Annotated in this window: 102 protein-coding genes (1 of these 102 running past the window's edge); 56 read left to right on the top strand and 46 right to left on the bottom strand. The window is 56.5% G+C overall.

Going from position 1 to position 110,861, the window contains the following annotated elements; translation table 11 throughout:
* Positions 1 to 355: 355 nt before the first annotated feature.
* Both GSQ86_RS17860 and trmFO read left to right on the top strand, forming a co-directional pair.
* Positions 356 to 847 (top strand): GNAT family N-acetyltransferase, encoded by a 492-nt coding sequence (locus GSQ86_RS17860; protein ID WP_158751289.1) that lies wholly within the window; start codon positions 356 to 358, stop codon positions 845 to 847.
* Positions 844 to 2,199, top strand: a complete 1,356-nt coding sequence (trmFO, locus tag GSQ86_RS17855; RefSeq protein WP_158751287.1) for a methylenetetrahydrofolate--tRNA-(uracil(54)-C(5))-methyltransferase (FADH(2)-oxidizing) TrmFO — start codon at positions 844 to 846, stop codon at positions 2,197 to 2,199. The genes GSQ86_RS17860 and trmFO overlap by 4 nt, the downstream gene beginning before the upstream one ends.
* A 56-nt stretch (positions 2,200 to 2,255) precedes the next feature.
* On the opposite strand, the gene GSQ86_RS17850 is transcribed toward trmFO, so the two are convergent.
* Entirely contained in the window at positions 2,256 to 2,741 is a 486-nt protein-coding gene (locus GSQ86_RS17850; protein WP_158751285.1) for a bacterioferritin, read from the bottom strand.
* A gap of 184 nt (positions 2,742 to 2,925) precedes the next feature.
* On the opposite strand from GSQ86_RS17850, the gene queC reads away from it, so the two are divergent.
* The 5 genes from queC to GSQ86_RS17825 all read left to right on the top strand — a co-directional run bounded on the left by queC (position 2,926) and on the right by GSQ86_RS17825 (position 7,945).
* Positions 2,926 to 3,621 (top strand): 7-cyano-7-deazaguanine synthase QueC, encoded by a 696-nt coding sequence (gene queC / locus GSQ86_RS17845; RefSeq protein ID WP_158751283.1) that lies wholly within the window; start codon positions 2,926 to 2,928, stop codon positions 3,619 to 3,621.
* A 118-nt stretch (positions 3,622 to 3,739) separates the two neighbouring features.
* On the top strand, positions 3,740 to 4,843 hold the full coding sequence (locus GSQ86_RS17840) for a carboxypeptidase regulatory-like domain-containing protein (RefSeq protein ID WP_158751281.1): 1,104 nt from the start codon (positions 3,740 to 3,742) through the stop codon (positions 4,841 to 4,843).
* 189 nt (positions 4,844 to 5,032) lie between these two features.
* Positions 5,033 to 6,256, top strand: a complete 1,224-nt coding sequence (glp, locus tag GSQ86_RS17835; protein WP_158751280.1) for a gephyrin-like molybdotransferase Glp — start codon at positions 5,033 to 5,035, stop codon at positions 6,254 to 6,256.
* Between the two features lie 9 nt (positions 6,257 to 6,265).
* The gene (gene moaC / locus GSQ86_RS17830; protein WP_158751279.1) at positions 6,266 to 6,733 is read left to right on the top strand and encodes a cyclic pyranopterin monophosphate synthase MoaC; all 468 of its coding nucleotides are present in this window, start codon (positions 6,266 to 6,268) and stop codon (positions 6,731 to 6,733) included.
* A 48-nt stretch (positions 6,734 to 6,781) separates the two neighbouring features.
* A complete protein-coding gene (locus GSQ86_RS17825; protein WP_254062468.1) occupies positions 6,782 to 7,945 on the top strand; it encodes a mechanosensitive ion channel family protein in 1,164 nt (387 codons plus the stop codon).
* Positions 7,946 to 7,967: 22 nt separating this feature from the next.
* Here GSQ86_RS17825 and egtD read toward each other — a convergent pair whose 3' ends face one another.
* The 3 genes from egtD to GSQ86_RS17810 form a co-directional block, all read right to left on the bottom strand.
* A complete protein-coding gene (egtD, locus tag GSQ86_RS17820) occupies positions 7,968 to 8,945 on the bottom strand; it encodes an L-histidine N(alpha)-methyltransferase (RefSeq protein ID WP_158751277.1) in 978 nt (325 codons plus the stop codon).
* A gap of 21 nt (positions 8,946 to 8,966) precedes the next feature.
* Positions 8,967 to 10,226 (bottom strand): ergothioneine biosynthesis protein EgtB, encoded by a 1,260-nt coding sequence (egtB, locus tag GSQ86_RS17815; RefSeq protein ID WP_371720673.1) that lies wholly within the window; start codon positions 10,224 to 10,226, stop codon positions 8,967 to 8,969.
* Between the two features lie 137 nt (positions 10,227 to 10,363).
* On the bottom strand, positions 10,364 to 11,071 hold the full coding sequence (locus tag GSQ86_RS17810; protein ID WP_158751275.1) for a VIT1/CCC1 transporter family protein: 708 nt from the start codon (positions 11,069 to 11,071) through the stop codon (positions 10,364 to 10,366).
* A gap of 165 nt (positions 11,072 to 11,236) precedes the next feature.
* Here GSQ86_RS17810 and GSQ86_RS17805 point away from each other — a divergent pair, with 165 nt between their 5' ends.
* From GSQ86_RS17805 to GSQ86_RS17790, 4 genes are all read left to right on the top strand, one after another.
* Positions 11,237 to 11,929 carry a DUF5666 domain-containing protein gene (locus tag GSQ86_RS17805; protein WP_158751273.1) on the top strand — a complete coding sequence of 231 codons (693 nt, stop codon included), beginning with the start codon at positions 11,237 to 11,239 and terminating at the stop codon, positions 11,927 to 11,929.
* A 25-nt stretch (positions 11,930 to 11,954) separates the two neighbouring features.
* Complete coding sequence (locus GSQ86_RS17800; RefSeq protein ID WP_158751271.1) at positions 11,955 to 15,359, top strand: TonB-dependent receptor; 3,405 nt, start codon at positions 11,955 to 11,957, stop codon at positions 15,357 to 15,359.
* Between the two features lie 12 nt (positions 15,360 to 15,371).
* Entirely contained in the window at positions 15,372 to 17,654 is a 2,283-nt protein-coding gene (locus GSQ86_RS17795; protein ID WP_158751270.1) for a VWA domain-containing protein, read from the top strand.
* 132 nt (positions 17,655 to 17,786) lie between these two features.
* The gene (locus GSQ86_RS17790; RefSeq protein WP_158751269.1) at positions 17,787 to 19,331 is read left to right on the top strand and encodes a lytic transglycosylase F; all 1,545 of its coding nucleotides are present in this window, start codon (positions 17,787 to 17,789) and stop codon (positions 19,329 to 19,331) included.
* A 144-nt stretch (positions 19,332 to 19,475) separates the two neighbouring features.
* Here GSQ86_RS17790 and GSQ86_RS17785 read toward each other — a convergent pair whose 3' ends face one another.
* Positions 19,476 to 19,832, bottom strand: a complete 357-nt coding sequence (locus tag GSQ86_RS17785) for a nuclear transport factor 2 family protein (RefSeq protein WP_158751268.1) — start codon at positions 19,830 to 19,832, stop codon at positions 19,476 to 19,478.
* A 43-nt stretch (positions 19,833 to 19,875) separates the two neighbouring features.
* Positions 19,876 to 21,453 carry a VWA domain-containing protein gene (locus GSQ86_RS17780; RefSeq protein WP_158751266.1) on the bottom strand — a complete coding sequence of 526 codons (1,578 nt, stop codon included), beginning with the start codon at positions 21,451 to 21,453 and terminating at the stop codon, positions 19,876 to 19,878.
* Between the two features lie 508 nt (positions 21,454 to 21,961).
* Here GSQ86_RS17780 and GSQ86_RS17775 point away from each other — a divergent pair.
* Entirely contained in the window at positions 21,962 to 22,495 is a 534-nt protein-coding gene (locus tag GSQ86_RS17775; RefSeq protein ID WP_158751264.1) for an inorganic diphosphatase, read from the top strand.
* A 122-nt stretch (positions 22,496 to 22,617) separates the two neighbouring features.
* On the opposite strand, the gene GSQ86_RS17770 is transcribed toward GSQ86_RS17775, so the two are convergent.
* From GSQ86_RS17770 to GSQ86_RS17755, 4 genes are all read right to left on the bottom strand, one after another.
* Positions 22,618 to 24,285, bottom strand: a complete 1,668-nt coding sequence (locus GSQ86_RS17770; protein ID WP_158751262.1) for a beta-xylosidase — start codon at positions 24,283 to 24,285, stop codon at positions 22,618 to 22,620.
* Between the two features lie 60 nt (positions 24,286 to 24,345).
* Complete coding sequence (locus GSQ86_RS17765; protein WP_158751261.1) at positions 24,346 to 24,843, bottom strand: low affinity iron permease family protein; 498 nt, start codon at positions 24,841 to 24,843, stop codon at positions 24,346 to 24,348.
* Positions 24,844 to 24,916: 73 nt separating this feature from the next.
* Positions 24,917 to 25,753 carry an Mrp/NBP35 family ATP-binding protein gene (locus tag GSQ86_RS17760; RefSeq protein WP_158751260.1) on the bottom strand — a complete coding sequence of 279 codons (837 nt, stop codon included), beginning with the start codon at positions 25,751 to 25,753 and terminating at the stop codon, positions 24,917 to 24,919.
* 101 nt (positions 25,754 to 25,854) lie between these two features.
* Positions 25,855 to 26,370, bottom strand: a complete 516-nt coding sequence (locus tag GSQ86_RS17755) for an acyl-CoA thioesterase (protein ID WP_158751259.1) — start codon at positions 26,368 to 26,370, stop codon at positions 25,855 to 25,857.
* A gap of 134 nt (positions 26,371 to 26,504) precedes the next feature.
* Here GSQ86_RS17755 and GSQ86_RS17750 point away from each other — a divergent pair, with 134 nt between their 5' ends.
* The 3 genes from GSQ86_RS17750 (at position 26,505) to GSQ86_RS17740 (ending at position 29,118) form a co-directional block, all read left to right on the top strand.
* Entirely contained in the window at positions 26,505 to 26,822 is a 318-nt protein-coding gene (locus tag GSQ86_RS17750; protein WP_158751257.1) for a tetratricopeptide repeat protein, read from the top strand.
* A gap of 101 nt (positions 26,823 to 26,923) precedes the next feature.
* Complete coding sequence (locus GSQ86_RS17745; RefSeq protein ID WP_158751255.1) at positions 26,924 to 27,529, top strand: LON peptidase substrate-binding domain-containing protein; 606 nt, start codon at positions 26,924 to 26,926, stop codon at positions 27,527 to 27,529.
* Between the two features lie 68 nt (positions 27,530 to 27,597).
* Entirely contained in the window at positions 27,598 to 29,118 is a 1,521-nt protein-coding gene (locus tag GSQ86_RS17740) for a magnesium chelatase (protein ID WP_158751253.1), read from the top strand.
* On the opposite strand, the gene GSQ86_RS17735 is transcribed toward GSQ86_RS17740, so the two are convergent.
* Both GSQ86_RS17735 and GSQ86_RS17730 read right to left on the bottom strand, forming a co-directional pair.
* A complete protein-coding gene (locus tag GSQ86_RS17735) occupies positions 29,115 to 30,119 on the bottom strand; it encodes a hypothetical protein (RefSeq protein WP_254062467.1) in 1,005 nt (334 codons plus the stop codon). The genes GSQ86_RS17740 and GSQ86_RS17735 overlap by 4 nt on opposite strands.
* Positions 30,120 to 30,189: 70 nt before the next feature.
* The gene (locus tag GSQ86_RS17730; protein ID WP_216841192.1) at positions 30,190 to 31,074 is read right to left on the bottom strand and encodes a D-hexose-6-phosphate mutarotase; all 885 of its coding nucleotides are present in this window, start codon (positions 31,072 to 31,074) and stop codon (positions 30,190 to 30,192) included.
* Between the two features lie 247 nt (positions 31,075 to 31,321).
* On the opposite strand from GSQ86_RS17730, the gene GSQ86_RS17725 reads away from it, so the two are divergent.
* On the top strand, positions 31,322 to 32,149 hold the full coding sequence (locus GSQ86_RS17725; RefSeq protein WP_158751250.1) for a hypothetical protein: 828 nt from the start codon (positions 31,322 to 31,324) through the stop codon (positions 32,147 to 32,149).
* 46 nt (positions 32,150 to 32,195) lie between these two features.
* Here the strand turns inward: GSQ86_RS17725 and GSQ86_RS17720 are convergent, their stop codons facing one another.
* A complete protein-coding gene (locus tag GSQ86_RS17720; protein WP_158751249.1) occupies positions 32,196 to 34,001 on the bottom strand; it encodes a M56 family metallopeptidase in 1,806 nt (601 codons plus the stop codon).
* Positions 34,001 to 34,411: a BlaI/MecI/CopY family transcriptional regulator gene (locus GSQ86_RS17715; protein WP_158751247.1), complete on the bottom strand. Its 411-nt coding sequence runs from the start codon at positions 34,409 to 34,411 to the stop codon at positions 34,001 to 34,003. Before GSQ86_RS17715 ends, GSQ86_RS17720 begins: the two co-directional genes overlap by 1 nt.
* A gap of 141 nt (positions 34,412 to 34,552) precedes the next feature.
* Here GSQ86_RS17715 and GSQ86_RS17710 point away from each other — a divergent pair, with 141 nt between their 5' ends.
* The 4 genes from GSQ86_RS17710 (at position 34,553) to GSQ86_RS17695 (ending at position 39,925) form a co-directional block, all read left to right on the top strand.
* Complete coding sequence (locus tag GSQ86_RS17710) at positions 34,553 to 37,174, top strand: ABC transporter permease (RefSeq protein ID WP_254062466.1); 2,622 nt, start codon at positions 34,553 to 34,555, stop codon at positions 37,172 to 37,174.
* Positions 37,175 to 37,404: 230 nt separating this feature from the next.
* On the top strand, positions 37,405 to 37,740 hold the full coding sequence (locus GSQ86_RS17705) for a cupin domain-containing protein (RefSeq protein ID WP_158751246.1): 336 nt from the start codon (positions 37,405 to 37,407) through the stop codon (positions 37,738 to 37,740).
* Between the two features lie 611 nt (positions 37,741 to 38,351).
* A complete protein-coding gene (locus GSQ86_RS17700; protein WP_158751245.1) occupies positions 38,352 to 38,642 on the top strand; it encodes a hypothetical protein in 291 nt (96 codons plus the stop codon).
* Between the two features lie 47 nt (positions 38,643 to 38,689).
* Positions 38,690 to 39,925 (top strand): VWA domain-containing protein, encoded by a 1,236-nt coding sequence (locus tag GSQ86_RS17695; protein ID WP_158751243.1) that lies wholly within the window; start codon positions 38,690 to 38,692, stop codon positions 39,923 to 39,925.
* Positions 39,926 to 40,045: 120 nt separating this feature from the next.
* On the opposite strand, the gene GSQ86_RS17690 is transcribed toward GSQ86_RS17695, so the two are convergent.
* The 3 genes from GSQ86_RS17690 to GSQ86_RS17680 are packed head-to-tail and all read right to left on the bottom strand — an operon-like array spanning position 40,046 to position 41,167.
* Positions 40,046 to 40,570: a hypothetical protein gene (locus tag GSQ86_RS17690; protein ID WP_216841191.1), complete on the bottom strand. Its 525-nt coding sequence runs from the start codon at positions 40,568 to 40,570 to the stop codon at positions 40,046 to 40,048.
* Positions 40,567 to 40,707 (bottom strand): helix-turn-helix domain-containing protein, encoded by a 141-nt coding sequence (locus tag GSQ86_RS17685; protein ID WP_254062465.1) that lies wholly within the window; start codon positions 40,705 to 40,707, stop codon positions 40,567 to 40,569. The genes GSQ86_RS17690 and GSQ86_RS17685 overlap by 4 nt, the downstream gene beginning before the upstream one ends.
* Complete coding sequence (locus GSQ86_RS17680; protein ID WP_158751239.1) at positions 40,649 to 41,167, bottom strand: hypothetical protein; 519 nt, start codon at positions 41,165 to 41,167, stop codon at positions 40,649 to 40,651. Before GSQ86_RS17680 ends, GSQ86_RS17685 begins: the two co-directional genes overlap by 59 nt.
* Positions 41,168 to 41,499: 332 nt before the next feature.
* On the opposite strand from GSQ86_RS17680, the gene rph reads away from it, so the two are divergent.
* Positions 41,500 to 42,246, top strand: coding sequence for a ribonuclease PH (rph, locus tag GSQ86_RS17675; protein ID WP_158751238.1), 747 nt, complete (start codon positions 41,500 to 41,502; stop codon positions 42,244 to 42,246).
* A gap of 56 nt (positions 42,247 to 42,302) precedes the next feature.
* Here rph and GSQ86_RS17670 read toward each other — a convergent pair whose 3' ends face one another.
* Both GSQ86_RS17670 and GSQ86_RS17665 read right to left on the bottom strand, forming a co-directional pair.
* The gene (locus GSQ86_RS17670; RefSeq protein ID WP_158751236.1) at positions 42,303 to 43,088 is read right to left on the bottom strand and encodes a hypothetical protein; all 786 of its coding nucleotides are present in this window, start codon (positions 43,086 to 43,088) and stop codon (positions 42,303 to 42,305) included.
* Positions 43,089 to 43,276: 188 nt separating this feature from the next.
* The gene (locus GSQ86_RS17665; RefSeq protein ID WP_158751235.1) at positions 43,277 to 43,729 is read right to left on the bottom strand and encodes a PqqD family protein; all 453 of its coding nucleotides are present in this window, start codon (positions 43,727 to 43,729) and stop codon (positions 43,277 to 43,279) included.
* 276 nt (positions 43,730 to 44,005) lie between these two features.
* On the opposite strand from GSQ86_RS17665, the gene GSQ86_RS17660 reads away from it, so the two are divergent.
* A complete protein-coding gene (locus GSQ86_RS17660) occupies positions 44,006 to 45,154 on the top strand; it encodes a nucleotidyltransferase family protein (protein WP_158751234.1) in 1,149 nt (382 codons plus the stop codon).
* 138 nt (positions 45,155 to 45,292) lie between these two features.
* Positions 45,293 to 46,300 (top strand): tagatose 1,6-diphosphate aldolase, encoded by a 1,008-nt coding sequence (locus tag GSQ86_RS17655; protein ID WP_371720679.1) that lies wholly within the window; start codon positions 45,293 to 45,295, stop codon positions 46,298 to 46,300.
* 63 nt (positions 46,301 to 46,363) lie between these two features.
* Here the strand turns inward: GSQ86_RS17655 and GSQ86_RS17650 are convergent, their stop codons facing one another.
* The 3 genes from GSQ86_RS17650 to coaBC all read right to left on the bottom strand — a co-directional run bounded on the left by GSQ86_RS17650 (position 46,364) and on the right by coaBC (position 49,988).
* Positions 46,364 to 47,812 (bottom strand): alpha-L-fucosidase, encoded by a 1,449-nt coding sequence (locus GSQ86_RS17650; RefSeq protein ID WP_158751232.1) that lies wholly within the window; start codon positions 47,810 to 47,812, stop codon positions 46,364 to 46,366.
* Positions 47,813 to 47,945: 133 nt separating this feature from the next.
* Positions 47,946 to 48,767: a uracil-DNA glycosylase family protein gene (locus tag GSQ86_RS17645; protein ID WP_158751231.1), complete on the bottom strand. Its 822-nt coding sequence runs from the start codon at positions 48,765 to 48,767 to the stop codon at positions 47,946 to 47,948.
* Between the two features lie 3 nt (positions 48,768 to 48,770).
* The gene (coaBC, locus tag GSQ86_RS17640; protein WP_158751230.1) at positions 48,771 to 49,988 is read right to left on the bottom strand and encodes a bifunctional phosphopantothenoylcysteine decarboxylase/phosphopantothenate--cysteine ligase CoaBC; all 1,218 of its coding nucleotides are present in this window, start codon (positions 49,986 to 49,988) and stop codon (positions 48,771 to 48,773) included.
* Positions 49,989 to 50,088: 100 nt separating this feature from the next.
* Between coaBC and GSQ86_RS17635 the strand changes: the two genes are divergently transcribed.
* Positions 50,089 to 50,544, top strand: a complete 456-nt coding sequence (locus GSQ86_RS17635; protein WP_158751229.1) for a metallophosphoesterase family protein — start codon at positions 50,089 to 50,091, stop codon at positions 50,542 to 50,544.
* Here the strand turns inward: GSQ86_RS17635 and nikB are convergent.
* Positions 50,541 to 51,464, bottom strand: coding sequence for a nickel ABC transporter permease (nikB, locus tag GSQ86_RS17630; protein WP_158751228.1), 924 nt, complete (start codon positions 51,462 to 51,464; stop codon positions 50,541 to 50,543). The two genes, GSQ86_RS17635 and nikB, sit on opposite strands and share 4 nt — an antisense overlap.
* Positions 51,464 to 52,831 (bottom strand): hemolysin family protein, encoded by a 1,368-nt coding sequence (locus GSQ86_RS17625; protein WP_158751227.1) that lies wholly within the window; start codon positions 52,829 to 52,831, stop codon positions 51,464 to 51,466. The genes nikB and GSQ86_RS17625 overlap by 1 nt, the downstream gene beginning before the upstream one ends.
* Before the next feature lie 115 nt (positions 52,832 to 52,946).
* On the opposite strand from GSQ86_RS17625, the gene GSQ86_RS17620 reads away from it, so the two are divergent.
* The gene (locus GSQ86_RS17620; protein WP_158751226.1) at positions 52,947 to 54,149 is read left to right on the top strand and encodes an efflux RND transporter periplasmic adaptor subunit; all 1,203 of its coding nucleotides are present in this window, start codon (positions 52,947 to 52,949) and stop codon (positions 54,147 to 54,149) included.
* A 65-nt stretch (positions 54,150 to 54,214) separates the two neighbouring features.
* Positions 54,215 to 55,066, top strand: a complete 852-nt coding sequence (locus tag GSQ86_RS17615) for a DUF4097 family beta strand repeat-containing protein (protein WP_158751225.1) — start codon at positions 54,215 to 54,217, stop codon at positions 55,064 to 55,066.
* A 45-nt stretch (positions 55,067 to 55,111) separates the two neighbouring features.
* Here the strand turns inward: GSQ86_RS17615 and GSQ86_RS17610 are convergent, their stop codons facing one another.
* The 5 genes from GSQ86_RS17610 to GSQ86_RS17590 form a co-directional block, all read right to left on the bottom strand.
* Complete coding sequence (locus GSQ86_RS17610) at positions 55,112 to 55,555, bottom strand: glyoxalase/bleomycin resistance/extradiol dioxygenase family protein (protein ID WP_216841190.1); 444 nt, start codon at positions 55,553 to 55,555, stop codon at positions 55,112 to 55,114.
* Between the two features lie 102 nt (positions 55,556 to 55,657).
* Positions 55,658 to 57,079, bottom strand: coding sequence for a TolC family protein (locus GSQ86_RS17605; RefSeq protein WP_254062464.1), 1,422 nt, complete (start codon positions 57,077 to 57,079; stop codon positions 55,658 to 55,660).
* Complete coding sequence (locus GSQ86_RS17600; RefSeq protein ID WP_158751223.1) at positions 57,076 to 60,231, bottom strand: efflux RND transporter permease subunit; 3,156 nt, start codon at positions 60,229 to 60,231, stop codon at positions 57,076 to 57,078. The genes GSQ86_RS17605 and GSQ86_RS17600 overlap by 4 nt, the downstream gene beginning before the upstream one ends.
* Positions 60,231 to 61,469 carry an efflux RND transporter periplasmic adaptor subunit gene (locus GSQ86_RS17595; RefSeq protein WP_254062463.1) on the bottom strand — a complete coding sequence of 413 codons (1,239 nt, stop codon included), beginning with the start codon at positions 61,467 to 61,469 and terminating at the stop codon, positions 60,231 to 60,233. The genes GSQ86_RS17600 and GSQ86_RS17595 overlap by 1 nt, the downstream gene beginning before the upstream one ends.
* A gap of 139 nt (positions 61,470 to 61,608) precedes the next feature.
* A complete protein-coding gene (locus GSQ86_RS17590; RefSeq protein ID WP_158751222.1) occupies positions 61,609 to 62,013 on the bottom strand; it encodes a hypothetical protein in 405 nt (134 codons plus the stop codon).
* Between the two features lie 134 nt (positions 62,014 to 62,147).
* On the opposite strand from GSQ86_RS17590, the gene dinB reads away from it, so the two are divergent.
* Entirely contained in the window at positions 62,148 to 63,212 is a 1,065-nt protein-coding gene (dinB, locus tag GSQ86_RS17585) for a DNA polymerase IV (protein ID WP_158751221.1), read from the top strand.
* Positions 63,213 to 63,220: 8 nt separating this feature from the next.
* Here dinB and GSQ86_RS17580 read toward each other — a convergent pair whose 3' ends face one another.
* Positions 63,221 to 63,991 (bottom strand): thiazole synthase, encoded by a 771-nt coding sequence (locus GSQ86_RS17580; protein WP_158751220.1) that lies wholly within the window; start codon positions 63,989 to 63,991, stop codon positions 63,221 to 63,223.
* Between the two features lie 357 nt (positions 63,992 to 64,348).
* Positions 64,349 to 65,140 carry an ABC transporter ATP-binding protein gene (locus GSQ86_RS17575; RefSeq protein ID WP_254062462.1) on the bottom strand — a complete coding sequence of 264 codons (792 nt, stop codon included), beginning with the start codon at positions 65,138 to 65,140 and terminating at the stop codon, positions 64,349 to 64,351.
* Positions 65,141 to 65,189: 49 nt separating this feature from the next.
* Here GSQ86_RS17575 and argJ point away from each other — a divergent pair, with 49 nt between their 5' ends.
* The 3 genes from argJ to GSQ86_RS17560 all read left to right on the top strand — a co-directional run bounded on the left by argJ (position 65,190) and on the right by GSQ86_RS17560 (position 69,375).
* A complete protein-coding gene (gene argJ, locus GSQ86_RS17570) occupies positions 65,190 to 66,410 on the top strand; it encodes a bifunctional glutamate N-acetyltransferase/amino-acid acetyltransferase ArgJ (protein WP_158751219.1) in 1,221 nt (406 codons plus the stop codon).
* A 198-nt stretch (positions 66,411 to 66,608) separates the two neighbouring features.
* Complete coding sequence (locus GSQ86_RS17565; protein WP_158751218.1) at positions 66,609 to 67,451, top strand: thiamine pyrophosphate-dependent enzyme; 843 nt, start codon at positions 66,609 to 66,611, stop codon at positions 67,449 to 67,451.
* Between the two features lie 148 nt (positions 67,452 to 67,599).
* Positions 67,600 to 69,375 carry a capsule assembly Wzi family protein gene (locus GSQ86_RS17560; RefSeq protein ID WP_254062461.1) on the top strand — a complete coding sequence of 592 codons (1,776 nt, stop codon included), beginning with the start codon at positions 67,600 to 67,602 and terminating at the stop codon, positions 69,373 to 69,375.
* Between the two features lie 68 nt (positions 69,376 to 69,443).
* Here the strand turns inward: GSQ86_RS17560 and gpmI are convergent, their stop codons facing one another.
* The 3 genes from gpmI to eno all read right to left on the bottom strand — a co-directional run bounded on the left by gpmI (position 69,444) and on the right by eno (position 73,068).
* A complete protein-coding gene (gene gpmI, locus GSQ86_RS17555) occupies positions 69,444 to 71,048 on the bottom strand; it encodes a 2,3-bisphosphoglycerate-independent phosphoglycerate mutase (RefSeq protein WP_158751583.1) in 1,605 nt (534 codons plus the stop codon).
* 31 nt (positions 71,049 to 71,079) lie between these two features.
* Positions 71,080 to 71,703 carry a DUF2059 domain-containing protein gene (locus tag GSQ86_RS17550; RefSeq protein ID WP_158751217.1) on the bottom strand — a complete coding sequence of 208 codons (624 nt, stop codon included), beginning with the start codon at positions 71,701 to 71,703 and terminating at the stop codon, positions 71,080 to 71,082.
* Between the two features lie 72 nt (positions 71,704 to 71,775).
* Positions 71,776 to 73,068: a phosphopyruvate hydratase gene (eno, locus tag GSQ86_RS17545; protein ID WP_158751216.1), complete on the bottom strand. Its 1,293-nt coding sequence runs from the start codon at positions 73,066 to 73,068 to the stop codon at positions 71,776 to 71,778.
* A gap of 399 nt (positions 73,069 to 73,467) precedes the next feature.
* Between eno and GSQ86_RS17540 the strand changes: the two genes are divergently transcribed.
* From GSQ86_RS17540 to GSQ86_RS17515, 6 genes are all read left to right on the top strand, one after another.
* On the top strand, positions 73,468 to 74,406 hold the full coding sequence (locus GSQ86_RS17540; protein ID WP_158751215.1) for a hypothetical protein: 939 nt from the start codon (positions 73,468 to 73,470) through the stop codon (positions 74,404 to 74,406).
* Positions 74,407 to 74,592: 186 nt separating this feature from the next.
* Positions 74,593 to 75,414, top strand: coding sequence for a helix-turn-helix transcriptional regulator (locus tag GSQ86_RS17535; protein WP_158751214.1), 822 nt, complete (start codon positions 74,593 to 74,595; stop codon positions 75,412 to 75,414).
* A 25-nt stretch (positions 75,415 to 75,439) separates the two neighbouring features.
* Positions 75,440 to 75,799, top strand: coding sequence for a VOC family protein (locus tag GSQ86_RS17530; RefSeq protein ID WP_158751213.1), 360 nt, complete (start codon positions 75,440 to 75,442; stop codon positions 75,797 to 75,799).
* A gap of 110 nt (positions 75,800 to 75,909) precedes the next feature.
* On the top strand, positions 75,910 to 76,362 hold the full coding sequence (locus GSQ86_RS17525; RefSeq protein WP_158751212.1) for a VOC family protein: 453 nt from the start codon (positions 75,910 to 75,912) through the stop codon (positions 76,360 to 76,362).
* A gap of 120 nt (positions 76,363 to 76,482) precedes the next feature.
* A complete protein-coding gene (locus GSQ86_RS17520) occupies positions 76,483 to 77,838 on the top strand; it encodes an FAD-binding protein (protein ID WP_158751211.1) in 1,356 nt (451 codons plus the stop codon).
* 15 nt (positions 77,839 to 77,853) lie between these two features.
* Entirely contained in the window at positions 77,854 to 78,195 is a 342-nt protein-coding gene (locus tag GSQ86_RS17515; protein ID WP_158751210.1) for an MmcQ/YjbR family DNA-binding protein, read from the top strand.
* Positions 78,196 to 78,251: 56 nt separating this feature from the next.
* Here the strand turns inward: GSQ86_RS17515 and GSQ86_RS17510 are convergent, their stop codons facing one another.
* On the bottom strand, positions 78,252 to 79,610 hold the full coding sequence (locus tag GSQ86_RS17510) for a M20/M25/M40 family metallo-hydrolase (protein WP_254062460.1): 1,359 nt from the start codon (positions 79,608 to 79,610) through the stop codon (positions 78,252 to 78,254).
* 207 nt (positions 79,611 to 79,817) lie between these two features.
* Between GSQ86_RS17510 and GSQ86_RS17505 the strand changes: the two genes are divergently transcribed.
* Genes GSQ86_RS17505 through GSQ86_RS17495 form a run of 3 tightly spaced genes read left to right on the top strand, consistent with a single transcriptional unit; the run spans position 79,818 to position 81,958 of the window.
* A complete protein-coding gene (locus GSQ86_RS17505) occupies positions 79,818 to 80,210 on the top strand; it encodes a hypothetical protein (RefSeq protein ID WP_158751208.1) in 393 nt (130 codons plus the stop codon).
* Positions 80,211 to 80,225: 15 nt separating this feature from the next.
* Positions 80,226 to 81,098: a hydroxymethylglutaryl-CoA lyase gene (locus GSQ86_RS17500; RefSeq protein ID WP_158751207.1), complete on the top strand. Its 873-nt coding sequence runs from the start codon at positions 80,226 to 80,228 to the stop codon at positions 81,096 to 81,098.
* Between the two features lie 50 nt (positions 81,099 to 81,148).
* Positions 81,149 to 81,958, top strand: coding sequence for an enoyl-CoA hydratase/isomerase family protein (locus tag GSQ86_RS17495; protein ID WP_158751206.1), 810 nt, complete (start codon positions 81,149 to 81,151; stop codon positions 81,956 to 81,958).
* 5 nt (positions 81,959 to 81,963) lie between these two features.
* On the opposite strand, the gene GSQ86_RS17490 is transcribed toward GSQ86_RS17495, so the two are convergent.
* From GSQ86_RS17490 to GSQ86_RS17480, 3 genes are read right to left on the bottom strand one after another with little or no spacing between them, the layout of a single operon-like run.
* On the bottom strand, positions 81,964 to 82,590 hold the full coding sequence (locus tag GSQ86_RS17490; protein ID WP_158751205.1) for an NAD(P)-dependent oxidoreductase: 627 nt from the start codon (positions 82,588 to 82,590) through the stop codon (positions 81,964 to 81,966).
* Between the two features lie 48 nt (positions 82,591 to 82,638).
* Positions 82,639 to 83,748, bottom strand: coding sequence for a glycoside hydrolase family 130 protein (locus GSQ86_RS17485; RefSeq protein ID WP_158751204.1), 1,110 nt, complete (start codon positions 83,746 to 83,748; stop codon positions 82,639 to 82,641).
* A 3-nt stretch (positions 83,749 to 83,751) separates the two neighbouring features.
* Positions 83,752 to 84,741: a phosphoesterase gene (locus tag GSQ86_RS17480; protein ID WP_158751203.1), complete on the bottom strand. Its 990-nt coding sequence runs from the start codon at positions 84,739 to 84,741 to the stop codon at positions 83,752 to 83,754.
* A gap of 186 nt (positions 84,742 to 84,927) precedes the next feature.
* Between GSQ86_RS17480 and GSQ86_RS17475 the strand changes: the two genes are divergently transcribed.
* The 9 genes from GSQ86_RS17475 (at position 84,928) to GSQ86_RS17435 (ending at position 95,736) form a co-directional block, all read left to right on the top strand.
* Positions 84,928 to 85,893, top strand: coding sequence for a CPBP family intramembrane glutamic endopeptidase (locus GSQ86_RS17475; protein ID WP_158751202.1), 966 nt, complete (start codon positions 84,928 to 84,930; stop codon positions 85,891 to 85,893).
* 91 nt (positions 85,894 to 85,984) lie between these two features.
* The gene (locus GSQ86_RS17470; RefSeq protein ID WP_158751201.1) at positions 85,985 to 86,845 is read left to right on the top strand and encodes an aldo/keto reductase; all 861 of its coding nucleotides are present in this window, start codon (positions 85,985 to 85,987) and stop codon (positions 86,843 to 86,845) included.
* Between the two features lie 133 nt (positions 86,846 to 86,978).
* Complete coding sequence (locus tag GSQ86_RS17465) at positions 86,979 to 87,371, top strand: BlaI/MecI/CopY family transcriptional regulator (protein ID WP_158751200.1); 393 nt, start codon at positions 86,979 to 86,981, stop codon at positions 87,369 to 87,371.
* Positions 87,368 to 89,482, top strand: a complete 2,115-nt coding sequence (locus tag GSQ86_RS17460) for a M56 family metallopeptidase (protein WP_158751199.1) — start codon at positions 87,368 to 87,370, stop codon at positions 89,480 to 89,482. The genes GSQ86_RS17465 and GSQ86_RS17460 overlap by 4 nt, the downstream gene beginning before the upstream one ends.
* Positions 89,482 to 90,270 (top strand): hypothetical protein, encoded by a 789-nt coding sequence (locus GSQ86_RS17455; protein ID WP_158751198.1) that lies wholly within the window; start codon positions 89,482 to 89,484, stop codon positions 90,268 to 90,270. Before GSQ86_RS17460 ends, GSQ86_RS17455 begins: the two co-directional genes overlap by 1 nt.
* A 49-nt stretch (positions 90,271 to 90,319) precedes the next feature.
* Positions 90,320 to 92,752, top strand: a complete 2,433-nt coding sequence (locus GSQ86_RS17450; protein WP_158751197.1) for a penicillin acylase family protein — start codon at positions 90,320 to 90,322, stop codon at positions 92,750 to 92,752.
* On the top strand, positions 92,749 to 94,488 hold the full coding sequence (locus GSQ86_RS17445) for a YfhO family protein (RefSeq protein ID WP_158751196.1): 1,740 nt from the start codon (positions 92,749 to 92,751) through the stop codon (positions 94,486 to 94,488). The genes GSQ86_RS17450 and GSQ86_RS17445 overlap by 4 nt, the downstream gene beginning before the upstream one ends.
* A 7-nt stretch (positions 94,489 to 94,495) precedes the next feature.
* Positions 94,496 to 95,392: a polyprenyl synthetase family protein gene (locus GSQ86_RS17440; protein ID WP_158751195.1), complete on the top strand. Its 897-nt coding sequence runs from the start codon at positions 94,496 to 94,498 to the stop codon at positions 95,390 to 95,392.
* Between the two features lie 11 nt (positions 95,393 to 95,403).
* Positions 95,404 to 95,736, top strand: coding sequence for a metal-sulfur cluster assembly factor (locus GSQ86_RS17435; RefSeq protein ID WP_158751194.1), 333 nt, complete (start codon positions 95,404 to 95,406; stop codon positions 95,734 to 95,736).
* Here the strand turns inward: GSQ86_RS17435 and GSQ86_RS17430 are convergent.
* The 4 genes from GSQ86_RS17430 to GSQ86_RS17415 are packed head-to-tail and all read right to left on the bottom strand — an operon-like array spanning position 95,733 to position 98,972.
* Positions 95,733 to 96,053, bottom strand: a complete 321-nt coding sequence (locus GSQ86_RS17430; RefSeq protein WP_158751193.1) for a hypothetical protein — start codon at positions 96,051 to 96,053, stop codon at positions 95,733 to 95,735. The genes GSQ86_RS17435 and GSQ86_RS17430 overlap by 4 nt on opposite strands.
* Before the next feature lie 34 nt (positions 96,054 to 96,087).
* The gene (locus GSQ86_RS17425) at positions 96,088 to 96,399 is read right to left on the bottom strand and encodes a hypothetical protein (RefSeq protein WP_158751192.1); all 312 of its coding nucleotides are present in this window, start codon (positions 96,397 to 96,399) and stop codon (positions 96,088 to 96,090) included.
* Between the two features lie 51 nt (positions 96,400 to 96,450).
* Complete coding sequence (gene bshC / locus GSQ86_RS17420) at positions 96,451 to 98,055, bottom strand: bacillithiol biosynthesis cysteine-adding enzyme BshC (RefSeq protein WP_158751191.1); 1,605 nt, start codon at positions 98,053 to 98,055, stop codon at positions 96,451 to 96,453.
* Between the two features lie 50 nt (positions 98,056 to 98,105).
* Positions 98,106 to 98,972 (bottom strand): Rossmann-like and DUF2520 domain-containing protein, encoded by an 867-nt coding sequence (locus GSQ86_RS17415; protein WP_158751190.1) that lies wholly within the window; start codon positions 98,970 to 98,972, stop codon positions 98,106 to 98,108.
* A gap of 42 nt (positions 98,973 to 99,014) precedes the next feature.
* Between GSQ86_RS17415 and GSQ86_RS17410 the strand changes: the two genes are divergently transcribed.
* The 3 genes from GSQ86_RS17410 (at position 99,015) to polX (ending at position 101,869) form a co-directional block, all read left to right on the top strand.
* Positions 99,015 to 99,617 (top strand): NUDIX hydrolase, encoded by a 603-nt coding sequence (locus GSQ86_RS17410; protein WP_158751189.1) that lies wholly within the window; start codon positions 99,015 to 99,017, stop codon positions 99,615 to 99,617.
* A gap of 129 nt (positions 99,618 to 99,746) precedes the next feature.
* Positions 99,747 to 99,965, top strand: coding sequence for a cold shock domain-containing protein (locus GSQ86_RS17405; protein WP_158751188.1), 219 nt, complete (start codon positions 99,747 to 99,749; stop codon positions 99,963 to 99,965).
* Positions 99,966 to 100,126: 161 nt separating this feature from the next.
* Positions 100,127 to 101,869 (top strand): DNA polymerase/3'-5' exonuclease PolX, encoded by a 1,743-nt coding sequence (gene polX, locus GSQ86_RS17400; protein ID WP_158751187.1) that lies wholly within the window; start codon positions 100,127 to 100,129, stop codon positions 101,867 to 101,869.
* On the opposite strand, the gene GSQ86_RS17395 is transcribed toward polX, so the two are convergent.
* Positions 101,866 to 102,906 (bottom strand): hypothetical protein, encoded by a 1,041-nt coding sequence (locus GSQ86_RS17395; protein ID WP_158751186.1) that lies wholly within the window; start codon positions 102,904 to 102,906, stop codon positions 101,866 to 101,868. The two genes, polX and GSQ86_RS17395, sit on opposite strands and share 4 nt — an antisense overlap.
* Before the next feature lie 132 nt (positions 102,907 to 103,038).
* On the opposite strand from GSQ86_RS17395, the gene GSQ86_RS17390 reads away from it, so the two are divergent.
* A complete protein-coding gene (locus tag GSQ86_RS17390; RefSeq protein ID WP_158751185.1) occupies positions 103,039 to 103,608 on the top strand; it encodes a hypothetical protein in 570 nt (189 codons plus the stop codon).
* A gap of 3 nt (positions 103,609 to 103,611) precedes the next feature.
* Here the strand turns inward: GSQ86_RS17390 and GSQ86_RS17385 are convergent, their stop codons facing one another.
* On the bottom strand, positions 103,612 to 104,442 hold the full coding sequence (locus GSQ86_RS17385; protein WP_158751184.1) for a hypothetical protein: 831 nt from the start codon (positions 104,440 to 104,442) through the stop codon (positions 103,612 to 103,614).
* A 96-nt stretch (positions 104,443 to 104,538) separates the two neighbouring features.
* Between GSQ86_RS17385 and thiO the strand changes: the two genes are divergently transcribed.
* Positions 104,539 to 105,612: a glycine oxidase ThiO gene (thiO, locus tag GSQ86_RS17380; RefSeq protein WP_158751183.1), complete on the top strand. Its 1,074-nt coding sequence runs from the start codon at positions 104,539 to 104,541 to the stop codon at positions 105,610 to 105,612.
* Positions 105,613 to 105,800: 188 nt separating this feature from the next.
* A complete protein-coding gene (locus GSQ86_RS17375; protein ID WP_158751182.1) occupies positions 105,801 to 106,934 on the top strand; it encodes a citrate synthase in 1,134 nt (377 codons plus the stop codon).
* 80 nt (positions 106,935 to 107,014) lie between these two features.
* Here the strand turns inward: GSQ86_RS17375 and GSQ86_RS17370 are convergent, their stop codons facing one another.
* The gene (locus GSQ86_RS17370) at positions 107,015 to 107,563 is read right to left on the bottom strand and encodes a DinB family protein (RefSeq protein ID WP_158751181.1); all 549 of its coding nucleotides are present in this window, start codon (positions 107,561 to 107,563) and stop codon (positions 107,015 to 107,017) included.
* A gap of 193 nt (positions 107,564 to 107,756) precedes the next feature.
* Here GSQ86_RS17370 and GSQ86_RS17365 point away from each other — a divergent pair, with 193 nt between their 5' ends.
* Positions 107,757 to 108,917 carry a cysteine desulfurase family protein gene (locus GSQ86_RS17365; protein WP_158751180.1) on the top strand — a complete coding sequence of 387 codons (1,161 nt, stop codon included), beginning with the start codon at positions 107,757 to 107,759 and terminating at the stop codon, positions 108,915 to 108,917.
* Between the two features lie 106 nt (positions 108,918 to 109,023).
* Here the strand turns inward: GSQ86_RS17365 and GSQ86_RS17360 are convergent, their stop codons facing one another.
* On the bottom strand, positions 109,024 to 110,175 hold the full coding sequence (locus GSQ86_RS17360) for a DEAD/DEAH box helicase (RefSeq protein ID WP_158751179.1): 1,152 nt from the start codon (positions 110,173 to 110,175) through the stop codon (positions 109,024 to 109,026).
* Between the two features lie 630 nt (positions 110,176 to 110,805).
* Here GSQ86_RS17360 and mnmA point away from each other — a divergent pair.
* Positions 110,806 to 110,861 carry the start of a tRNA 2-thiouridine(34) synthase MnmA gene (gene mnmA / locus GSQ86_RS17355; protein ID WP_158751178.1) on the top strand. The gene runs 1,063 nt beyond the window's last position, so 56 of the gene's 1,119 nt are visible here — the first part of the coding sequence; its start codon is at positions 110,806 to 110,808; the stop codon falls past the right edge of the window.

Here is a 110,861-nt window from a genome sequence, read left to right as displayed (position 1 = left end):
GGCAAGAGTCGCGGCGCTCACATCAATGCCGCAAAATACGGTGGACTGCATGGATGGATTCGGCTTGCTCATGAAGCTCCTTGAAAGTACGATCTGTCTCGGCTGCCGCCCCTGTCCGCGTCAACGGGCTTGCTCTTTGCGCCGCCCTTGAACATGCAGGCTCTAAAGGCCTCCGATTCTCCACGGCGTAAAAAGAGAGGGGCGGGGGCCTCTCTTCGCCATCAGGCTCAAAAAATCTGGCCTCGGGTGGGAGCGGCCTCTCCGCCGAAACGTGAACCTATCGTCACGCTTCAAATCACAACATACAAGGGTGGGATCGAAACCGTAATGTCATCTTCCCGATAAAATAAAAAATATGACCACCATCCGCCAAGCCACGCCAGCCGACATCCCGCTCATGCACTCGCTTGTCCGCGCTCTAGCCGAATATGAGCGCGAGCCGCACTCGGTAAAAATCACCGAGGAGCAGTTGCTGCGCGATGGCTTCGGCGCCAATCCGTATTACGAATGCCTCATTGCCGAAGAAGACGGCAGGCCTGCGGGCTTTGCGCTCTACTTCCCGATCTATTCCACCTGGGAAGGGCCCAGCCTGCATCTCGAAGACCTGTTCGTTCAGCCTGAATTTCGCGGACGGGGCACCGGCAAGGCATTGCTTCAGGCCGTCGCCGCGGCAGCCGTAAGACGCGGGTCCGCCCGCCTGCAATGGGACGTACTCGACTGGAACCAGCCAGCCATCGACTTCTACCATTCCATCGGAGCCGTGATGCACGGCGACTGGCGTCGCATGCGCATGACCGGAGAGGCGCTGCAAGCGCTCGCCACGAATTCAGATGAGGTAACAGCGTGAGCCGGATCCGGGTGATAGGCGGAGGACTCGCCGGGCCGGAAGCTGCGCTCGTTGCCGCACGCGCTGGGGTCGATGTCGATTTGTACGAGATGCGCCCCGTGCGCTCAACGCCCGCGCACCAGACAGCCGATTTCGGCGAGCTCGTCTGCTCCAACTCGCTGAAATCTGAAAGCGAAAACACCGCGCCCTGGCTGCTGAAACAGGAAATGCGACGGGCGAACTCTCCGCTGTTGCAATGTGCCGACGCCAGTGCCGTCCCCGCCGGACAAGCTCTTGCGGTCGATCGCGTAAAGTTCTCGCGCCTCATCAATGAAGCTATCGAGCGCGAACCGCGCATCACGGTTCACCGCGAAGAGGTCACGCAACTCGACCCCGAAGACGGCATCACCATCATCGCCTCAGGCCCGCTCACTTCATCGGCGCTGTCGAGTGAAATTGCCCGCCTCACCGGCAGCGACCATCTTGCTTTCTACGACTCCATCAGCCCCATCGTCGAAGCCGACTCCATCAACATGGATCGCGTCTACTTCGCCGCGCGCTGGGACAAAGGCACCGCCGACTACATCAACTGCCCCTTCACCAAAGAAGAGTACGACGCCTTTTATCAGGCACTCACTACAGCTGAAACCGTGCAGGAAAAAGAGTGGGAGAAGCTCTGCTACTTCGAAGGATGCCTGCCGATTGAAGAGCTGGCCCGTCGCGGTTACGATACTTTGCGATTCGGCTGCATGAAGCCGGTGGGGCTGCGCGACCCGCGCACCGGAAAAACACCGTATGCAGTAGTCCAGCTACGCTGCGAAAATCTGCGTGCCGATTCTTACAACCTGGTCGGGTTCCAGAACCACCTCAAGTTTGGGGAGCAGGCCCGCGTCATGCGCCTCATTCCCGGCCTCGAAAACGCAAAATTCCTGCGCTATGGCCAAATTCACCGCAACACCTACATCAACGCGCCCCAAGTGCTGACAGATACGCTGACCCTGCGCGACCATCCGAGCATCTACTTTGCCGGACAAATCTCCGGCGTCGAAGGCTACACCGAATCGATCGCCACCGGCCTGCTCGCCGGGCTCTACGCAGCCGCAGCCGCAGCCGCAGCCGCCAAAGGCGCAAGCGCTACACCGATTCCGCGCGAGACCGCGTTAGGCTCGCTCGTAAACTACATCACAAAGGCCGATGCGAAGCGCTTCCAGCCCGCGAACATCACGTTCGACCTGTTGGTTCCATTGGAGGAAGAACTGCGCAAAAAGATTCGAGACAAGAAAGAGCGTCATCGCCTGCAATGCGAGCGATGTTTGGCGGCATTCGATAACTGGTGGCAGCCAGCCTCAGCTGCCACTCCGGCAATGTTGTGATTCTGAGCGAAGGAAAATCTACCTTATCCGACGCAACCGCTCAATGTGCTGTATCCCTACTTGGCCTTGGTTTCCGGCTTGCTCACATCGGGCACATCGATCCCCAGCGCGGTCGCCAGAGAAATCTGATGGTCCTGTTCCTGGACTAAAATTCCGCGAATCTGTTCCGCCATCGCATACTCTCCCAGTGCTTCGCACTGGCGCACCCGCTCGCGATAGTTACGGATAGTTTCATTCTCATTGTCGAGATCGAAGCGCAGCATTTCTTTCGCGTCCTCTGACGTCTTTACCGGTTTCGGGGTCACGCTGGGCATTCCGCCAAGATAATCGATTTGGTTCGACAGGATGATGGCATGCTGCAGCTCTTCGGTAGCATGTATCGCCAGCTCGGCCGCGATATTCATGTAGGCAGCACCTTTTAAAACCTGCGAGTACACAACGTAAGCAATAATGGCCTGATATTCACGCGAAAGATCTTCATTCAAAAGTTTAATCAGGCCTTCGCGTGTCAGACCGGTGCCGCTATCTTTCTTATCCGCCATTCTCTTTCTCCTCTTAATTGGGTGAAGCAAAAAATATATCTACATCCCTCTGATGCGGCAAACGCCACAATCGCAACCCTCTCAAGTCTTACTCCCGAAAGGCCCCTTCAAGCAAAGTAGACACCATTCAACGCCCGATGCGCACGCGCGACGAGCTGCCGCGGTACGATAAAAGGAGAGAACCATGTCCTTGCCCGTTCCCCCCGCCAAAGCCGTCGTCAGCCTCTCCGGAGGCATGGATTCCGCTGTCTGCGCTGCCCTGGCCGCGCGCGATTACGATGCCTATGCCGTCCACTTCAGCTATGGCCAGCGTACTGAAGCCAAAGAGCTGGCCTCCGCCCGCACCGTCGCTAACAAGTTGGGATTCAAAGACTTCCTACACCTGAAAATCGACCTGTTCCGCCGTATCGGAGGCTCCGCGCTGACCGATACCTCGATCGCCGTACCCGAAGCTCCAGCCGGCGAGCAGATCGGCGCGGAAATCCCGGTCACCTATGTCCCTTTCCGCAACGCACATTTTCTCTCGGCGGCGGTCAGTTGGGCGGAGGTCCTGGGCGCGAAAAAGATTCTTATTGGCGCCGTCGAGCAGGACAGTTCGGGCTATCCGGACTGCCGTCCGGCCTATTACGAGGCCTTTCAGCAACTTATTCGCATGGGAACGAAAGAGGGAGACATCGAAGTTGCCACTCCGCTCATCCATATGCGGAAGAAGGAGATCGTGGCGCTCGGCCTTGAATTGGGCGCGCCCTTGGATTTAACGTGGTCATGCTACTCAGGCGAAGAAGTTGCCTGCGGCGTGTGTGAAAGCTGTGTCCTCCGACTCCGCGCTTTTGAAGAAGCCGGGTCGAAAGACCGCATCCCATATGCTGACGTATCCTGAAGGCTGGCAAATGCCGGAACCTGTTCCGGAGCCAGAAGTTTTTTAAGTAAAGATTTTTTTAAGTAAAGATAAGGACCGGCACCCACCAGCAAATTTGCCGCGCCCTTGAGGAGAAAACATGAGAAAGACGAAGTTCTGGCTGGCGCTCGCACTGGCCGCATCCGTGCCAGCAATCCTTACCCCTGCATTCGCACAGGACCAGACCGGCAAGATCCACGGCCACGTTCAGGACCCGGCAGGCATTCCTGTTACCGACGGCGTCGTCACCCTGTCCACCGATGGCGGCAAGACTGCGAAATATACCTTCAATTCCGATGCCAACGGTGATTACAAGGGCGACGGCGTTGCCGCCGGCACTTACACCGAGTCGCTGCGCAGGCCCGACACACCGGCGGACAAGGTCCTCGACCAGTTTCCCGAGGTAAAGGTAGCCGCAGGCGCCGATACCGCGCAAGACTTTGACCTGACGCGCCCGGAGTACATCTCCAAGCTCTCGCCCGAACAGCGCAAAGCACTCGCGGACCTGAAGGCCAAGAACTCTGAGGCAATGAAAGAGAACTCGGTCATTAAGAATCTGAACGCCGATCTCACCACGGCACGCAACGACAACAAGGCCAAGAATTACGCGGAAGCTGAACAGCTGATGTTGAAGGACACCCAGGCGAAGCCCGATGCCGCCGTGCTCTGGCTCGAACTCGGTGTGGCGCAGGCTGGACAAAAGAAGAACAGCGATGCTGAAACTTCGTTGAAGAAATCTGTTGAGCTCGACGCGGCAGGCAAAAAGCCGAATCCTGAAATCCAAGCCGCTGCTAACAACGCGCTCGGCGAAGTTCTCGCCAATGAGGGCAAGGTTCCCGATGCGCAGGCTGCCTATGAGGCCGCTGCAAAGATCAATCCCAGCCAGGCTGCCATGTACTACGGCAACGAGGCCATTGTCATGAGCCGCGCCGGCCAGACTGATGGCGTCATCGCAGCAGCCGACAAGGCCATCGCGGCCGATCCCAACAAGCCTGTTCCGTATTACCTGAAGGGACAGGCTTTGATCAGCAAAGCCACCGTCGATCAGAAAACCGGAAAGATTCAGGCTCCTCCGGGCACAGCCGATGCTTACCAGAAGTATCTTGAGCTCGACCCCAATGGTCCGTTCTCGAACGAAGTAAAGGGTGTGCTGCAGGGCATGGGTGAAACCATTAAGAGCAGCTACAAGGCTCCCAAGAAGTAGCTTCAGGAAACACCAAAAGAGCGCCGTTCTCTGAGCGGCGCTCTTTTTCTTTGGTCTCTTTTCTTTCCATTTAAATATCGTGTTGTCATTCTGAGCCGGAGGCGAAGAATCCCAAATGACACTGGCGGGTGATCTTCGCGGCTCAGACGACATTCTCCGGGTTTGGAATAAAAGCTCTAGAATCGCACTGTGAGCAATCTCATCCTCACCTATAACGAAGCCGCTGATGTGATCCGGCAACACGCCAGATCTCTGTTGCAGGCCAAGCGCACAACTGAATCCATTCCACTGCTCACTTCTCTCAACCGCGTTCTTGCCATGCCTATCCTTGCCGACCGCGATCAACCGCCCTTCCCGCGCTCGACACGCGATGGATATGCCTGCCGTGCAGAAGATCTTCAAACTGAAAAGCCCCTTCGCATCATCGGACAATTGCGCGCCGGAGAGATCTGGCAAGGCCCCGCTCTCAATTCAGGCGAAGCCATAGAAATCATGACCGGAGCTCCCGTTCCTCCAGGTGCCGATTGCGTCGTCATGGTCGAACACGTTGCCGTTGAAGAAGAGTTGCTGCGGATAGAAGCAGGCCGCGCGCTCGCAACCGGAGAAAATATCGTACCCGCTGGAGCCGAGGCAAAATCCGAAAGCGTCATCGTACCTGCAGGCACTCGCCTCGCTGCTTCGCACATCGCCGCGGCCGCAGCCTGCGGTTACGCGAACATCTCCGTCTACACGCGTCCGCGCATCGCCATCCTCGTCACTGGCGACGAACTAGTCGCGATCGACCACTCACCGCTCACGCACCAGATTCGTAACTCTAACAGTTACTCATTAGCGGCGCAGGTCATAATCGCCGGAGGGGAGCCGGTCATCCTGCCCGTTGCGCCCGATGATGAAGCAAAAATCGAAGCTGCGATTCGCAGCGCAGCAAGTTGCGACCTCCTGCTCATGTCGGGCGGCGTCTCCATGGGCAAATACGATTTCGTCGAGCAGGCATTGCTCTCACTCGGAGCAGAATTTTTCTTCACCGGAGCGAAAATCCAGCCCGGACGTCCCGTTGTCTTCGGACGGCTGCCGCAGCAATACTTTTTCGGACTTCCCGGCAATCCCGTCTCCACCATGGTGACGTTCCTCTTATTCGCGCAGCCGATCATTGCAGCGCTCAGCGGAAGTGAAACCGATGGCCCACGATTCGCACAGGCAAAACTCTCACACTCCCTGACTGCGAAACCAAACCTCACCCGCTTCTTACCAGCGCACATCGATTTCAAAATCGACGCGCCTGAGGCCACCGTCATACCCTGGCAGGGGTCAGGCGACCTGGCCAGCACCGCTGCCGCCAATGGCTTCGTCGTTGCACCAGCTAGTTCAGGCGATCTGGCTGCCGGAGAACACGTCTCCGTGCTGCTGGTTTAGGCTATTTGCATGAGCAAGCTCTCGCATTTCAACGAAGCAGGCGAAGCAAAGATGGTCGACGTCAGCGCGAAGGCTGCAACCCGCCGCGAAGCTGAGGCTTCTGCTTTCGTTGCGCTTTCGGCTGAGGTGCTGGCAGCGCTCCCGCACAATTCCAAGGGCAATCCGCTGGAGGTCGCACGGTTTGCGGGAATCCAGGCCGCCAAACGCACCTCTGACCTCATTCCGCTCTGCCATCCACTGCCGCTCACTTTCATCGATGTCGAAGCCACCGTCGCCGAAGGAGGCATCTCCATTCGCAGCAAAGCCGTGACCACCGGACCTACCGGCGTTGAAATGGAAGCTCTTACCGCCGCTTCCATCGCGGCACTCACCATATACGACATGTGCAAGGCGCTCGATAAAGGCATCGTGATCCGCGAGCTTCGCCTCGAAAAAAAGACGGGCGGCAAGAGCGGCGACTACCAGCGTATCGGGTGATCAAGAAACCCTCTCACCGATACAGGCATCTTTACTAATATCCCTTTTATGTTTGCATCGATTTACAGCATGCTCGAAGTGCATCACCGGGAATGGCTTCTCGGCGTGACGGCAATTTGTATCGCCATTCTTGTCAGTTTATTCGCGCATGACATCTTCTTTCGCCTGCTGAATCATTTCCGTACTGAGGAGCAGCAGCTGAAGAAACGCTCTTTCTTCCTCACCGTTATTGAAAGATTGCGCCGGCCCGCGCGCCTCGTCGTCGTTCTCACCGCCATCGCCTTTGTACTGCACTGGGTTCCGATTCCAGCCATCTACCTCGACCTCACGCACAAAGTCCTTGGTATCGTCTGGTTTCTTGCGCTGGGCTGGCTCATGGTCTCAGGCGTCTACATGGTCGAAGACCTGTTGCTACGGCGCTACGACCTCGGCGTGAGCGACAATCTGCGTGCCCGCCGTATGCGTACGCAGATGCAGTTCATGCGGCGCATCGCCATCGCCCTGCTGCTGCTGGTCGATGCCGGCCTTATCCTTTCGCTCTTCCACGACTCCAAGATCTGGCACTATGGCGCGGGTCTGCTCGCATCCGCGGGACTCGCCAGCCTTGTACTCGCAACCGCTGCAAAATCTACGGCAGCCAATTTGCTAGCAGGATTGCAAATCGCTTTCACTGAACCTATCCGCATCGACGATGTGGTGATTGTTCAGGGCGAATGGGGAAAGATCGAAGAGATCACTACGGCGTATGTGGTTGTCGCCATCTGGGACCAGCGAAGGCTCATCGTTCCGCTCAGCTACTTCATCGAGAATCCCTTTCAGAACTGGACCCGCAACAGCTCCGACCTGCTAGGCACCGCATTTTTGTATGTAGATTATTCCGTTCCGGTAGATGCGCTGCGAGAGGAATTTACCCGGGTACTCGAAGCTTCTCCGCTGTGGGATCGCCGCGTGAATTCGCTGCAGGTGACGAATCTCTCTGAACACACCATGGAAATCCGCTGTCTGCTAAGCGCCCGCAACTCCAGCGAACAATTTGACCTGCGCTGTCTTGTGCGCGAGAAGATGATCGACTTCATCCAGAAAAATTATCCGGAGGCATTCCCGCGCACCCGCTTCAGTGCGATATCCAAAAATGAAGAGGCTACGGCTAATTACAGTAATCCCCTCCCTTACGATGATCTTGGTTCAAGAAGAAGAGAACTTCCATCCTAACGCGCCGAATAGAAGCTGAGACCTACCAGGCGGTAGCCAGATACACCCCAAACCATTCGCGCTCATCCGTCCAGTGATCGCTCAGATGAAAATCTGCGCGTTCCAGCATCTCGATCACGTTCTCGTCGCGGAATTTGTAACTGTTTTCGGTATGAATGGTCTCGCCTCGCTGGAATGTCAATTCCAGCTCCAACGCCGGAATTGAAACCTGCTGCGCAATCATGCTTTCCAGATGCATCTCCACGCGGGAGCATTCTTCATTCCACCGCGCCTCGTGACGAAATAAATTCAGATTAAAATTAGCGCCCAGTTCGCGGTTAATCCGCGCCAGCACATTTTTATTGAAGGCCGCCGTCACACCGGCTGCATCGTCGTAGGCAAGAATCAGTGTCTCGGTATCCTTCACCATGTCCACACCCAGCAGAAGCTTGTCTCCCGGCTTCAGATCCTTGCGAAGATCGCGCAGAATGGTGAGCGCATCCGCTGGCTCAAAGTTTCCGATGCTCGATCCGATATAGAGCACCATGCGCCGCTGTCCCGGAGCATCGATCTGTCCCAGTCCTTCGGTGTAATCACACACGCGCGGCACCACGGCCACGCCTTCGAGCTCCGCTTCAATGCGCTGCTTCGCCTCATCGAGCGCGGTGCTCGAAACATCGATCGCGTGATACGTCACCTCACCCTGGCGCAGCACCGCAGCCTTTAGCAGCAAACCGGTCTTGGTGGCGGTGCCGGCGCCCAGCTCGATCATGGTCAACGGCTCGCAACCCGCTGCTGTCGAGACAATCTCATCTGCGTGCGCAGCAAGAATAGAACGCTCTGTGCGTGTCGGATAATATTCCGGCAATTCTGTGATCTGTTCAAAAAGCTGCGAGCCTGCGGCGTCGTAAAACAGCCACGGACTCAGCGTCTTTGGAGTTGAGGTTAACCCACGATATACTTCAGAACCGAGCGGGGTGTACGCCGCCTCCGGCAAGTGTGGACAGGAAAGTACATGCATCAGTCCCGCTCCTCAGAAAACCTAACTGGCTAAACGAATGCCGGAAAACTGCCAGCGCGTGGCCGGAGAGAAAAAATTCCGGTAGCTCGCGCGAATATGGGTTCTCGGTGTTACGCACGACCCGCCGCGCAACACCATCTGGTTTGACATGAATTTTCCGTTGTACTCACCCAGCGCCCCGGGTAATGCATGAAATCCCGGATATCCCAGATAAGCGCTCGCCGTCCACTCCCACACATTTCCAAACATCTGTGTGCCGTCGCCCGCTACCGGATGCAGCACACCGTCTTCCATAAAATTTCCGCTCACGCTCTCTTGTGATGCCGCTACTTCCCACTCCGCTTCCGTCGGCAGACGTTTTCCTGCCCAGTGCGCAAAAGCATCTGCTTCAAAATAGCTCACATGGCACACGGGAGTTTGCGCCAGCTCACTCAGAGGAACCTCGCCGCGCAGCGTAAAGACGCTCCAATCGCCGGACTTCTTATCCTGCTGCCAGTAAAGCGGTGCACGCCATCCCTCAGCTTGCACCGTCTGCCATCCCTCCGAAAGCCACAAATCGGCACGCTGGTAGCCGCCATCTTCCATGAACGCCAGATACTCCGCGCACGTAACGGTCCGTGAAGCCAAAGCAAACGGCTCCAGATAGACGCGGTGCTGCGGCAATTCGTTGTCAAAGCAGAACCCTTCGCCGTCATGGCCGATCTCCGCTAGGCCGCCGTCATAGTCCCGCCATTCCAGGACTGCCGCATCCCCACCCAGCTGCTCAAACGGCAATAGCAGATACGCAGGACGCAGCGGATTCGTCCAGAAGGCATGCTTGATGTCCATCAGCAGTAATTCCTGGTGCTGCTGCTCATGGTGCAGTCCGAGAATCACTTTCTGCTCTACCGCTTCCGGCACGCCGACTTTCAGCCGTTTATGCAGATTCTCGTTCACATATTCACGGTAGGCACGAATCTCCTCCACACCGGGTCGTGAAAACGAAGCGCGCAGCTTCTTCTCCGGCTGCTCGGATACTGAGTTGTAGTAGCTGTTGAAGAGCCAGAGAAAATCTGGATGGAAGGGTTTGTAGTCCGTGTCAAGCTCGCGCAGGATAAACGTCTCGAAAAACCATGTCGTATGTGCCAGGTGCCACTTCGCGGGACTCGCCTCCGCGCATGACTGCACCATCATATCTTCCGGTGTAAGCGGCGCACAGAGTAGCTCGCTCTGCTGCCGCAGGCTACAAAACCGCTGTGCCAGCGATGACGTCATGGTAGGGGTTGCCACTGCAGTCGTCACGATACCTCAAACCTCCTCTACATTAGAGGGCTTTTCCCGCCGCGCGTTGCTCCAAAGCCTAACATTGGCGGCGATGGAAACAAAGATGCGCCCAAACAGCCGCCGCTTCTTTTTATAATTACCATCACTGCTTCTTATCAGGATCGAAACAATCGAGCCAGCCCATACGCCGCGGCCGCCGCCAATCCTCCAATCAACACCGTCTGTAATCCGCTGCGTAATGCTCCCGCGCCCGTCAGCCGTCCTTTCACCGCGCCAAAAATCACCAGCGCCAGCAGCGTAAGCACTACGGAAAACATCAGCGCCCGGGCGCTCTCGGTCAGCAACATATAAGGAAGCAACGGCACCAGTCCGCCAACTACATACGAGCAGGCAATCGTAGCTGCGCTCTGTCGCGCCCTGTGCGCCTCCGGCTCCTCGAGGCCCAGCTCGAAGCGCATCATAAAATCCACCCACGCTTTGGGATTGCGCTTCAGCGCCTGCAGCACCGAATCGCTCTCGGGACGTGTGACGCCATACTCTTCGAAGATTTCGTAGATCTCCTCTTCCTCATCGCGCGTCCGCTCCACAATCTCCATTTCCTCGCGGCGGCGCTCGCTGGCATAGTGCTCCGAGTCGCCGCGCGATGCCAGGTATCCGCCCAGGCCCATCGCGATCGATCCCGCCGCAATCTCTGCCAGTCCGGCAATCACCACCAGGTGCGTTGAAGACACCACACCCGAAAGCCCTGCCGCCAGGGCAAAGGGAACCGTCAGCCCGTCCGCCATGCCGATCACTACATCGCGCACCACGTCGCTTGATTGAAAATGCGTTTCCGTGTGAACAGAATCATTTAGTTGCGGCATTCCCGGCAGTGTACCTCAGACCGGGGAATCGTCGAACAAAAAGCCTGACAGCGACGTATTTGCTAATGAGGCACCCTGAGACTCGGACGGCCGATTCTGCGTCTATCTGGCAGCCATCAGTAGATTGGTTCCCCAATTGCCCTCTATTGGTACGCTAAGGAATATATGAAATTCATCTCCCGCATCGCATCGCTTTTGCTTTTAGGTTCACTGACATTGTCGCCCGCGTTCGCGCAGCAACAGCAGGATGGCGCCGGCCGGCCGCGTGGGGGCGCCGGTTTCATGGGCATGGGGTCCGCCGTTCACGGCACCGTTACCGCCATCGATGGCGGGAGCTTCACCATCAAGACCGAAGACGGCACCAGCTACAAGATCGCCACCGGCCCCAACACCCGCATCATGAAAGATCGCCAGCCCATCAAAGCCACCGACGTCCACGCCGGCGATGTCATCATGACCGGAGGCGAAGTCGACGAGCAGGCTCACACCGTCGGCGCCGCCTTTTTAGCCGTCCTCGATGCCGAGCAGGTCGCGCGCATGAAGCAGATGCAGGCCGACTTCGGCAAAACCTGGACCGCCGGCAAGATCACTGCCATCAAGGACCTCACCCTCACCGTCGAGCGCCCGGATAAAAAGACACAGACCATTACCGTCGACGAGAATACGTCCTTCCGCAAGCACCGTGACAGCATTACGCTGGCCGATATCAAGGTCGGCGACACTATCTCCGCCCGTGGTGCATCACCGAGTGGCAATTTCGTCGCCTCCGAGCTGACTGTGCTTGATCCTAACCGCCGTCCGGGTGGACCCGGTGGGCAGGGAACCGGGTCAGGACAAACAAGCGCACCGCAACAGTAGCCAAACGAGCAGAAGGATTTTTACCGTGCCCCGATTGCTGACATTCAGCCTGTTGCTGGCCCTTTCCGCAGCATGCTCCGCTCAGACGCAGCCACAGCCCCCGGTCCCGCCGTCATCCACGACAGGCGGCACCATCCACGGCACAGTCAAATCCGGAACCACTCCCCTCCCGGGGGTCAGCATCACCGCCACCAATACCCTCACAGGCAAGAAATACAGCACCGTTACCGACGCTACTGGTGCCTATTCACTCGCCATCCCGCAGAATGGCCGCTACGTTGTCCGCAGCGACTTCGCCGCCTTCGCCCAAACCACAAAAGAAGCACTGCTCAACGCTACCTCGCACAACCAGCAGGCCGACTTCACCCTCACGCTGGCGTCCCGCGCCACGCAGGAAGAAGGCAGCAGCCAGACCACCCAGCTGACGCAAAACCTACGGCAATACGCCGGCAGCGGCTCGCAGAACCTCAGCCTCCTCGGTGCAGCAGCTGGACTCATTCAGGCAGGCGGCGCCACCAGCGGATCGGACACGCAACTCCCCACACTGGCCAATAACTCTGACTTCTCCGGCGAATCCGTCGCCGTCAGCGGGCAAAGCGGAACCACCAATCCTTTCGCCGGCCTTGACATGCAGCAGATGCGTCAGAACATGGACGACAACGAGTTCAACCAGTCGCTCTCACAATCACCCGGCGGCAATAGTGGACGCGGAGGGCAAGGCGGCGGCGCTGGTGGCCCCGGAGGTTTTGGTGGTGGTCCCGGCGGAGGAGGGGGTGGCGGCGGGCGTGGCTTCGGCGGACGCGGCAACTTCCGCAACTTCAATCCCGCCAAGCCTCATGGAGCCATCTTCTGGAATGGCGGCAACTCCGCGCTCAACGCCGAGCCATTCTCCGTTCGCGGAGCGCCGCTCAATCAGCCCAGCTACGCCTCCAATCACTTCGGCCTGACCTTCATTGGCGCCCCCTACATTCCTAAAATCCTCGAGCATGATACCCGCGACCTCCTCTTCTTCACCCTCGCGGGTAATCACTCCTCGTCGCCATTCAATCAATACGGAACTGTGCCCACTGCTGACGAGAGAACCGGCGATCTCTCTTCGCTGACAACACAAAATGGCACGCCAATTATCATCTACAATCCGTCCGCTGCCAGCGCACCCGGCGGAGCGACTTGCACGGCCAACGGCAACATACCCGGCCAGCCGTTTGTAAATAACGTCATACCCGCGGCCTGCATTGCGCCGCAAGCCACCGGGCTTCTCAACTACATTCCCACAGCGAACCTGCCCGGATCGCTCCAGAATTACCAGCGCATCTCGACCAGCCAGACCAACACCACCAACGTCGGCATGCGCTACATCCACAACTTCGGTTCGAGTGCAGGCGGCTCGCCCATCATCGGCATGATCCGGCAGGCTATGGGACAGGGCGGCAACACCTGGCATCAGAGCGTCAATGCCAATTTCAACTACAGCCACAACGCCTCTGACGAGCTGAACATCTTTCCCGACCTCGGCGGCAAGCAGCAGATGCACCAGTACACGCTGCAGGCGGCATACGTCGCAGGCAAAGGCAAGCTCACCAACAGCCTCACCGCTGGATGGAACCGCAGCAACATCGAGCTGCAGAATTACTTCACCAACACTACCGACGTAGCCCAGCAGCTCGGCATCAACATCTTCGGCGGTGCCACCAGCCCGCTCAACTACGGCCTGCCCAGCATCACCCTCAACCAGTTCACCGGCCTCAACGAGCAGCAGCCCAATCTCCACACCAACCAGACCATCTCCCTCGCCGAATCCAGTTCCTGGATCCACCACAAGAACAACTTCAAGTTCGGTGGTGACTTCAAGCGCGTGCACCTCGACATGATCGGCAACGCCAACTCGACGGGAAATTTCTACTTCACCGGCCTTTATACCCAGCAGCCAGGTACCAACGAGAACACCAGCGGCGGCCTTGCCGCCACCGGCTCATCGCTCGCCGATCTGCTCCTCGGCTTCCCGCAGCAGACCGCGCTGCAGGCTCCATATCAAAAGGCCTATCTCCGCGAAAACGTCTGGGACGCCTTCTTCCAGGACAGCTGGCAGGCGCTTCCCAACCTCACCATCATGGCCGGACTGCGCTACGAATACTTCTCGCCTTACTCGGAAAAAGACGACCGCCTCGTCAATCTCGATGCAGGCAACAACTTCGCCAGCGTCACCCCGGTGCAGCCGAATCAGGTCGGCCCCTACTCCGGCAAATATCCACGCACCCTCATCGAACCTGAACGCGACAATTTTTCCCCGCGCCTCGGCCTCGCATGGCGAGCCATCAAAGATACGGTCGTTCGCGCTGGATACGGCATCAACTTCGCCAACGGACAGTATGTAAAGTTCGTGCAGAACTTCGCCTTCCAGCCGCCCTTTGCCGATGTGCAAACCAACGAAGCCACCACCGGAGCCGACATCACATTAGCCAACGGCTTCCCCGCTCCGCAGGACATCGGCAACTACGCCGTCAATAAAGACTTCCACCTGCCCTACGTGCAGGTCTGGAACCTCGACATTCAACGCACCCTGCCAATGGGCATCGTCCTCAACGTCGGCTACAACGGATCGAAAGGCACGCGCCTTGATGCGGTCAGCGCCCCGGGTCGATCCGCCACCGAATCCCTCAGCGGCGTCTATTACGACTGGGAAGACTCGATCGCCTTCTCCAATTACAACGCCCTCGCCGTGCGCCTGCGCAAGCGGATGCAGCGCGGTGTTGCCGTCGGTGCGACCTACACCTACTCGCATTCGATTGACAACGCCAGCTCCATCGGCGGCAATGGAGGCACCAGCACCATCGTCGCGCAAAACTGGCAGAACATCCTCGCCGAAGAATCGAACTCCAGCTTCGATCTCCGCCACAACCTCAAAGGCGACTTCGTCTACGAGCTACCCTTCGGCCCCGATACACACATGCTCACCACCGGCGATTTCTGGTCACACGCACTCGCCAACATCTCGCTCTCCGGAACCTTCAACTTTGCCACCGGCGAGCCGCTCACGCCGCACTATGAAGCCAGCGTCGAAGATGTAGCCCGCGGCAGCGCCGGCTCTCTGCGCCCTGACTATGTTCCCGGAGCATCGCTCACTGCAGGCGGAGGCACCATCCGCAACTGGTTTAACAAAGATGCCTTCGCACAACCCGCCGGAACCTACGGAACCGCGCCCCGTTACTTCATTCCCGGCCCCGGCACTATCGACTTCAACGCCTCGCTCTCAAAGAGCATCCGCTTCGGCGACATGCGCAACCTCGAAATGCGAGCCACCGCCAGCAACGTTTTCAATACCGTACAATACGCAGGCGTCGACACCACACTCGGCTCGGCCACATACGGACAAGTCAATTCCGCCGCATCCATGCGCGCCTTCACCTTCCTCGCCCGCTACCGCTTCTAGGAGACACGAACAATGATCAAACATAACGATGTCCTCCTGACGCCGAACGCAGTGAAGAGGAGCCGCAAAATCCGGGTGCCCCAGGTTCGCGGAGCTAACCTGGGTCTGTCAGCGACCCTCGTCCTTGTCCTACTCTTCGCATTCATCTCCGCAAACGCGCAACAGGACGACCAATCCCAGGCCTTCACCCTGAAGGTAAACAGCGACCTCGTCCTCACGAACGTTGTCGCCCGCGACAAGAAAACAGGCCAGGTCGTAAAAGGCCTCACGCAAAAGGACTTCACCATCACCGAGAACGGCAAGCAGCAGCAAATCGTCAGCTTCGATTTTGAAAGCGTCGACGAAGCCGCCGCGCTCAACGAAGCCACTATCAGCGGTAAGACCGGCAAATCCATTCTTCTCGGCAAGTCTCCCGTCGTCACCGCCGACGCGCTCCGCGACCACCGCCTCGTCGTTCTCTTCTTCGACATCACCTCCATGCAGCCCGAAGACATCGAACGCGCGCAGGATGCCGCCCGCAACTACATCAGCAAGCAGATGCAGGCCGCCGACGTCGTTGCCGTCGCCTCGCTCGACAGCTCGCTCTCGCTCGATCAGGATTTCACCCAGGACAAGAGCCTGCTCCTCAAGGCCGTCAACAGCTACTCCGGCGACCAGTCTCAGGGCTTCGCTCCCGGCTCTACCAGCACCACCAATCAAGTCGAAGACACCACCGCCTACACCGCCGACGAGAGTGAATACAACGACATCAACACCGACCGTGAGCTCTACGCCATCGCCGCCATCGCCAAGTCGCTTAACTACATCAACGAGAAAAAATCTTTACTCTACTTTTCCGGCGGCATCTCGCGCGACGGCATTGAGAACCAGGCTTCTCTGCGCTCCGCCATCAACACCGCCGTGCGCTCCAACATGGCCATCTATTCGGTCGACGCGCGCGGCCTCGAAGCCATCTCGCCATTAGGCGACGCGAGTACCGGAAGCCTCCGCGGCACCAGCGCCTATAACGGCGCAGCCTTGCAGAACAACCTCGACGCCAACTTTAACTCGCAGGAAGTTATGGCCAACCTCTCATCCGACACCGGCGGCAAAGCCTTCTTCGACACCAACGACTTCGCGCCCGCCTTCCAGCGCATGCAGCAGGACACTTCGGCCTACTACGTCATCGGCTTTCGCTCGACTGACGCGCGGCGCGACGGCTCTTACCGTCGCCTGTCGATCAAGATCAACCGCTCCGACCTGAAGCTCGAATACCGCCCCGGCTACTACGCCCCCGCCGACTTCAAGCACTCCAACAAAGACGACCGTGAGCGCGAACTCGGCGACGAGCTCGCCAGCGACCTGCCCGCAACCGATGTCGCCGTCTACCTGCAGGCGCTCTATTTCCGCCTCGACGACTTCCACTACTCCATCCCGATCTCGATCCTCGTCCCCGGCTCGCAAATTCCTTTCGTAAAAGGAGGCGACCGCGACAAGGCCACGCTTGACATCATCGGAGAGGTCAAAGACTCCGCAGGCCGCGTCATCGGCAACGCACGCGACACCGTCAAGCTCGCCATAGATCAGGCGCAGCAGGTACGCCAGCGCACCATCCAGTATTCGACCAACTTCACCCTGCCCGCAGGAAAGTTCCATCTCAAGTTCGTCGTGCGTGAAAACGAAACCGGACGCATGGGCTCCTTCGAAACCGACATCAACGTACCCGACCTGCGCAAAGCTCCAGTCAAGCTAAGCTCCGTAGTGCTCGCCAGCCAGCGCATCCCCGCAGGCAAAAAATCCGACAGTTTGCTCGTCCGCGACGGCCAGCAGATCGTTCCCAACCTCGCCCACACCTTCACCCAGAACCAGCATCTCTACTTTCTCTACGAGGTCTACAACCCAGCGAAGGCAACAGGCGAGTCAAAAACCGGGGTGCCCCAGGTTCGCGAAGCTGACCTGGGATCGAACACCGCGCAGGCAAAACAAAAGGGAGGAAGCAAAAACAAGGACACAGCTACCACCCCGATCCGAGTCTTCACCAGCATCGAATTTCTAAGCAATGGATTGAAGGTCTACGAAACACCGCTCATCCAGGCCACGCAACTCAACGTGCCCACACGCGACGCGATCGCCTTCCAATTCGACGTCCCATTAACCGACCTGAAGCCCGGCCTCTACACCTGCCAGGTCAACGTCATCGACGACGCAGGAGGCAGCTTCACCTTCCCCCGCATGGCCCTCCTCATCCGCGAAGGAACACCCGCGACACCTTCAACAACAACAGCCTCAGGCACATCCACTTCAGGTCGCGAGTGAAAGACATCGGGATGCGATTCTGAGATGTGGGTTTGCAGGATGTTTGGCTGAACCGTCTGGGCCGGCCTATAATTCGACACTCCCAACCGAGGATGGCGTTAATTCATTGCCACGTCGCAGAGGAGAAGATGAATGTCCACAACCTCGACTTCGTCCAGCCACACCCTCATCTTCGTAATTAGTTTGTCTGCCCTTCTTCTGCCGATTGCCTGCGGCAAAAAAACTCAGCCCAAGGCCGCCACGGAGCAGGCAAAGCAGCAGACGGCCGTTCCCTCAGCACTCGCACCCGATGAACCGCCAGCGCCATCGACCGGCGTAGCGTTGCCGACTGCTTTCGGCCGCCGCACCGGCGACCTCGATGAGATGGTGAAGAATCGCAACATTCGTGCCCTGCTTATCCTCAACCCCATCGGTTTTTTCTATGACAAAGGACAACCCCGGGGTGTGATGTACGAGGCATTAGAGGAGTTCCAGAAATTTGCCAACCAAAAACTGAAAACAGGCAAGCTCGATGTGAAAGTCACATTTCTCCCAGTGCGATTGGACCAGATTGAAGCGGCCCTGACGCAAGGAATGGGAGACATGATAGCTTCAGGAATCATGGTCACGCCCGACCGTGAAAAGCGGGTTGCCTTCTCGGCACCGTTACAGTCAGACATAACCCAGATCATCGTCACAGGACCAGACTTCGGCCCGGTTTCCACCCTCGCCGATCTTGGGGGAAAAGAGGTCTACGTCAATCCTCTCTCCAACTATTATGAGAACCTCCAGAAAGCGAACGAGACCCTCCAGAAAGCCGGCAAGACGCCGATCCTAATCAAGGCCGCCGACAAAAACCTGACGAACGACGATCTGGTGCAGATGGTGAACGCAGGATTGATCCCGGCGACGGTCACAACGAAAGAACGAGCTGCCCTCTGGTCGCAAGTGCTCGATCACATCCAGCCGCATCCTGACCTGGTCATCGCAAGTGGAGGACAGTTGGCATGGGTCATGCGCAAGAACAACCCTCAATTGAAACAACTGGTCGACGAATTTCTCCAGACGCACGCGACGGGAACATCCTTCGGCAACACGCTGCTTCGCCGCTACCTGCAAAACACCAAGTGGGTCAGGAATTCAACCTCCGGCACGGAGATGAAGAAATTCCAGACGAACCTTGCGCTTTTCCAAAAGTATGCGGGTGAGTACAGCTTCGATTATCTGATGATTGCGGCCCAGGGTTATCAGGAGTCTCTGCTGGACCAGAGCAAACGGAATCCCAGCGGGGCTGTGGGCATCATGCAGGTGATCCCAAAATTTGCGGCGGCCTCTCCCATCAGCATACCGAATGTAGGCAACGCTGACGGCAACATTCACGCTGGCGTCAAGATGTTGCGCAACATCGAGGACACCTATTTCAATGACCCGCAGGTCGATTCTCTAAACAAGACGTTATTTGTATTTGCCAGTTACAACGCCGGACCAAATCGGATCGCGAGGCTGCGCAAAGAGGCGGTCACCATGGGCCTTGATCCCAACATCTGGTTCGGCAACGTGGAACTGGTTGCCGCCCAGGACATTGGGCAGGAGACCGTCACCTACGTTTCCAATATCTACAAGTACTACGTCGCGTACAAGCTCGCGCTGGCGCAGTCACAACTTCGGCAGAAAGCGACGGGCCTGGCGCCGAAGTAAGAAGGGTAGAAGCAGAGGGCTTTAGCCCTCTGAATAAATCGCCGTCTGCAGACGGCGTACCTTGCTGCCGCAGGCTCATCCGCTTAAGGTCGAAGACCGCAGCGGATCAACTTGCCGGGGTGCCACCGCAATTCCCTACCCATGCTAGCCGTTGTAGTTCGCCACCACGCGAGCCACTTTCCCCATCGCTGAAAGCTCCATGAACTCTGCCGTGCGTGTCCCCTTTTGATTCGTGTAGTAGAGCACCACGCTGTTCACGCCCCAGAGCACGTCCTCGAGATGAAAACTTAGTTCCGGATAAGCTTCTAACCCTCGCTGAAAATAAGCTTTCACGTTTTCTTTCCCAACCACTTTGCCATCGGACGTCCCCAACAACTGAGCAGCAGTCGGCGAAGTCAACTCGACGGCATCTTCATAGTGCATCATGATCGCGTCCAGATCATGGCCGTTCCACGCCGCTACCCAATCGTTGGCTAGATTCATGGCCGCGCCTCTCGTCATTGTCTTTCTCCAGTTGGAATGGGTTAAGAATCACGGTGCACAACTACTGCTTCTGCGGCTTCGGCACCGTCAGCGGAATCTCGATGCTGCCGAATCGTCCATTGATCTGATCCCACACACCCAGATTCAGGAACTGAGCGTCCTTCGTCAAATTCAGTTTCTGGTCCAGCACAATCGGCAGATCTGGGCTGCGCCGATACGATTCCTCTTTCAGCACCATGGTCACGTTATAAACATGGCTAGCCGCCAAGCCGCCTTCGCGATTGAGCACAACGGCTGCAACGCCTACGTCAACCTCCAGTCTCCCGTCGACACGTCTTAAGGTCAACGCGCTCATCGGCACCGTATACCGGACCGCAAACGGGACCGACCCCTTCTTTGCATCAGGCAGAGGCAGCGAGCCCGACGGCTTGTCCTGATCTGCGATCGATGGATCTGATGCCGGAAGCACAACGGCTTGAAAGACAATCGGCTTTCGCGTTGCATCGGAAACCTTGAACGTCTCCCCATTCGCCAGCAAACGTGTTCTCGGTTTTGGCGGCTCTTCCGGTTTGCGAAGGCTTCCGTCCGCAAAGTATCCGCTTCGATAGCTGAGGCGGTAAGCGGCATCACTCACCTCAATGTGAATCTTGTGCCACTTGTTATCGAATCGCAGATTAGCCGGTGAATAAGTCAGCGTATAAAAGCTGCCGTCCGAGCTGAGAACATTTTGAGCGACCTCCTTCAAGCCGTTGTCGTTATAGAAAGCACGACCGCCCGTAGCCTGGGCCACATCGTTCATAGCCATGAATTGAAAATGGAGAGTCGAGCATTGAAGGCAGCCGGTGAGACCACGCGCATCAATCGGATAGATGGCGATGCGATCCTGATCGAGCAGATCATAAAGATCGCGCCACGCAGATTCATTCTGTAGAGGCATCGGATTGGACCTGAGAGAAGCGTCCAACTGCGTGGAACCACCGGAAAACCAGAGAACATTCTTGCGGCCAGGCAACTGGCTTAAAGAGAGCGCTATCTGCTGCAACGTATCGAACTCAGTCAGATATCTACGGCCATTTGGAGCAAAACGCGGGATCGCTCGATGCAACGCATCCAGCAGCAGCTTGCGATCCGAAGTAAAGTTCTGCATCAGAAAACAGCCTTCGCCCGCGCGCAGATAGATAGCAAGAGGCTGCCCCTCCGGCAGCTCATTCAGAAACTTCGTCAGCTGAAGGTTCAAATACATCTGGTAAGAGATATCCAGGTTGGCAATATCGATCACCACGATATTCAAAACCGGAGGCAGGTGCAGCAGATAGTCATTGCTGTAAACGCCGGGAGCGCTCGCAGGTAACAGGTTCACGGCAGGCGTACCAGAATGCTCTTCAAACGAAGCAATCTCCTGCGGCTGTTTGTTATCCAGGATGCGAAACGCGGACTGCGGCAGACCGTGCACGGGATTGCCGTTCGCATCCGTGACTGTTACATCCGTAAGAACAATGTGCGTATCAGCGCGAAAGGTAAAAGGAGTCTGCCCCGAAGGCGATGGCGATTCCGCCTGTGCACGACATGGCGATAGATGGAAGAATGTCGCCGCACAAAGAAACGATGCCAGAACCAACGTACACCATCGCAGAATCATCGGCTCTCCTGAAGCATGCGGCACCCAAAGCAATGTTGACGGACGGCTGCAATCATAAGTTGCCAGCCAGGTGTCTCTCAACAGTTTATGTTGAAAGAAACAGATGCGATACGAAAGATATCTCGCGCTCGTGCATGTACCAAACCTTAGGTCACAGCCGCGTCCGCCAATGGCATCTACCAGCAAAATCCCTACGGCCTTGAAGGGGAGTCCGTCGCTGCCACCGAGCTTTTCAAGCAACAGGTCGATCCCAATTTCACATATCCCGGCTATGACAAGCTCCGGCAGGCAGCCGGTCTGCCTCCACTCGCGAATCCATCGGCTCCTCAGCAGCCGACGACGAAACCAGCGACTGCCACGCAATAGGGGATCCGGCGATCTGTGTAGAACTCCTCGTAAAGGCATATTCGCAATTTGGTCTGTCGGTTGGACATACAACGCCGAATCCGAAAGCAGCTTCCAACAAGTGCTGGCTGCGGATAGAAGCAGAGCAGCTGAAAGTGGACCAATGAAATCTTTGGCAGTCCCAACAAGCCTCAAGCCCATCGATAAAAAAGATGGCATTCTTCAGGTCATCATCGAAACCCCTGCAGGCAGTCGAAACAAGTTTGCGTTTGATCCAGATCAAGGCATCTTCTCGCTCAAAAAAGTGCTCCCCGCGGGCATGGTTTTTCCTTATGACTTCGGCTTCCTGCCTCAGACGCTTGCGCCTGATGGCGATCCCATCGACGTCCTTCTGCTAATGGATGAGCCAGCGTTTCCCGGCTGCGCCGTGCGCTCCCGCCTCATTGGCGTGATCGAAGGCGAGCAGATCGACGGCAAGAAGAGAATCAGAAACGACAGACTACTTGCCGTCGCCGAAGCGAATCACATGTATGCCAATATCAGACGCATAAAAGATCTGCCAAAAAAATGGATAGACGAGCTTCAGCAATTCTTCGTTCACTACCACAGCCTTGAGGGCAAAAAGTATCAACTGCTCGGATGCAGGGGAGCGGACGCAGCTTTTCAATTAATCAAGAAAGCTCGCAAAGCCGCATAAACAAAACACTAAGATGTCCCACATCTCGATCTTGAGGGTGAGGATTCTACAGAACCTGGGTGCCCCATCCTTTTGCGCACTTGCGAAAGGGTGGAAGACGATACATTCGAACACCTGTATCTCTACCAGCTGAACCGCGCCAGCGAAACCCCATGCCGCGGCAACTCAAAACTCAACTTTACTGTGCCGGAATCGAGAACCATCCATTGCGGCGAATCGAGCAACTGCAAACCGCCAGTCGCCTGTAACCGCGCATACTGCTCCGGCGTAGGACTCTGCGGCGATCCCATCGCCTTCCATACCGTATACGCATTGCTGTGCGCATCATCGATGCGGTAATGCTCCACCAGCACCCGCCGGGCAGCAGCCGGAAATCCTTCGACTGCAAGATCGATCGCAGCCGTAGGGCCGGGAAGATCATCGTCGTGATAGTTCCAGAGCATCACCGCAGCCTCATGATCACCAGCCGTAGCCAGCGCATCTACGTCTGCCTGCTGCCGCACACCTGATTTCAAAATGTCATCCAGCGCCACGCTGCCGCTGCTCTCTACCCGCACACGCTCGCCAGTCATCAATCCGGCCATGCGAAAGAAATTGATCACCGGCTTATCAACGCCATTCGTAGCCAGCGTGCGAAAGCCGTCGAAGTAAGGCTGATCTTCGAACTCAAAGGCCCACGTCAGCATGCTGATCAGGTTCACCTGATATTGATCCTGCAGCGCAAACAGCTCCTTCATCGCCGCCGCCGTGTACGAGGGATACATCGTGCCATTCCGGTAAGCATTATGCGGATACTTGCGCGATGAGCATGCCGCGCATCCCTCCGGATCGGCTTCACTCAAAATCACCGGCAGCTTCTCAAATTTCGGAAACTTCCGCACAATCGCAAACCCTGTAGCTGCATTCTCCAGTTCCTTGTTCAGCCCCATTTGCACATGGTCCTGAACAATCTCCGGGCTTCCCTTCACATGAAACGAAATAAAGTCCAGCGGAATCGCTCCGCCCGTCGCCGCACTCTTGTCTTGGGCACAATGCGTTAGAAATGCTTCTAAAAATTGAGCCGAATGGCTTCTCGGATTCGGCCCAGTGCTGGCAGGCCCACCTACGCGGGCCTCGGGAATCGCCTTCCTCACGCCCGCAACCGCATAGTCGTAGAGCTTGTTGTACTCGTCCTCGGTGCCATGCCAGTAAAAGATATCCGGCTCGTTCCACACCTCCCAATACCAGCCCGCGACCGCATCCTTTCCGTACCGTTGCACCATGTGCTCTGCCACCTGGTAGACTAGCTCGCCCCAGCGCGCATAATCCTTCGGAGGAAACGACCATCCCTCCACATCTCCCGGCTTCGTCGGCCAGGGAATGTGATACGGCTCCGGATGGCTCGACAACGCCTTCGGCATAAAGCCCAGCTCCACCATCGGACGCACTCCCGTCGCTGCATAGGCATCGAAAATCTGATCCAGAATTGTCCAGCTGTAGACCGGATGGCCCTGCGCGTCCTCGGTATAGACGTTCGTCGAGCTCCACTTCAGCTCCGGGTTCCCGTCGCCCGTAGCGAGCAGAAAATGCGCGCGAATATGCACCGGAACCGGGCTTAAATCGTGCAATTCGCGCAGTAAAGCGCGTCCATTTTTCGTCGTCGTGTAGTTCGACTCGTCATACCCGAACCAGCTATAGACGGGAGTGAACTTTCCTTCGGTTCGGGTCAGATCCACATGGATCTGCACCTGTCCATCTGCCACGCAGAACGCGGCCAGCCACAACGCTCCAAGGTAAACCCAGACACGCATCCGCAATCTCCGGAAGACTTTCCGCGACGCTAGGTCCAGCTCTGCCTCGCTACAGCAGCACTATAACTGATTTGGATTGGACTGCTTGCCCGTCTGTTTCCGGCCTTCGCATGCCGCCTTGATCTTCTCGTAACTGGCGTGAAGCTCGTCGAGCTCCAGATCGGAAAGATTTTCAATATCGATCATCTGATCGCGCGCCTTATCCGTAGCCCGAATCAGCTCATTCAACTTCAGGTTAATCGCCCGCGCATCCCGGTTCTGCGTGTTCTGAATCAGAAACACCATCAAAAAAGTCACGATTGTTGTGCCGGTATTGATGATCAATTGCCAGGTGTTTGAATAGTGAAAGACCGGCCCGGTGACAGCCCACACCACGATCACCAGGGCCGCCGCTATAAAGGCCCACTTCGATCCCAGCCATCCTGATGTCACGGCAGCGAAGCGACCGAAGGCATCATTCGTGATGCGGGTCTGTACTTCAGGAGCTGCCGATGCGATCTTGTTTCGCCGCGCCGCCTGAAAGCTTCCGCCTTTCGGCTTTTCGATGACCGTTGCCATGGCACTCCACCTCGATACGAGTGCTCGTTTGGATGCTCCGCGCTTGCCGGCCGGTTGCTGTGCCCGTCATTGCTCAGCTGATCTCGAAAATATTTTCCGCCTTGGCCGACAGCGCCTCCGCGCGCTCCGCGACCTGCTTCGCCACGTCGTAAAACGCCTTCGCCTTCGGCGAATCTTCCCCCAGTAACGCAATGGGCAGGCCCTTGTCGCCGCCCTGGCGAATCTCCGGATCGAGCTCCACCGACCCGAGAAACGGAATATTGAACTGCTTCGCCGTCCGCTCCGCGCCACCCTTCGAGAAGATGTCGATCTCCTGGTGGCAGTGCGGACAAGTGAAGTGGCTCATGTTCTCGACAATGCCCAACACCTCGACGTTCACCTGATGAAACATCTCCAGCGCTTTGCGCGCATCCTGCAGCGCCACATCCGAAGGAGTAGAAACCACAACCGCACCGGTCAGCGGAACCGTCTGCACCAGCGAGATGACAACATCGCCCGTTCCCGGAGGCAGGTCGATAATCAGGAAATCCAGCGCTCCCCAATCTACCTGCTGCAGAAACTGCCGAATGATCTGATGCAGCATCGGTCCGCGCATCACCAGCGGCTTGTCGCCGGGCGAAATCAGCCCGACAGAAATCACCTTCACCCCGTGCGCGAGATTGGGTTCAATTTGATTATTCGGCAGCACTCGCGGCTGCTGTCCTGACCCCATCATCAGCGGAACGTTCGGCCCGTAGATATCCGCGTCAATCAGGCCAACTTCATATCCCAGCTTCGCCAGCGCAATTGCGGTGTTCACAGCAAGCGTCGTCTTTCCTACTCCGCCCTTGCCCGATCCAATAGCGACGATATTCGCCACACCCGGCAAAGGTGTGGGTGCAGGTGGTTGCGGTGCGTGTCCATGTGCCATAAAAACTCCCTATAACCTGTGAATGAGGGCGGTTAGCCGGTGCCCCATCCTTTCGCGGACTTTGCGAAAGGGTGGGACAGCATAAATCTTCGTCTCACCAACTAAACTATGGTCGGCGTCTTCGCGCGCTTGTGCCCAAGTTCCTTCTGGCGCAGCTCCCGGCGGCGGCCAGCATCTTCAAAGCGGCGCTTCTCTTCTTCCGTATCCGGCGCAAGGCCCGGAACAGGAACACGGCGTCCTTGCGAATCGACTGCCACAAATGTGAGGTACGCCGAAGCGACATGACGATGCGTGCCCGCAATCGTGTTCTCCACCCACACCTTTACGCCCACTTCCATCGAAGTATTGAAGGCGCGATTGAGCGACGATTTCAGAATCAGCAAATCGCCCACATGGACGGGCGCGATGAAATCAATGTGGTCCATCGAAGCAGTGACGACATGCGTGCGCGAGTGACGATAAGCGGCCATTGCTCCCACCAGGTCGATAAAGTGCATCAGCCGCCCGCCCAGCAGATTGCCCAGCGTATTCGTATCATTCGGCAAAATCAGCTCGGTCATCTCCGATTGCGATTCGGCGATCGTGCGCACGGGAAGTGAGTGCCCGGAAGAATTCATCAATTACTTACCTTTCCCCGCCCCTGGCAATCGACATCGTTGCGTGTGGCTTCTATCAGTTTCGGCAATCGCGCGGATTTAATCAACCAGCGCGCCGTTTGCTTCCCCGCTCCACCCGCGAAATAATCGAAGCAATGGATAAGATCGCAGCGCTTACTGAAATTCTCACGCAGGACCCCACCAACGCCTTCGCCCGTTATGGCCTGGCTATGGAATACGCCACCCAGGGAAACGTAGACACGTCGCTCAAGGAGTTTCAGCGTCTGCTCGCCGATCACCCCGACTACACCGCTGGATATTTCATGGCAGCGCAAACGCTGGCAAAGGCAGGACGTACCGGCGAAGCGAAATCGCAGCTCACCGACGGCATCGCCAGTGCCCGGCGCACAGGCAACCAGCACGCATTGAGTGAGATGCAGGCCATGCTCGACGAATTGGAGCTACAGGCGTAAATTCTTCCCACGCAAACAATCGGTCAGGAATGGCAGCACATCAAAACAAAGCTCTGCCGGCCTGCCTTGACACCACACAAAACGCGCATAATAACGAAATCATGAAGGTCCCCCTATTCCCGCTGGATGTCGTTCTCTTTCCGGGTACCCCGCTGCCTCTGCACATCTTCGAGGAGCGTTACAAGGAAATGATTGGGGAATGTCTCGCCGATCAAAGCCCCTTCGGCGTTGTGCGAGCACAACGCGAAGGATTAGCCGTCATCGGCTGCATGGCCAGAATCGTGCGGGTGCTGCATGAGTATGACGACCAGCGTCTCGATATTCTGTGTGTGGGTAACGACCGCTTCGAGATCGAGTTGCTCGACAACTCACGCGACTTCCTCCAGGCCGAGGTCGATTTCTTCAGCGACGACGGACAGGAATCTACGCGGCATATGCGCGAAGAATGTGTAGCGCTGCACTTTGAGGTGCTGGAGCTGGCAGGTATGGAGCATCAGCCTTCCCACATCGACCTGGATATGCCGATCGCCTTTCAACTCGCCTGGGCACTCCCCGCCGATCTCGGATTCAAGCAGCAACTGCTTGGCCTTCGCTCGGACGAAGAACGAACGCGGAGGCTCTGCGACTTCTATCAAACCATGCTGCCGAAGCTGCGTACGGGTGCGCATACCAGCAAAGTAGCGCAAGGCAACGGACACATTATGTAGCTCGGGTCTGAATCTGACTCACATTACATCTCATCGAAAAACCAGTCATACTATGCACAGGAGTCACGATGCCGACTAGCCAGCAGCTGCCGCAAACGCTTGGAGAACTTCGCAAGAGCACAGCCTATTCTGAAGCGCGACTCAAGACCCGCAGTGTAAAGGATGAGTTACGCGAAAACCTCATTGCGCGGCTGAAGGCACGGGAGACCATCTTCCCCGGCATCGTCGGCTATGAAGATACGGTCGTTCCGCAAATCGTGAACGCAGTTTTATCGAAGCAGAATTTCATCCTGCTCGGCCTTCGCGGACAGGCAAAGAGCCGCATCCTGCGCGCATTGACAGCGCTCCTCGACGAACATGCTCCATACATCGCCGGCTCCGAGATACGCGATAATCCTTACCATCCTCTGAGCAAAAGCAGCCGCGACCTGATTGCAGCAAAAGGTGATGCGACACCCATCGCCTGGATGACCCGCCATGAACGCTACGTCGAGAAACTCGCTACGCCTGATGTAACCGTCGCAGACCTCATTGGCGATCTCGATCCCATCAAGGCTGCGCGCGGCGGCCAGGATTTATCGAGCGAGCTGACCATGCACTACGGCCTGCTGCCCCGCGCCAATCGAGGCATCTTCGCCATCAATGAACTTCCCGATCTCGCCGGAAAAATTCAGGTCGCCCTCTTCAATATCATGCAGGAAGGCGACGTGCAGATTAAGGGTTATCCCGTGCGCCTCGCCCTCGATGTCGCTCTCGTCTTCAGCGCAAATCCCGAAGACTACACCGCACGCGGCAAGATCGTTACTCCACTCAAAGACCGCATCGGTTCGGAAATCCGCACGCACTATCCGGAAACGATCGAAGAAGGCATCGCCATCACTGCGCAGGAAACATGGACCGATCGCGGACTCGGCAAGCTCGAAATCCCACAATACATGCGCGAGCTCGTAGAGCAGGTCGCCTTCTCAGCGCGCGAAGACAAGAAAGTCGACAAGCGCAGCGGCGTCAGCCAGCGTCTGCCCATCTCCACTCTGGATCTCATCATCTCCAGCGCCGAGCGCCGGGCCTTGATGCACGGCGAAACGCTGATCCTGCCGCGTATCAGCGATCTGTACGCAGCGCTCCCTGGCATCACCGGCAAGCTCGAGCTTGAGTATGAAGGCGAGATGCGCGGAGCCGACACCGTCGTGCGCGAGATCCTGCGCGTGGCCATCGGAAAAATCTACGACAACTACTTTAACGAGACGAACACGCAGCAGATCGAGCAGTGGTTCAATCTCGGTGGAACCATCAAGTTCGATGACGATCAATCTTCCGGCGCCATCGCCGCAGAGCTGAAACAGATTCAGGGACTCACCGAAAAGCTTTCGCCGTTGAAGATTAAGGGCAGCTCCGATCCGGAGCATCTCGTCGCAGCCGCTGAATTCCTGCTCGAAGGCATGTACGCTCACCATCGCCTCAGCCGGACCGAAGAGCGCGGCTTTGCGGCGCAGGATAAGGCACGCAATACCGGCCGCCCCGATCGTGAACCAGAGCGCGAAGCCGACGAGTGGGGTACGCAGCGCCGCACGCGTCGTGGCTTCAACTAGCGCGTGAAGAAACGGTAATGAATCTGCCAGCTTTGCGTCTTTCCCGGCGGCACGTCCAGATGAATATAGGCCTCCGGTGAAATGGTGCTGCGAATCGACCACAGATAAAACTTGGCGATCGGCGAATCCGATGTCTGTTCCACGCCCGCGCCAGTGTTGGCGTTCTCAACAGTAATGTCGTAGTCCGATGCCTTATCCGAATATCCAGTAATGTACGTCGACACCGTTTGTCCAGTCTGCAGCTCTTTCAGATAGCCAATCTCATTCCCCTCCATCTTCGCCATCGATGGATCGAAAGAATTGTCAGGCGATGGCTTGCTGGCAGGGTTGAAGCGAAAACGGACCGTCATTCCCGGACCGGTCGGCTGCCCGTCGAGCATAAAAAAATCATGGTCGTACACGTCGGTCACGATCGCCTTCGATCCGGTATTTTTCAGCTCATGCTCCAGCGAGAGCACAGCACCGTGTTTATCGAGCTGCACCGTCTTGGTATAGACATAAGCGAAGCCGATAGGCGACTGGAGCGTCTGCTGAAAGCGAACGGAGCGCTTGCTCGTCTTGACCGTCCACTTCCCCGTATCCACCAACGGATATGCAGTGCCGAATTTGTACGGCTTGTCTTCGAGTTTACGAAGCGTCCCGACGCCTACCTTCACGAAAAGCTCGCCCGGCTTGGCTGCAGCATAACCGAGCGCTCCATCTTCTGAGCGAAATTCTTCGACCGGCCCCGTGATTGAATCATTCACCAGTGGATCGAAGGTATGAAACCATTCGCCCCAGTATGTGTGGCCCTTATATGACAGGCATGGAATTACTCCCGCCCAGTCAAAGCGAGTAGAGCGGTAATATCCCTTCGCCGGATCAGGCAGGAAGACGACAGCGTTGATATCTCCATTCGTGAGCGAAGCTTTTGGATGATCCGCATGAGGAATGTTGTCGCAGGAAGACGAGGCTGCAAAAGAGTTTGAGAATGCAGGCAGAAGCAGAAGCGATAACAGCATGCAACGCATTCCCGTGCGGGCCGATTGTAAGTTCATAGGCGAAGAGCTTTCTTTATTCGGGATATTTTTACTACTCGGAGAAGACTTTGATAGTCGCTGTCATCGCGTGCCGTTCACCGGGTGCAAGCGTCACAGCATAGCTAAGAATATTGCAGGCTTCCACGCAAGCCATCTGCTTCCACGCGTCATCTCCCAGATCGGCGAGCGCCTTCGCCCCGCTTTCCCACGGATTCCACACCACCGTCGTCAGCGAGTGCTCCTTTGCAATCTCGATGCGCCGCTTCAATACCGGATCGATTAATGTAAGAGTACCGGTTGTGTTGAGATACGCGTTATCCACCGGCTTTGTCATGATGACATCGCCCTCCTGCGTCTTCTCGCGATTTGCATCCGTGTTGTCGAGATACTTCACGCCATCCAGCCCTGAGACGCGAATCTTCTCGGCATCGCCCACCCGATGATAGGTGTGCAAAGCCTCTTCAAATTGAAGAAATTCCGTGCCCGTATTCGTCACAATCAATTCCAGCTTGAGTGCACTGCCTGCCGTAACGCGATAGACGGTGTGGAATGCATGCGGCCACCACCGTTGGGTCGATTCGTCGCTTTCGGTCGAAAGCTCAACCACTAGATCGTGGCCATTCTGCGAAATCGAATCGAGCTGCCATGTTTTCGTGCGCACAAAACCATGCGCTGGAGCTTTCGCATCGTCCGCCTTCGAGCGAAACCACGGAAAGCAAATCGGAATGCCGCCACGAATGGCCCTGCCATCCTCGAAACGGGAAGCACCACTCAGGAAAATTACCTCTTCCTCGCCTGCCGGACGCCAGGACGTGACCTGCGCGCCATGTAAATAAAGATCAGCTTCCGCCGCAGGAGTGTGGATCTGTATTTTAGGCAGTCCTGCCTCTCCCGCAATCACTCGCACAGCGCCCTCAATAGCGAAACGTTCGTTCAATTCTTCAAATGTTGGCATCGTTGGCATGGATCGATTGTAAGCCGGGAGTGCTGTAGATTGAGTGAAACACTTCGAGATCGAATTTCACTAATCCAGCAGCGGCAAAAAGACCTGTCCGGTTTTTTCCGCAAGTGATATTGTTCCGAGCATTCGATCGCCTGCCTTCCCGTTCGCGCTTCTCCGACTCCCTCGAAAGCCAGGCGAGTGAACATCAAGTCTTTCACTCTATTTGCCGAGGAGTTTCGTCATGTCAGTCATTCAAGTGGGGCTGGTGGATACCACCGGAAGCCTCAATCCCGAATTAGTGCAGTCCGTTTCCGCCGCCCTGAATATTCAGGTCACCCGCGATCTGCCGCAGTTCTGGCAGGTCTCTGCTACCGTGCTCTACCTGCCCGATCCAAAAAAGATTCCCGCAGGCGTATGGCCGGTGCAGCTCGTGAAGACCCTGCCGCCCGGCGAAGGTGGCTTTCATCTTGATAAGCACAAGCAGCCTTATGCGAAGGTCATCGCCAGCCCTGAAAGCGCGGAATGGACCATCGACGCCAGCCATGAGGTCCTCGAGATGCTCGTCGATCCCTACGGCAACCGCATGCAGTCTTCCGTCGCCATCGAAATCGATGGAAAGAAAATCGTCGATGGCACCGGACAGTTCGGTTATCTCGTCGAAGCCTGCGACCCATGCGAAGACGACAAGTACGGTTACACCATCAATGGCGTCGTCGTCTCAGATTTCATCACGCCGCGCTTCTACGATCCCCTCGAGACACCGGGAACGCGCTACAGCTTCACCGGAGCGCTGAAGGCGCCGCGACAGATTCTTCCCAACGGCTACATCTCCTGGGTCAATCACGAAGCCGGTGAATGGCAGCAGTTGCAGTTTTTCGATAACGATCCGAAGATCACGAATCTTGGTACGGCCTCTGAAACGAAGAGTCTGCGGGAGTGGATAGACGGAGTAATGAAGGTAAATGACACGGTCAAGTCGTCAGACAACGCCGCGCTTCAGCTGTATGGAGACAAGCGCCGTGCCGCGCTCGAAAAAATCGCAATCGCCAAAGCTCGCCTCTATCAATAGCTTGGAAAAAGAAGCCCCGCGCCTCCATGCAGACGCGGGGCTGGCCTCACTGTATCGGCCGCGCCTTTCCACTCTGAAAAGCATTGTCAATCAAGGCTTTCACCTTCTGCGTGGCTGCATGTGCGAGTTGTGCCTGCTGTTCCCCGAGGGCCGCCTGCTGCTGCCCCAGGGCTGCCTGCTTTTCACCGAGCTTGGCCTGCTGCTCACCGAACTCTGCCTGTTTCTCCCCAAGCTTCGCCTGCGCATCGCCAAATTTGCCCTGCGCCTCTGCCAGCTTTGCCTGCACATCGGCAAGCTTGCCTTGGATATCGCTCATATCCTCCTGCTTCAGTTGCTGGTCAACCTTTGCTTCCTGCAGCTTCTTTAGCGCCTGCTGTGCCTCGGCCAGCTCCTTCGAAAGATCAGGCGGCGGTCCGCTTACACCTGCTTCCATCTCGCCCAGCCGCGCCTGTTCTTTTCCCAGCTCTCCCTGCTGTTTGCCGAGTTCCCCCTGACGCCGTCCAAGCTCTTCCATCGGCTTGAAGTAGTCCTTCGCCTGTGACACCAGCGCGGGATCGTCAATCACATACGACTTCCCATCACGCTCAACCCAGATGTAATCCCCATGCATCTTGCTCTTCAACTGGTCGAACGAATCGCCCGAGTGCCACGAGCCAATCCTGCTCGTAGAATCGCCCGTTACTATCGCATAGGAGTTGTCATCGTCTCCGGTAAACTCCTGCACCTCTACCGGCGGCTGGACAGGCTTCGTCTGCGCGGCAGCCATCGCGTGAACAGGCGAATGCAAAACCGGCGCAACCGGGATCTCCGCCACAGCCTTCGTCACCGCCCGCGCTACCGGCGTCATCTTCTCCGGAGCCTGCATCGCCTCTGCCGTCTGTACCCGCACCAGCGTCACCGCAATCACCAGCGCCACCGGAACCAGCGCCGCAGCCGCAGCCAGATGCCATCTGCATGGAGTGAATGCGCTGCGAAATTTCTGCTCTACCAGCAGCCGATCTACCCGCCGCCGCAGATTCCCAGACCGCGCCATCGCTACGCCAGCCAGCGGCTTGCGCCGAATCGCAGCAAACTCCACCAGCACCTCGGCATACGTCGCGCGGCTCGCCGCCTCCGCAAGAGCAGCGCGATCGCTGATCGCTTCGCCCAGATCGGCAATCTCCTTCTTAAGCCACCAGCTCAGCGGATTGAACCAGAAAATCGCCGCATACACCCCAGCGGCCAGCTGCAGATAAAAATCTCCCTGCCTCACGTGCGAACGCTCATGCGCCAGAACCATCCGCAGCTTGTGCTTGTCCCACTCCTCATATGACTCCGGCAGCACAATCGCCGACCCGATCGTCACCGGCGTCTCAATATCACCGCTGATACGCACCGTCGACCGCGGATCAAGCAGGACCGAAGCATCCTCCGCGCGCCGCCGGATGCGGCCAGCCGCAATCAGCCCAATCATCAACCGCAGCAGCAGAATCGCGCTGACAGCTATATATCCCGGCACCACCATGCTTTTCCATTGGCTCGCGCTCCAGCGCTGCACCGGCGTCATCGCATCCGTATACGAAGGCAGCAGAGTGATCTCTCTTGCAGCTTGTTTTGCAGGTTCAATCATTGCCGGCAGCGGCTTTTGCATCTCCGGCGCAGCCACGGCCCTCACCGGCACCACAACCGGGGCCTTGCTCTGCAGCACGCTCCATCGCATCAATGCAGGCATCGCTATAGACGCGACCAGCACCAGCACCCACGCCGTTTTCTGCACCACTACATCGCGCACTCGCAGCAGCTTGATGCCCGTCCATACGACCGCGCCCATCATCAAAGCGCGAAGAGCCGACTCCAACATCCATGCCGTCATCACTTCCTCCCTTTCTTTGCCGCTGCAATGCGGTCCGCCAGCCGTTGCAATTCCTTCTGATCCAGAACCTCGGAATCCACCATCCCCACCAGCAGAGCTTCCACCGATCCATCGCAGAACCAGTCGATGATCCGCTTCACCGCGCGCCCCGCTACCTTCTGCCGCGCCTCCGAGGGCCGATACAAAAATGTGCGCCCCTCCACGGTATGCGTCAGGTAGCCCTTTTCTTCCAGGCGCCGCAGCACCGTGCGGATCGTCGAATCCTTCAGCGGACGCCCCAGCTCTTCGCGCACCTGCTCCGCGCTGATCGCTCCTTCTTCCGCCGCATGCTGCCATATCAGCTGCATCATGCTCAGTTCCAGCTCGCCCAGCTCTGCCGGATCGTGACCGTGTGTAGTGTTACCGTCCATAATGTTACTCACAGTAACATATAACTGAGTCGTGCAATAGGAATTTTTTTGGCTTATCCGGCTTCGAAAAATTTGTTCGGTTATGGACACCATCGTCGCAGTTTCGGACAATCGGGGGGCTGCTCCGTCTCGATAACCGCCGTGTTTTCATTGCAGCACGTCTGGCATCCGGCATGCCTGAACGATGAACGCAGCACGAAGGGAGCCAAAATGTTGGCGAACTTGAAATTCGCACTGAGGCAATTACGGAAGTCTCCGGGATTCACACTGACAGCCGTGCTGACGCTGGCCCTCGGCATCGGAGCCACCACCGCAATCTTCACCCTCGTCCATGCCGTGCTGCTCAAATCGCTGCCCGTCACCAAACCACAGGAGCTCTACCGCATCGGCGACAAGGTGCACTGCTGCATGTGGGGCGGATACACGCAGTGGGAAGAGTACTCTATCTTCTCCAATGACCTCTACAAACACTTCCGCGATCACACACCCGCCTTCGCCGATCTCGCAGCATTTCAAGGCGGCACCGCCGGCCTCGGAGTGCGCCGAGCCGGCAGCCAGCAGCCGGCAGAGCTGCGGAACGGCGAATTCGTCTCCGGAAACTACTTCCGCACCTTCGGCGTTGGCCCCTGGGCAGGCCGCGTCCTCACTGAGACTGACGACCGCGAAGGAGCTTCGCCCGTAGCCGTCATGAGCTATCACGTCTGGCAGACGAAGTACGGCAGCGACCCCTCCGTCATCGGCGCCACCTTTCAGATCAACAGCAAGCCCTTCGTTATCGTCGGCATCGCTCCGCCCGGATTCTTCGGCGGCGAGCTGCGCAGCTGGGGAAGCCCCGATTTCTGGGTACCGCTCTCCGACGAGCCATATCTTCAGGGAACCAGCTCATTGCTCAAGCAGCCCAATTCAAACTGGCTCAATGTGCTCGGCCGGGTCCGCTCCGGCACCGACCCGAAGGCGCTTGAGGCGCAGTTAAAGCTCGAGCTCCGCGAATGGCAGATGAGCCACATCGCGGACATGTCAGCGCAGGAAAAAGAGTATCTGCCGAAACAGGCGCTTCACCTCACGCCCGGCGGCGCTGGCGTCACCCAGATGCGCGAATCGTATCAATCCGGCCTCACCCTGCTGCTCATCGCATCCGGCTGCGTGCTGCTCATTGCCTGTGCCAACCTCGCCAACCTCATGCTCGCGCGTGGACTCGCAGGCAAGCAGCAGACCTCCATCCGTATGGCCCTTGGCGCATCGCGCCTGCAGATGGTGAAGAAGGCTCTGGTCGAAAGCGTATTGCTCGGCTTATTCGGAGGAGCCGCCGGCCTCATGATCGCCTACGCCGGAACCAGCATGATTCTCAAGCTCGCCTTCACCGATCCCAACAGCTACGTGCCGATTGAAGCCGCGCCATCGTTCCCGGTGCTTCTCTTCGCGCTTGGCGTCTCCCTGCTCACCGGAATCTTCTTTGGCATAGCCCCCGCCTGGGTCAGCTCCCGCGCCGAGCCGCTGGATGCGCTGCGCGGTGCGAGCCGCTCCGTCGCAGCCAAAACCTCGCTCCCGCAAAAAGCTTTGGTCATCACGCAGGCGGGGCTTTCGCTGGTGCTGCTCAGCGCGGCTGTCATGCTGGCTCAGAGCCTGCGCAATATGCAGCATCAGAACTTCGGCTTCGACACCCGAGATCGATCCGTCGTCTGGATCGATCCCCTCATCGCCGGATACAGGGAAGATCAGCTCGAAAACCTCTATGAGCGCATCCAGGAGCGCATCCGCCGCATACCTGGCGTACGCAGCGCAGCCATCACTCTTTACGCGCCTCTCAGCAACTCGAACTGGAACAACTCCATTCGCATTGAAGGGAAGCCCGAGCCACGCGGAAATGACGACTACAACGCGATGGATTCACGCATCACGCCCGGATTTTTCAGCACCATCGGCAATCGCATCATTATGGGGCGGCCCATCACCGAGCAGGACACCGCGTCCTCGCAGCGTGTCGCCGTCGTCAATGAGGCTTTCGTAAAAAAGTTCTTTAAGGGAGAAAACCCGATCGGTAGGCATTTCGGCCAGCAGGAGATGAAGCACGCCGCAGATTACGAGATCGTCGGCGTCTCAGCTGACATCCGTTACCTGCCTTGGAATATGAACGAGCCCATCAGCCCCATGTACTTCGTCCCTGAGACGCAATCTGTCGTGTGGGACACGCCCGCCGAGATCAACGGAGAGACGCGCACCCACTACCTGTCGAATATCGTCGTCTGGGTACCCGGCAATCCCTCCGGCGTAGGAGCTACAGTGCGCCAGGCGCTGGCCGAAATCGATCCCAACCTGACTATCGAGCAAATGGAAACTTACGACGAGATCCTGCGCTCCGATTTTTCTCAGCAGGCTCTCATCTCCCGGCTGACTTCCCTCTTCGGCGGATTGGCGCTCATCCTCGCCGCTATCGGCCTCTACGGCGTCACATCCTATTCCGTGGCCCAGCGCACGAATGAGATCGGCATCCGCATGGCCCTCGGCGCTGACAGAATGTCAGTCGTAAAGATGGTGATGCGCGGAGCCTTCCTGCAGGTAGGCATCGGACTGGCCATCGGTATTCCCGCAGCCATTGCCGCCGGACACGCCATGGCAACCCAGCTCTTCTACGTGCGCCCCTGGAACCCCCTGATCCTGGCCAGCGCAACACTGCTTCTGGCGGCAGCCGCATTTCTGGCCGCCCTGATCCCCTCCCAGCGCGCAGCCAGCGTCGAGCCCATGGACGCGCTCAGAAACGAATAGCAGTAAATGGATGCAGTAAATGGATGCAGTAAATGGATGCAGTAAATGGGCGCAGTAAATGGGTGCAACATATGGGTGCCCCATCCTTTCGCGCACTTTGCGAAAGGGTGGGAAAGAAGGAAATATCCAGCTCAACTGATTAAGAACCGTCATTCTGAAGAAACGATGAGTTCGAAGAAGGCATTCCGCAGCGAAAGGCTGGCATCAAAACGAGAACGCGAGGATCGAGCATGAATGGAAACCTTCCAGAAATCATCACGCTGAAAGCAGAATCTTCGACCCATTCCGGATACGACAATCATCCAATTGCCAGGATCAATGACCATGTCGTCCGCATTGCCACGATGACAGAACCCTATCACTGGCATTCTCATCCAAACTCCGACGAGACGTTTCTAGTGATCGAAGGGCGACTGTCCATCGAATTTGAAAGCGGATCGCTCGAGCTTGATCCCGGCCAATTGCTTACCATCCCTCGCGGCGTCCGCCATCGCACCCGCCCGGTTGGAGAGAGATCCGTAAACCTCACCTTCGAGTTGGCACACTCTGAAACTGTCGCAGCCTGAGAGCGAATTGATTGCAGATCAAATGTCTTCAGGATTCCGCAGACCCGGAAATTTCTGTCAAGCCCCTCACCACAAAATAGTTGCGAAGTAACACATTCTAAAAGCCAAATAATCAAGCTAATTTGGCAGAGAATTATAGGCAGATTCAGTAAAATAGAAATAGGAGAAAAAGCCTGCCATCTCGGCAGGCTTTTTTGTTTTTGCAGCACAAGCACCTATCGAAGAAAATTGCCGTCATCCTGAGCGAAGCGTAGCGGAGTCGAATGGACCCGCACCGCAGGTGCGAAGCCTTGCGCAGCAAGGCCCGTAACACAGAGCGCATCAACATTCATCTCTAATGAAAGCCGTTGTTATTACCACGTAGAAGGTAGAAGCACCGAGCTTACCTTGCTTAAGCGCACGAAATGGGTGCCCCATCCTTCGCGCACTTTGCGAAAGGGTGGGAACGAAGAATATATATCCGCTTAACCTGATCTGGAAAGAAAACACGAACAGAATCAAACACATAGCCATAACCCGAAACAATTCATATACTTACATCGAACTCAAAACAAACCCATTATTTTCAGTAATATAGAGAACCCCTCCCCCAAAGGGGGATAAGGAGAACCATGGTCCCGGAATGCCAGCACATTCTCTCGAACGGAAACAAGTGCCAAGCCATCGCCCTGCGAAGCAGGCCGCACTGCCAGCACCACGCCCCCGGACATAAGCGCCATGCTCCGCGCCCACATCGCGTCCGTCCCACCCTGCTCCTCGGTGCCCTTCCCGATATCACCACCCGCCAGGAGCTGCAGTACGTCCTCTCGCAAACCATCTACGCCCTCGCCGACGACACCATCAGCGTCTACCGCGCCCAAACGCTCCTCACCTTGCTCCAGATCATGTCCAATACTCTGTAAACCCACTCTGATTTGCGTCCCGCTCGGACAAGGCGCAGACTAACTCCATGAAGCGCATCCGCTACACCAAGTACGAAGGCGGCCTGGCCGGCGAGATGAGCATGGAAGACCTGCTCAACGCCCTATCCGACTACCTGCTCGACTCCGGCTTCCAGAATCCCTGGATGGAATTCAATGATCTCGATCACACCATGGATGCGCTGCGCGACGCCCTGAAGAGGGCGCTCGAATCCGGTGAGCTATTTGACCAGCAGATGCAGGACCAGATTGATGAAATGTCCGCCGAGGGCGAGTTGGACGAGCTGATCGAGCAGCTCATCCAGCGCATGGAGCAGGAAAACTACATTTCCATGGAGCAGCCGCGCGATCCCTCGCAGTCTTCGTCATCTTCGGGACAAGTCGGAGAAAACGAAAGCCAGGTGCGTTTCGAGGTTACAGATAAAAGTCTCGATTTCCTTGGCTATAAAACTTTGCGCGATCTTCTCGGTTCGCTCGGCAAGTCGAACTACGGACGTCACGATACCCGCCACATGGCTACCGGCATTGAAGCCAGCGGCGCCTCGCGGCAGTATGAATTCGGCGACACCCTGAACCTCGATACTGTGGCCACGCTCACTTCCGCCATCGCCCGCGAAGGTATCTCGCTACCCCTCAACATGGAGTACAGCGACCTGCAAGTCCATCAGTGCGAATACCAAAGCTCCTGCGCCACCGTCGTCATGCTCGACTGCTCGCACTCCATGATTCTTTACGGCGAAGACCGCTTCACCCCGGCAAAGCGGGTGGCCATGGCGCTCTCGCACCTCATCCGCACCCAATATCCCGGCGATTCGCTCTCGCTCGTGCTCTTCCACGACTCAGCCGAAGAGATGCCAGTCTCACAACTGGCGCGAGTTAAAGTCGGCCCGTACTACACCAACACCCGCGAAGGACTACGCGTAGCCCAGCGAGTGTTGGACCGCCAGAAGAAGGACATGAAGCAGATCGTGATGATCACCGACGGCAAGCCCTCGGCCCTCACCTTGCCCGACGGACGCATCTACAAGAACGCCTTCGGCCTCGACCCGCTCGTCGTCAGCGAAACGCTCGAAGAGGTCTCGCACTGCAAGCGCAAAGGCATCATGATCAACACCTTCATGCTCGCCTCCGACTTCGGCCTGGTGCAGTTCGTGCAGCGCATCACGCAGATGTGCCGCGGCAAAGCCTACTTCACCACGCCGCAAAACCTCGGCGAATACCTGCTCATGGACTACATGCAGCGCAAGATGAAGACGATCCACTGAGGCCGATATAAAAGAGCGACGTCATTCTGCCTCTGAGTATTTCGTGAGGCATAGCCATCCAGAAGCTTCGCGCAGAAAACGCTAAGACTCTTTGTCAGCCTGACGGCTCACAATAGGGCACTAATTCATCGAATGCCCCAGCCGCTGCTGCAAGTTTCCCGCCAGCTCTGCCACCGTCTTCAGCTTCGCCAGCAACTCCGGCGAGATCGAAGGCTCCGTCAAAGCAAGCTGCGAATGAAGAATCAGGCCAGTCACCGTGTCACGCAGCTCGCTCTCGACAGCGACAGCGGCCGCGCGCATGGCCAGCGCCTGCTCCTGCTCGCGCCGTGCCAGCACAGCGCGGATCTCACGCACCAGCCGGGTAGTACCGGAGATGGCAAAATTGATCTGCATCGGAACCGCCAGTCCGGCATGCTTCCAGAGAAGTTCCGCACCTTCCGGATCAGATTCGGCAATGGCATCGTCGACAACGACGAGCGTATATTCGTGACGCCGAAGCCGTGCAAGTCCCTCTCTGCGGCTTGCTACAATCTCCACCGAAAAGCCCAGTTGGCTGGCCAGCACCGCGGCGCAGTTATCCGCACCAAGAATCGAAGTAATCATCAGCATGCTCTGCATGGAAATCCCCTTATGTAATTTGCTCAAGCTTCGCTCAGCCCATATTCCTTAAGCTTGCGGTACATCGTTGTCTTGCCAATACCGAGCAGCTTCGCCGCCGCAAGCTTATCTCCCTGCAGCTGCTTTAGGGCTCCAAGAATCGCCTGCCGCTCGAGTTCCGCCAATGGCAGCGTGCGTGAGGTTGATGAGGATGCGAGCCAGATCTTCTTCTGAGAGACGAATGCGGCCGTAAGCCGGCAGGCATTCCATCTCAAGTGCGATGTTTTGGCCAGCGAGCGCACTCAGAGGACCTTTCATGCGCTCTACGGCGAGCGGGAGATCGTCGATCTCCGTGCCCTGCGGAAGAGACTTATCGGGTCCGCTCAGCATGGTCAACTTCTGGACCAATCCTGAACTGCTGGCCACAATAGTCCTCAGGTCGCTTGCGAAATGACGGTAACCGTCGGACAAGACCCCGGGTTCAGCCAGCAAATCAGAATAAATCTGCAATGCGGCTACAACGTTGCGGGCATCGTGGGCAATTGCTGCAAACGGTTCCTGGATTTCCAACGCAGTCTGCGTATCTGGCAGTGGAACGGGCTGAAGAGCTTTATGGTTCTGGTGGTTTCGGGCTGGAACGGGCATAATCGAGCTCACCTTCATGCAACAAATTGTTGCGCCTATCTCTCTCTAATACACGTCGCGTTCCAAATCGGAAGAATTCAGTAAATCGCTTAAAATAAACAAGTTGCAGAGAAATCGGCTTGGTACGGTGCTATAAACATCCGTCCGAGATTTTCCCAAAACAGAACATCTCAGCCTTGAGTTCGCATAACTATTGAATTTAAGAGTGTTACGCCGTGGCCTATTTTGGGACGGTCATATCGACGTCCCAAAATAGAATTTCCAGTCGAGGGGGCGCCGCGTTCCGAAGACGAAAAGAAATTGCCACGTCTCCACTTGCTTACAATGGAGCGATGCCCGACCTATCGAAAACCTTCTATCGTTCCGCCGAGCGAGCAGCCGATGCTTTGCGCTCGCTCCGTCTCATTCCTCACTATGTCGCCGTCGCTGAGGGGTCCGTCTTGATTGAACTGGGCAACACCCGTGTTTTGTGTAATGCCACGATCGAACAGGGTGTTCCGTCGTGGTTGCGCAATAGCGGGCGCGGCTGGGTCACTGCAGAATACGGCATGCTGCCCCGGGCTACACTCACACGGACTGCTCGCGAATCGGAAAGAGGAAAGGTCGGAGGCCGCACCCATGAGATCCAGCGGCTGATTGGCCGATCACTGCGCGCGGTTGTGGACATGAAAGCCTTGGGTGAGCGCACCATCATTCTTGATTGCGATGTGCTGCAGGCAGATGGAGGGACGCGGACAGCTGCCATTACCGGCGCGTGCGCTGCTTTAGGGATTGCTCTCAACCGCATGGTCGCTACGGGAGCCTTGCCTCGCTCACCCTTGCAGCAGTTGGTTGCCGCCACCAGCGTTGGCATTGTGGAAGAAACAGTATTGCTCGATCTTGCCTATGAAGAAGACTCACAGGCCGAAGTCGATATGAACGTCGTTATGACTGAAGATGGCGGCCTCGTCGAAGTGCAGGCAACGGCGGAGCGCACTCCTTTTGCACGCAGTCGCATGCTGGAGATGATGGACTATGCGGCCCGAGGCATTGAGCAATTGTTAGCTGCGCAGAAGGTCCTGTTGCGGGACGCGGTATAGTCTGGCCTCGAAAGAACCGGCTTAATCTGCATACAGCCAAGAACAGCGGCCTTGCCTCACGCGGCAATCAATCGCAGGATATGATCGACCGCGTGAGCCGCCTCATTTCGTTTGCCGGCATAGCAGCTGGCGCCTGCGATGGCGCGCCCAAAAACATCGACTAGCTCAGGAGACTCTGACAGGGCGTGTGGCGTGTTGCCCAAGAGTGCAAGCAAGCCAATACTCTGGGGAATCTCCGTAATGCTCCACTCAGACGTTGAGCCGTAAGTGACTGACAGGACCCAACCCACCGGCGCCGGAACAAAGCCCACAGGGGCGTTGCACTCTCCCGCCAGCATCGGCGACTGATCCGGACGGCCATTGCGCACGAGTAAGGGTCGTGGATACGGATGCACCAGCCCTTCTGCATCAATCAGTGCGTATTCGTCGGAAAAATAGGTCGCACCACGCCGCAGCAGTTCCGCCACCAAAGAAGATTTCCCGGCATGCGTGATGCCAGGAAGCAGTAATACACGATCACCCCACTGGACCACGCCTGCATGCACTGCCCGCATTGTGGTCAGACGCTGCAGCACAGCCTCATCCAGCGCACGTATGACATCAGGTACGAGAAGTAATGGATCCACAGCGGTTGCCACGGCCATATCATTTACACGCAACTCGAACTGGTCTTCCGCAACGCCTACGTGGATCAATAGATCGGCCAGTTCCACAGACCTTTCGTGTTTCGGTAGAGATGGAAAAACATAGCGCTTCAGGATCGCATACACCTCAGGCTGCGTCGCTTCGACCTGAATATCGCAGGCGAAGGCGCGAACCCGGAAGCCATAAGCACAAGGCATATGTATGAATTCCCTCGTCTTTCTTTGGGGGTTATGGTTGATGCAAATGCTGGCGCACAAATCCGCGGCAGCCGCAACAACGCGACTTATTTTTCGGGGGCAAAAAAAGTAAAAAATCATCCTCAGCGCTTACTGGCAGACACACGCCGAGTTACGCGGTGCGAGATATCGCTTGACTTGCCCTTATCTCACAACCCGAGCAAGCCCAAAAGCCATTGGATCGGATTATCGTGATGATCTTTTGGCGGAAGTGGCTTTGTTGGACCAGAACGTGCCCGCGCAGCATAGGCCTTCTGTTCTGAAATAGGCAAAGACACAACCAGGGGCAGAGCAATGGCGCCAAGCGAAGCAATAAATTGGCGGCGGTTGGCCTGTTGTCCTGCGGTTTTTACCAGATTCTTTTCCTGCAATTGCAGGATCGCATCTTCGACCAGCTCTTCCGTAATTGCCGGATCCAGAGACTGCCGCATCTTTTCCGTTACGCCAGATAAGGTCGTTGGCTCACTGCATGCGTCCCAGGCTGCACCTGCAGTCGCATTCAGAGCAACAACCACCTCATTCGCATGATCGAAAATGACCCGGGAACCATCAGGCAAACTGTTTACTGCCAAGGCATCAGAGTTAATACGTTCTACTTGCATGTTGACCTCTTCTTCAGAAGTTCAGCGGTAGGGGTCATCCGCAGTTGTTTGTGTGCGAAGTGTACATGAGTGCACCGCGCTTGCAGCACGCCTCTTGGTAATCTCCGATGACTTTCTGGTAATCCGTCCGTTAGTACTTTTTAGCTGCTCAGTGTTGCAATTTGCTGCAACCTCCCAGCTGGGTAGCTGCAGTAAAATTGCCGCGTAGCCCATGAAACGCGACCATTGCAAAGCGTGCGCCTGTGTGAACTCCGCGATAGCATCTTGGCGGAATGGATGACTCCTTGTCTCGATGACAATAATTTGTTGCGCGCTTCAGCGCGTTATCCACACATCACCTCCGCATTTCAGCTTCGCAGCCTCGCAGAAAATATCGCCGACTGGGATTCTGTCATCGCTCTGGCAGAGGAACATCGCATACTGCCGATGCTCTTCTCACAGCTTGGCAGCCTTGGCGCCGCACTCCCGGACAGCGTGCAGCAACGCCTGCAGTCCGAATATCAGCGCAACATCTTTCATAGCCTGGCAAATGCGGCGGAGCTGATCGCTGTACTCCACACATTTGAGCGCGAAGAGATTCAGGCAATACCCTTCAAGGGGCCGGTGCTGGCGGCATCGGCTTATCACGATCTCTCGCTGCGCCCCGCCGGCGATCTGGATATCCTCATCCACCGCCGCGACCTGAAGCGCGCTGCTGCTCTGCTGCAGGAGCGAGGTTACGTACTGCAAACTCCCGTGCGCGATGACGGCGATCCAATTCTGTCGGACTACTACGAATACCATTTCGAACGCGAAGCGGATGGGATGATTCTCGAACTCCGCTGGCGACTTGAACTCACACAGCCGAGGTTTCGCCGTGATCTCGGCATGGATTGGATTTGGCCGCAGCGAAGAAGCACGATACTGGCTGGAGCCGAGGTTCCTGATATGAGCGCAGAAACCACATTGCTGGTGCTCTGCATGCACGGATGCAAGCACGTATGGTCGCGGCTCATCTGGATCTGCGATGTTGCTCAACTTATCAGCTCATCTCCAGAGCTCGATTGGCAGGAAACCATCCGTGAAGCGAAGCAGCAGGGGCTATGGCGTGCTCTGGCATTGGGAGTGTTGCTGGCACAGCGAGTTGCCGGAGTCACAGTTCCTACATTCGCCCTACAGCTGTTTGAATCAGATCAAACTGCGTGCGCGCTGGCAGAGCATATGGAGAAAAACCTGTTTGATGCCGCGGGCAGTACGCCGCCCGGCAGAACCCCCTATAACCTCCAATTGCTCGACTTTCATGACCGCTTACTTTTTTTCCTGTCGCTTGATTTTCTGCGGCCAAGCGAAAAAGATTATGCATCCGTCGCGCTGCCGAAACTGCTTTATCCCCTCTACTACCTGATACGCCCTTTGCGTATTTTCTTTGACCGTTCAGCCAGGTAGTTGCAGGCCCGAATTTCGCGACATCCCAGACCTCATGCCCGGCCTTCATGGTCCTGGGTTAAAATCATCCGTGAGACTCTTTAGGAAATTCCCGAAACTCAAAAGATCAAAAAAAAAGCAGGAGAATTTACGATGTCTATCAAATTGACGCCCGGCAAGCTGGCCGGCCTCAAATCAGTTTCCAATGAACGCGGAGTAATTGCCGCAGCTGCCATGGATCAGCGCGGCTCGCTGAAGAAGTCGCTTGCGAAGGAAAAGGGCGTTGCCGAGATGCCGGACTCCGCTCTCGAAGAGTTCAAGGTTCTTGTCACCGAAGTGCTGACCAAGCACGCCTCCGCCATCCTGCTCGATCCTGAGTTCGGTCTGCCAGCTTCGAAGAAGCGTAATGGCAAGGGCCTGCTGCTTGCCTATGAAAAAACCGGCTACGATGCAGCTCTGCCTGGCCGTCTGCCCGATCTACTCGACGTATGGTCGGTACGCCGTCTGAAGGAAGCGGGCGCGGATTGCATTAAGATCCTGCTCTACTACACCCCATTCGAAAAGTCCTCGATCAACGACCACAAACATGCATGGGTTGAGCGCATCGGTGATGAGTGCGTCGCGCACGACATTCCCTTCTTCCTTGAAACCGTGGGCTACGACGTGCATGGCGAGGACGAAAAGGGTATCGGTTACGCGAAGCGCAAGCCCGAGATCGTGACTGGCTCGATGGAAGAGTTTGGCAAGTCCCGCTACGGCGTGGATGTACTGAAGGTCGAAGTGCCGATCCAGATGGAGTTCGTTGCCGGAACCAAGGCGTTCAAGGGCGAGCAGGCCTACACCCGTGCCGAAGCCCTGGACCACTTCCGCATCGCTGCTTCTTCCACGCACAAGCCGTTCATCTATCTCTCGGCCGGCGTTTCCAATCCCGTCTTCATTGAGACGCTGGAACTGGCTGCCGAAAGCGGCACCAGCTTCAACGGCGTACTCTGCGGCCGCGCCACCTGGAAGGACGGCATCGCCGTTTACGCCAAACAGGGCGCAAAGGCATTTGAAGACTGGCTCAACACCGAAGGCGTGAAGAACATTGAGAACGTCAACACTGCTCTCAAGGCAGCACACTCCTGGTACGACAAGGTCGACGTGAAGGCTGAAGCCCTGGTCTAGAAACAAATCAAAAGAAAAACGCCGCGATTTCAGATCGCGGCGTTTTCTTTTGTACGAAACTGATTATCGCGATGTCTTGAGCACCAGCACAGTAGCGATCGGATCCGGAGCCTGCGTTGGAAGCTGCACATCCAAACTGCTGCCGGATTGTTTCAGCTTCAACGGCTTGTGGCCCGCATCCGCCAGCAGATATGCACCCGTTACCTGACGCGGCCGCTTATCCAGATGGAAGGAGCCGTTGCCCGGCCAGTTGAAGATTTCAATGTAAATCTTGTCCGAAGCCGTAGTCGAACGCCAGTTCCACGCCGGAATGAACTTCGGCTTGCCGTCCTTCTCTTTCTCCGTTGGGCTGAAGCTCCCAGCCTCGGCGCCAAAAAGCGTCGGCTTGGTGTTGTAGATGGCCTCACCATTTACAGACAGCCATTTACCCACGGCATGCAGGCGGTCGATTTCGGGAGCCGGAACAATGCCGTGCGAATCCGGACCAATATTGAGCAGATAGTTGCCGCCCTTGCTGGCGATATCGATCAGGTTGCGCACCAGTGTCTCGGTCGACTTGAAATTTGTGTCGTAGGACTTAAATCCCCACGTGTCGTTCATCGTCATGCAGGATTCCCAGTCGCGGCCGGGATAGCCCTGCGCCGGAATGAATTGCTCCGGAGTTTCCGTATCGCCCTTATAGGTCCCGCCAAGCCGGTTATTCCAGATCAGGTTTGGATGCTGATTCAGCAGCTTGACGATCTCCGCCGCGCGGGCAGGCGTCATGTCTTTCGTAGGCGTATCGAACCAGATCACGACTGGAAAGTCGCCGTAGTTGGAAAGCAGTTCCTTGAGCTGGGGAATAGCTTTGGTTTGCAGATAGGTGTCAAAGCTGCCGTCCTGCGCCTTGTCCCAGTGATAGGTCGGCGGCTGATGGTCGCCGGTCTTGAGGGCGGCGCCACCCGGAGCGGTCCAGTCCTGATCCTGCGAATAGTAGAAGCCGAGCTTGATTCCCTGCTTCTTACACTCTGCGGCCAACTCGCGCAGAGGATCGCGCTTGAAGGGCGTGGCGGCAACAATATTAAATGGGTCTGCCTTCGAGTCGAACATCGCGAAGCCATCGTGATGCTTGGCCGTGATCACGATGTACTTCATTCCGGCAGACTTGGCCAAAGCCACGATATCGTGCGCGTTGAAGCCCGTAGGATTGAACTTCGGAGCGAGAGCCTTGTAATCGGCAACCGGAATCGACGCTGTATTCATAATCCATTCGCCAATGCCGGGAATCTGCTTGCCATTCCAGGTTCCTGCTGGAATCGAGTAGAGTCCCCAGTGAATAAACATGCCGAATCGTGCTTCGCGCCACCATTCCATGCGCGCGTCCCGCTGGGCTGGCGTTTCTGTATCTTGAATAGCGGGAACCGGATGATTCACAGGTTGTGCATCCGGCTTACTACCCTTCAGCTGCGCATAGCTCAAAAAAGTCACTGCCACTACAGCAACCGCAGTGATGGTACGACGAAATAAGTTCACAGCATTCCCCCAGGGTGAAATATTGACTGGGGAATTGTATGTGAAAAATTATTATCGTGGGCGAAATATGTTTTAGACATGCGACATTCCAGATCGTCATGCCGCTCGCAGTCACTTCTCCTAGATTGGAAACTTACTCCGTGACAGGACGTTTCGGTGCTTCCAGTCCCAATTCAGCCATGGCAATCTGCAGGTCCTTCCACGTTTCTTTTTTCTGGCGGGGATCACGCAATAAATAAGCCGGATGATACGTGACAATAAGCTTCGAGCCGCGTGCCTCATGCATGCGCCCGCGTAACGCGCTCAACGGAGCCTTGCCACCCAGTAGATAGGTCGCAGCTGTGGCGCCGAGTGCGACAATAATCTCCGGACGAATGACGTCTATCTGCCGAAAGAGAAATTGCGCGCACGTGTTCGCTTCTTCCGGCTCCGGTGTCCTGTTTTGTGGAGGCCGACACTTCACGATATTCGCGATATAAACCTCTTCGCGCTTCAGACCCATCGCCGAAATCATATTGTTCAACAGCTGACCTGCACGGCCCACAAACGGACGGCCCTGCATATCTTCATCCGCGCCCGGGCCTTCGCCCACAAACATCAGGCGCGTATTCGGATCGCCCTCGCCAAAGACGATCGTATTTCGGCCTGCAAAACCCAGCGGGCAGCGGGTGCATTCGCCAATATCTTCACGAATGACATGGAGCGCAGACTCACGCTCCTCTGGAGCGACGAGGGCAGAGACAGGAAACAGATCTGAAATGGGAACTGCGGGCAGCTTTTTCGGCATATTTTCTTCTGCAACCGCAACGGTTACATGCGTGGATTCGATGGCTTCAGATAAAGATTCTGCCAGAAGAGATTCGCCCCGGCGATAAAAATCAAGGATGCCGAGGTCGCGGAAATAGCGCACGCGCGCGGCAAGCACTCGCTGCTGCTCAGAGTTCACAGAAGGCATCGATTATCTTTCGGCAAGCACCTTTTGCGGGCGGCGCAGTGTCATCACCTCTCCCAGGATTCGGTCGGCCAACTCACGCTTGCTCATCTCGGGAAGATCGATAGACGTCTGTCGCGTCAGAAAAGTCACCGCGTTGCGGTCGGAATCGAAACCTACACCCTCGCGCGAAACGTCGTTCAGCACGATTGCATCTGCTCCCTTGCGCAGCAACTTATCGCGACCGTGCACGATTGCGTTCTCCGTCTCGGCGGCAAAGCCGATCACTAGCATGCCATCGCGGCGACGCTTCACTACTTCGGCGAGAATATCTTCAGTAGGCTGCAACTCGATTGTCAGCGGGCCGGTGCGCTTCAATTTCTGTTCTGCTGGCATCACCGGTTTATAATCCGCCACAGCCGCCGCTTTAATTACAATCGTCGCTTCATCGAGACGATTCAGGACAGCAGTACGCATCTGTTCGGTCGTAATTACCGGAACCATTTCGCAATTCGCAGGCGCGCGCAACGCCGTGGGAGCGGAAACCAGAATCACCTTCGCTCCGCGTTTCGCCGCAGCGTCCGCCAGCGCATAACCCATCTTCCCGCTGGAGCGGTTTCCAAGAAATCTCACGGGATCAATCGCTTCGCGCGTTCCGCCAGCCGTAATCAGAACCGTTTCTCCCGCCAGATCATTGCGGTGGTTTAAGATATCGAGCACCGCCTGTACGATGGCGTCATTCTCAGCCAGCCGTCCGCTGCCGATCATGCCGCAGGCAAGATATCCGCTATCCGGCGAAACTATGCGCACACCGCGCTCTTCGAGTACAGCGAGGCTCGCGCGCGTCGCCGGATGATTCCACATATTCACGTTCATGGCTGGAGCGACGATGACAGGGGCTGTCGTCGCCAGATACATCGTCGTCAGAAAATCGTCGGCAATCCCCTGCGCAAACTTCGCCAGCACATTCGCCGTCGCCGGAGCCACGACGAGCGCATCCGTAGTCTGCGCAGCATCGATATGCTCGATCGCAGAATCTAGATTGCTCTCGTCGGAATCGCCTGCCCACAGGCTGGTGATTACCTTGTGCCCGGTAAGTGAAGCAAACGTCAGCGGCTGAACAAACTGCTGCGCCGCTTCTGTCATAACGACATGCACATCGAGCGCCTGCCGCTGCAGCGCGCGGACGAGTTCGGCTGCTTTGTAGGCAGCAACGCCACCAGAGACTCCGACCGTGACCTTCATACTTAAATTTTACGCCGGATTCATAATTGATAGCGGATAAGAAAATTTCAGAGCGACTGAGGAAATCCCGTACGAAATCGCATCCAATGGAGTGGAAAACATGAAGGTTGGTGTCATCTCAGACACACACGGTCTGCTCCGCCCCGAAGCTGTCTCAGGCCTGCGCGGTGTGAAGCACATCCTGCATGCGGGCGACGTCGGCAACCCGGCAATCCTCGGCCAACTCCGTGAGATCGCCCCGCTGACAGCCATCCGAGGCAACATTGACAGCGGCGGCGTGTGTGCGCGGCTCCCCGCCGTCGAACTGATCGAGTTAAACGGCGTCAGCATCTACATGCTGCACGATGTTCATGAGCTCGATCTCGAGCCTGTCGCCGTCGGCATCCAGGTTGTCATCAGCGGCCATTCGCATAAGCCGCTCATCGCATGGAAAAAAGGCGTGCTTTATTTCAATCCCGGAAGCGCAGGACCGAGAAGATTCTCCCTGCCGGTTTCCATCGGATTTCTGGAAATCAGCAATGATGAAGTTCAGCCTCAACTCATGACAATTGGCTAATTCCGAATCCGCGGATTCACCACCATATACAGCACATCCGTAATCAAATTCACCAGCACATACGTCAGTCCAACCGCCAGGATGCATCCCTGGACCAGGGCGTAATCGCGATTGGAAATGGCGGAAACAGTGAGCCGCCCGATTCCTGGCCAGCTGAAGATCGTTTCAGTCACAATCGCACCAGCCAGCAGCGCGCCAAATTGCAGTCCGATAAGCGTCAGAACCGGAATCATGGCATTGCGCAGCGCATGCTTGTAGACGACAGTGCGCTCCGGCAATCCTTTCGCACGAGCCGTGCGAATGTAATCCTGCCCAAGCTCTTCGAGCATCGCCGTCCGTACCATGCGGGTCAGGATCGCTGCCAGAGCGCTGCCCATCGTAATGGCTGGCAGCACCAGATGGTCCCATCCTCCTGCGCCGCTCACCGGCAGCCAGCCAAGCTTGATCGCTACCAGCAGAATCAGAATTGGCCCAAGCGCAAAGCCCGGAAACGACAGGCCCAGCAGACTAACGACGCCGACCGCATTGTCACGCCATCGCCCGCGATGCAGCGCCGCAAAGATTCCTGCCGGAATCGACAACAGTAAAGCGACAACCAGCGCCGCAGCCGTCAGCTCGATCGTGTACGGATAACGCGTCAAAACCAGGTGCGTTACTGTATCGTTCAGCCGAACCGAGCGCCCCAAATCTCCGTGCAGCGCTCCCCGCCAGTAGCGAACATACTGCTCCCATAGCGGAATATCTAACCCATAAGCATGCCGCAGCGCCGCAATATCCTGTACGCGAGCGCCCTCCCCGAGCATCTGCTCCACCGGATCGCCCGGCACAAGATGAATCAACAGGAAAACCAGCGACACCACCAGCCAGATGACCGGAATCGTATACACCAATCGCAGCACTAGCGATCGCAGAGCCTGCATCAGGAGGCTTTCTCCGGCTGAAGCGATAACGGCTGCAGATTCTGCACCACAACCTTGCTGATGCGGTTTCCAATCATCTCGGCAACCGTAAGCTTGCGGCCTTCAAACTCCACCGACTCGCCGCCTTTTGGAATTTTTCCCAGGCGCGCCAGAAGGAAGCCGGCCAGTGTTTCTACGCCGCCATCGCGGGGCAGGTGCCAGTTCATCTGCGTCTCCAGATCACGCAGGTTCACGCTGCCGTCGAGCACCACACTGCCACTGGCTGAGGTAAGCGCCGTCCTCGCCGCCACATCGAACTCATCCTCTACCTCGCCTACCAGCTGCTCGATCGCGTCCTCCACCGTCACCAGTCCAACGGTCGTGCCAAACTCATCCACCACTATGGCCAGGTGACGCCGGCGCTGCTGAAATTCCTGCAGCAGATCGAGCACAGGCTTCGTCTCCGGAACCACCAGAACTTCGCGCATCACCTGTCGCAAGCGAAGCTCCGTAAAGGGCGCATCGGCAAAGCGCGTGCGCGCCGAAGCGCGAAAGTGCATGAGCCGGGAAATATCCTTTGAATAAGCAACGCCGACAATATAATCCGGCCCGCGCGACGGATCATAAACTGGAATGCGCGAGTGCAGTTCTTCGACGATCCGTGCGCTGGCAGCTTCAATCAGCATGTCTGCCGGCAACGAAAAGATACGCTGCCGCGGCGTCATAATCTCTCGCGCAGTAATCTGGTTAGCCTCGACCGCACGATGAATGAGGGATTCCTGAAACTCCGGCAGCAACCCTCCACGCCGGGCTGCCGTTGCAATCAATTTCAGCTCCTCAGGCGAATGCACAGTGCCCTCATGCACCATCGGAGCCCGAAAAAGCTTCAAAACCAGCGATGCCGACCGGTTGAGCAGCCGAACCGCCGGACGCGTCACCCGGATAAACGCATCCATAGGGCCAGCGACGCCGAGCGCCACCTGGTCCACCTTACGCAGCGTCAGAGATTTCGGGACCAGTTCTCCCAGCAGCACATGAAAGTAGGTAATCAGCGCAAAAGCGACGAGAACAGCGATCAGGTGCGCGTAGACGTTGGCATGGGGAATATGGGACAGCCATTCCTCGAAAATCGCGGCGACGACGGGTTCGCCGATCCATCCCAGCGCCAGGCTGCACAGAGTCACGCCAAACTGTACAGCAGGCAGGAAATCATCCAGATTCTCCTGCAGCCGGCGAACCAGGCGCGCTCCGGGCCTGCGTTGCGCAATCAGTTGCTCTACGCGGGTCTCCCGGACGCTGACGATAGCGAACTCCGCCGCGACGAAGAAGCCGTTGGCGAGAATTAATACAGCAATCGAAACGAACCGGAAAAGCAACAATCCAGACATTTTCCCCTGAGTTTAACAGTTCGTATTACGGAACCAACGCTTCGCCCGTTTCGTATACCTATCCGGCAAGTGCCCAATTTGTAAACGGAAAGTCTAATCAGCGGGAGCGTGACCGGTGACAACTCAGCGTAAACGAAAGAAAAGATGGTGGCTCTGGGCGATCCCGGCAGTTGTGGTGGCACTCATAGCGGCAGTCGCGTTCGCACGCGGCAACGGCAGCAAAATCGAGCCCGGCAAACTCGCCAAGGCCACCCGCGGTGACATCGCCAAAAGCGTAGTTGCCACGGGGAAAATCCAGCCCATCACCAAAGTAGAGCTTAAATCCAAAGCCAGCGGCATTGTAGAAAAGCTGTATGTCGACATCAACCAGCATGTCCACAAAGGCGAGGTGCTGGCGCAGCTCGATCAGCAGGAAATTCTCGCCCAGGTTGCAGCGCAGAAGGCACAACTCGCCGCCGCCGAAGCTAATGTCGTCACCTACAAGGCGAATATCGATCAGGATAAGGTCAACGCAGCGGCTCCCGATCTGCCGATGTACAAGTCCACCTATGACCGCAACCGCGCCATGCAGAATGACGGCATCGTCTCGCAACAAACGCTTGACGATGCGCAGCGCAACTACGTCGCCGCAGAAAATAAGCGCGACTCATCGGTCGCTCAGATCAGCGTCGATCAGGCCAAGCTGAAGCAGGCCGCGGCCCAGGTACAGCAGGCACAGGCCAGCCTTGACCAGCTCAACGAACAGCTCAGCTACACCACGCTGGTCTCTCCCATGGACGGGGTCGTGCTCTCGCGCGACGTGGAAATGGGCGATGCGGTCAGCTCCATTCTCGTGCTCGGCTCGACAGCAACGCTGGTCATGACGCTTGGAGACACCACCCAGGTATACGTGCAGGGGAAAATGGATGAGGCGGATATAGGCAGCGTTTACCTGGGCCAGCCAGCACGCATCCGCGTCGAGTCTTTTCCAACCAAATCCTTCAACGGTAAAGTCACCAAAATTGCACCCCTCGGCGTGGAAAAAGACAACGTAACCACCTTTGAAGTCCGCGTTTCGATCGATAATCCGACTGGAGAGCTGAAAGCCAATATGACGGCCAATGCCGAGGTTTTGATTACCGAGCACAAGAACGCGCTCACGGTTCCGGAGCAGGCGCTGGTCTATGACAATCAGAAAAACGCCTTCGTCTTCGTTCCCGACCCCAAACAAAAAGACGGTCAGCGCAAGATTCCGGTCAAAGCGGGGATTTCCAACGGCAGCAAGACCGAAATTCTCGATGGATTAAAAGAGGGAGACACCGTCATACTTCAGCAGTAGAGTAGTTGTGCCGGTTGTTTACCCCTATATAACGCCTTCTGTTCCCGGCAAAAGGATCGAAAAGTATGCATCTCCATAAAGCACTTGCAGTCACGGCTCTGCTGCTCGCTCCCACAGTACTTCTTGCAGCAGACGGTACCTTCGACAAAACGCTTCACACCAGCGGCAACGTAACCCTCAGCGTCAATACCGGATCCGGCTACATCCATGTCACGCCGGGCTCTGATGGGAGCGTCCACATTATTGGCCATGTGCATGCTGCCAAGTGGAACAGCTGGGTCGATATGGGCTCGCCGGAAGAGCGGGTCAATCAGGTCGTTTCCAATCCGCCAATCGAGCAGAGTGGAAACATCATCGCCATCGGCAAGCATACCGAATATAAGAACATCGCAATCGACTACGACATCACTACGCCGAAAGGTACTGACCTGGCTGCGAATAGCGGTTCCGGGGATATTCATGTGGCTGATCTGGCTGGACCCGCCAAGCTCGACACCGGCTCCGGCTCCATCGATGCCTCCGGACTGAGCGGACGCACCACGCTCGAAACCGGCTCTGGCGATATTCGCGCCGAGTTGAAATCGCCTACCGGCGTCAAGGCACAGACCGGCAGCGGAACCATTCACCTCAAAGGCGTACAGGGCGATCTATATGCCGAGACCGGCTCGGGTGATATCGAGATTCAAGGGCAGCCCACGGCGAATTGGCGGCTTCAAACCGGCTCCGGCTCGGTCACGCTCACAACCGGCAGCGCACACTTCTCGCTCGATGCGCAGACCGGTTCGGGCGATGTTCACAGCGATCCGCCGATCAGCACTCACGGCAGCTTTGAGAAGCACCACATCACCGGCGACGTAAACGGTGGTGGCCCAACAGTGCGTATCGAAACCGGGTCAGGCGATATCCGGATTCACTAATCGAAGAAGGGACCGGGAACAGCGCGATGTTGCTCCCGGTCTGTTTCACGCCTTGAAAGCAGCCTTGGCGCCTTCCTGTATCTCGGCCTCCGTCGGTTTCTTGACGGATTGCCCGATCGACCACTGGTGCCCGAACGGATCGGTGAATTGCCCGTAAAGATCTCCCCAGAACTGCTCCATAAACGGCATGGTCGCAGTCGCGCCTGCGGCAATTGCGCGATCCCAGGTCTGCTGGCCATCTTCCACCTGCAAATGTAATATCACCGGCGATCCGCCAAGCCCCTGCGGTGTACGGCTTTTTCCGCCGTTGTACTCCGGAAAGTCGTCGGCAAACATCAATGCGCTGCCGCGAATATCAAGGTGGACGTGCATGTATCTTTTCCCGTCAGGAGCCATATGGCTCCTGATCTCTTTCGCGCCCAGGGCGTTTTTATAGAATTCGGTGGCCGCTTTGGCATCGCTGACCGTCAGATACGGTGTTAATCCCATAACTGAGTTTTCCATCTCACAAACTCCTGCAGCGGACTCCAGTCCGCCGAAGCAGTATACGCGTGGAAAACGGCACGAGATGAATTTTTTGCGCGCTTTCTGTCATGGGGCAGTACCCGTTTGGTAGTTGAGCGTCGCCAATGAAAGCCGATATTGGTAACGTGCATTCGTGTTGTCGATGGCGGCGTCGGTTTGCTGCAACTCGGCCTGGCTAAGCTCAACAATGGAACTCAATCCCAGCTTGTAGCGCGTCTGTGCCAGCCCCAGCGCGAGATTCGCCTGTTTCAGAAGATCTTGCGTGACAGCGACCCGCTGAAACGCCGCATTCGCCGCCAGCCATGAAGTGCGAATATCGCGAACGATATTGTTGCGCAGATCGCGGCCCTGCTCACCCGCTGCCTCGGCGCGAATGGCCGCCTCCTTTGTCTGCGCGCTGTAAAGAAATCCGTTGAACACCGGAATGTTTACATTGACTCCGATCGCGCCCCACCAGTTCGCTGTGTAGTATTGGTCCGCTCGAACAGGTACCGTGCCAGCAGTGCCCGCAGCGCTAATCGAAGGCAACATCTGATCGCGATCGGCATTTTTTTGTTTCAGCGCAGCCTGCTGGTTATAGTTGAGCGCCTGCAGATCAGGCCTTTGCTGCAGCCCAAGCTGTATCAGCTGGCTCACATCAGACGGTGGCGACTGAAGTGGAGCTGGATTATCCACCAGCTCGTATGTAACCTGACGGTCAAAACCGAGCACAGCATCGAGTGCCGCCATTGTAGAGTCGGCGTTGTTCTGCGCATCCAGCAATAGCAGCTTTGACTGCGAAAGATTGACGTCCGCAAAACTCAAATCAAGTGTCGACTTGAGTTTGTTCTTCGTCATTTCGTTGACCTGCGTCTGGGTCGTCTGGCGAGTGCTGACTGTCTGCTCCGCAACTTTGAGCATCGCCTGAGCCTGCAGGGCATTGTAAAAAGCCTGATCGGTAGCCAGAACGATATCTTCGGTGGTGGCCAGAGCGTTTGCATTCTGCGCCTGCTCCTGCAGCTTGGAAGACGCCACCAGATTCCGCGTCCGTCCAAAGTCCGTAATCAACTGGGTGAAGCTTCCCCCCGCTCCCGCATGGTTTATCAATCTGGATGCGGTAAGCGAGCCAGCCGATATTCGGCTTCCCTCTTCCGCCTCAACCGCTGTGACGCTTGCATTCGCGGTTGGCAACTCTGCCGCTCTCGTTTCACGCACTACCTGGTGCTGAGCCAGAGCCAGCAAACGGCCCACGCGGATGCGTGGATTATTCTTGATCGCCATCTCCTCTGTGTCTCTTCTCGTTAGTTGCTGATTCGCAGCCCCCGCATCTGGACTCGCCTGCTTTAGAACATCCGTCCCTGTAGCCGACCCCACATTCTGTGCAAGCAGAAGTGCGGGGGGAGCATCAGGAAGCGGCCGCGCCCCCGTAGCTGTCTGCGCAAATCCAGTGACAGCTCCCGTCGTCAGAACGAGGGCCAATGGAATCGAAAGCTTACAGTGCCAGATCACTGGCTCACCTCCTGTGCAAATACCGTTTCCCTTTCTTTTCTGCCATGGACAAGCAGGTACACAGCTGGCACAAGAAAGACCGTGACGATCACTGACACTGCCAGACCGCCGATAATGGCGCGGGCCAGAGGCGCATACTGCTCGCTTCCAGCCTCGATGCCAAGCGCCATAGGAATCATGCCGAGGAGAGTAGCCAGCGATGTCATCAGAATGGGCCTGAGACGAATCTTGCAGGATTGAACCACTGACTCCAGCAGCGTTTTACCCTGCTCATGCAGAACCGTTGCGAATTCCACGATCAGGATGCTGTTCGAGACAACAATACCGGTCATCATGATCACGCCCATCAGCGACATGATGTTGAGCGTGCTGCCTGTAACCAGCAGAGTGAGAACAACCCCGGCTAGTCCCGGCGGAATCGCCATGAGGATGATGAACGGATCGACAAAGGAGGTGAACTGCGCCATCAGAATGAGGTACACCAGCGCAATCGAGAGCATCAGTCCGATAGCAAAGCGAAGGAAAGATTCATTCATGCTTACAACCGACCCACGCACACGAATGCGAACGTTCTTTGGCGCCTGAATATTCTTGAGAACTCCGTCCACATCATGGCTCACACCCACCGGCGATTCCTTCGACGGCATAACGTAAACATCGATGACGCGGCGAATCTGGTAGTGATCGACTTCGGTCGGGGTATTGATTTCTTTGATATTCGCCACCGATTGCAGCGGCGTATAGTCCGTGCCATTCGGCGCGCGCAGCGGAATCGACTTGAAGTCTTCCATGCTCATGTTGGCGATCTTTTTCTCGCCATACTGCACAGTAAGCATGTAGTTATTGCCCGTCTTCGGATCGATCCAGTAACTGGGGGCGATCATGCCATTCGAAGTCATCGCCGTGATGACGTTGTCCACTACTTCCTTCGGAGAAAGCCCGATGAGGCTGGCTCGTTCGCGATCGATATTCAGTTCGAGTCCCGGATATCTGAGATCCTGCGGAATAAGCACATCGCTGACGCTTTTCAACGGCTTGATCTTCCTTGCGATCTGGCGCGCAATTTCGAACGACTGTTCGAGATCATTTCCGCTGATCTGAATATCGAGCGGCGCAGGCAGCCCCTGATTAATCACCGAATCTACAAGACCTCCAGATTGAAAGTACGTCGTCAGCTCCGGCATGTCGGCTGCGAGCTTGTGGCGCACTTGTTCCATGTAGGCATAACTTCCTATTTTGTGATCATCCTTGAGGCTTACTTGAACAAACGCCGTGTCCATTGCCGAATTTGTGGTGTAGATGGCAGAAAGATCGGGCGTAATGCCTATGTTGGAAACGATCATCTGCAGTTCGTCGGAAGGAATTACGCTGCGAATTTCGTTCTCCACTTGCGCAATGTACTGGTTGCTCAATTCAATGCGCGTTCCGCTCGGGCACTTGATATTGACGACAAACTGGCCGGGATCTGTTCGCGGAAAATAAGACCTGCCCAGGAACGGAAAGAGACCAGCCAGGATGGCCGCGACTCCGCCCAGAATGATAAGCGCCGTTCGTCCTGGCCGCCGCATGGCACGCATCACCAGAACTTCGTAATAATCCAGCATGCGGCGAAATCCATGATTGAATTTCCGCTCGAAACGTTGGAAAAATCCTCGCTTCTCCTCTTCTTCCAGGTGCCCATGGGAAAAGTGAATAAACTGCGAGCAGTACAGCGGTACGACTGTCATCGCGAATATGTAAGAGGCGAAGATCGAAAGCACCACACCTAGCGCGAGATCGGTAAAGAGATACTTGCTCACCCCCGCAAAGAACGTCACCGGAAAAAAGACAATCGATGTAGTTGATGTGGCAGCAAGCACAGCAAGTGAAACCTCCATGCCGCCTTTTTCCGCCGCTTCGCGCGGAGCCACACCCATTTCCATGTAACGGAAGATATTCTCGAGGACAACCACCGAATCATCGATCAGCCGTGAGAAGGCCAGCGCCAGGCCGCCCAACAACATCGTGTTGATCGATCCGCCTTTCGCCTTCATCAAAAGCAGGCAGACCAGCGCCGAGAGCGGAATTGAAAGCAGCACGGCAAATGTCGCGCGAGGGCTCCCCAGAAAGACAAGAATCATCACGCCCGTCAGCACAAGACCGATGGTGGCTTCTTTAATCAGATTCTTGACTGCGGATTTCACAAAGAGCGACTGGTCGAAGACAACCGCCGTCTTCAGCGAAGCTGGGATGTCCACCAGATTCTTGATCGCGGCTTTCATCCCATTCACAATCGTGATGGTGTTGCTGTCGCCACCTTGCTTCAGCACCGGAATATAGACCGAACGCTGACCATCGATGCGAACGATGTTCGTCTGCATCGTGCCCGAGTCTTCCGCGTGGCCAATATCGCGGACCATCACCGACGCATTGCCGACCGATTTCAGCGGCAGATCGTTGATCTCATCCGGCGTAGGCACTTGGCTGTTCGCGTAGATGTTGTAATCCTTCGGCCCAATGCGCACATCGCCAGCAGGCAGAATCAGGTTCGATTCATTCACACCATGCACTACATCCATCAGGCTCATGTTGTGAGCTTCCAGCTTTACCGGATCGACATACACCATGATCTGGCGATAGCGGCCTCCAAATGGCTGAGGGACTGACGCCCCGGCAACATTCGCAATCTGGTTGCGCACCTGAAACTGCGCGAGATCTTTCAGGCTTGTTTCGTTCAGCCCTTGGCCTTTCAAGGTGACGAGACATACAGGCTGGCTCGACGCGTCCATGCCGAGCACCACCGGCGGCAAAGTTCCCGGAGGCAGTCGCCGCAGATCGGCCATGGCAAGGTTCGCTATATTGCTGAGAGCCGCATTCCGATCCGTGCCCGGTTTGAAATAGATCTTGATAAGGCTGACGCCGGTGAGTGAGCGAGACTCGATATGATCGATGTTGCTCCCCAGTGTAAAGAAGCGTTCAAATGTATCGGTTATGTCCGCTTCAATCTGCTGCGGCGGCATGCCCGAATAGAACGTCGCCACCACTACGACAGGAATATCGATTTCCGGAAAAAGATCGACCGGCATGCCCACAATGCTGGTAACGCCTACGACGGCGATCACAAGGCATATCATGATGATGAAATAGGGATATTTGAGAGCAAATTTAGGCATTATTGTCCGCCTTCCGATTGCTCTTGATCGACATCGAATGTAGGCAACGCCTGAAGTTTTGGCGCAACTGTTTCGCCGGGCTGATACTTTGACTGGCCGCCGGTGATGACGCGATCACCTTCCGCAAGCCCGTTCTTTACCTCTACCAGTGTCGATCCCTGCAAGCCCAGCACAACCTTCCGCTGCTGCACATGATTCTGCTGATCGACGATCAACACCGAATCATGACTGCCATTGTGAATCACTGCCTGCCCCGGAATTGTGAGCACATTGTCTTTGCGCTCCAGTTCCAATGTGGCGTTGGCATACATGCCGGGAGTCAGAGAAAGATCTTTGTTCTCAACATCGATCTCCGTCTCCATCGTTCGCGTAGCTGCGCTGATGTCGCGCGTGAAGCGTACTACCTTCCCCGCGATCGTCCGGTTCACCGCGTCGACATGGACGTTTACCTCAGAACCCTCATGGATGAACTCCACGGCGTCTTCCGGAACCGGCAGGCGTAAACGCAGCAATCCACTTTGCGAAAGCTTTACCACGGGAAGCGATTGCACATCAGAAGAGGTGCCTGCCTGAATCAATGCGCCCGTATCTGCATAGCGCCAGGTAACAACGCCGTCGAGCGGCGCTGTCACTCTTGTGTAATCGGCAAGCGCGCCGACGCGCTCATTATCTGCGCCCGCGACGTCGGACTCCTGCTTTGCAGCAGACAGCGCAGCTTTGGCCGCATCAACCTGAGCCCCCGATGCCAGATCCTTCGACTGCGCGTTGTCCAGCTCCTGTTCTGCGACGAGTCCCGGCTGCGCCGCGGAAGCCTGTTTCAACCGCAAATAATCGGCATGTACGGCAGCATGTTCCGCCTGGGCCCGCGAAACTTCATGCTGCTCGCGCGTAATCTCATCTTTACTATGTGCAACTTCTGCAACCGTGCCCTTTAGCTGCGCGCTCAGTTCCGGAACTTCGAGCACAGCCAGCACCTGTCCCTGATGAACCTTGTCACCGATATCCACATAGATATGCCGGATATAGCCCGATACCTTGGCATGGACATCAATCACCTGGTAGGGCTGAAACTGTCCCGCCAGATTCAACGTGTGAGTAATGGCTCCGCGCGTCACCACTGCTACCATTGCGGATGGCGCCACAGCAGCGTTGGCATTGGCATCAGAACTCCTCGCGCTGGAACTGCATCCGGCAAGGACTGAAATAGCAGGCAGCGACAACACTGCTGCGAGAGTCAAGCAAGCTCGTCTTCCCATAAATTTTGAATGCGCCTATTCTTGCGTTGGCCGGCACATGTAGCTACGCCACGACATTTTGATTGCAAATGCACGCAGAACTGAAGCCGGCTGAGTTCAGTTTGTTAAGTGGAGATAGGGATCAGGCAATAACAGGAGGGGGACGGAAAAAGAAAGCGTCCAGGCAGGCGAGAAGCCGCGGGCGGAACGAAGTGCGCAGATCGCGCACGCTTCCAGAGGGTTTCAGTGCATACCGAAGATTCAGAGCCAGTGAGATGAGAAGAAAAATACTGGATAAGATCAGCTCCATTTTCTTCATTATCGTTTTCGAAGCGTCCAGCAACGGGCTTTCCGTCTTACTCACCTGCTCTTCTTTGGAAAGAAGTTTGGCTTCCGGCATCTGGTGCGAAATGGCTTGTGGCGGGTCATAAAGAGAAAGTTTGTACTGTAGCCCCCACGTGAACACAGAAATAGCTAATCCCAGCAGCACGAAGGCAAGCTGAGGAAGAAAGCCCTCTTTTGTTCTAAACCAACCCATATGAATCACTTAGAATCACGCAACAGAAACTCCCAGCGTGAAAAGCGCAACCGCAGACAGGCTGCTGCTATCTATTTGATAGCATAACCGCCGAAATGGTAGCCACTCCATTTTGAAAAAGAAAGCGCTGCAACGGGTACAGAATGAGCCTCCGCAAGATCGTCCATATCGACATGGACGCTTTTTACGCATCCGTCGAACAGCGTGACGATCCGTCGCTCCGAGGCCGGCCTGTCGTCGTTGCATGGCGCGGCCTTCGTTCCGTTGTGTGCGCAGCCTCCTATGAAGCAAGACGGTTCGGCGTGCGTTCCGCCATGGCTGCAGTTCACGCCGAACGTCTTTGTCCGGGCGCTGTCTTCATTCCTCCGGATTTTGTGCGCTACCGGGCGGCTTCGAAGCTCGCTCGCGATATTTTCAAGCGGCACACCGACCTTATCGAACCGCTATCCCTCGATGAAGCCTACTTGGACGTAACCGAGAACAAAACCGGACTCTCGACAGCAACACGCGTGGCCAGAACAATCCGCAAGCAAATCTGGGAAGAGCTGCATCTCACTGCATCGGCAGGAGTGGCTCCAAATAAATTCCTCGCCAAGATTGCCTCCGACTGGCGCAAGCCCAACGGACTTTTTGTTATTCAGCCGGAAGATATCGAAACATTTCTACCGCCGCTTCCTGTGATGCGACTGCCCGGCGTAGGCGCGGTAACGGGAAAGCGACTGGAGCTGCTTGGTGTGAAAACGGTAGGCGACCTGCGACAATTGGGCCCAGCCATGCTGGAAGAGCAATTCGGGCGTCATGGGATGCGCCTTTTCGAGTTGGCTCATGGCGTCGATCACAGTCCCGTCGTCTCTGACCGGCCCACGCAATCCATTTCCGCTGAAGATACCTTCGAGCGCGACCTGTTGCTCGATGAAACGGAGCCTGTCATACGCCGTCTGGCCGATAAGGTTTGGGCCGCATCCCGCAAAGACCCGCGCACAGCCCGGACGGTCGTCTTAAAGCTGAAAACAGCGGAATTCAGCATTCTTACGCGCAGTTATACGCCTGCGTTCCCTCCAGGTTCATGCGATGAGCTAGCTGCGATTGCTCTTTCGCTGAGAGATAGGGTCGCGCTGGATGAAACCCAGCGCTTTCGTTTAGTAGGCGTTGGCCTCAGCAACTTCCGCGAGTCGGAGATCTCTGCACAGCCGATTCTTTTCGAGTAAATCCTGAGCTAGCGGGAAATACCCTCAAGTGGCGAGCTAGCCGTGGCATAAAGCTTGCGTTGCATGCGGCCAGCCAGGTATGCCTGTCGTCCAGCAAGCACGGCATGCTGCATCGCTTCCGCCATTAGAATCGGATTAGCTGCTGCCGCAATCGCGGTATTCATCAACACTCCATCGGCCCCTAGTTCCAAGGCCAGAGCCGCATCGGAAGCAGTACCCACGCCGGCGTCGACAATCAGAGGCACTTCGGTAATCATTTCGCGCAGAATCTGCAGAGTCGCGCGGTTCTGTATGCCAAGACCGCTGCCGATCGGCGAAGCCAGCGGCATCACCGCCGCCGCGCCCGCATCAATCAGGCGTCTGGCAAACACCACGTCATCCGACGTATACGGAAGAACAGTAAAACCTTCCTTCACCAGAGTGCGCGTCGCCTCAAGCGTCGCCTGCACATCAGGATAAAGTGTCGCCTGATCGCCAATAACCTCAATTTTCACCCAGTCAGAAATTCCAACCTCTCGACCCAGGCGCGCAGCGCGAATCGCCTCATCCGCCGTGTAACAGCCAGCCGTATTCGGCAACAGAAAATAACGCTGTGGATCGATATAGTCGAGCAGCGATTCCTTGGAACGATCGAGATTCACGCGACGCACCGCGACCGTAACCATCTCCGCACCCGAGGCTTCTATCGCAGCCTGCGTCTCCGGACCGTCCTTGTATTTTCCGGTGCCAACAATCAGCCGTGACTGAAAAGCTTTGCCTGCGATGACGAGAGGTTCCATACGCTTATTGTACGAGGATTTTTGGCCATAGATGTACAAAGGCCCGCTGTCAGATTCGACAAATGCGGGCCTTTGATACCGGTGAGCTGTTGAGATTGACCTGAGGCACCCTTCTATCTGTGAGTGGGCCTCGGCGAGTGAATGCAAACGCCAGGTCTAGAGCAAAGGGTGCTCTAAGCCTCAGTCACCTCACGTTGGATCGTGCAACTACTACCTTCAGAATTTTTCATAGATTGGATCAACCTCCTTTCCCGTGTACCTCAGACCTTATTCCTCGGTAAATGGAAAATCAAGACCTCACCAGCTATGCGAGTGCCCCATCCTGAGGCGCAGCCGAAAGGTGGGATAGAAAGAAGCTCACCAGCTATGCCAATATCCGTCCCGCTCCGTGAGCGTAACCTCCACACCAAACAGTTCGCGCAGCCGATCCGACGTAATCAATTCCTGCCTTGGCCCGTCAGCGACAATCCGGCCGGTCCGCATCATGATCACCCTGTCAATCTCCGGCAGAATATCCGCCAGGTGGTGCGTCACCATAATGATGCCTGTTCCCTGCTGTGCAACAATCCGCAACGCCTCCCGTAGCTCCCGCTGGGCAGCGATATCCAGAGCGTTGGATGGCTCATCCAGCAGCAGCATCTCTGGCCGATGAACAAGCGCCCGGGCGATCATGATGCGTCGCTGCTCACCCGCCGACATTTCTCCCACCAGCTTTTCGGCCAGATGGGTCGCCTGCATCAACGCCATGGCTTCCTGCGCGCGCTCACGCATTTCGCCGGTAATGTGGAGATTCGGCCAGATCGTCGAAGCCGAAAAAAATCCGACCACAACCACGTCTCTTCCCTTTGAAACAGGCGTGCGTTCACCAGGCAGATCGGCTGAAACGACGCCGAGATGGCTGCGCAGCTGTGAGACATCCCACCGCTCGCGCCCCATCAGACGGCACTCCATCTCAGGCGTAAAAATCGGGTAGCACTCGCAGGTAATGGTTTTAATTAACGTCGACTTGCCACAACCATTCGGTCCTAGGATCGCGACATGTTCTCCTGTGCGAATGTTTAGATCGACATTGTGCAGCACAACCGCATCGCCGCGCGCGACGCTCACCTGCCGCATGCGTAAAAACTCTTCCCTGGCCTCGTTCGTCAACCTTCTATCCTTCCTGAAATTGATATCTTGTTTAGACTAAAGCCAGACAATGAACGATTCATCTCTCCTATCCCCTGATGCATTGCCTTCAGGCTTCCGCTTTGCGGCGGTAAAAGCCGGAATCAAGCCAAGCGGCAAACCCGACTTTGCCGTTGCCGTTGCCGACCAGCCTGCAAGCGCTGCGGCAATGTTCACCAGCAACCGAGTCGTTGCTGCTCCCATCATCATTGGCCGTAGACATCTGGAGCGCAGTGCAGGTCACGTGCGCGTAGTCGCGGTCAATGCGGGGAATGCAAACTGCGCTACAGGGCACGCCGGTCTCGAAGCATGCCAGCAGATCTGCGCCGCAGCCGCGGAAATTTTTCACTGCGAACCGCATGAGGTCTTTCCCTCGTCCACAGGCATCATCGGCGTACCCCTGCCGGCAGAAAAGCCGATCGCAGTGCTTCCGCAGATCGCCGCGTCTTTAAGTGCAACTCCCGAGCATTTCTTGCAATTTGCGCGCGCCATCATGACCACAGACACCAAACCAAAGGTCGCGCACGCTTCCTTGAACGTGGATGGCAAAACAGTTCGTATCGCGGGTGTCTGTAAAGGGGCAGGCATGATTCATCCACAACTCGTGCCCCACGCCACCATGCTGGTCTACCTGTTTACGGATGCCGCCATTCAGCCATCTGACCTCAATACGCTGCTGCAGCAGAGCGTGGAGGTCAGCTTTAACCGCATCTCCATCGACGGCGACACATCTACCAATGACACCGTGCTGCTGCTGGCTTCGGGCGCTAGTGGCGCTCAGATCGACCATGCGAACGCCTCATTCGCAGCCGCCCTGGCCGAGGTCTGCACCTCGCTCGCAAGACAGATCGTAGACGACGGCGAAGGCGTAACCCACGTTGTGGAATTGCAGATCGAAGGCGCGGCAAACGATTGCGACGCCCTGATCATTGCAAAAGCCATCGCACATTCACCGCTGGTAAAGACAGCATGGGCCGGATCCGACCCGAATTGGGGACGTCTGATGGCTGCCGCCGGTTATTCAGGCGCAGAGATTGATCCTGAGCGTATCAGCATCTGGTTTGGAGAGCAGCAGATCTGTGAGAGCGGTGGGCGTGTTACCGGTTTCGACGAAGCCGCGGCGCACAGTTATCTCAAGCAGCGCGAATTTACCGTACGTATGCACCTCGGTGTTGGCAACGGACAATGCCGTTTCTGGACTACCGATCTCACTGCGGAGTACGTGCATATTAACGCGGACTACTCGACATAGAAAAGCATCTGCTGCGGCATCGCTGCATTGCTGCAAAAGAAGTGCAGAATGTTAAAACCCGCGCCATTCCTGTGCTTCATCTTTTTGGACCCGAGTCTTGCACAGGCTTTTTCACAATTATGTTGAAAACATCCTCGTTCAGGCGAAAGAAGTGGATCGTAGATATCTTCTTTCGCTGCGTTACAATTGCCCGAAGACATGGCTAGAAAATCTCCGCAGAAGACTCCGACAGCGCCTGCATTTTCTCTCATCAGCAACGAAAAGTTGCAGCAGATGTACCTCTCCATGCTCAAGTGCCGCATTTTGGATTCTCATCTCCGGCGATCCAGCAAGAGCTCATCTTCCAAAGGAAGAGAAGCAGCTCTCGTGGCTTCCACCATCGATCTCCGCTCTGAAGACGCAGTCATCGATTCTTGCGGGGAGGGAGTCGTCACCAGCTTTCTAAAAGGACTGCCGTTATCCTCTTTCCTTCCCAACCTGAATAAGTCACATGGCAAAATACCTGCGGCGAAGCGAAAAGTCTCCTCCAGCGAAGTGATCGAGTCTGCCATTGCTACCGGCATTGCATCTGCACACCTTGCCAAAAGCGCAGAAAGTATCGCGGTCGCATTTCTTTCCTACAGCCCAGGAGTCTCTGCCGCTGCTCGCGGTGCTCTTCTCTTCTCCATCACGCGGAAGTTGCCGGTCATCTATGTCTACACCGGCAAAGAAGCATTAAAATCCGAAATTCTGAGCTCGCTTGGTTTGCCGGTAATTCCCGTAGATGGCACCGATGTCGTCGCCGTATACCGGGTTATGCATGAGTGCGCTGTCCGGGCTCGCCGCGGTACCGGACCCAGCGTGATTGCGTGCGACTTCTCTGCCAAAGGCACCAGAAGGGACCCGATTCGCAGCATGCAAAACTATCTGGCGGCCAAAGGTCTATTTCACAAAGATCAAAATCGCCCCGATCTGCGTGCCTTTGAGAAGGAAATCAAGCAAGCTTTTAAGGCCAAAGATGCCATTTCACCATCCCGCGCTGGAAATATCTTCTTTGTGTAAAATTTAAGCTCATATCAATGGCGCTTGTCTTGCTTACGTCCTTCATCTAGCCTTGAACCAATGACGTCATTGCCCGCGGGCCATTCGTAGCGTAAAAATTCCGCTTACGGATGAAGAGATTTGTGGACTCTAAATTTTTGAGGTGCGAGTGCGATTTTTCTCTTTGATCTGTTTCGTTGTAGCCGTCAGTTTCCCTTTACAATCCGTTGCGGGTCAGGAAAACGTCAGCAGGCAGATCGCCGTGGAGGCTCCCTCCGACGGGGGTACACCTCAACAATCGATCCCTCCGAATTACACACCGGCCTCACCAATTACTCACGTCAGCACTCTCGGTACCACCTATATTCCGATGGATAGCTGGGTGTATCCAGCCCTCTCCCGCTTGCAGGGACTTGGCTACCTGGATACCGCATTTCTGGGTCTGCGTCCGTGGACCCGCCTGAGCATTCTCCACATGCTGCAGCAAACCGCTGACAAAATCGAATCTGATACCGACAATCAGGAAGCCCGCGACATATATTCAAGTGTTCTCTCAGAGGTCGCGCCAGGCATTGAGAACCACTTCGGCCAGCAAGCAGTACACGCGGAAGCAGAGAGCGTCTATACAAATCTCCGCGGCATCGCCGGTACTCCCTTGCGCGACAGCTTTCACCTCGGCCAGACCATCGTGAACGACTATGGGCGTCCCTATCAGGAAGGCTTCAATAACTACACCGGCTTCAGCGCTCGCAGTGAGGCAGGCCGTTTCGCCCTCTATTTCCGTGGCGAATATCAGCACGCGCCCAGCGCTGCGGGTTATTCGCCAGCGCTTTTTGCTTACCTCTCTCAGGTGGATCTCAACATTCCCATCGCATCAAATCCGAACCAAGCCACAATCCCACTCGGTCCCATCGACACGACAAACACCTTCCGGGTGCAGGAAGCTAACATTTCCTACCACATCCTGAATCACGACATCTCATTTGGAAAAACGGATCACTGGTGGGCTCCCAATCAGAGCGGCAGTTTCGCATTTAGCACGAACGCTGAAAATATCTACGCATTTCAGATCGACCGTACCGAGCCCCTACGCATACCCCTGCTTTCGCGCCTTACCGGCCCGTTCCGCTATGATTTTTTCGTCGGGAGCCTGAAGGGCCATACTTATCCCAACTCACCGTGGATGCACGGCGAAAAGATCAGCTTTAAGCCCACGGAGAACCTCGAGTTTGGCTTTGAGAGAACCGTCATCTGGGGTGGCAAAGACCATGTTCCGATTACCATCCACAGCTTCCTGAAGAGCTTCTTTAGCTTGCAGAACGTCTCGGGAGAAGAGAAACTCTCACGAGACGATCCGGGAGCACGCTTCGGCACCTTCGACTTTTCCTACCGCCTGCCATTCATGCGTAAATGGCTCACGCTTTACACAGATTCGCTCGCCCATGATGATGTGAGCCCGGTGAGTGCCCCGCGACGCTCCGCATATATGCCGGGCCTTTATCTCTCCCATTTTCCTGGAATGGATAAGCTCGACTTCCGTGTAGAAGGCGGTACCACGGACACCGTCAGCACAGGTGGTCCGAACTTCCTCTACAACGAAAGTATTCAGCGCCAGGGTTACACCAATAAGGGTTTCATCATGGGAAGCTGGCTCGGTCGCCAATCAACGGGTGGACAGACATGGCTCACGTGGCATCTCTCGCCGCAGGAACACATACAGTTCAGCTATCGTACTGCCAAGGGTTCGCGCGAATTCCTGGCGGGTGGCACCACGCAAAACGACTACCAATTCAGCGTCGTGAAGCGCATTCATAAGGATATCGAATTGAATGGCTGGGTCCAATACGAGCGCTGGGTAGCTCCCGTTTATAAGTCAGGCCCCCAGAATGACACCACCGCACAATTTCAGATCACCTGGTACCCGCGCGATCAAAAGATCTTCTGACCTGACAGCTGCCCCTAATAGAAAAGCCCTCATAACCTGAGGGCTTTTCTATTAATTAAACAATGGCGCTAGCCGATACGCTGCCGCAGATCGCCGCCAGACATCTGCGTTGGCTGATCGAGTCCGAGGATACCCAGCACCGTCGGTGAAATGTCTCGCAACGATCCGCCCGGCTTCAGCGTAAACTGCTTCGCATCTTCGCTTACCAGAATAAACGGCACAGGATTCGTTGTATGCGCAGTATGCGGTCCACCCGTAACTGGATCGACCATCATCTCGGCATTGCCATGATCAGCAGTAATCAGCAACGATCCTCCGCTCTGGCGAATAGACTGATAGATTTGCCCAAGACATGCATCAACCGTTTCTACGCCTTTGACCGTCGGCGCCAGCTGGCCCGAGTGCCCAACCATGTCGGCATTGGCAAAGTTCACCACCACCAGATCAAACGCCGTATCTTCCACCGCCTTCACGACAGCATCGGCAATCCCGGCAGCGCTCATCTCTGGTGCGAGATCATACGTCGCGACCTTCTGAGACGGCACGAGAACGCGGTCCTCTCCAGGGAACGGCGTCTCAATACCGCCATTGAAGAAATACGTTACGTGCGCATATTTCTCTGTCTCCGCAACACGAAGGTTCCGAAGGTTCGCCTGCGCCAGAAGATTCGCCAGCAGGTTCTCCATCGACTCCGGCAGAATAATCATCGGCAGCTTAAAGTTCTTGTCGTACTGCGTCATGCAGACGTAGTGCAGGTTCTTGGGCACATCGCTGACCGGAATCGTCTCATCCAGTTCTGCAGCATTGATCAGTTCGCGGCCGCCATCCTTGGCGAAATTGCTATTGCGGCCAAGCACGCGCGTAATCTGGCGTGCGCGGTCAGCGCGATAGTTGAACATGATGCAGACATCCTCATCACGGATGACTCCATTCGGTTGGCCATGCTCATCTGTAACCACAAACGGCACAATAAACTCGTCTGTAATGTCGTTGTTGTAGAGTTCTTTCACGCGCGCAATGGGATCTTGATACGCACCGCCCTCCGCGCGTCCCGTCACCATCGCATCAAAGGCCTTCTTCTCGCGCTCCCAGCGGCGGTCGCGGTCCATCGCATAATAGCGGCCTGAAACAGAAGCGATCTTCCCCACGCCATATTCGCGCATTTTCTGTTCCAGCGCAGCCAGATATCCCGCGCCATTTGTTGGAGACGTATCACGTCCATCCATGAACGCATGAACGAAAACGCGCTCCAGACCATGCTGCTTGGCAGCCTTCAATAGCGCATACAAATGCTTCTGATGCGAATGCACACCGCCATCTGAGAGCAAGCCGAAGAAATGGAGTTGCCGTCCATCTTCACGCGCCTGTTTCATTGCGTCAGCAATAACCGGATGCGTAAAGAAGTCGCCGCTTGCGATCAGCGCGTCGATGCGGGTGATGTCCATCCTCACCACACGCCCTGCTCCGATATTGAGATGTCCTACTTCGCTATTGCCCATCTGCCCATCGGGCAGGCCGACAAAATGATCCGAGGCATGCAGCAGCGTATTTGGATATTCTGCCAGCAACCTGTCATACGTCGGCTTGCGAGCCAGCGCAATGGCATTGTTCTCAATCTGGGGGCGATACCCCCATCCATCCAGAATCGTAAGGACAAGCGGTCTCTTATGAATCGACAACTCTTTCTCCTGTCAAATAAAGCAGCTATTTCTGTGGTGAATTCGGAGTGCTCGGTGTAGAAGGCGATGGGCTTGGCGTGTTCAGCGAAGGCTTCGCCTGCTGCCGATCCTGCATAAACTTCTGCTGTGCTGCTTCAATTTCCGCCTTATGCCGCGTAATCACGTCCTTAGCCGTCTGCTGCGCTACTTCAATGGCAGAACGCTGAATCTCCGTCATCAGATAAGGCTGCGCCTGGATTAGCCGCTGCCCGGAAGGCGACTTATAAAACTCGATGATGTGCGTCGCATCTTCCGTCGAAATGTATTTCGGATAGATCTGCGCGGCATGCGATTCAATGTCAGCGCTTCGCAGGCTTTTTTCCAGATCCTCCACTACATCCTGGGGAATATACGGCGGAAACGACCGGCGGTAGTATTCCATGGCGCTTTCCACAATGCGCTTCTTCGTCTCGGCGGCTCCGGTCAGCCGTTGCATTTCGGCAATCTGCGCCGCGGTGATCGGGTTTGTTGGAGGCTTGATTGCAGGCTCAGATGATGCCGATTGCGCCGTGGAAGTAGTCGATTTCGGGGTTGGGGAAGTAGCTGCCTGCTGGGCAAACAACGAAGTCGAGAGGAAGGCCGCACAAATGGCGCCCTGGAAAATACGCATGAAGAAACTCCTGTGGGGGATGGCAAAGCAAAACGCGCGGACATCGTATCCGCGCGTTCTCTTACTGTTCACTTACTCGCCAAAGTTTACCGCTTCCAGGCCAAGAAATTCAGCAGCCTGTCCCAGTTCTTCCTCAATCCGCAGAAGCTGGTTGTACTTTGCGATTCGGTCCGTACGCGATGCTGAGCCAGTCTTGATCTGCCCTACGCCGGTTCCTACTGCCAGATCAGCAATGAATGTGTCTTCCGTCTCGCCGCTGCGGTGGGAGATGATCGAGGTATATCCATAGCGGCGTCCCAGCGCAATCGCTTCGAGCGTTTCGCTGATCGTGCCGATCTGGTTCACCTTGATCAGAATCGAATTTGCAACGCCTTCTTCTATACCGCGCTGCAGCCGCTCGGTGTTCGTCACGAAAAGATCGTCGCCGACAAGCTGTACATGATCGCCGACCAGCTCGGTCAAATACTTCCAGCCCTGCCAGTCGTCTTCCGCAAGCCCGTCTTCAATCGAGACAATGGGATACTGCCGAGTCCAGCTCTCCCAATAGCGAGCCATCTCTTCGCTCGTCTTCTCGCTCTTGTCTGACTTCTTGAAGATGTACTTGCCCGATTCCTTGTCGAAGAACTCGCTCGCTGCTGGATCGAGAGCGATCGCTACATCCTCGCCTGCCTTGTATCCGGCAATCTCAATGGCCTCGAGAATCACTTCAATCGCTTCCACGTTTGACTTCAGCGAAGGAGCAAAACCGCCCTCATCTCCAACCGCGGTGTTGTAGCCCCTCTTCTTCAGCACACCCTTCAGCGTGTGGAAGATCTCCGCGCCGCAGCGCAGAGCATCCGAAAAGCGCTCCGCGCCTACCGGCATCACCATGAACTCTTGAAAGTCCACGTTGTTATCGGCATGCGCGCCGCCGTTCAGAATATTCATCATAGGCGTCGGCAAAATCGAGGCGTTCACGCCCCCCAGATAGCGATACAGCGGCACCTTCAGGGCGGTAGCCGAAGCGCGCGCAGCGGCCATCGAAACCGCCAGAATCGCATTCGCACCCAGGCGGCTCTTATTCGGCGTGCCGTCGAGCGAAATCATCGTCGCATCCAGCAGCCGTTGGTTCGCTGCATCCATGCCCGTCAGTTCAGGCGCCAGAATGCTCTCGACGTTCTCTACTGCCTGCAGTACGCCCTTGCCCAGATAGTGGCTCTTGTCTCCATCGCGCAGCTCAACTGCTTCGTGCTCCCCGGTAGAAGCGCCGCTGGGCACTGCGGCCCGGCCCACCGATCCATCGGCGAGCACCACATCGGCTTCCACTGTCGGGTTTCCGCGCGAATCAAGAATTTCACGCGCATGAATTGCTGCAATCTCTGTCATTTCGTCCCTCGAAATCTGGTGTCTGAGCCGGTCTTTAAGTTTCGGGCGTCGGTCCACACGAATCGGCTCACCGGCAAAGCCGCCTATGGTATCTACAAAACCCGACATGCAATGAAATTACCTTCCCGAGGAATTTCCCGAGTGAGTGTTCTTGAAAAGGATAACAAAGACGCGGCTCTTCCTGCTGAGCGCCCAAATGATTCACCTGCGATTCATCGACTCTCCGCCGTACACACGCTTCCCCGAATCTGTTGTCTGTTGTGGTTCGTTGGATGCATCTCCTTATGGCCGAGCGACATCGACTCGTCTAGTCTTGTTGCAGGCGCGACCATTTGATGGTTTTAGTGTTCAACAATGTAACGCCAGCCCTATAGAAGCCCTGAAGTGATGGAGTTACACATGAGAAAGAGCGGAAATTCTCTTACCTTGATCGCGTTTGCCAGTGCACTGCTCCTGGCGCCCGCAGTATTTGCGCAGCAGGCTGTTCAATCCCCCAATCAGGGAGTTTCCAATCCGCCGGCCGATGACACCATCGTCGCCAGCCCGGATGATCCGCCGCCGGCTGTAGCCAAGCCATCGCCTGCGATTACTACCGCACCCGCTGCAGCCCCCACAACCACCGCTACAGCCCCTGCGCCCGCCACTAATCCCGACTATGGCATCGTGACGTCGACATCATCGGGGACCAGCACTTCTCCTGCATCGGCAGCCGGCGCAACGCTTGCCACGCGTCCCTACAATCCCGATGAAGACATCGTCGGTTTCGTGCCTTCGCCCAGCAACGAACTGGCGGAGGGAACAAATATCCGCGCCCGGCTCATGGACACGCTGTCCACCAAGGAAACGAGCGCCGGAACCGCCTTCAAAGCGCAGGTAGCATCGGACGTTTACAAGAACGGACGCATCATCATCCCCGCAGGCTCTGAGCTGCGCGGCCGGGTCGTGAGCGTAAGACAGGGCCATCACTTCGGACAGGCAGCCACCCTGAGGCTGCGCCCCGATGTCGTCATCCTGCCGGACGGCACCGCCTACCACCTATACGGACAGGTCATCGACTCGAAGGCCCCTCACACGCGCACTGACAGCGAAGGCGGTATCCAACCCTCGTCGCATCTGAAGAAAAACGCGATTGAATATGGGGCAGGCGCTGGTACAGGCGCGCTCGTCGGCGCACAAGTCGGCGGCCCGACAGGCGCACTCGTTGGCTCGCTCATCGGAGCTGGCGTCATCACCGCGCACTTGCTCATGCAGCACCCTGAAATGGCAGAAGTACCCAAAGGCTCAGTCGTCACTTTCAGCCTCACCGAACCCATGGACCTGATGCCAACACGAAACTAAAAGAGTCGAAATCTAAAGCAAAGAAACGGCGCGGGCACAACAGCCCGCGCCGTTCACGTTCAGTGGAAAGCGGATGCCCCACATCTCGAAGAGATGTGGGGCATCCAAACCCTTAGCCCGTTGAAAAGACATAAAAATCCTGGGAGCTTTAGTCCCGGCTCTGCCAGGCTAGAGTAAACTTCCGCCATGCCATCCTTGCGCTACACCCCAGCGTATCCACTAGGACAGTTCATCCAATGCTTCTGGTATTGGGAAGGCATTCTTGAAGGCGCACATACGCACGAGCGCCTCATGCCCAACGGCGAAGCCACTATCGTCTTCAACCTGAGAGACGAACCAATCCGCATCTACCGCTCTGACAATCTGCAACAATTCGATACCTACGGCCACGCCGTCCTCTCCGGAGCGCGCACCAACTACTTCGTCATCGATACCGTGGGGCAGGAACGCGTCCTCGGCATCCAGTTCCAGCCCGGCGGCGCGTTTCCCTTCTTCCGCGAGCCAGCCGACGCCATGGAAAACGCCTCCGTCACGCTCGAAGATCTTTGGCGCACCCGCGTAGAAGAGCTGCGCGAACGCATGCTTTCCGCACCCGGCATCTCAGTGATGTTCCACATCCTTGAGCAGGACCTGCTGGCGCAACTCGCGCGCCCGCTCGCCTGGCATCCGGCAGTGAACTATGCGCTCAATCGCATCCGGCAGACCCCGCATGGAACCACCATCACAGCTATCACGGATCAGATCGGCCTCAGCCCACGCCGCTTCATCCAGCTCTTTCGCCAGCAGGTCGGCCTGACTCCCAAAGCCTTTTCTCGCGTCCGCCGCTTCCAGCAGGTCATTCAGGCAGTTCATGGGATCGGAAACGCGGATTGGACACAGATAGCGCTCGATTGCGGCTATTATGACCAGCCACACTTCATTCATGACTTTCAATCATTTTCCGGCGTCACCCCATCGGTATATCTCGCCTCAGCAACGATGCACATGAACCATGTGCCGATCGTCTGAACAATACAGACTTGTAAGGAGAACCATGTCGAAAGCAATCGGTTTAGGTGGAGCATTTATACGGGCGAAAGATCCAAAAGCCCTCTACGCCTGGTATAAAGCCCATCTCGGACTGAAGCCCGAGGGTGGATGTTTCATGTTTCCCGCAAAGGAGCAACAGGCATACACCGTCGTCGCCTTCTTTCGCAGCGACGACACCTACTGGCCGCCGGCCCAGCCCGCGATGCTCAATTTTCAGGTCGATGATCTCGGCGCGATCCTCGATGCACTGGCAACCGCAGGCGTCAATGTCGACCCAAAACGAGAAGACACGGAATACGGGCTCTTCGGCTGGTTCATCGATCCCGAAGGCAATCGCGTCGAGCTGTGGCAGCCTAAATCCTGAATAGAAGAGAATTGCGGTTTGTCATCACCAGGCTTGCAGCACTTCAAATTTTTACAATACAGCTATCTCTGGCCTCAACGAGAATGGTCCACATCTGGAGAAACTGACGTATGTCACAAGTCAAACCAATACCCGACGGCTACCACAGCATTCAGCCCTATCTGCACATTCGCGGCGCTGCAGAAGCTCTCGATTTTTACAAAAAAGCCTTTGGTGCAACCGAGCGCATGCGCATGCCGCAGCAAGACGGTCGCATCGGCCATGCTGAACTCGAAATCGGCGATTCCGTCATCATGCTGGCCGATGAATTTCCCGAGCGCGAAATCTACGGCCCCAAGCACTTCGGCGGCTCCGCGGCGAGCATCATGCTCTACGTCGAAAATTGCGATGCCGTCTACCAACACGCCCTCGCCGCCGGTGCAAAAAGCCTACGAGAACCCGCTGACCAGTTCTACGGCGACCGCAGCGCCGGCATCGAAGACCCCTTTGGCTTCCAATGGTGGATTGGAACTCACATCAAAGATGTTTCGTTAGAGGAGTTACAAAAAGACAATAAGGGATAGACGGTTCCAAAATAGGTCAGTCCCGTCTCAAGCTTCGATAGATAACACTTCGCTCACCTGGCAATACAACAGCGAGCGCTCTCGCCATACCCAACGTGCGGGTGATACAAAGTTGCCCATATGAACAAACGCGACTTTCTAAAGACTTCCGGCATACTCATAGGTGGAGTTACCTTGTCACGACTCGCTTCTGCTGAGCAAAGTCCGCCGAAAGTCGCGCCGCGCACCAACTGGTCGGGAAATTTGACCTATTCCACTGACCATCTTTTCCAGCCTGCATCGGCGGACGAGGTGCCGCAGGTCGTAAAACAATGCGCCAAGCTCCGTGCTCTTGGCGCGCGTCATTCGTTCAATTCCATCGCCGACAGCACAGCAAACCAGATCTCGCTCGAACATCTTCAGGAAATGACGATTGATGATAAGGCGCGCACTGTCACCGTGGGTGCCGGCGTGCGCTATGGCCAGCTTGCGCCTTACATCGATCAGCGCGGCTATGCGCTGCATAATCTCGCTTCCCTCCCGCACATTACCGTTGTGGGAGCGTGCTCGACTGGAACGCATGGGTCAGGAATTCACAACGGCAATCTGAGCACGGCGGTTTCCGGAATCGAGTTTGTTACGGCCAATGGAAATCTCGCTATGCTTACGCGCGCGAAGGATGGCGATCGGTTTCAGGGCGCGGTTGTCTCGCTGGGAGCGCTTGGCGTCATCACGCGCATTACGCTCGATCTGCTGCCGACTTTTCAGATGCGACAGGAAGTCTATGAAAATCTTTCGTTCGATCAGCTGAAGAATAATCTCGATACGATCTTCGGCAGCGGATATAGCGTGAGCCTGTTTACCGACTGGCAGAACCATCGCGCTACACAGGTCTGGATCAAGAGCCGTGTGATACCGGGAGAATCGTCACAGTTACCCCCGGAGTTCTACGGCGCAAAGCTCGCCACTCACAAGCTGCATCCGATTGCGGGGCACGACGCCACACCATGCACAGAGCAGATGGGAATTCCGGGGCCGTGGTATGAGCGCATGCCGCACTTCCGCATGAACTTTACGCCCAGCAGCGGAGCTGAACTGCAAACGGAATATTTTGTACCGCGCGAACACGGATATGAGGCGATTCTCGCGGTGGAAAAGTTGCGTGATCGCATTACGCCGCATTTGTTTATCACTGAGTTGCGAACGATTGCCGCAGATAATCTCTGGATGAGCATGGCGTACAAACGCGATTCGATGGCGATCCACTTTACATGGAAGCCGGAATGGCCAGCCGTGAAGGAGATTCTGCCATTGATCGAAAAACAGCTGGCGCCTTTCGATACCCGTCCGCACTGGGCCAAGCTTTTCACGATTCCACCCGCGCAGCTTGAGGCGAAATACGAAAAGCTGGCGGATTTCAAATCGCTGGTCGGACACTACGATCCCCAGGGCAAGTTTCGGAATAAATTTCTCGAAACGAATTTATATAGTGCTTAGCGTTACATACCCATCATGAATGCTTCCGACTTTCGCCGGATTGCTTTGAGCCTGCAAGGCGCTGAAGAAGGCTCCCACATGGGCTCGGCTGACTTTCGTGTTGACGGCAGGATCTTTGCCACCCTCGCCGCCGAAAACAAGGGCTATGGAAATCTCATGCTGACTCCGGAGCAACAGGCTGCGTTTGTCGAGGAGCGGCCCGATTTATTTGTGCCTATCGCCGGAGGATGGGGGCATATGGGAAGCACGCACATTGTGCTTGCGAAGGCCGATGAGGATTCGCTTACAGGTGCGCTGACCACTGCATGGAAACTGCGTAGAGAAAAGAATCGGAAGACGAAGAAAAGATCGAAGTAGCAGGCTTCGATCTTTTCCCCTGATGATGCAAAAAGAGCACCCACTCTATTGTTGATCTATCTCGGCGCAGGCGTTGGCGAATCCGCCAGCGCATACGCCAGAACCGTCATCACCGCGGCATTCTCATTCAGTTCCTGTGGATTCACCTTATCGAAAGTATCCGCTGCGGTGTGGTGGTAATTGAAGTAAAAGCGGCTGTCCTGGTTGGGCGCGAACTGCGGCACTCCCTTGAGGAAGGAGATATCTTCCCCTGCGTCTTCGCTGGAGGTGACGACGGTGGCCCCAATGGGGGCGAGTGTGTGAGCGACGGGCCGAAGGAATTCTGCAAGAGCGGGCTTGCCTGCGGCGATAATGCCGACCGGATGCCCGGCTCCAAGATCGGACTCGAGCGCGCCGACGTGGTTATTTAAATCTGCTGCGTGATCTTTAGCGTAGGTCGCTGCGCCTTCGCCGCCCTGTTCTTCATCCATCCATGCAATGAAGCGCACGGTACGCTTGGGATGAATGCCGAGTTGTTGGAGCAAGTGAATGGCCTGCATGGAAACGACGATGCCCGCGCCATCATCGATGGCTCCGGTGCCGAGGTCCCATGAGTCGAGGTGGCCGGAGACGATGACAACCTGCTCGGGGTGCTCTGAGCCCTTCCAGTCGGCGACAACGTTGTAGCTGGGCGCGGGCGGCAGAGTTTGCGGCGTAAGGGTGAGCCGCATACGCACCTGTCCCTGTTGCGTGAGATTGGCAAGCAGATCGGCGTCTTCTGCCGTTACGGCTGCGGCTGGAATCTTCGTCAGTCCGTCAGCGTAGACGGTGGCTCCGGTATGCGGCAGGCGGTAGTCGGCGCCGCCCACTGAACGAACCAGCACGGCGACTGCTCCAAGGGACGCAGCCACGCTCGGGCCTGCGCCGCGATACATCACGCCCTGTCCGTAGGCGTTCAATCCATCGCCCTGCGCGGCAAGACGCTTGTCGAATTTTTCATTGAAGAGCAGAATCTTGCCCTTCACCGCGCCTTCAGGCAGCTTCTTCAATTCGTCAAAGGAATCGACGACGGCCACATCGGCAACCAGTCCATCGGCATTCGTGGCCACGCTTCCGCCGAGAGCGGTGAGCACAATCTTCTGCTTGGTTCCATCAGCCATCCCCGGCCATGCAGTCAGCTCCGCTGTTTCTACACCGCGCACCCAATGCGTGACTGAGGTCTTCTCAAGCTGCACATCTGCGCCTAGGGCACGCATCTCCGCGGCAACGTAGTCGACAGCCTTCTGCGCCTGCGGCGATCCGCTCAGCCGCGGGCCGATATTGTCGGTGAGATGCCGTAGTTCTTTGAGCGCGTATGGATCCTGCATGGCGGCGTCGCGCAGCTTCTCCATGGTGGCGATTTGTTCTGGTGTCCATGCGCCTGTCGAGGTGTTCATCAGCTGCTTCAGTCGATCCTGAATCGACTGGGCGGAAGTGAAGCAGGGCAAAAGAAGACACGCGGCCGCGAAGGAGGTAAGAATGGTTTGTTTCCGGAGCATAGGCGCATCCTATCATGCGGCTCCGGTGCGTTTTCTGGTACATCGCGCGCTAGTTTTCCTCACCCGCTTTCCTCCATCTGCGCGCTGGGCGGTTATGCTCAAAATATGAGCCCGGCCACATCTGCAACGCAGCGAAAACCCGCCACCCGCAGGAAGAAGAAAGCCGCATCTTCCACCTGGTTGACATGGTGGCCGCTGCTGATCGGCATCCTGGTAACGCCGCTCACCGTGCGCGCGGCAGGCGTAATGGCGCTGGCTGGTCCGGATGCGCTGCGCATGCTTTATCCATGGGTGCAGCTGGTACAAAGCCATATTCTCGGTTTCCCTGCCGACGTCGCCAACGTGCTCTCGCAGGGGATGATGTACCTGCAGTTTCCGCTGTATGGATTCCTGATGTCGCTGGTTCTGCGTGCCAGGGGATTCGTATCCGCGCTGGTGACTACGGCGATTGTGCATTTTGGCGCGGTTGGTATTGTTGTTGCGCTCGCGCATCTATAAAGTAAGTGAGTTGCGATGAGCGAAGCCGTCAAACTGATTGAATGCCCCCGCGACGCGTGGCAAGGGCTGCCGAAACCAATTCCGGCTGAAGTGAAGGCCGACTACCTGCGCACCTTGATTGCCGCGGGATTTAAGTATATTGACGCAGTCTCCTTTGTTTCGCCAAAGGCTGTGCCGCAGATGGCGGACTCAGAGCAGGTACTTGAATATCTGGATGCGCCGGATGATATCGAGATCATCGGCATTGTCGTAAACCAGAAGGGCGCGGAGCGTGCCATCGCAACAAATGCTGTGACAACGCTTGGTTTCCCTTACTCCGTCTCGCCGGAATTTCTGAAACGTAACCAGGGCCAGACGCCGGAAGAATCGCTGGACGCCCTGGAAGCGATTGGGCAGGCTGCTTTCAAAGCTGGCCTGGGCGTTGTAGCTTATATTTCCATGGCTTTCGGCAATCCTTACGGGGATGACTGGAGCATCGACGAAGTGATCGCCGCGTGTGATCTCCTGGCCAATATGGGTATTGAGCAGGTTTCGCTGGCAGACACCGTCGGTCTGGCAACGCCGGATGAAGTGTCGCGGCTGATCAGCGCGGTGCTTTCCATCAATGAGAGCCTCGAAATCGGCGTTCATCTGCATGCACGACCGGAAGATGTCGCCGCCAAGGTAAGTGCAGCCTATCGCGCAGGCTGCCGCCGTTTTGACACGGCCATCGCCGGACTTGGTGGCTGCCCGTTTGCGCAGGACGCCCTGATAGGCAATATTGCGACAGAGCTTGCCGTGGCAGAACTGGAGCGGATGGGAGCGGAACTGCCGCCGCTGCAACCGCTCGATAGCCTGCTGGCAGCCAGTCACGCCATTGCTGGAAAATTCGGCCCAACAACGCAATAGCGTCTTCTCCCTCTCTGCGTGTACACTGCTGAGTCCTCAGGGAGCGAACCATGGGCCACTATCAGACACTCCGTACAAATGCCGACGAAGGCATTCTTACCATTACAATGAACCGTCCGGAGAGGCGCAATGCGCTGAGTCCGGTCATGATTGAAGAGCTGATCGATGCGCTGGAGAAAGCGGAAAAGTCACATTGCGGGGCGGTGATCCTCACCGGTTCCGGTTCGGCATTCTGTGCAGGGCTTGACCTCGATCACCTGGAAAGCATTACCGCCAAAACCTCCGCACAGCACCGTGCGGATTCCGAGCATCTTGCCCACCTATTCCGTACACTTCACGATGTATCGAAGCCGACCATCGCGGCAGTCAATGGCGCCGCGATTGCCGGAGGCATGGGGTTGGCCACGATCTGCGACTTTACCCTGTCCGTGCCTGAAGCAAAATTCGGCTACACCGAGGTCCGCATCGGCTTTATTCCGGCGATTGTGTCCTCATTTCTGATTCGCCAGATTGGAGACAAGCGCTCGCGCGATCTGCTTCTGACGGGGCGATTGATCAAGGCAGAAGAAGCACATGATCTGGGCCTGGTAACACGTATCATTGCCGAGCAGGACCTGATGCACGAAGCTCGCAAGCTGGCGCAATGCCTGCTGCGGAACAGCCCCGAAGCCATGCAGGCGACGAAGCGGCTGATGAATGATTTCGTCAACCATCGGCTGAGCATGGAACTGGAGGCGGCCATCGCCGCGAATGCTGACGCGAGAGTGACAGAAGACTTCAAGGAGGGTGTGCGCGCGTTTCTTGAAAAGCGCGCGCCCGATTGGCCCAGCCGCAAGATGCCGGCTACCGCAGGAAAATAAGTAGATTAATAACCAATCGTAAAACGCTGTTTGATGTGCTTCGGATGTTCAAGCTCATCGCCCAGTGCAATGGCATAGTCTTCAGCGGAGATCTGGCTGCTGCCGTTCGCATCGGTTATTAGATTGTCGAGACCCAGCCGGAATTTCCCTGTGCGCTGGCCCGGCTGGATGACGGCGGCAGGGCTGAAATAGGTCCAGTCAAGATTTGCCGTCCGCAGAACATCGAGCGCGTCGCCGTGTGCGAGCGCGATTTCCTTCCATGCAGCGGGAAAATCCGGTGCATCGACAACCCGCACATTCGGAGCGACAAAGAGGCTACCCGCACCGCCGACTTCAATCAGGCGCTTCACTCCGGCCTGCTCCAATCCAACGATCAGAGAGCGCGTGGCATCGACGATGGCGGCGGCGTTCTGTCCCGGGTTGTAGGCGCTAATGACGGCGTCGGCTCCCTTTACGGTTGCAGCGACACTCGCCGTATCCAGCAGATCGCCTTTCACCGCTTTGACTACAGAATTCTGCGGAACACGTGACGGATCACGGACAACAGCGGCCACTGTGTGACCGCGCGAAATAAGCTCGTTCAGAATGCGGCTGCCGATCATCCCGGTTGCGCCGTAAAGGACTACGTTCATAGCTTTTCTCCTGCAGCTTTGGATGGAGCCGGATCCAGCCAGGATGAATTATTTGTTTGAACGAGCAGTTACTACGGCTACCAGCGAATCTGCGCAGCCATAGTACAGCAGCCACTGGTCGTGAAAGTAGACCAGCCCCTCCGCGAAAGTGGTTCCAGCGGCATACTGGCCGGTTCTTTCATAGGGCAGCTCGGGTTTAAGAGCTGGCGCATCAGTCTGATGCAGGAGATGTGCAGGATCGTTCGCTGCGAACAGAGCTTCGCCTGCCGCATAGGCATTCGGACCGAGCGCCGGGTCGCCCCCGTCAACCGCATTCTTGCCGTTGTAGAGGACAACGATTCCAGCCTTGGTCAGCACTGGTGGCGGCCCGGTTTCAGGGAATGTGCTGTCGAAGTGTTCTGATCGCGGGCGCAGCAGCTCAATCGGCTGGCCGTGCGCGTCCTCTACCGGCGTCCAGTGAACGAGGTCTGTCGACGTAGCCAGATGCACCGCGCCTTCACCCCAGTACATCCAGTATTTTCCATGAATTTTTGCTGCGATCAGGCGGCCATTTTTCAGCGTAGTGACCATGCCCGCGGACTTATATTTCAGGTCCGCATACTTACCGTGTTCTGCTTCAGCAAAGGCCGGCCCATATTTAGTCCAGTGCAACAGATCGCGGGAAGTGGCTATTCCTACTGAATAAGTCTTTCGATTCCACTGCGTGTAGGTCAGCACGTAGGTGCCGTCTTCTGATTCCACGATGCGCGGGTCTTCGACGCCGCCCGGCCATTCGCGATCTTTTTGCGCATCATTTGCGGGATAGAAAACCGGCGTGGCGCTGCGAGTGAAGTGGATACCGTCGCTGCTCTCGGCTAGTCCCAGGCGCGAGGTGTGCATACCAATCTGCATGGTGCCGGAGTCATCTTCGGCGCGGTACAGTACGTACACCTTGCCATTGCGGACGACGGCTGCGGGATTGAAGGTATGCAACGCTTCCCAGTGGACTGGCGCGTGGGTCACGGGGTCATCGAATGTCGATGCCGGTTTTGGGCTAACGACCGGATTGCCACTCTCCGGGTGTATGAATGGGCCGATGGTCCATGCATTCTGCTGCGCAATGGCCATGCTCGCAGCACAGGCCATGACAGCGGCAACACAGATTTTGACTGGCAGCATCGGCTATTTTCCGGGATTATGCTCGCGCAGCTCCGCCACGATTTCAGCCGCGGCTTTGCGCGCTTCATCACTTCTGTTCGGAGAAAAGCTGATAGCGCCCACGCGGGCGTGACCGCCGCCGCCGTACCGCTCGCAGACCGTAGCCAGATTCACCATCTCCTCCGGCTTGGCTTTTGTCCACGGGTTCGACCCGACCGCTACCTTCGTCCGGAAACTCGATTTTGAGAGGCCTATCGAATATGTCGCATCCGGATGCAGGTAGTACGGAATGAATTTGTTATAGCCTTCCAGCTGATGGTCGCTGATGTCGAAGTAGATGGTGCCATCTCTCTCTTCAGAGCGCTCTCCGATGAGCTTCAGCGCCTCCTGATGGCGTTCAAGCAGCGGCGGCAGCAATTCCGCCACAAAGGGCTGCTGCAACACCTCGGCCAGCGGCATCTCCGTGAGCAGCGGAATCAGGCGCGGAATAAATGCTGGGTCCTGCGTCGATTCGATAATAAGAGTCAGCTTCATGGCCGGTGCAGCCATTTCTACCGCGGCTTCCGGACTTTCATAAAGCGCGCCATCGACAATATCTGCCCATTTCACCAGCTCCGCCACCGGCGCGGCGTTAAAGCCGAAGCGTGTCGCGGCAATGTACGCGAGAAAACTGGTGCAGGAGGTGTAATCCGGATCATAGAAGCGGCGATTGCTGTATTTGCCGTCAGCGAGCCCACGCAGGTAGTCCTGATGGTCTTCCGGCGTGAGAAATGCGCTCAGATGGTGATCGAACCACCAGGTGATTTGGGGAGACGCCGAGTACTTGAAGTCGACGATGGCATTCTCGTCCCCTATAAAATCAGCCTCATTGAAGAGAGCGCCTGCGCGGTGCACCAGGCCGTGATAGCTATACTCGGCATCAGGAGTGATGCTCTCGCGGTGAAACCGCGTAAAGAGCGAGGCCGAGCAGGCTCCGTCAAAACATTTGTCGTGGTAAAAGACACGTACCTTCAAGATGTGGCCACTCCCCAAAAATAAAAAAGGTCTTGCTAAGCAGGAATCTCTTAGGATTGCCGGGACTGTCTCCCATGTCAAGCTGTTGTCCGCTCGGGCGGATGCGCTTCGCGCTAAAAATCACCGCTCTTCATATGGGCATTCGCTTATCATCAGGGCATTCCTAACAAAGCCAGGAGAACGATAGTGGACGAGTTTTCGGAAACATCTTCCGTGGATCAGCCGACAGAGCCTTCCCAGAAGCACGATCTGCATTGGGCATTTGTCGGGAAAAACGGCATTCGGGCCGGCTGGAGCGCATTGCTCTTTCTGGCGATCTTTATCGCGCTTGAAGTGCTGTTCGGCCTGGCGTTAGGCCGCTATTTCCGGACGCATATGGATCCGAAGGCCGCGATTAGGCCGCGCATTTCTTTTCTGCAGGAGCTTTGCCAGTTTGCTTTGTTCCTGATTGCCGCCGGCGTGATGGCAGTGATTGAAAAACGGAAGATTGGCGCTTATGGATACGCCGGAACCGCAAGGCTGCAGCGTTTTATTTTCGGACTGATTTGGGGATTTGTTGCCATCTCTCTTCTTGTCGGATCTTTGTGGAAGGCGCATCTGCTGGCCTTCGATGGCTCTCCGCTTCACGGATTACTGGCATGGGAATACGCAGCAGGATGGGGTCTTGTCTTCGTCTTTGTCGGATTATTTGAAGAATCGCTCCTGCGAGGGTACCTGCAATTTACTCTGGCGCGGGGTATCGGCTTCTGGTGGGGCGCACTTTTGCTCTCCGTACTCTTCGGCGCCATTCACAAGGGCAATGCGGGCGAGTCTCCGGTGGGACTGTTTTCCGCCGGGGCAGTCGGTCTCGTCTTCTGTCTGAGCCTTTGGTATACCGGCTCGCTATGGTGGGCCATCGGCTTCCACGCCGCGTGGGATTGGGGTCAAACATATTTTTACGGAACGCCCGACAGCGGCATGATCGCAAAAGGGCATCTGCTCTCTGTGCATCCTACGGGCTCGTTGCTCTGGACAGGAGGCGCTACCGGTCCGGAGGGCAGTCTGCTGATCGTACCGCTGCTGATTCTCATAGCTCTGCTGATGTGGCTGTGGTGGGGTCGGCGCACAACTTCGCCGTTTCGGCATGTTGAGGTTCGGCCCGTAGAGGCATGAAATTTGGGTGAATGTGCTCACCAGTCGGGGTAAAAACCATCCAATTAAGCGTAGAATTTCACCAAAATCGGGCACGCAGGAGGGAGATTGCATGAATCGCAGAGAATTCCTCACCGGGGCAGCCGCTGGACTGGGAGCGGCATACATTGCCCCGAACGGCTTTGCAGCAACCCTCGATACGCCCGCCTCCATGCAGAAATTCCAGGCCACAGACACAGTCGTGCTCGGAAAAACCGGTATTCGCACCAGCCGCCTGGCTATGGGAACCGGAACCGTTGGCGGTGGCGGGGGTTCGAACCAGACCCGCACCAACGCCCTGCCGCATTTGTTGGAACGCGGCTATGACAATGGTCTGCTTTTCTTCGATACGGCGGATTCTTATGGCAGCCATCCGGATGTCGCCGAAGCCCTCAAGCACGTTTCCCGCGACAAGGTTGTCGTGATGACGAAGTGTGACGACCGCGATCCGAAACAGGCGAAAGCAGACTTGCAGCGCTATCTGCGGGAGCTGAAGACTGACTATATCGATATCGCGCTGATTCACTGCGTTACCGAAGATGACTGGACGACACGTTATCGCGGAGTGATGGATGTTTTTTCTGAAGCCAAGGAAAAGGGCATCATTCGCGCACATGGCGTTTCCTGCCATTCGATCGAAGCTCTGCGGGCAGCGGCAAAATCTCCATGGGTGGAGATCGATCTCGTACGCCTCAATCCCGTGGGTGCACATATGGATGCCGATCCGCAGACAGTGATCAGTGTCCTCAAGGAGATGCGCTCCGAGGGCAAAGGCATTGTCGGCATGAAGATTCTAGGACAGGGAGCGATGCGCACGCGTCAGGATGAGGCCCTGCGCTTTGCCCTGCACAGCGGCGTGCTCGACGCCTTCACCATCGGCGCCGAGAACCCTAACGAGCAATCTGATCTGATACGGCGCATCGCGGCCGCCTGATTACCCAAGTATTCGGTTTCACCCTTCGCCTGCGGCTCCGGATGACAAGTTCGCGGCAGCTTGATTGGAAGACTTTTTGATCTACGAAGATTTTCGTTGACAGCTACGAAGCACTTCGTATACAGTCCGAATCATGAAGTTAAAGAGGCAGTCTTTACCGAAACCGACGGAAGGCGAACTAGAGCTGCTCCGGGTATTGTGGGAAAAGGGACCGGCGACCGTCCGTGAGCTGCACGATGAGGTAAATCTTCAGCGCGCCGTTGGCTATACGTCGGTTCTCAAAATTTTGCAGATCATGACGGAAAAAGGTCTGGTGGAGCGCGAGGAATCGGGCAAGGCCCACATTTATCGCTCCGCCGCCAGCCAGGAAGAGACACAGAACCAGCTGCTGCGTGATTTGAGCGAGAGGCTTTTTTCCGGCTCCGCAGCACAGCTGGCCATGCACGCGCTGGCAATGCAACCGGCGAGTGCGGAAGAACTGGATGAGATTCGTACGCTGATCGAGCAAAAGAGGGAAACACGATGACACATCATTGGGAAGCTCTGGGCTGGACATTGCTTCACTTCTGCTGGCAGGCAGGCGCCATCGCCATCGTTTACAAATTGACAGACATGGTTGTGGCCAGGAATCGCACCCAGGCCCGCTACGTACTCGCGCTCGTCGCGCTGCTTGCCATGCTGGGAGCGTCCATCGGGACGCTCGCTTACGAAGAAAACAGCTATCGCCAAACAGCGGTCCTCGCCGCAGGCTCCTCATCGAGCGTTCGGCCGGCGCTCCAGATCATTCCCCGCCCGCTGGCGGTGATTGATATGCCTTCGGCACCACGGCATGCGGCCAAGTTACTTGCCGTCGATGTGATGCCGTATCTCGATCTCTTATGGTTAGCCGGTGTCGTCTGCCTGTCGCTGCGCACGATTGGCGGATGGTGGCTTATCCGCCGTCTGCGCCACAGCGCGCTGCAGAAGGCTCCTCATACGCTGCGTATCGGCCTTGATCGCATCCGTCTGCAGATGGGTGTTCCACGCTTCGTCGATCTGCGGCTCTCAAGCCGTGTTGCTGGACCACTTACCGTCGGCGTTATTCGTCCGCTGATTCTGCTTCCCATCACCGCGCTCACCAGCCTCAGCCCGGAGCAGCTGGAAGTTGTCCTGGCGCATGAACTCGCCCATATCCGACGCGCTGATTATTTCTGGAACATTCTCCAGACGATGATCGAGACGCTTTTCTTCTTCCACCCCGCCGTGTGGTGGATCAGCCGACGTCTGCGCGATCAGCGCGAGTTGTGCTGTGATGATATTGCCGTTGAGACCTGCCAGGATCCGGCGGTATATGCCACTGCCCTGCTGCGCCTGGAAGAAGAGCGTAAGCTGCATCTGCATCTTGCCATGGCGCTCGACGGCAACCAATCCCGCGTAAGCCTGCGGGCACGTATCCTGCGCATTCTCGGCGACCCGGAAGAGCAGCCGCGCGATTTCAAGCCGCTTTCGCTGGTAGGAATGTCGGCGCTGCTGTTGCTCTTTGTATGCCCGCTGCCGCAGGTCTTTGCCAGCTTCAAGGCCGCGCCTAAGGTATCGGCGTCGATAGTGCATGCTGTCCGGCATGCCGCGATCCGGGCGTCTGTCGCCCGGCCAGCCATTGAAGCACCAAGCGTAAAACCAACACCCAGCATCGCCGCCGCTGTTGTCGAAGCCGCTCCGAAGCCTGAACCAAAACCTGCGCCGGCACCCGAAGCCGATCCGCAGGCAAAGTCCGATTACATCGACCGCATGCGTGCCGCTGGATACGATGTCGATCTCGATAAATATGTCGCAATGAAAGTCCAGGACATTACGCCGGAATATGCGGCGGACATGGCGAAACTGGCGGGGAGAAAGCCGACAGCGGATGAGTTAATAGCCATGAAGGTCCAGGGTATTACGCCTGACTACGTTTCAGGCATGCGCGCCGCTGGCTACGACGCGAGCGTCGACAAATATGTTGCGATGAAGGTCCAGGGCATCACTCCCGAATACGTTGCGGCCATGACAAAGGCTACGGGCAAGAAGCCATCGGCGGATGAACTGATCGCGATGAAAGTGCAGGACCTCACGCCGGAATACATGTCACACATGCGCTCGGCTGGCTATGACGGCGATATGAATAAATTCATCGCAATGAAGGTGCAGGATGTGACCCCGGAATACGCAGATGCCATGGCAAAGGTCGGCTTCGGCAAACCAACTATCGATGATTTGATCGCGCTTAAGGTTCAGGGTGTTACGCCGGATTATGCGGCGAAATTGCGCGCAGATGGCATTGAAGTCAGCAGCTTTCACGATCTGATCTCGTACCGCATCTTCAATGTCTCGCCTGAATTTGTCTCCGGTATGAAGTCAGCTGGATTCAACGACATTCCGTCCAAAAAGCTGGTGGAATTGCGAGTGCAAGGTATTTCCCCGGAGTTCGCAAAGTCAGTGAAAGCACAATTCCCTGAAGCCACGGTGGATGACCTGCTGCAGATGAAGATCTTCAATATCGACGGAGATTTCATCGCGTCGGCAAAGCGCCACGGTTTTGCTCCGCTCACGATTCAGAAGCTGGTGAAGCTTCGCATCTCGGGCATTCTCGATGACAGCGATGTAAAAGCGAGCAACTGATGAAAACCTCAACCTTATTTATCGCGGCACTTATCATTTGCAGCTCGATAAATATTCACGCAGATGACCGGTTGGAGACTCTGCATGGAAGCTGCAGCATCGCGCCCGCCGTCAAGCCCGATCATGTCCAGTTCAAGCTCGAGGACGGCTTATGCGAGAATGGCGAACGCCACTGCAATACAAATGACAGCGACATGCCGCTGAGCAACTTCACCGGCTTTTCGTTGGCGAATCTCAGGCAGGACGGAGCGCGCGTCGATGCGGTCATCGCGGCCGAGGCGGGGAAGCTTACTTGTTCGGGCACGGTGCGCGATCTGACGTTGACCGGCGACTTCACGTTTGTTCCCGATGCCGCTTTCGTGCAGAGAATGCATCAGATGGGTTTCAGTGACTTCGATTCAAGAAAACTCGAAGCATATACCCTCTTTCACGTTGAAACGTCGTGGGTACAGTCGCTGCAGGCAGCCGGAGTAAAAAACATCGACTCCGACAAAATATTGGCGATGCGCATCTTCAAAGTGGATGCCCCATTTGCGAAAAGCATGGCCGATCTTGGCTTCCCGAATTTATCTGCGGAGAAGCTCATCGCCTTCAAGATTCACGGCGTGAATCCAGATGAAGTGAAGCAGTATCGCGCGATGGGTTACCAACCGACGGCCGACGACTTGATCCAGATGCGCATCTTCAAGGTAACGCCCGATTTCATCCATCACATGAAGGATCGCGGCTTCAACAATCTCACTATCGCAAAACTTGTGCAGATCAGGATTTTCAATCTCGCGGATTAACATTCGATTTTGGTGTTCACCCCATCCCCGATGAGACAATGTCCTCGACATGACTCTCGGCAGAAGCGTGCAACTTGAAGAGGAAAAGCGCCGTCATCCCTTGCTGCGTCTCTTTCTCGGCTTTGTGATTCTTGTAATTGTTGCTTTGGTATGCACTGTTTTCGGTGGTGGATGGTGGCTGAAGCATGCCATGCGCGATTCTCTGCCGCAACTGGATGGTCAGGTGCGCGTTGCCGGATTATCCACGGCTGTGAGTGTGCGCCGCGACCAGCACGGCGTTCCCCATATAGAAGCGGCGACACTCGACGATCTTTTTGAAGCGCAGGGCTATGTGACGGCGCAGGATCGGCTGTGGCAAATGGACATGGCGCGCCGTGTAGCCGCTGGAGAGCTCGCCGAAATTCTGGGCAAGAAACTGGTTGATCACGACCGCATGCAGCGTGTTCTGCAAATTCGCGCGACCGCGGAGCGCATGGCGGCAAGCCTCTCAGCCCGTGATCGCCGATATTTTGAAGACTATGCCCGGGGCGTGAACACCTACATCGATACGCATCGCGATCATCTACCGGCTGAGTTTCGCCTTCTCATGTACCAACCCAAACCCTGGCAGCCGGTCGACTCGATCCTGATCGGCTTAAACATGGTGCAGATTCTCGACGAGCACTGGCCCGACAAGCTGGGCCGGGAGAAAGTGGAAGCCCGCCTGGGTCCAGCACTGGCTGCCGAGCTATATCCAACCGGCTCCTGGCGCGATCATCCGCCGACCGTCGCTCCGCCTGACTTGACTGCACCGCAGCCGATGATTCCCGATGTACCGCTCGACGAATCGCAGACCTCACTGCACGATCTTCTGCACCTGCGCGAATTGATAGAGGGAACAAAGGATGTCTGCCGCGAATGCATTCCCGGATCGAATGAGTGGGCCATCTCCGGTGCGCATACGGCCTCCGGTAAGCCGCTTCTCTCAAACGATATGCACCTAGGGCACAATCTTCCCAACACCTGGTATGAAGTGGATCTCAGATCGGGTGGCTTCCACGTAGCAGGCGTCACAGTGGCCGGCATGCCGTTTGTCACTGCAGGACGCAATGACCATATCGCCTGGGGATACACGGCTCTTTATGGCGATACGCAGGATATTTATGTGCAGCAGGTGAATGCACAGCATGAGTATCTGCGCGCGGACGGCTGGCATCCGTTCGAGCATACGCAGGAAACCATTCGAGTGAGAGGCGGCAGCGATGTCACATTGGACGTAGAGCGCACCGATCACGGTGTCGTGCTCAACCCTGTCCTGCCTAATGAAAAGCGCACGCTTTTGCTGCGCTGGGCCGCCTATGATTCGAGGTCCAGTGGTATTCCGTTGTTCGATCTGGACAGTGCGTCGGATTGGCCAACATTCCGGCAGGCACTAAGTACGTGGTGGGCGCCTACTCTCAACGTCATCTATGCAGACGATCAGGAGCATATCGGATATCAGGCTGTGGGATTTATTCCCAATCGTCCAACCGGCATCAAGGGCACGCCGATCAACGATACGCAGCACGACTGGCAGGGCTTCGTTCCTTTTGACCAGATGCCAAGCACGCTCGACCCGGCCAATGGCATTCTGGCTACAGCAAATTCGCGCGTCACGCCGGATAATTACCCATTCCAGCTCACGCTTGAGTGGGCCAGCCCTTACCGTAATGAGCGGATATGGAAGTGGCTTTCCGGCAAAGATAAGCTGACGCCTGCAGACATGCTGACGCTTCAGACGGACATTTACTCCGAGCTCGATCAGGAGTTTGCGCAACGCTTCGCTTACGCCATCGATCACGCGAAGGTGGCCGACGCACGCCTGCGGCAGGCCGCCGACCTGATGCGCTCATGGGATGGATCGGTCAGTATTCAGTCGGCTCCCGCCGCGATCGTCGATGCGGCCAAGCACGCCTTCTGGCCAATGCTGCTGAAACCGAAGCTGGGCGACGACTGGCAAATCTATCAGTGGGCGGCGAGCGCCTTCGCACAGGAAGAGATCATCATGCACGCGCCTGCACAGTGGCTTCCTAAAGACTACGCAACATGGGATGACTTTCTCGCCGCATGCGTCACTCGCGGGCTGGAGGAAGACCACGCGCCTGCCGATCTGCGTAAGTGGCGCTACGGGTACGTCCACCCGGTAGAGATTGAACACCCGCTCTATCGGCTACTGCCCTGGTTCAAAAGCTGGACGGGCACCGGCGTGCAGCCACAGTCCGGCGATACCAGCACGGTTAAGCAGGTGGGCCGCACCTTCGGGCCATCGCAGCGCTTCACTATGGACTGGAGCAATCCTGACGGCGCGACCGAGAATATCGTCATGGGACAATCAGGCGACCCGCTCAGCCCCTATTATCGCGATCAGTGGCAGTACTGGTACAACGGCAAAACCTTCGCGCTGCCATTTATGGATGGATCAGTAAGTGCATCGACTTCACATACGTTGCGTTTGTTGCCGTGAGGATATCGTTTCGCTTTCCGCATAGCCTGTCGAGCAACGCCACACGGCACCGTCGCCGCCGATCATTAATTCTGGCCTGTGCGCTGATTGCCGCTCTACCGCTGGCATGGCGCGGAACGTCGTGCGGCCACGACTTCGACTTCCATCTGCAATCGTGGCTTGAGGTTGTGCATCACTGGCGCGAAGGCGTTCTCTATCCGCATTGGGGTGTTTCAGCAAATTATGGAGCCGGGGAGCCGCGCTTCGTCTTTTATCCGCCTCTCTCCTGGCTGCTTGGCGCGCTGCTTGGCCTCGTCCTGCCCTGGGCATGGACGCCGGTTGCTTTCACGCTGATCGCGCTGATCGCATGCGGATTGAGCTTTTTCTCTATGGCGCGCGAGTGGATGGAGAGCGATGCCGCCGCAGTGGCTGCCTGCGTTTATCTGCTCAATCCCTACATGATGTTCGTGGCTTACGAGCGCACGGCTTATGGAGAGCTGCTATCAGCCATCTGGCTACCGTTGCTGGTTCTCTATGGGTTACGGAGGCAGTCAAGTATGCTGCCGCTGGCTCTGATTGTCGCCACGCTATGGCTTACCAACGCTCCCGCTGCGGTGATGGGCTGTTACCTGCTGGTGCTGATTGTGTTAGTTGCCGCAATTCAGGAACGCAGCCTTATGCTTATCCGGCGCGCCGCAGGTGCCGTGGCTCTTGGACTTGGTCTCGCAGCCTTCTACATCGTGCCGGCGGTTTATGAAGAGCGCTGGGTTGAGATTGCGCGCGCCATCGGTTCCGGCATGCGTGTCGAAGACAGCTTTCTCTTCGGACATACCGGCGAAGCCTTCCACGATCAGGTATTGCGCACCGCATCATGGATCGCCGTAGCGATGGTGCTTACGGCCATCGTCGCTGCCATCTTTTCCAGATCGAAGCCGAACCCGCTGCGAAGATCGTTCCTTGCCAGCCTCTTTACAATCTGCGTCTTATTGCTGCCCTTCAGTGATTTTCTCTGGCGCCACGTGCCTGAACTTCAGTTTCTGCAATTTCCCTGGAGATGGCTCTTGGTATTGGGAATCGTGATGGCGGCGCTGATCGGACTCGCTCTCCGCGGCAGTTTTCTTCAAGCAGATACGCGAAAGACCATTCTCGTTCGTGCAATCGCCATGCTTTCGCTTGCTGTCATCATGACTTCGCTTGCCGCATCCATCGTCTGGCAACCATGCGATGACGAAGACAATATCGCGGCGCAGCAAGCCACGTTCCGTAATGGCGGCTTTGAGGGCACCGACGAATATACCGCCGCCAATTCCGACAATGGAGATATTCAGCGACAGCTGCCTCTGGTTCGCGTCCTCTCCGTAGCAGACGTCGATCAGGCTGACAGCTCCATCGCGGAGAATCCGGAATGGGTTAAAAATGCAGCGAACACGATACCTGCGCAGATAGAGATCCAACGCTGGAAAACTGAAAATAAGACCGTTGAAATTACTACGCAATCCTCCGCCTACGCTGTTTTCAGGCTGATGGATTATCCCGCGTGGCAGGTGCGCGTAAACGGCCAGAGCTTGGTTCTGCGCCCGCATCGCGATGATGGGCTGATGACGGTTCCCATTCCCGATGGCCGGTCCACAATCACCATTGCCTACGTCGCGACCAGAGACGTCGAGCTGGGACGCGCTCTGTCATTGCTGGCGATTTGTATCGCCATCGCGGTCTTCGTCCAAACGAAGAGACGGCGAAATCTTCAGTTATCATAAAAGTAGAATGCAAGCCGAAGTAAAAGATCTGCTGGTCTCCGGTCAGGAGCTGACCGATGCAGCCCTCGAACGTCTGCTCCCGCCTGCCACTCAGGTGCCTGTCTCTATCCATAAAGCCATGCGTCACAGCACCTTCGCAGGAGGCAAGCGGCTTCGTCCCGTGCTGGCTATGGAAGCGGCACGGATGATCCACGGCAATGGAGGCCTGCCGGAAGGCGTGGAGGAGCTGGGCGCGGCGATTGAAATGCTGCACACCTATTCGCTGATTCACGACGATCTGCCCGCTCTGGATAACGATGACCTGCGCCGCGGCAAGCCAACCTGTCACGTCGTCTTTGGTGAGGCAATTGCGATTCTCGCGGGCGATGCACTACAGACGACCGCTTATGAAGTGCTGTCAAAACTACGCTGCCCTGCTCCCGCAACCGTCGAAATTGTGCGCTCGATCGCTCAAGCTACCGGAACAGTCGAGGGTATGATCGGCGGCCAGGTACTCGATCTCGAAGGGGAAGGCACGAAGCCGACGGCTGAATCTGTGGACGCGATCCACCGTGCCAAAACAGGTGCGCTCATTCGCGTAAGTGTCGTGAGCGGAGGCATTTATGCAGGCGCGACGCCGGAAGACGTGCAACGGCTGACTGAGTTTGGCCGCAAAGCAGGACTCGCCTTCCAGATCGTCGATGATGTGCTCGATGTCACACAGGATTCCGCTCAGCTTGGAAAGACCGCCGGCAAAGATCTGGCCAGCGACAAGGCGACATGGCCCGCCGTCTTCGGCATTGAGGCTTCGCGCCAGCATGCGGAAAAACTGATCAAGGAAGCTTTCGCCGAACTGGCGCCTTATGGCACGGCCGCCGAAGGACTCAAATCTGTAGCGCAGTATCTGGTCGAGCGCACACATTGATGAAGGAAACTATGGCACTCACAGAACAGGATGTTCTCACCGCACTGCGCGACGTTTACGATCCCGAAATTCCGGTCAACATCGTCGACCTGGGACTCGTCTACCGCGTGGCGGTCGCGCCCGATCCGGAGGCTCCGGGGATGATTCCAAAACATCGCGTCGAGGTCGACATGTCGATGACTTCTCCAGGTTGCCCGGCGCACGGCATGATCATGGACAACGTGCGCAACCGCCTAGCCTGCATGCAGGAAGTCGGCGAAACACAAGTCAATCTTGTTTGGGAGCCCACTTGGGGGCCGGAACGCATCAGCGAAGCAGCCCGCAAGCAATTAGGAATTGGCTAGCCGATCGAGCTCCGCAGCTTGTTGCCCTGCCGAGCCACCTCGTTGACAAAGTCTTCCACGCGCACCAGAACATCCTGCCCCTTGCGCAGATAGCCGGGCAGGCTCTCCCACAACTCTCGCGCTGCCTCGGGATGCTCAAGCAGCCCAACCGTTGCACCAGCAGCGGCCACACCCAGTGCCGCTTTGCGATGTCCTGAGAGAAACAGCAGAGCGCCAGCCACAAGCGAGCCCGCAGCAACAGTGCGCTGCCAGGAAAACTGAGGAAGATTCTCGGGAAGCCGGTCTTGAATTTCGTGCGAAAGCCTGGTCAGGCCCATGATTGCTCCTTTATCGGGTGAGATGCAGATTGACTCAGTCGAGATCAAAATCGCGCAGCGGTTTGCCGGTATCCGGAGTTTCTTTAGCCTTGCGCAGCGCTTCGGCAAACTTCTTCTCGAGCAGGTCGTCCTTATTCTTTTCGGCGTCTACCGCCTGGCGGAAGAGGCTTTCCTTGCGCTCATCCTGCTCGCGCATGGCGCGCGCGGCAGTCTCAAAATCTTCAAACGTCCGCTTGCGCGGAGCAGGTGTATGCGCGATCACTGCGCGCGTTACCGGATCGATCTTGAGCATTGCGCCGCAATCCGGGCAGGCCACTTCAAACGCGGTTTGTTCCTTAGGAGCCATATACAAACAGTGATTGTAGGCCAGTTGCGATAGGTTGTGCCAGTTGAGGAATTACAGATAAAGAGCTTTGTGGCCCGGACACTCCTGGGCAGCATTTTCAACCAGCAGATCAATAAGGCCGTCACCATACCGTGACAGGAAGAAGGCCGCGCCTACCGCGCGCTCCTGCAGGTGATTGCCGGGACAAAGGCTCAAATACAGGGCATCGACATGGCGACGAATGCTAGCCTCTTTTTGCAGTTGGAAATTTGCTGCGAGGCGACGAAGCCGGTTCATCTGGTAGCGCATTTTGGAGGCTGCCACGTGGGCGGACCGTCCAAGACCGGCATCGATGGACTCCATCCATTCCGTAACGGTCTTTAATTCCTCATCGAGCGCGTTTCCAGCCGCAGCGAGCTTCTTTTTGCCCTCGATTGGGATCGCCCGCGCCCCAAGCCTATGAGCCAGCTCATCCGGATGCGATGACAGCAGATCAGAGAGCGAGAGCTCATGCTGCCCCATCACATCGGCAATTGCGGGCTCAACTAAAGTAGCGCTCAAACGAGGCAAAACCGGTGTAACCCGGCCAAGAATCTTCTCGTAGACCACCTGCGATTGCGCGAAATAGGCAATCTCCGCCGGTCCACCCACATAGGCCGAAGTAGGCAGGATATAGTCCTGAAAGACTGCACGGAGCAGAGCATTCGGGCTGAAACGCTCGGGATTTACTTCAAGAATTTCCAGTAATTCGCTGGTGTTGTACGCGTGCTTCCCGGCCGTCCACTCCTCTGTTCCTTTACGTCGTAATGGCAGTCGCGTACCGGTTTCCGCATCCGTAAGAAAGAGCAGACTACTCTGCGCTCCGACCAGTACCTGAGAATGATAACCCGCTTCTGCCAGTTCCTTATCGCGTTGCACGAGTGCAGTATGTAGCGTCTCCGCTTCGGTGATCGCCTGCCGCAGAACCGGCGCACCCAGCGCATGAAATGCCGGGGCAGAGGCGTCGATCACGATCAATCCATACGCCGCAAATGTCTTTGCGATCAGTTGTCCGAAAGCCTGGGCGAACGTCGAATCCGGCGTATAACTTTGTTCCAGAAGGTCGAGCAGCGGTCCCGGTCCAAGCAGCTCCATCGCTTCATCCAGAACCGCGCGTATGCCCGGCCCCAGCGTTAAAGCCCCAACCGCCTCATGAGGCGTCTCATTTTGAAGAGCCAGCTTGATCGTATGCAGTTCGCGGCGCGAAGGTAAAGCGACATGATCGGCCTCGGCCAGATCATGGTCTTCGCTGGCCAGCCAGAAAATCGGCACATGCGGATACCCCGCCGACGTAGCGTCCTGCGCCTTGCGAATGACTGTCGCCGTCTTAAACAGAGTAAAAAGCGGGCCGCCTAAGAGCGTCACCTGCTGCCCGGTTACAACCGCGTTGGCCCCGTTCCGCAGGCGTTCAATATTTTCAAAGGTCTTTTCGCCGGCGCCGAAGCTTCGATTCTGCTCGACCAGCAGATCTGCCACAGCCGCGCGCGCCGATGGATCAAGTGCCCTCTGCCGGGACGCCCACTCTTGCGAGTACGGACTCAGCGGGTAATAAGGCAACGGGGTGCGGCTCAACGCGTAGTCGGTGAAAAGACGCGAGAGATGCGGTAAAACCGTAACTGGAAAGCACTCTGTGTGCAAGTCGCTCGTTCTCCAACTGCGTGCGGCGTCTCTTTGCGCCGGAATCCTTTTCAGTGTCTCACGCGGCTGCTCTTTTTCCTCAGCGCGTCCATCTTCAGCAGAGATTGCAGCTCTGGGCGGCGCTTCACAGGAAGCGTCTCTACGGCGTGTCTCGCCAGCGAGCGGTAGACCTCTGCCAGAATCGGATGCTGTTGCAAGGTCTGAAGATGCAGTCTTATTGTTTCCAAATCGCCCCGTGCAAAAGCGCCGCTGAAGCTGTTCTTCTCGCCACGCGCAAATACATTGCGCATGCTTGCCTGCGCCAGCGACTCGACCCAGCGCTTTGCATGGCGCTCCGAAAGCCCAGCCAGGCGCGCAGCAGCCATGGCTGCTGAGATTTCGCTGACAAGCAGTGGCGATGCCAGGGTAGCCGCCGCGTGATACATCGGCTTCTTCTTCGATTCGACCGCAAAGGGCTCGCCACCCAGCTTGCGAACCAGATGGTTCAGGCTCACGTGAATTTCAGGTCCGGCTTCCACCGCGAAGAAAACACCGGACAGCGGAACCGGGATGCGTGTTGGAAAGCTCATCACCGGCGCAATGGAGGCAACTTGGGCTCCCGCGCGCTTTGCGGCATCCAGCGCCTTCACATTCAGAGCGCCGCTCGAATGCACAACAATCTGTCTCCTTAAACTGCCACGCCGCTCGACAATGCGCTCGGCAACGCTCGCAATTTCAGCATCGCGCACACAGAGCCAGAGAATCTTCGCGTCGAAAGCTGCATTTTCGAACGTCACCTGCGGCACCTGCAGGCGCAGACGACGACTCGCTCTCGTAACAACCTCGGATAACGGGATATCGGCAGCCAAGCAGGCATGCGCAAGCGAGCTGCCCCAGTTCCCCAGCCCCACAATAGTGAGATCTGTTTTTCCCGGCATACCCGGATGATACGGTAAAGAAAAACCAGCCGGAGGACAGGCATGCCGCCGAAGAAGAAAGCCGTGAAATCAGCGATTACATTCAAGAAGGCAAAGTTCGAAGTGCTTTCGTCAAAAGTTGCATATGATGGACCACTCTTTCGGGTTCTCCGCGAAGAAGTGCAGGAGCCGGGGAACAAAACCGTGTCGCGCGACATCATCCGCCACAACGGCTCAGTCGTCATCCTTGCGGTTTTGGATTCCACCAAGCGCGATCCGCTGATTGTGATGGAGCGGCAGTATCGCCATGCTGCCGGGCAATATCTGTGGGAGATTCCAGCGGGAAAAATGGACGAAGGCGAAGAGCGCCTCGCGGCCGCGAAACGGGAGCTTATCGAGGAGACGGGCTACCGCGCTAAAAAGTGGACGAGGCTCGTTCGCTATTTCGCCAGTCCCGGATTTCTTGGCGAATGGATGCAGATATTTCTGGCCGAAGAACTCACGGCAGGAGAAGCGGCTCCGGAAGAAGACGAGTTGCTCGAAGTGGTGTTGGTTCCACTCTCCGAAATATTGAACAAGATTGACGAGGGAAAAATTCTGGACGGTAAGACTCTCGTGGCAGTCCAGCTGTATGCGCGCCTTCGCGCGAAAAAGAAGCTTCGCTAAGTAACTGATTTTGTGTAGATCGAAATTCTGTGAATCCCGTAGGAAAACCAAAGCAGCCTGATGTGCGTCTCTATTTGCAAGCAGGTTGGTGTCCCCAACCGTAATCTGCTTCAGGAAGGTCTAAGGCTCGTGGCAACCTATAAGGGAAAAGTGAAGTGGTTCAACAACGCGAAAGGTTATGGTTTTATTGGTCGCGATGATGGGCCCGACGTATTCGTCCATTACAGCGCGATCCAGCTTGACGGCTACAAGAGTCTGAAAGAAGGCGACGACGTGGAGTTTGATATTGTCCAGGGACAAAAGGGTCCCCAGGCAGATCAGGTCACCCGCGCACGCGAAGTTGCCTGACGGGAGCAAGGCAAGATATATCGTTTCCGCTCCTTACATATCATTTCTGCCTTCGATGAGGTAAGAGTTGGCGTGTGTCGCCTTGAAGATTGAACCCGGCTACCGCATACAAGGCAGCCGGGTTTTATACTTTCTGCCAACTAAGCGATAATCGTCTTTCGATGGACAATCGTTCGATCGCACAGCTTCTCGCCGAAACTGCTGATCTTCTTGAAATCAGCGGCGGCGATCCTTTCCGTATTCGCTCCTATCGCCGCGCAGCCGAAGCGGTGGAGTCGAGCACAATTCAACTCAGTGAAATTGCAGGCGACCTGAAGAAGCTGCTCGATATCCCGGGCATCGGCAAAGGCATGGCTGCCAACATTCAGGAAATTGAAAAGGCCGGCACACTGCCCCTGCGCGAAGAGCTGCTGACGAAGTACAGAGTTGGAATGCTCGATCTGCTCAAGCTTCCCGGCATGGGGCCGAAATCCGTTCTTCTTTTCTGGGAGGCGTTGCAGGTCTCCTCCATCGAAGAACTCGAAGCTGCGATCACAGCAGGCAAGCTGGAAACTCTGCCGCGCATGGGCGCAAAGCAGATTGAGAAGCTGAAAAAAGGCATCGAAGAACACAAGAAAAACAGCGGTCGCTTTCTCATCGATGATGCCGAAACAGCCGCCGAAAAACTGATCGCCTACCTGCGAAACTTTGAGGGCCTTGAAACCATCACCCCCGCGGGTTCGCTGCGGCGCGGACGCGAAACCGTTGGTGATCTGGATATTCTCGTCACTGGTCCGGGATGCGCTGAAGACAAGGTGCAGGCTGCTGTGGAGTACACGGCAGCGTATCCGCCCATCGCGGATCTCATTGCCAAAGGACAGAACAAGGTCAGCTTTCGATTACGCAGCGGCCTGCAGGTGGATGTGCGCCTTCTGCCGGAAGGTTCCTACGGCGCAGCGCTGCAATACTTCTCCGGATCGAAAATGCACAACGTCACCATCCGCCAACGCGCTCTCAAGCGCGGCTATACGCTGAGCGAATACGCACTCGCGCGCATTGAAGACGGATCGTTTGTCGCCGGAGCTGCGGAACAGGAGATCTACGCCGCGCTAGGCCTGGACTGGATTCCGCCGGAGCTGCGCGAGAACAACGGCGAGATCGAAGCAGCCGAGCAGCATCGCCTTCCTGCGCTCATCGAACAGAGCGACATTCGCGGCGACGTGCACATGCACACCACCGCGACGGATGGAAAGAATACTATCCGCGAAATGGCGGAAGCGGCGCTCGCGCATGGCTACGAATACATGGCGATCACCGACCATTCTAAAAACCTGGCCATGACCTTCGGACTTGATGACGAGCGAGCGCTCGAGCACATCAAAAACATTCGCAAGGTCAACGACCAGATGGAAGGTCGTATTCGCATCTTCACCGGCATCGAAGTCGACATTCTCAGCGACGGACAACTCGATCTCTCGGACGAAGTGCTGGCGCAAATGGATGTTGTCATCGCCAGCGTGCATTCCCTCTTCAATCAGCCCGAGGAGCAGATGACCGAGCGCGTTCTACGTGCTTTGGAAAATCCCAACACGCGCATCCTCGGACATCCCACCGGACGCCTGCTTCTACGCCGCGAAGCTTACAAACTGAACCTGCCGCAGATTCTGCGCCGCGCCGCTGAACTCGGCGTCGCCGTCGAACACAATGCCTATCCCGACCGGCTCGATCTTTGTGATCGCGACCTGCGCCTCGCCAAAGAGCTTGGCTGCAAAATCTCCATCAACACTGATTCGCACCACACAAGCCACATGGAGAAGATGCGCTACGGCATAAAGCAACTGCGGCGCGCCTGGCTTACGAAGGACGACGTGCTCAATACCCTCCCCGCCGACAAATTCCTCACAGCGCTGCGCCCACGAACCTAACCTGTACTCGTGGGGTCATCTGGCGCTTGCACAGAAACATCAACGGTGGGAGCCGCCACTATCGTCGCTCCGCTTGAGTCAATCCCGCCGCTCGCTGGAACCGCGGTAGCTTTCTCAGGCTTCTGCCCAACCAGTCTCATGTTGATCAGCTTGTTCAGCATGTCGAACCAGAAGGGTGCTCCAAGTGAAACAGCGATCGCCGTAAGCAGCCATCCTCCCAGGTTGAATCCCCAATGGATCGCTATCTGCTTCGCCCCCGCGTGGTCCGGATCGGCTTTAGCTTTCCAATAGCGCTGCACATAATCCCAGTCATAACCAACTGGAAGCTCATCTCCCAATCTCTTCTGTATATCGCTGCGGGCCGTTTCATAACTGGGCAGCCCGCAATGTTGGCCATCTTTACAGCTATACATCTGCGCCGTTGCCGTAACCGCATCCCGCGCATCCTTCGATGTCCAGAGTTTCTGCGTGATCGTAAAGAGATTCGCATTGCACATGATGGCCAGCACCAGCCCGAGCGCCAGCAGCCAGCTCTGCGTGTGCCGTTTATATAAGCCGTTCACGCGGTCCATCGTGCCGTCATACCATTGCTCGACTGCCGAGACGCAAGCCACGCTGTCGTGCTCTATTCCCAGAATGATCGCGCCGAGCTTTTGTTTCAGCGGCGAATTAGCCGGAAGGCTTGCCACAATTGCCGTCACGTCCGTCGAAGGCAGATTTTGCATCTCTGCCAACGAAACAAGCAAAACGCGGGTAAAGAGTGGAGAAGCAATATACGTAGGCCGCGGTTTTGTCGTTGAAGAGATCCGAATGCCGAGAAGTTTTGCCGGTTCGAACGAGATCGTTTCGATCAGTGGATGACTGACAAACTTTTCGTAGACGGCAGGGTCGCCCACCATCTTGCAAATCGCTTTCTCTAGAGCGACGGCGCGTTTCGCAGTGAAAGCGGCCGCCATCTCGCAAACGTGCGAAGCAATAATACTCAGCAGCAGGCACACGAGAACGATGCCGATTGCCACTCCTAGAATCTGGTCCATTCCGCAGCCCTCCTTGTGCTCACATATCTCCGCAAAAGCAGTGGTGAAATTGCAAGCCAGTATCGCCTCTCCGCCGCGCCATGTCGAGCCTCTTCTGCCGCTTCCACACGAGTAGGATAAAATTCAGCACTGATGGCAGAGGAAATGAATTCCGGCAAACGCTCGCTGTTGATTGTGCTGGTTGCAACTGTGTTGGTTGTGGCAGCAATTGCGGTTTACGTCTACATTGGCGAGAAGCCGCCTGTAGCGGCAGGCAAGATTCTAAAACTGGACGTTGTCCCGATTCACAGCCAGATGCGCGTTGGTGAAGGGGCGGAGGGCGTGCAAGGCGGCATGGAAACCTATGACCAGCTGATTGTTCTGGCCGACGTTGAGATTCGCAACCAGACCGATATCCCGCTTTTTCTGCATGACATGTGGGGCAATCTCACCAGTGCAGATGGCGAAGAGCAGCGCAGCCTTGGCGCCAACAAAACCGACTTCCAGAACGCGTTCCTCGCCTACCCGCAGCTGGCTGCCTTAAAGCAGGAGCCGCTGATGCGCGACATCACCCTCAATCCCGGCCAGACCGTGCAAGGGCTGATCATCGTCCACTATCCCATCACGAAAGATCAATGGGACGCGCGCCATGGCTTTGAAGCCGACATCTCCTTCATGCATCAGAAGAACCTGGTGCTTCCGTGGCCCGCACCCGCAAAATAGCGTTTAGTGAGTGACACTCACGGGCGCCGGTGCCGCTTTCGGCGTTGAGATATAACCCTGAACCTGGTCTTTGCCGATGTTGTTCACCACCAGCTCATACAGATAGTTATCTTTGCCCGTGTAGAACTGTACCGGCTCATTCAGTCCACGATCTTTCTTCTCGATCTTCTTGTCATCGGCATAGACGTTCAGCGTAAAGCGGCTGTGTTTGGTGTCGGCCTTACGCAATTCCAGCCCGACAGTAGACACCGGCTCCCGCTTCCCCTTGTGCAGTGTGAACTCGTAGTAGTTGCGGTCGCCCTTGTGCTTCAGAATTTCCAGCTCGCTGTGATTGGTAGCGATAAGGCCGCTCTGCACGCCCATGTCACCCTTCATGCTCTGCAGCTGTGCTTGCGTATTCTGCAACTCGGTCTTGGTCTGAGCCACATCGGTTTTCACGCCGCCTACATCTGTTTTTACGCTGGAAACGTCGCTCGAAACCGCGCCGATCTGTTGCTGAGCCGCTGCCTGCGCACTTTCAAGCCGCTTCGCGTCCGCCTGTTGTCGCCGCATCAGATCGTTGGCCCGCGTCTCCAGCTGTTTCTGAGTCAAGCCGACGGATTGCCCCAGCGTTTCCGATTCGACCTTCAGACGGGCATTGGTCTGCTCCAGCTCCTTGGATAGCTGATCGTTCTGCGTCTGCGCCTGTATCACCTGCGTCTCCGCCTTTGTCAGGCGAGTGCTGAGTGTATAGCTCCAGATCAGGCCGCCCAGAGCGGCCAGCAACGCTGCAGCCAGCAATCCTAAAAATGCTCCTGAAAAACTCCTCTGCTCCACAACCGGTTCGTCAGTCATCGTTCTCGTTCCCTCTTTCGCCGTGCCGTGAGACTACCCAACATCAATGGACGGTGGCAAATCATTTTTGGTCTATCGCCGCCATACAATAGAGACGTGGGCACAGCAGATGTAGTCATCGCAGGGGCGGGAATTATTGGCCTCTCCACGGCGCTGGAACTGGCCGAAGACGGCCTGCGTGTCACCGTACTTGAGCGGGAACGCGCCATGAGCGAGGCTTCCTGGGCGGCCGCCGGCATGCTCGCCGCGCACGATCCGGAGAATCCCGCTGCGCTGCAGCCCCTTTCGAATCTCAGCATTTCGCTCTATCCCGGCTATCTCGCAAATGTCGAAGAGCTTTCGGAATTAAAAATTCCCCTCCGCACAAGCGGAACGCTGCAAGGCTCGACACCTGGCCATCATTTCAAAGCCGCGCTCTCGTCCGAAGAAGTCGCCTCACGTCTGCCTGAGCTGCATTCTGCCGGACGAAGCTTTTTGTGGCTCAACGAACACAGCCTCGATCCTCGCGATCTCTGCGCTGCTTTGCCAAAGGCTGCGACCGCCGCCGGGGTTGCCATCGTAGAGCAATCGCCCATAACCGCCGTTCGCAACGGACCTTCCGGCGTCAGCATCACCACACCTCAGGCGACTTACGAGGCCGAACACTTCATCAATTGCTGCGGAGCCTGGGCAGGAGCGATTGCCAGTCTGCCAACAATCGAGCCGCGTAAAGGACAGATGGTTACGGTCAAGCTGCCGTCACATCTCCATCTGCCCTATGTCATCCGTACACCCGAGCTTTACCTCGTTCCGCGTGGCGATGGCCGCATCGTCATCGGGGCAACCGTCGAGCACGCCGGCTTTGACAAATCTGTCCAGGAGACAACGATTCAGACGTTGATTGATGACGCTGTCGCCCTCTGGCCACCCATTCGCAATGCGCAGATAGTGGAGACATGGGCTGGCTTGCGCCCCGGCTCTGCGGATGGCCTTCCGGTGATCGGCGCCTGCGGCCCACACAACTGCTGGATTGCCTCCGGCCATTTCCGCAACGGCATCCTGCTCGCTCCGGCAACGGCACGTGTGTTGCAGGAAATCATCTTGGATAAGACTCCGAGTGTCGATCTTTCTCCTTTCCGGTGCGACCGATTCGACTCCGCAGCCGTCTCTATGGCAGAGGTAGTCCACTGACCCGCAAAGTGACAACCCTATAACGACGCTGCTATAAACAGTATTTAGCCCACTTTCGCGTCCCAGGCGTTCCACAAGCGTCTCCATCGGCGAATTACCGGGTTGTTATCAGCATCCGGCCACAAGGTGGCCGCATCCAACAAAGTTCGCCTGGATCAGGCAATTTCACTGGAGGGATTGAGCAAGATATGTCGACCGCAGTAGCTACTAAAGGTCTGGAAGGAATTGTTGCAGCCAACTCTGGCATTTGCTGGATCGATGGAGAAGCCGGGGTGCTCGCCTACCGCGGCATTGACATTCATGAGCTGGCCGAAAAATCCACATTCGAGGAGACGACTTACCTCCTCTGGCACGGAAAACTTCCCACCGCATCCGAACTCGCAACCTTCAAAAAAGAACTTTCCGACGCCCGCCAGCTTCCCGCCGATACCCTTAAGCTCATCCAATCCTTCCCGAAAACAGCAACGCCGATGGAAGTGCTTCGCACCGCCGTCTCCGCGCTGAGCATGTACGACAAGGACGAGAAAGCTGTCGACCACGATTCGAATGTGCGCAACAGCTTCGATCTCACCGCGCAGATTCCGATGATTGTTGCCGCCTTCGATCGAATCCGCAAGGGTAAGCCCGTCGTCGAAGCCGACAAGTCGCTCTCGCACGCCGGCAATTTCCTCTGGATGCTCACCGGCGAAAAGCCATCTGAAACTGCGACCCGCACCTTCGATGTTGCCCTGATCCTGCACGCTGATCATGAGCTGAACGCCTCGACCTTTGCCGCTCGCGTTATCGCCGCAACGCTTTCTGATGTACATTCTGCGATTACCGGAGCCATTGGCGCGCTGAAGGGTCCACTGCACGGTGGCGCGAACGAAGCTGTAATGCGTCTGCTCTTCGAGATTGAGAAAGAAGGCGCCGATCCAGTCGAATACGTGAAGAACATGTTGGCGCAGAAGAAAAAGGTCTCCGGCTTCGGTCATCGCGTTTACCGCACTGAAGACCCGCGTGCCACCCACCTGCGGAAGATGTCAGAAGACCTGAGCCGCGCAGCCAACAATACCAAGTGGTTCGACATGTCCCAGCAGATCGAGCAGTACATCCGGACAGAGAAGAAGCTGAACGCGAACGTCGATTTCTACTCGGCATCGACCTACACCACGCTCGGCATCGATCTCGATCTCTTCACCCCTATCTTCGCCATCAGCCGCATGTCTGGATGGGCCGCCCATGTCATCGAACAACTCGACGACAACCGCCTCATCCGTCCGCGCGCAGAATACATCGGGCCCGAGTATCCGGCGACCTACATCCCGATCGCACAACGATAAATTCCATCAGCACAAAAAAGGCGCCCAGCTACGGACGCCTTTTTTATTTACAGTGAAGCACGTGCACTTGGAAGTAAGTCTTACGTTCCACTCTTGCGGCTGGCAGGCGGAACAATTCCATTCATGCGCAGATAAACAACCATCTGTCCGTAGTGATCCATCGAGTGAGCGATGCAGAAAGCAGCCAACATGGCGCGGGTCGACTTGCGCTCGCCGGTTCCCATCACCTCAAAGGCATTGGCGGCAGTAATCGTATCGATAGCCTTATGCGCATAGACGTAAGAATCCTTGAGCGCCTTCACGATGTCATCCTTGCTCGTCAACTTCTCGATATCGTCGTCCTTCACCGCGCCCGGCACATTCCAGCCTTCAAAAAATTCATAGTTCGCTTCCGCCAGATGTTTTACCTGCTGTCCGAAGGTACGCACGCCCTTGAACTCCCCCTGCGTTGGCGCAAAGTTGTATTTGTCGGCGGGCATGGCCTCTGCCGCACCCACTACTTCGCTCTCCTGCAAGCTCATCAGGTGGTTATAGGTATCCGCCGGCGTGGCTTGTGTACTCGACTGCGCGTAGGTAAATGTTGCCGGAACCGCAAGACAACAAAGCAATGCAATGCAAACTGCACGCATGATTTTCATTCTCCGTCCTCCTCTGAAACTACTGCGCTAGCAGCCTAGCAGAAGGCGCATAATCCAGGGTGTCAAATTGTCGTCTAAACGCCTGAAAAGCTCGGTGCTACGTGGTTTCCCCAGGTACGGTCCGGCTATATGCTGCAACCGGCCCTTCAGGTCGTAGAATAGAAAAGTTAGGAGATCGCGCACGATGAAACGGGTATACATGGATGCCAATGCAACGACACCTCTCGTACCTGAGGTGCTCGACGCCATGCGCCCCTATTTCATCGAGCACTTCGGCAACGCCTCCTCCATCCACCAGCAGGGCCAGCATGCTCGCGCCGCTGTCGAGCAGGCACGGGAATCGGTGGCTGCACTCGTGAACTGCCGTCCAGCCGAAATTGTCTTCACCTCCGGCGGCACCGAAAGCGACAACATGGCGCTCTTCGGCCTTGTCGGACCGGGCGATCACCTCATTACTTCATCGATAGAGCACCACGCCGTGCTGCATGCAGCCGAGAAGCTACGCGACCGCGGCGCCGAAGTGACATTTGTGCCGGTTTCAGGCGAAGGTGCCGTCGATCCGCAGGTCGTACGCCGCTCCATCAAGCCGAATACCAAGCTCATCAGCATCATGATGGCCAACAATGAAACCGGCGTAATCCAGCCGGTGAGTGAGATTGGCCGCATCGCAGCCGAGGCCGACATCTTTTTCCACACCGACGCCGTGCAGGCCGCGGGCAAGCTGACAATCGACGTGCAAACGCTACGCTGCGATCTGCTCAGCATCTCCGGCCATAAAATGCACGCGCCACAGGGTACAGGAGTTCTTTACGTTCGCCGTGGCACTCAGCTCGAACCACTCTTCTTTGGCGGATCGCACGAGCGCCAGCGCCGCGCCGGTACTGAAAACCTTCCCGGTATCGTGGGCTTGGGCAAAGCCGCAGAAATTGCCCGCGCTGCCCTCACCGACGGCACCATCCAGAAAGTTGCCGCGCTGCGCAACCGGCTCGAGCAGGGCGTTCTCGCGCAAGTAGAAGAAACCGGAGTCAATGGCGGAAATTCTGCCCGCGTCGCCAACACGACCAATCTCTACTTCGACAATCTCGAAGGTGAGGCTCTGGTGATCGCGCTCGATCTCAAAGGTTTATGCACCTCGGGCGGCTCAGCCTGCGCCTCGGGAGCCGCCGAGCCATCGCATGTGCTCAGCGCCATGAACCTCACTCCGGCAAGAGCGCGCGCCAGTCTGCGCTTTTCGCTCACGAAGCAAACAACGGAAGACGATATCGACTTTGCACTGAGCATTATCCCAACAGCTGCCGCTCGCCTGCGCGAACTCGCACCGGTGAACGCCGGAACTCTGGGATAACCAGAATCAATCCGCTGAGAGACAATATCTATTCAATAACTTACAGAAAAGTAAAAGGCACAGCTTGAAGAGCTGTGCCTTTTCTTTTCGTCCTAAATAAGAGCGATTACGCCGAAACCATCTGCCGCGACATATTGGCAGCAGCGCCGACGTTCACGCGAAATTTCTTCATCGTGACCGAGAGCGCCTTTTCGATTCTGCGCAGGTCTTTTCTCTCACCCGGCAGGGCAAACGTCGAGGCCACGCCACGGCTCGAAGCGCGACCGGTACGGCCAACGCGGTGGACGAAGTCCTCAGCAACCTTGGGCATATCGTAGTTCACCACGTGTGCCACGTGCTTCACATCGATGCCGCGAGCGGCCACATCGGTCGCTACCAGCACGCGATGCCTGCCCTCAGAAAAGCTCCGCAAAGCGGCGTTACGCTGTGACTGCGAGCGATCGCCGTGAATCTGCGTCGCGGCCCATCCGGAGTGCGAAAGCTTCTTCGCAATACGATCTGCGCCATGCTTCGTGCGCACAAAGACCAGGAAGCTTCCCTTTTCCTTCTCGAGCAGATGCTCCAGGAGTTCGAGCTTCTTTTCCTGCGTCACTTCGAATGTCTGCAGCTCCACGTTCTCTGACGGCTTCAATACTGAGCCGATCTCGATGCGAACAGGATTGCTCTGGTAATCGCGAACGATTTCCTTAATCTGCGCGTCGAGGGTTGCCGAATAGCAAAGCGTCTGCCGCTGTGTCGGCGTCGAGTCCGCTATACGACGGATAGCAGGCTTGAAGCCCATATCCAGCATGCGGTCCACTTCGTCCAGCACCAGAATCTCGACCGTATCGAGCTTCACCAGCCTGCGCTTGAGGTAATCCTCAAGGCGGCCAGGAGTCGCCACGATCAACCGCGCACCCTTGCGAATCGCCTGCAGCTGCGGGCCTTCATTCATGCCGCCGCAAACAAGCGCGACCTGAATATTAGAGCCGTTCGCAATCTTGCGGAAAGCCTGCTCCACCTGCATCGCCAGCTCGCGTGTCGGCAACAGGATCAGGGCCTTGGCATTCTTGTTCTGCGACTGCTGCAACCGCTCAATGATCGGAATCAAAAAGCTGAGCGTCTTGCCGGTGCCGGTCTGCGCTGTTGCCAGCACATCTTTTCCCTCAAGCGCGGGAGGAATCGCCTTCTCCTGCACAGGAGTGGGCGTAACGAAATTTACTGCAGCCAGGCGCGTCTTCAGCGCTGGTGAAATGTTGAAATCTGAAAATTGGTTCATGTGTCCTTTAGTCCGGCTCGACGCACACAGATGCACAGGCGCACCGCCGGTATATGTGGTTCATCCGGATACAGCTTCACTGTCCCGATGAATCAGAATGTATGCGTATGGGAAAACCCGAGTGAATCAAATCCAATGGTCGAGATCGAAGTTACTCCTCGACACGAGGTTCTGCCGGACGCTGCCTCTCACATGCCGCGCATTGCGTGCATGCACCCACTCCATCAAGGAGCGGCTACGCTGTAGGGGCTTGGGATAATTACGTGCCAGGCGATCTTGCTTTGGAGGGCGAGAACGGCTCACAACCAAATCACTGAGCGTGGTTTTAGTGTAACACAACTGCTTGATTCTCTTTCGAAACGGCCGTCAGTTTACGCTACACTTCTGCCGGGTGCCCCAGGTTCGCGAAGCTAACCTGGGGCTTTTTCCCATCATAACTACCACCTTCAACAGCACGGTAGCCGGATGCCCACATTTCGCTTTTGAGATGTGAGTTTCGATCACTCCATGTCTCAAATCGAGGCATGGCACCCACCATCCACCTGTGGAAAATGAGATACTAGAACCAGCTGGGTGCCCCAGGTTCGCGAAGCTAACTGGGTTTCTTCATATAACCTGGGTCTTTTCATCATGCCGTCAACCTTCAACAACACGGTAGCCGTAGCCATGTCCGGCGGAGTCGATTC

It is taken from the genome of Acidobacterium sp. S8, from assembly GCF_009765985.1.
In the GTDB taxonomy this organism is placed as follows: Bacteria; Acidobacteriota; Terriglobia; order Terriglobales; family Acidobacteriaceae; genus Alloacidobacterium.
The sequence above is the reverse complement of the archived record's forward strand: the minus strand, read 5'-3'. Positions and strand labels throughout refer to the sequence as shown.

What these genes read in the sequence shown, in the direction of transcription:
- moaC (WP_158751279.1), top strand. Translation starts at nt 6,266, where the DNA reads ATGAGCAAGCTCTCGCATTTCAACGAAGCAGGCGAAGCAAAGATGGTC.
- GSQ86_RS17770 (WP_158751262.1), bottom strand. Translation starts at nt 24,285, where the DNA reads ATGCGTGTCTGGGTTTACCTTGGAGCGTTGTGGCTGGCCGCGTTCTGC.
- GSQ86_RS17465 (WP_158751200.1), top strand. Translation starts at nt 86,979, where the DNA reads ATGAAGTTAAAGAGGCAGTCTTTACCGAAACCGACGGAAGGCGAACTA.
- GSQ86_RS17775 (WP_158751264.1), top strand. Translation starts at nt 21,962, where the DNA reads ATGAAATCTTTGGCAGTCCCAACAAGCCTCAAGCCCATCGATAAAAAA.
- GSQ86_RS17450 (WP_158751197.1), top strand. Translation starts at nt 90,320, where the DNA reads ATGACTCTCGGCAGAAGCGTGCAACTTGAAGAGGAAAAGCGCCGTCAT.
- GSQ86_RS17660 (WP_158751234.1), top strand. Translation starts at nt 44,006, where the DNA reads ATGACTCCTTGTCTCGATGACAATAATTTGTTGCGCGCTTCAGCGCGT.
- rph (WP_158751238.1), top strand. Translation starts at nt 41,500, where the DNA reads ATGCCCGACCTATCGAAAACCTTCTATCGTTCCGCCGAGCGAGCAGCC.
- GSQ86_RS17755 (WP_158751259.1), bottom strand. Translation starts at nt 26,370, where the DNA reads ATGAATTCTTCCGGGCACTCACTTCCCGTGCGCACGATCGCCGAATCG.
- queC (WP_158751283.1), top strand. Translation starts at nt 2,926, where the DNA reads ATGTCCTTGCCCGTTCCCCCCGCCAAAGCCGTCGTCAGCCTCTCCGGA.
- GSQ86_RS17765 (WP_158751261.1), bottom strand. Translation starts at nt 24,843, where the DNA reads ATGGCAACGGTCATCGAAAAGCCGAAAGGCGGAAGCTTTCAGGCGGCG.
- GSQ86_RS17535 (WP_158751214.1), top strand. Translation starts at nt 74,593, where the DNA reads ATGCCATCCTTGCGCTACACCCCAGCGTATCCACTAGGACAGTTCATC.
- GSQ86_RS17665 (WP_158751235.1), bottom strand. Translation starts at nt 43,729, where the DNA reads ATGCAAGTAGAACGTATTAACTCTGATGCCTTGGCAGTAAACAGTTTG.
- GSQ86_RS17375 (WP_158751182.1), top strand. Translation starts at nt 105,801, where the DNA reads ATGTCGACCGCAGTAGCTACTAAAGGTCTGGAAGGAATTGTTGCAGCC.
- GSQ86_RS17695 (WP_158751243.1), top strand. Translation starts at nt 38,690, where the DNA reads ATGAAGCGCATCCGCTACACCAAGTACGAAGGCGGCCTGGCCGGCGAG.
- GSQ86_RS17780 (WP_158751266.1), bottom strand. Translation starts at nt 21,453, where the DNA reads ATGATTCTGCGATGGTGTACGTTGGTTCTGGCATCGTTTCTTTGTGCG.
- GSQ86_RS17550 (WP_158751217.1), bottom strand. Translation starts at nt 71,703, where the DNA reads ATGCGTATTTTCCAGGGCGCCATTTGTGCGGCCTTCCTCTCGACTTCG.
- GSQ86_RS17740 (WP_158751253.1), top strand. Translation starts at nt 27,598, where the DNA reads ATGCCGACTAGCCAGCAGCTGCCGCAAACGCTTGGAGAACTTCGCAAG.
- GSQ86_RS17600 (WP_158751223.1), bottom strand. Translation starts at nt 60,231, where the DNA reads ATGCCTAAATTTGCTCTCAAATATCCCTATTTCATCATCATGATATGC.
- argJ (WP_158751219.1), top strand. Translation starts at nt 65,190, where the DNA reads ATGAACGATTCATCTCTCCTATCCCCTGATGCATTGCCTTCAGGCTTC.
- GSQ86_RS17490 (WP_158751205.1), bottom strand. Translation starts at nt 82,590, where the DNA reads ATGAACGTAGTCCTTTACGGCGCAACCGGGATGATCGGCAGCCGCATT.
- polX (WP_158751187.1), top strand. Translation starts at nt 100,127, where the DNA reads ATGGACAATCGTTCGATCGCACAGCTTCTCGCCGAAACTGCTGATCTT.
- GSQ86_RS17390 (WP_158751185.1), top strand. Translation starts at nt 103,039, where the DNA reads ATGGCAGAGGAAATGAATTCCGGCAAACGCTCGCTGTTGATTGTGCTG.
- GSQ86_RS17500 (WP_158751207.1), top strand. Translation starts at nt 80,226, where the DNA reads ATGAGCGAAGCCGTCAAACTGATTGAATGCCCCCGCGACGCGTGGCAA.
- GSQ86_RS17670 (WP_158751236.1), bottom strand. Translation starts at nt 43,088, where the DNA reads ATGCCTTGTGCTTATGGCTTCCGGGTTCGCGCCTTCGCCTGCGATATT.
- GSQ86_RS17715 (WP_158751247.1), bottom strand. Translation starts at nt 34,411, where the DNA reads ATGGACGGTAACACTACACACGGTCACGATCCGGCAGAGCTGGGCGAG.
- GSQ86_RS17360 (WP_158751179.1), bottom strand. Translation starts at nt 110,175, where the DNA reads ATGAACCAATTTTCAGATTTCAACATTTCACCAGCGCTGAAGACGCGC.
- GSQ86_RS17485 (WP_158751204.1), bottom strand. Translation starts at nt 83,748, where the DNA reads ATGCTGCCAGTCAAAATCTGTGTTGCCGCTGTCATGGCCTGTGCTGCG.
- GSQ86_RS17860 (WP_158751289.1), top strand. Translation starts at nt 356, where the DNA reads ATGACCACCATCCGCCAAGCCACGCCAGCCGACATCCCGCTCATGCAC.
- eno (WP_158751216.1), bottom strand. Translation starts at nt 73,068, where the DNA reads ATGACAGAGATTGCAGCAATTCATGCGCGTGAAATTCTTGATTCGCGC.
- egtD (WP_158751277.1), bottom strand. Translation starts at nt 8,945, where the DNA reads ATGCATGTACTTTCCTGTCCACACTTGCCGGAGGCGGCGTACACCCCG.
- GSQ86_RS17785 (WP_158751268.1), bottom strand. Translation starts at nt 19,832, where the DNA reads ATGACGAGAGGCGCGGCCATGAATCTAGCCAACGATTGGGTAGCGGCG.
- GSQ86_RS17840 (WP_158751281.1), top strand. Translation starts at nt 3,740, where the DNA reads ATGAGAAAGACGAAGTTCTGGCTGGCGCTCGCACTGGCCGCATCCGTG.
- GSQ86_RS17760 (WP_158751260.1), bottom strand. Translation starts at nt 25,753, where the DNA reads ATGGCACATGGACACGCACCGCAACCACCTGCACCCACACCTTTGCCG.
- GSQ86_RS17825 (WP_254062468.1), top strand. Translation starts at nt 6,782, where the DNA reads ATGTTTGCATCGATTTACAGCATGCTCGAAGTGCATCACCGGGAATGG.
- GSQ86_RS17455 (WP_158751198.1), top strand. Translation starts at nt 89,482, where the DNA reads ATGAAAACCTCAACCTTATTTATCGCGGCACTTATCATTTGCAGCTCG.
- GSQ86_RS17700 (WP_158751245.1), top strand. Translation starts at nt 38,352, where the DNA reads ATGGTCCCGGAATGCCAGCACATTCTCTCGAACGGAAACAAGTGCCAA.
- GSQ86_RS17750 (WP_158751257.1), top strand. Translation starts at nt 26,505, where the DNA reads ATGGATAAGATCGCAGCGCTTACTGAAATTCTCACGCAGGACCCCACC.
- GSQ86_RS17580 (WP_158751220.1), bottom strand. Translation starts at nt 63,991, where the DNA reads ATGGAACCTCTCGTCATCGCAGGCAAAGCTTTTCAGTCACGGCTGATT.
- GSQ86_RS17470 (WP_158751201.1), top strand. Translation starts at nt 85,985, where the DNA reads ATGAATCGCAGAGAATTCCTCACCGGGGCAGCCGCTGGACTGGGAGCG.
- GSQ86_RS17705 (WP_158751246.1), top strand. Translation starts at nt 37,405, where the DNA reads ATGAATGGAAACCTTCCAGAAATCATCACGCTGAAAGCAGAATCTTCG.
- GSQ86_RS17720 (WP_158751249.1), bottom strand. Translation starts at nt 34,001, where the DNA reads ATGACGGCATGGATGTTGGAGTCGGCTCTTCGCGCTTTGATGATGGGC.
- GSQ86_RS17745 (WP_158751255.1), top strand. Translation starts at nt 26,924, where the DNA reads ATGAAGGTCCCCCTATTCCCGCTGGATGTCGTTCTCTTTCCGGGTACC.
- GSQ86_RS17610 (WP_216841190.1), bottom strand. Translation starts at nt 55,555, where the DNA reads ATGGGATTAACACCGTATCTGACGGTCAGCGATGCCAAAGCGGCCACC.
- GSQ86_RS17505 (WP_158751208.1), top strand. Translation starts at nt 79,818, where the DNA reads ATGAGCCCGGCCACATCTGCAACGCAGCGAAAACCCGCCACCCGCAGG.
- GSQ86_RS17635 (WP_158751229.1), top strand. Translation starts at nt 50,089, where the DNA reads ATGAAGGTTGGTGTCATCTCAGACACACACGGTCTGCTCCGCCCCGAA.
- GSQ86_RS17515 (WP_158751210.1), top strand. Translation starts at nt 77,854, where the DNA reads ATGAATGCTTCCGACTTTCGCCGGATTGCTTTGAGCCTGCAAGGCGCT.
- GSQ86_RS17410 (WP_158751189.1), top strand. Translation starts at nt 99,015, where the DNA reads ATGCCGCCGAAGAAGAAAGCCGTGAAATCAGCGATTACATTCAAGAAG.
- GSQ86_RS17615 (WP_158751225.1), top strand. Translation starts at nt 54,215, where the DNA reads ATGCATCTCCATAAAGCACTTGCAGTCACGGCTCTGCTGCTCGCTCCC.
- GSQ86_RS17565 (WP_158751218.1), top strand. Translation starts at nt 66,609, where the DNA reads ATGGCTAGAAAATCTCCGCAGAAGACTCCGACAGCGCCTGCATTTTCT.
- GSQ86_RS17625 (WP_158751227.1), bottom strand. Translation starts at nt 52,831, where the DNA reads ATGTCTGGATTGTTGCTTTTCCGGTTCGTTTCGATTGCTGTATTAATT.
- GSQ86_RS17425 (WP_158751192.1), bottom strand. Translation starts at nt 96,399, where the DNA reads ATGGCTCCTAAGGAACAAACCGCGTTTGAAGTGGCCTGCCCGGATTGC.
- GSQ86_RS17510 (WP_254062460.1), bottom strand. Translation starts at nt 79,610, where the DNA reads ATGAACACCTCGACAGGCGCATGGACACCAGAACAAATCGCCACCATG.
- GSQ86_RS17810 (WP_158751275.1), bottom strand. Translation starts at nt 11,071, where the DNA reads ATGCCGCAACTAAATGATTCTGTTCACACGGAAACGCATTTTCAATCA.
- GSQ86_RS17525 (WP_158751212.1), top strand. Translation starts at nt 75,910, where the DNA reads ATGTCACAAGTCAAACCAATACCCGACGGCTACCACAGCATTCAGCCC.
- GSQ86_RS17795 (WP_158751270.1), top strand. Translation starts at nt 15,372, where the DNA reads ATGATCAAACATAACGATGTCCTCCTGACGCCGAACGCAGTGAAGAGG.
- GSQ86_RS17430 (WP_158751193.1), bottom strand. Translation starts at nt 96,053, where the DNA reads ATGGGCCTGACCAGGCTTTCGCACGAAATTCAAGACCGGCTTCCCGAG.
- GSQ86_RS17530 (WP_158751213.1), top strand. Translation starts at nt 75,440, where the DNA reads ATGTCGAAAGCAATCGGTTTAGGTGGAGCATTTATACGGGCGAAAGAT.
- GSQ86_RS17805 (WP_158751273.1), top strand. Translation starts at nt 11,237, where the DNA reads ATGAAATTCATCTCCCGCATCGCATCGCTTTTGCTTTTAGGTTCACTG.
- GSQ86_RS17415 (WP_158751190.1), bottom strand. Translation starts at nt 98,972, where the DNA reads ATGCCGGGAAAAACAGATCTCACTATTGTGGGGCTGGGGAACTGGGGC.
- GSQ86_RS17735 (WP_254062467.1), bottom strand. Translation starts at nt 30,119, where the DNA reads ATGCTGTTATCGCTTCTGCTTCTGCCTGCATTCTCAAACTCTTTTGCA.
- GSQ86_RS17540 (WP_158751215.1), top strand. Translation starts at nt 73,468, where the DNA reads ATGAGAAAGAGCGGAAATTCTCTTACCTTGATCGCGTTTGCCAGTGCA.
- GSQ86_RS17365 (WP_158751180.1), top strand. Translation starts at nt 107,757, where the DNA reads ATGAAACGGGTATACATGGATGCCAATGCAACGACACCTCTCGTACCT.
- GSQ86_RS17520 (WP_158751211.1), top strand. Translation starts at nt 76,483, where the DNA reads ATGAACAAACGCGACTTTCTAAAGACTTCCGGCATACTCATAGGTGGA.
- GSQ86_RS17385 (WP_158751184.1), bottom strand. Translation starts at nt 104,442, where the DNA reads ATGACTGACGAACCGGTTGTGGAGCAGAGGAGTTTTTCAGGAGCATTT.
- GSQ86_RS17725 (WP_158751250.1), top strand. Translation starts at nt 31,322, where the DNA reads ATGTCAGTCATTCAAGTGGGGCTGGTGGATACCACCGGAAGCCTCAAT.
- GSQ86_RS17460 (WP_158751199.1), top strand. Translation starts at nt 87,368, where the DNA reads ATGACACATCATTGGGAAGCTCTGGGCTGGACATTGCTTCACTTCTGC.
- GSQ86_RS17370 (WP_158751181.1), bottom strand. Translation starts at nt 107,563, where the DNA reads ATGCGTGCAGTTTGCATTGCATTGCTTTGTTGTCTTGCGGTTCCGGCA.
- GSQ86_RS17395 (WP_158751186.1), bottom strand. Translation starts at nt 102,906, where the DNA reads ATGGACCAGATTCTAGGAGTGGCAATCGGCATCGTTCTCGTGTGCCTG.
- dinB (WP_158751221.1), top strand. Translation starts at nt 62,148, where the DNA reads ATGAGCCTCCGCAAGATCGTCCATATCGACATGGACGCTTTTTACGCA.
- GSQ86_RS17680 (WP_158751239.1), bottom strand. Translation starts at nt 41,167, where the DNA reads ATGCCCGTTCCAGCCCGAAACCACCAGAACCATAAAGCTCTTCAGCCC.
- GSQ86_RS17440 (WP_158751195.1), top strand. Translation starts at nt 94,496, where the DNA reads ATGCAAGCCGAAGTAAAAGATCTGCTGGTCTCCGGTCAGGAGCTGACC.
- coaBC (WP_158751230.1), bottom strand. Translation starts at nt 49,988, where the DNA reads ATGAAGGTCACGGTCGGAGTCTCTGGTGGCGTTGCTGCCTACAAAGCA.
- GSQ86_RS17495 (WP_158751206.1), top strand. Translation starts at nt 81,149, where the DNA reads ATGGGCCACTATCAGACACTCCGTACAAATGCCGACGAAGGCATTCTT.
- GSQ86_RS17850 (WP_158751285.1), bottom strand. Translation starts at nt 2,741, where the DNA reads ATGGCGGATAAGAAAGATAGCGGCACCGGTCTGACACGCGAAGGCCTG.
- GSQ86_RS17645 (WP_158751231.1), bottom strand. Translation starts at nt 48,767, where the DNA reads ATGCCTTCTGTGAACTCTGAGCAGCAGCGAGTGCTTGCCGCGCGCGTG.
- GSQ86_RS17790 (WP_158751269.1), top strand. Translation starts at nt 17,787, where the DNA reads ATGTCCACAACCTCGACTTCGTCCAGCCACACCCTCATCTTCGTAATT.
- nikB (WP_158751228.1), bottom strand. Translation starts at nt 51,464, where the DNA reads ATGCAGGCTCTGCGATCGCTAGTGCTGCGATTGGTGTATACGATTCCG.
- GSQ86_RS17435 (WP_158751194.1), top strand. Translation starts at nt 95,404, where the DNA reads ATGGCACTCACAGAACAGGATGTTCTCACCGCACTGCGCGACGTTTAC.